Raw genomic sequence first — 112628 nt, 5'->3', positions numbered from 1 at the left:
GTGGGACTTCAACCACGTTGGCTTGATCGAAGCTACCCCCGAAGGCGACGCCGACCCGGAAATGGCCGCGATCGAAGCCGGGGCCCAGGACTTCGAGGAAGGTGAAGAGGAGGGTTCGACCCTGTTCATCACCGACACCACCGACCTGGATGCGGTGCAGAAAGCGCTGCCAGACCATGGTTTTACCGTGACTTCGGCGAAGATCGGCTATACCCCGAAAAACCCGGTGAGCGCTGCCAGCCTGAGTGCCGAGGCGCTGGCCGAGGTTGAAGCCTTCCTCGAAGCAATCGACGAGAACGAAGACGTGCAGAACGTCTATGTCGGTCTGACGGCTTGATCGCTAGGGCCGCTCAGCGGCCCATTCGCCGGTGAACCCGCCCCCGCAGGAATGACACAAGCTTTGGTTTTGTGCGGCCCTGCCGGTGCGGGTTCACCCGCTAATGGGCCTGTGCTTTTCAGACGGGAGCTTGCATGAACCCGACTTTCGCCACCCTTAGCCTTGCACACCTGCGCACCCTCGACTGCCTCCTGCAGCTCAAGAATCTCAGCCATGCCGCCGAACGCGTGGGGGTCAGCCAATCGGCCCTGAGCCGGCAGTTGGCTCATCTGCGCGAGGCCTTTGACGACCCACTGCTGGTCCGCCAGGGCCGTGGTTATGTGCTCAGCGAACATGCCCAAACCCTGATCGAGCCCCTGCGCCAAGTGCTTGAAGCGCTTCATGCGCTGCGCCAACCTGCCGTCTTTGATCCAGCGCGCTGCGAGCGCCGCTTTTGCCTGGCCGCGTCGGACTACGTGGCCGAACACATGCTACCGCTGCTGGTGGCTGCGCTGGAGCAGGAGGCCCCAGGTGTGTCCATCGACTTTCGCACCTGGCAGGCCGGGCAGTACGCCTTGCTTGCCAGCGGTGAAATCGACCTTGCTACCACCCTGTTCGACGAGTCGCCACCGAACCTGCACGGTCGCCTGCTTGGCGAAGACCGAGCGGTATGCCTGATGCGCAAAGATCATCCCCTGGCGGCTCTCGAGCAGCTGGGGCAGGACGATTACTTGGCCTGCAAGCATGTGCGGGTCTCTGGCGGCGGCGACAAGGACAGCTTCATCGATCGCCACCTGCGTTCCCAGGGTTTGCAGCGGCGCATCAGCCTGCAAGTGCCGTTTTTCTCGGCTACGGTGCAGGTGCTCGGCAACAGCCAGGCGCTTGCCACCGTCCCTGAGCACATCGCTCGGCAGTTGTGCCGTTTGCATGGCCTGGCATGGCGACCGTTGGCATTCGTTGAGCATACCCAGCGCTATTGGGTGGTGTGGCATCAGCGCCTACAAGCTTCGGCCGAGCACCGTTGGTTGCGCAACCGAGTGTTCGAGCTGTGGCGGCAGTCGCAGTTCGGCGTGCAGGGCGGTGCTGCGGGTTTGCCATAGCAGCTATGCACGAAGCGGGGTTATTCGCCCAAGCGCAGGGGCCTAGACTGCGAGGTATCGGATAACCCCCCAGGAGTGCACGCGTGACCCCAGAACAATTTCGCCTGTACGGCCATCAACTGATCGACCTGATCGCCGACTATCGCCAGACCGTTGCCCAGCGCCCGGTCATGGCCCAGGTACAGCCAGGCTATCTCAAGGCCCAGTTACCTGCAGGCGCACCCCAGCAGGGCGAGCCCTTCGAAGCGATTCTCGATGACGTCAACCAGTTGCTCATGCCGGGGCTGTCGCACTGGCAGCACCCGGATTTCTACGGTTACTTCCCCTCCAACGGTACGTTGTCGTCAGTACTGGGTGACTTTCTCAGTACTGGCCTCGGCGTGCTGGGCCTGTCGTGGCAATCGAGCCCGGCGCTGAGCGAGCTGGAGGAAACCACCCTCGACTGGCTGCGCCAGCTGCTTGGCCTGACGGCGCAATGGAGTGGGGTGATTCAGGACACTGCCTCCACCAGCACCCTGGTAGCGCTGATCAGCGCACGCGAGCGTGCCACTGACTACGCACTGGTACGCGGCGGTCTGCAGGCCGAGGCCAAGCCGCTGATCGTCTACGTCAGCGCTCATGCCCACAGCTCGGTGGACAAGGCTGCACTGCTGGCAGGCTTTGGTCGTGCCAACATCCGCCTGATCGCCACCGACGATCAGTTCGCCATGCGCCCACAGGCCCTGCAGGCAGCGATCGAACAGGATTTGGCCGCTGGCAACCAGCCCTGTGCGGTGGTTGCTACCACCGGTACCACCACCACTACCGCCCTTGACCCACTGCGCGCGATCGGCGAAATCGCCCAGGCCAGCGGGTTGTGGCTGCATGTGGACTCGGCCATGGCAGGTTCGGCGATGATTCTGCCGGAGTGCCGCTGGATGTGGGACGGCATCGAGCTGGCTGATTCCGTGGTGGTCAATGCGCACAAGTGGCTTGGGGTAGCGTTCGATTGCTCGATCTACTACGTGCGTGATCCTCAGCATTTGATACGAGTAATGAGCACCAACCCCAGCTACCTGCAATCGGCGGTGGATGGTGAGGTGAAAAACTTGCGCGACTGGGGTATTCCACTGGGGCGGCGGTTCCGGGCGCTCAAGCTGTGGTTCATGTTGCGCAGCGAAGGGGTCCAGGCATTGCAGCAGCGGTTACGGCGCGACCTTGACAATGCACGTTGGCTGGCAGAGCAGGTGGGGGCGGCGGCGCAGTGGGAATTGCTGGCACCTGTGCACTTGCAGACACTGTGCATTCGTCATCGGCCGGTAGGGATTGAAGGTCAAGCACTGGATGCCCATACCAGGGCGTGGGCAGAGCGCTTGAATGCGTCCGGGCTGGCGTATGTGACGCCGGCAACGCTCGAAGGGCGGTGGATGGTGCGGGTGTCGGTGGGGGCCCTGCCGACCGAGCGCGAGCATGTCGAGCAGCTTTGGCGCAACCTACAGGCGGTGGTTGCAAACTGAAAGTGCCGGGACCGCATGGCGGCCCCGGCGGTCCATCAGTGGCTTACTGCCTGGAAGCTGCCCTTGCGGCTGGCTTCGAAGGTGTCCTTGTCCATTGGCTTGGCGTCTGGATTACCCAGGTCTTCCATCGCCAGGCGATGGGTTTCCGGCGCAATGTAGGCCGCCAGTGCACACACGCAGGTGATGAAGAAAGCCAGGCCACCCACGACCAGCGGGATATTCTCAGAACCCGGTGGCGCCACCAGGGCGAACAGGGCGGGCAGCATGGCAGTGAGCATGGTGCCGATGTTCTGCGCGATGGCCATGGCCGAGACGCGGTAACGGGTCTGGAACAGCTCTGGGTAGAAGCTTGGGAACACCGCGTTGTAGCCTTGGTAGACCATGCCCCACATCAGGATCGAGGTGGCGAATGCCAGCGGCATGTTCTGGATGCTGATTGCGTAGAGGTACACGAAAGCCAACAGGCCAGAGCCCAGGCAACCGGCGATCATGGTCGGGCGACGGCCAATCTTGTCCGACAGGTTGCCTACGAATGGAATCACCAGCACCGCGACGATGTTGCCCACCACCGGGATCCACAGGTATACGCTCTTGTCGAAACCGATGCCGTAGGCCGGTTGCACGGCGTACGCAGCCCCGAAGATGGTGGCGACTACAGGGATCACGTTCATCAGGGCCATGAACATTACCAGCACCATGTGTTTCCAGCTGTGGCGGAAGGCCTCGCTGATTGGTGATTTGGAAACCTTGGCCTGCTTCTCTTCCTTCACGAACGCTGGGGTTTCGTGCACCTCCTTACGAATGATGAAGCCTGCGATCAGCACAATGGCGCTCATCAGGAACGGGATGCGCCAGCCCCAGTCGTTGAATGCTTCGCTAGGCATGAAGTAGGCCAGTGGCAGGAATACCGCTGCCGCCATCACCTGGCCAGCCTGCACACCCTGCAGGGTGAAGCTTGCGTAGTAGCCACGCCGGCCGAACGGCGCATGCTCCATGATCATCGAACTGGCACCGGAGATCTCCCCGGCCACGGCAAAGCCCTGGACCAGGCGCAGCAACACCAGCAGAGCCGGGGCGAGCATGCCGATGTCGTGGTAGGTCGGCAGCAGGCCGACAGCCATGGTCGAAATACCCATCAGGAACATGCACAGCAGCAGAACGTTCTTGCGCCCGCGGGTGTCACCCCAATGGCCGAGCACGAAGGCGCCGACCGGGCGCGCCAGGTAACCCACGCCATAGGTGGCAAGCGACGCGATGATGGCCATCTTCGGGTCTGTGTTGGGGAAGAAAATCTGCGGGAAGATCAGCGCCGCAGCCTGGGCATAAATGAAGAAGTCGTAGTATTCGAGTGCCGAGCCAATCCAACCGCTGGCGGTCGCTTTCTTGGCTTGAGAGCTGGAGTGAGCCATCGTTGTCTCCGTTGTTCTTGTAGGTCGCCGCACGGCTGGCGTCGCTGGACGCGGCCAACTGGGTGCGTTCGCTTGTCGGGAGTAGGGCGTGAGTTATAGCGCGATTGCTCGCAGCAAGTGTCTGCAACGTGAGAACGAACGAGCAGGTGCGGATCGCAAGGCGATGGAGGTGTGCATAGGTCGGTACCCGGTTTATTGAACTTATTATGTTGTGACGTTGGGCTGGTCTGCGCAGGTTTGCCCAACGGCCCTCTGGGCAGCAGGGGCAGTGGGTGTAGCTGCGTCTGGGTTCATGTTTGCCTAGGCTTGGCAGCGAATCAATTCGCTAAAATCGGTATTGTGCGATAATCGAACGCAAAACTAACCGTTTCGTACAAACAGATTGCCGGACTGACTTTACCTGCGAATAATCAACTGTGCCAGAAACCCTATTGGGCTTCGGCCTGTCGTCTGTTCAACAACAAGGAACTCCCCATGCAGCGTTCGATTGCCACCGTGTCCTTGAGCGGTACTCTGCCGGAAAAGCTCGAAGCCATCGCTGCCGCCGGTTTCGACGGCGTAGAGATCTTCGAGAACGATTTGTTGTACTACGCTGGCAGCCCCCGCGAAGTGCGGCAGATGTGCGCCGACTTAGGCATTGCCATCACCTTGTTTCAGCCATTTCGTGATTTCGAAGGTTGCCGCCGCGACCGACTGCAGAAGAACATCGACCGGGCCGAACGCAAGTTCGACTTGATGCAGGAACTGGGCACCGACTTGGTACTGGTTTGCAGCAACGTCCAGGCGGACGCCCTGGGGGATGAGCAGATTCTGGTGGATGACCTGCGCCTGCTCGCCGAACACGCTGGCAAACGCGGCCTGCGCATCGGTTACGAAGGCTTGGCCTGGGGCCGCCATGTCAACACCTATCAGCAGGTCTGGAACCTGGTGCGCCAGGCCGACCATTCAGCGCTGGGGGTGATTCTTGACAGCTTTCACACCTTGTCGCTTAAAGGCGACCCGGCTGCGATCCGTGACATCCCGGGCGACAAGATCTTCTTCGTGCAAATGGCCGACGCGCCCATTCTGAACATGGACGTGCTGGAGTGGAGCCGCCACTTCCGTAATTTCCCAGGCCAGGGCGAATTGGACTTGGCCGGCTTCCTGGCACCGATTCTGGCAACGGGCTATCGCGGCCCGTTGTCGCTGGAAATCTTCAACGATGGGTTCCGCGCTGCCCCCCCTCGGCAGAATGCCGCTGACGGCCTGCGCTCGCTGCTCTACCTCGAAGAGCAAACCCGCCTGCGCTTAGAGCAGGAGGGCACTACGATCGAGCCGGGCGTGCTGTTCACCCCACCGGCTGCCAGTGCCTATGGCGGTGTGGAGTTCCTCGAATTCGCTGTCGACGAAGCCGTCGGTGCGCGTTTGGGCAGTTGGCTTACCCGGCTGGGCTTCGCCGAAGCCGGCAAGCACCGCAGCAAGGACGTGCGCCTATTGCGTCAGAACGACATCAACATCGTGCTCAATGCCGAGCCCTACTCCTTTGGTCATAACTTTTTCGAAGCCCACGGCCCCTCGCTGTGCGCTACCGCCCTGCGGGTGAAGGATGAACACGCCGCGCTGCAGCGTGCCACCGATTTTCGCGGCCAGCCATTCCGTGGTCTGGTCGGCCCCAACGAATGTGAAGTGCCGGCCGTGCGTGCGCCTGACGGCAGCCTGATCTACCTGGTGGAGCAGGGCAAGGAGGGGCCTTCGTTGTACGACACGGACTTCCGCCTGGACGCGGCTGCCACTGTCACCGGTGGCCTGCAGCGTATCGACCACATGGCCCTGGCACTGCCGGCCGAGGCGCTGGACAGTTGGGTACTGTTCTACAAGAGCTTGTTCGATTTTGCTGCCGATGACGAAGTTGTCCTGCCAGACCCATACGGCCTGGTCAAAAGCCGCGCTCTGCGCAGCCCCTGCGGTAGCCTGCGGTTGCCGTTGAACATATCGGAAAACCGCAACACCGCCATTGCCCACGCGCTGTCCAGCTATCGTGGCTCGGGGGTGCACCACATCGCTTTCGACTGCGCGGACATCTTCAGCGAGGTGGCGCGGGCTAAGGAGTCTGGTGTACCGCTGTTGGAAATCCCGTTGAACTACTACGACGACCTTGCGGCGCGCTTCGATTTCAACGATGAATTCCTCAGTGAGTTGGCGTATTACAACGTGCTGTACGATCGTGATGCCCAAGGCGGGGAGCTTTTCCACGTCTATACAGAGCCATTCGAGGAGCGCTTCTTCTTCGAAATCATTCAGCGCAAAGGCGGCTATGCCGGATATGGCGCTGCCAACGTGGCGGTACGCCTGGCTGCAATGGCCAAACGTCGCAGCGGGGCTGCGCGCAAGCCGGTGCTCTGACGGCTGATGCGACAAGGCACCGGTGAACCGGTGCCTTGAACCCGATGCTAGGGGAGCGCGACGGCATTGCCGTCTGCGCAAATCAGCGTCGCAACAAGCGGCTGACAAACAGCGTCAGGCCCGCAGCCACGGCCAGTGCCGTCAGCGGCTTCTCCCGGACGAACGCGGATACGTTATCCAGGGCATCGCCATAGCGTTTGGTCACCTCGCCTGACACTTGGCGCGCATCTCCCTGTGCTTCGAGCTCAGGATCTTCCAGCCACTGGCCTGCCGCGCTCTGCGCCTTGCCTGCCACTTTCTCAGCAATCCCTTCGATCTGTTCACGCTTCATGGTCAAGTGATTCCTCTGTTATGAACAATGCATGGTCTGGCAGAGCGTTAGGTCGGCGTTGCTGCGCATTAGTTCAGACAATCACCTTGGCAATAGCCGCTTCCCTGCATCCGCTCACTCACGGATAATCCCTGGTCAATTCCAATAATCATTCCCGTGAGCCTCCATGACCGACCCCGTAGCCCCCCTCAGCCCGCCTGAACCCTCGGCTACGCGCCAACCGCGCAAGAACAACCCCGAGAAAACCCGTGAGGACATCCTCCAGGCCGCCATCAACGAATTCGTCCAGCAAGGCCTGGCCGGTGCACGCGTAGACGCTATCGCTGAGCGTACGGCCACCTCCAAGCGCATGATCTACTACTACTTCGGTAGCAAAGAGCAGCTGTATGTCGAATGCCTGGTAAAGCTCTACGGCGACATCCGCAAGACCGAGCAGAATCTGGAGCTGGAATCGCTGCCGGCCGAGCAGGCAATCCGCCGGCTGGCCGAGTTCACCTTCGATCACCATGACCGCAATGTCGATTTCGTGCGCATCGTCAGCACCGAAAACATTCACTACGGTGAGTACGTCAAGAAGTCCCCGGCCATCCGGGAGATGAGCAGCCTGGTGTTGCAAGCCCTGGGTAGCACCCTGGCGCGTGGTGTGGAGGAGGGGGTGTTTCGCCCCGGCATCGAGGTCATCGACCTGCACATGCTGATGAGCGCTTTCTGTTTCTATCGGGTGTCCAACCGGCATACCTTCGGTGACATCTTTCAAATCGACCTGGCCGACGAGCAAGTCAAACAGCGTCACAGGCAAATGATCTGCGACGCTGTTCTGAGTTATATCCGGGCTTGAAGCGCCTTATTCGCCCAACCGCTGCTCCCGTGAAGGTGGGTAGCCGAAGTAGGCGGCGTAGCACTTGCTGAAATGCGATACCGAGACGAAACCGCAGGCCACTGCTACCTCCATCACCGACAGGTCGGAATACTGCAGCAGGCGGCGGCTTTTGGTAATGCGCAGCTCCATGTAGTAGCGCCGCGGCGAGGTGCCGAGCTGTGCTTGGAACAGGCGGTCGATTTGCCGGCGCGAGCGGCCGCTGTAGGCAGCCAGCTGATCGAGGCTCAGGGTCTCTTCGAGGTTGTTTTCCATAAGCTCGACGATGGTGCGCAGGTGCAGGCTCATGGATTTTTTCGCCCCGGGCCCTACCTGGCGATAGCGGGCACCAGAGAACGAGAGAATTTCTTCCACGCCTTCGGCCAGCCCGTCGCCGTAAAGGCGACGCACCAGGCCGAGCATCAGCTCCATGGCACCATTGGGGCTGGCAGCACTGAGACGGTCGCGGTCCAAGGTGAAGCTGGCCGGGGTAATGCGGGTTTGCGGGCTGCGTTCGGCTAGGCTGGCGCGCTGTTCTGGGTGAACGCTGCAGCCGTAGTCGTCGAGCACGCCAGCGCGGCCAAGGAACCAAGAGCCATTCCACAAGCCGCCCAAGGCCATACCGTGGGCGGCGGCATCGCTGAGCAGGCGGTCGAGCTCGGGGTACTTGAGGGGGGTGCGCAGGCCACCGCAGACGATCAGCAAGTCAAGTTCCTTGAGTTCGTTCAAGGTCAACTCATTGGCCACCAATTCCAGGCCCAGGTCGCTCAATACCCGATCACCCGTCAGGGACAGCGGTGTGAACCGGAAGCTGTCAGCACGCAGCAAGTTGGCGGTGACCAGCACGTCCAGGGCCACGGTGAAACTGGCCATCGAGAAGTGCTCAAGCAGGATGAAGTCGACGCGGTAGGGCGCTTGCGCAGAACCGCCGCTGGCTTTGAGCCGCAGCATGTTACTGGTGCTGGTTTTCTTGCTGAACTGACGTGGGGTAGGCACTCTAGGCTCCGCTTCCTGGCTTGCCGGCAAAGTGTGGCTGCAGCCTTCGCGAAAGACAATCGCCTGGGTGGGCTTGGTGTATTGAAGGTCGTATTGAGGCAAGTCAGCTATGCTGACGCTATCGCTTTGGAGAATCTCGATGAAGTACCCCGCTGCCTTGTTGTTAGCGCTAATGCCGCTGCTGGCCAACGCCCTGGAGCCCGGCACCCGATTGGCGCCTTGGACCTTGCTCGACCAATATGACCAGCCGTACAGCCTCAATGCCAGCACGCATGTGTTGCTGGTGGCCCAGGACATGGATGGCGCGAAACTGGTCAAAGCGGCCCTGGCCGAAACACCCAAGGGCTACCTGGAATCGCGCGACGCCGTGTTCGTGGCAGACATCCAACGGATGCCAGCGCTGATTAGCAAGCTGTTCGCTGTCCCGGCGATGCGCGATTACAGCTATCGGGTCATGCTCGACCGCGATGGGCGAGTGGCCAGCCGTTACGATGTGCCCGCCGGGCAAGTGTTGTGGTTGCAGTTGAAAGACGGGGTGTTGGTGCGCCAGCAGGCCTTCGCTGAGGCTCAGGCACTCAAGGCGGCCATGGCCGATTCGCCTGCGCACTGAGGTGGACTGCACTATGGCCCACTAGAATTGAAATGAACCCTCAGGTCTGTCAGCGGCCCAATTTGTACATGCCAACAGGAGAGTGCTCATGGAAATCGGAACGGTCTGGATCATTGTCGCGGTGTTGGTCATCCTGCTGGAGATCATGGCCATCTGGCATATCATCGGCAGCGACCGGCGCGCTGAGCGCAAGATGCTGTGGGTCGTATTCGTTGTTTACGCACCGTTCCCAGGACTGTTGTTCTGGGCCTGGCGTGGGCCGCGTGCCGTCAAGGGCAGGTCGGTGCTGGAAGAGAAATGACCCGGCGGCCTCAGACGCTGGCGCCTGAGGCCCAGGCGCTTACTCGGGGCTGATGCTGATGCTTATGGCTGGGGCCAGGCCGCTCACCAGCAAGCTGCCGGCGAAGCCGACTGTCTTGTGTACCTCCAATGTTTTGAACGCGTCTCGAATGTAGGCGCGTACCAACCGTCCCGCTTCCTTGCGTTTCTCTTCAAGGGTGCCTGGGCCCAGGCCCAGCTCACCCAGGAGCGTCGTTTCGATTTTGTCCGTGGTTTTCCAGCCCATCTGCTCGCGCAAGTAGGTGCGGGCGCTGGCGGCGTCGCTCTCGTAACGACTATCGATTGGGCTGACCGTATAAGAGAGTTGGAACGCGTGGGGCTTGCTCATGGCTTCTCCTTCGGGGTAGCGGCACTGTGCTGCAGTGCACGGCTGCGTGCCGGGAATGGCAATTTAGCGAAGCACATGGCGTATTCCTACATACAAGGTGTTGAGTGCAATTGGCCCTATGTAGAAAGCTCCTACAGTGCGAGTAGCGGCCGGAAAAGCCTTACAATGCTCAATTTGACCGAGCTGCTTTCTTCATGCTGCCCATCGAACTGCAACGCACCACGGCCGATCAGGCTGATCTGATTCGCAATCTCTATCAGTTCTATGCCTATGAGTCTTCCGATTGGGAGCAGGAAGACGTGGAGGTCGATGGCCGCTTTTATATCCATGAAGACCATCTCGTACGCTACTGGCAATCCCCTGGCTGGAGTGCCAGCCTAGTCCTGGTCGATGGGTTCATCGCAGGTTTCGTGCTGGTGGAGCGCAGCGAACTGCCCGGCATCGATGCCATGGAGCTTGCTGATTTGTTCATCCTCAAGCGCTATCGACGTCAGGGCATAGGCCGGGCCGTAGCCATCGAACTGCTCACGCAACCTGGTGACTGGCTGTTGCGCTGCCACGCTTTGGACACTGGCGCGGTTGCGTTTTGCAACGCTGTGGTGAGCGACTTGCACCGGCCTGCGCAGCGGATATTCCCAGGCGATGACCCCCAGTTGGTGACTTACCAGATAACGTCCGTTTTGCACTGATTAAAGGTGAATCAGCCAGTTTTTGTGAAACGCTTCACAAAATTTCCGGCCAAGGCATAATGCCATCACTCTTTCACAACTTCTGGCCGAGCTGGCCCGTGTTTCATTCGAGCATGATGCACGCTCAGGTAAATTACATGTCGTTAGCCGCCAACCCCGACATCATGTACCGGCTGTTGATTCAGAGCGTGGTGGACTATGCCATCTACATGCTCACCCCGGACGGGGTAGTGGCCAACTGGAACCCTGGCGCTCAGCGAGCCAAGGGCTATCGTGCCGAAGAAATCGTCGGCAAGCATTATTCGCTGTTCTACAGCGAAGCCGACCGCTGCGCAGGCTTGCCCGAGCAGAATCTCGAACAGGCTCGCAACATCGGCCGGTTTGAAGAGATCGGTACCCGCCTGCGCAAGGACGGCACAGTCTTTCACGCCCATGTGGTGATTGAGGCAGTGCGGGACGATCAAGGCCAACTGGTAGGCTTCGCCAAAGTCACGCGTGACATTTCCGAACGCCGCCAGCAGGAGCTGGAATTGCTGCAGGCCAAGGAGCTTGCCGAGCAGTACAGCCAGGAAATGGCCAATCTGTCGCAGTTCCTGGACTCGGTCATCGCCAACATTCCCGCCAGCGTCATCGTTCAGGACCTGCAAAGCCAGCGCATCCTGCTCGCCAATCAGCAGGCCGAGCAGCTGTTCGGACAACCTGGCAAGCCCATGATCGGCCATACGCCCAGGGAATGCCTGGCACCTGCCGTAGCGGCCTATCTGGAAACTCAGCTCAGCCGGGGGGCGCGCAGCGGCAAAGGCTTCGCCGCCCAAACCCTAGTCGATACCGCCGGTGGCTCGCGCACGCTTCGCAGCCGTGCTTTGCTCAGCCAGAAATGCGAGGGCCAGGCCGATTACGTGCTGTTCGTGGCCGAAGACGCCACTGAGCAACTGGCCGCCCACGCCCAGATCCATCACATGGCCCACCACGATGCCCTCACCGGCTTGCCCAACCGAACACTGTTTCACGAGCGCCTCAAGCAGGCGCTGGCCCGGGGGCGGGATAACCAACAACTGACCGCCACACTGTGCCTGGATCTGGACAACTTCAAGAACATCAATGACTCCCTCGGCCATGGTTACGGCGACAAACTGCTGCGAGCCCTGGGCAAGCGGCTGCGCAGCGAGCTACGCGAGGACGATACGCTGGCCCGGCTTGGCGGTGACGAGTTTGCCGTGGTGCTGGCCCAACTTGACAGCCGCGACGCTGCCTGCGCGACCGCCAAGCGCCTGATCGAGGCGATGAGGCCGCCCTTTCATATCGAAGGGCATCAGTTTTCCGTGGGCCTGAGCATCGGCATCGCCCTGGCTCCCGAAGACAATGAAAACGGCGAACAACTGCTGGGCTACGCCGACATGGCCTTGTACGAGGCCAAGCGCAACGGCCGCAATCGCTACGAGTGCTTCCATTTGGAACTGGACGTCGCCGCACGCCAGCGCCGGCTGGTGGAAACCGACCTGCGTACCGCTCTGCACCTGGGGCAGTTGCAATTGCACTACCAACCCGTGGTGGATCAGCAGACCAATGCTGTGACCGGCTATGAGGCTCTGTTGCGCTGGCAGCATCCAAGCCGTGGGATGGTCATGCCCTTGGATTTCATTCCCATCGCCGAAGAAACCGGATTGATTCATGAACTGGGTACGCGGGCACTGAACCTGGCTTGCCAGGAAGCCGCCAGTTGGGGCACTGAACAGACGGTTTCGGTCAACCTCTCGCCGGTGCAGTTCAAGAATGCCAATCTGGTTCATACCGTGGCGTTGGCCCTGGCGGACTCGGGGCTGGCGCCGCAGCGCCTGGAGCTGGAAATCACCGAGTCGGTGCTACTGGGCAACAGCGAGGAAAACGTGCGCACTCTGCGTGCCTTGAAGGACTTGGGTGTTTCCATTTCGCTGGATGATTTCGGCACAGGCTATTCCTCGCTGGGTTACCTGCGCTCGTTCCCGTTCGACCGCATCAAGATCGATAAGTCGTTCGTCCACGATATGTGCGACAGCCGCGAGGCAATGTCGATCGTGCGCGCCATCACCGAACTGTCCAATAGCCTGATGATCAAGACCACGGCCGAAGGCGTAGAGTCGCAGGAGCAGATGCAGCGGCTGCGAGCTGAAGGCTGCTCGCACCTGCAGGGTTACCTGTACGGGCGCCCGGTGCCGGCTAGCGAGCGCCTGAAACAGGTCAGCCTATAGTGCCAGCGCTGGTCCCCTGGCGGCGTTGCAGCCTTCAGCTATTCCAGTCGGGCGCGAAGTCCGGGCTGACCAAGCGCTGATCTTTGGCCAACCCTGCAATCAGTGCCCGGTCGGCATCATCAAGCTGCACCTGCAGCGCCGCCAGGTTGGCCAGCTGGTTTTCCCGAGTGCTGGCTTTGGGGATCACCGCGACCCCGTCCTGATCCAACAGCCACTTCAGTGCGACCTGGCTGGGCAGCACGCCATGCTTGCTGGCGATCTCTTGAATGGCCGACTGCTGCGCCGCATGGCCGCGAGCCAGCGGCGAGTAAGCCGTCAACGCCAGGTCATGCTGGCGTGCATAATCGAGCATTGGCTTCTGGCTGAGCAGTACATGGTATTCGACCTGGATCGCCGAAAGCGGCGCGCCGAGCTCCTCGATTACCCGGCGTAGCAGGCCGAGCGGAAAGTTGGCCACGCCAATGCTGCGCGCCTTACCTTCTTCACGCAGGGCCACCAGGGTTTCGATACTCCGGGCCAGGTCCCAGTCTTTGCCAGGCCAGTGGATATGGAACAGGTCGACCTGCTCAGTGCCCAGCGCGCGCAGGCTGTCTTCCAGCGACTGGCGCATGGCCTTGGGTGCCAGGCGATCCCACCAGACCTTGGTGGTCAGGTGTATCTGCTCGCGCGGCACGCTGCTTGCGCGCAGCGCCTGGCCAACGGCCGCCTCGTTGTCGTAGGCAGTGGCCGTATCGATATGGCGGTAGCCCAGCTCCAGTGCCTGCTGCACAGCGCGGCTGCAGGCATCACCGGTCATCGGCCAGGTGCCCAGGCCGATGCAGGGCATGTCAAGGCCGTTGGTGGTTGTAAGCCGTTGCATGAAAACTCCTTGTTAGCGGTCGAAGGTCCGCGATCGATGGTGCGCGCTCTGGCCGTCAGGGGCCATGCCGGCGAGGCAGAAAGTGGTCGATCAGCGAACGTATTGCTGCACCCACCCTGCAAAGCGTTGAAATGAACTTCCTCACGTTGTCGTATCTCTTCTAGAATCCGTGCTGTCGCAGCTTCCCTTGGCGCAGCATTGAGCCGCGCCGCCGTCGAGTACGCCATGAGTTCCAGCACACCGCTGTCCGGAGTCAACCAACCCCTGCGTGGCATCGCCCTGGTGGTGGTGGCGACGTTCCTGTTCGCCAGCCACGATGCCCTGTCCAAGTTCCTCGGCGGGCTGTACCCGATCGTCATGGTGGTGTGGGCACGTTATGTGGTGCATACGCTGCTGATGGCCGGGATCTTCCTGCCCAAATCAGGCCTCAATGTGCTGCGTACCCGCCGGCCAGTGCTGCAAACATTGCGTGCGCTGAGCCTGCTGAGCACCAGCCTGCTGTTCACCACAGGCCTGCAGTACCTGCCATTGGCCGAGGCCACCTCGGTCAACTTCCTTGCGCCTGTGCTGGTTACAGCGCTGTCGGCTCCGCTGCTCAAGGAGCGGGTCACCGTTGGCCAGTGGGTGGCCGTGGTGCTGGGCTTCATTGGCGTATTGGTGGTTGTCCACCCCGGTGGCGCGATGTTCACCCCAGCCATTTTGTACCCGTTCGGCTCGGCCCTCGGGTTTTGCTTCTACCAATTGCTCACGCGCATTCTGGCGGCCCACGACAGCCCCACCACCAGTAACTTTTACGCCGGGTTGTGCAACACCTTGGTGATGAGTGCGCTGGTGCCGTTTTTCTGGGAAGTGCCGCGCTGGGACCACGCGCTGCTGATGCTTGCCTTGGGAGGCTTTGGCATGAGCGCCCACCTGTTACTGACTCAGGCGTTCCGCCACGCCGCCCCGGCGCTGCTGGCGCCGTTCAGCTACTGTCAGATCGTTTTCGCAGGCTTGCTGGGGCTGCTGATCTACCGCCAGATGCCCGATAGCGCGAGCCTGCTGGGTATCGCCATCATCTGCCTCAGCGGCCTGGGCGCAGCCTGGATGCAGCGCAAGCGCTAAACTGGCCGATGCCACTGGGGCGACCGTTCATGCAAACATCGAAGGTGCCTGCCATGTCTGAATACACGCTGCATTGCTTCGCCGAGTCCGGTAATGCCTACAAGGTTGCACTGATGCTCGAACTCACCGGCCAAGACTGGCAGCCGGTGTTCGTCGACTTCTTTCACGGCCAGACACGTGATAGCCAATGGCGCGAAACGTTGAACGAACAGGGCGAGGTGCCGGTGCTTGAGCATGCTGGGCAGCGCCTTACCCAGTCGGCGCTGATTCTCGATTACCTCGCCGAGCGCACGGGGCAGTACGGCCCAGGTGAGGAAGATGAGCGGCGTGAAATCTGGCGCTGGATGCTGTTCGACAACCACAAGTTCACCAGCTACTACGCCATGCTGCGTTTTCTGCTGTGCCTGAAGCAGACCGGCGAGACCGAAGTGACCGGTTTTTTGCGCGAGCGTGCCAAGGCGGCTTACCGGGTTGTCGATGCGCACCTGGCCAACACGCCGTTCATGGTCGGCAGGCGGCTGACCATCGCCGACCTGTCGCTGGCTGGGTATGTGTTCATGCCCGAAGATACCGGCATCGTGCTTAGTGAATTCAGCCATATCGAAGCCTGGAAGCAGCGGCTTCGGGCGTTACCAGGTTGGAAGCACCCCTATGACCTGATGCCGCGCACCGCTTCATAGGGGTAACGCGCCAATTGCAGGTCGGATAGATACAAAAGTGCCCTTGTCGGTTCTGTTGCAATGCTTTCCAGGCGGCCGGCCTGAACAGCGTGCTCACAACGACAAGGAACACCGACCATGCAAATGCCCCATACCCTGAAAATCCGTAATGGCGACAAGGTCAAGCCGACCTTCTCTGTACAGGAGTACGCCGCCCGTCATGCCCGGCTGCGGGCCTACATGGCCGAGCAGGACATCGAAGCGGCCATCTTCATCTAGTACGAAGCCAGTCGATCAGCGGCCGTGCGCCACTGCGGCTGCGATCAATCGGGTTGGCACCGACCACGAACAGCGCATCGAGCGTTGGCGCCTGGGCAATGCTGTAGTCGGGCAGCACCCGCATGCCGTTGCTGGCCACCACTGGCTCTGCACTGGCGGCAATCAGCACGGTACGGTACAACGGATGACGCGCGGCCAAGTTGGCCATGCGCAGGGTCTCCACAGCCGACGCCAGGCCGATGGTGGTGAAGTTTGGCAACACCAGAAAGCCGAAGGTTCTGGTTGGCGGTAGGGATTGGCCGGTAGCAAGGGGGTGGACCATTGCGATCTTCCTGTGCAAGCTGAGGCGTAGTGGGTCAGGGGGCAGTGGAAAAAACAGGCCTAGTGGATGTCTTGTTATTAAGGGTCGTCGCCGGGCTGATCTTAAACCCCCGCGCAACGGCCAGGAATGGTCCTGACTACAAAAAGGAAGGTGATCGTACGTGAACCCCGAATCCATGCTGGCGGCGCTGCCGGGCTTCGCCATTGCACCCGAGGCGGTCCAGGTGCTGCCCGATGCCGCGGCCTATCGCACCTGCCTGCTCGAGCGCATTGCCTCGGCGACGCGGCGCATCGTCATCGTCGCACTGTACTTGCAGGAGGACGAGGCCGGCCAGGAGGTGCTCGACGCGCTCTACCAGGCCAAAGCGCACCGGCCGCAGTTGCAGGTGATCATCGTGGTCGACTGGTTCCGCGCCCGCCGAGGCTTGCTGGGGGCCGGGCGCCAACCTGGCAATGCAGCCTGGTACCAGGCCCAGCGCCAGTTGCATGGGCTCGACATCGTGATCCATGGCGTACCGGTGCAGACCCGTGAGTTGTTCGGCGTGCTGCACCTCAAAGGCAGCGTGATCGATGACTGCGTGATCTATACCGGTGCCAGCCTCAACAATGTCTACCTGCACCGCTTCGATCGTTATCGGCTTGACCGTTATCATCTGTTCCATTCGCCGGGGCTGGCCGACTCCATGGTCGACCTGGTTCAGCGCCTTTTGCATCATACCGCGACCCCTCGGTTGGACCTCCCAGCGCCCCCGCCTACCCGCAGTCTGCGCGGCGACATACGGCGCCTGCGCGCACGCCTTCGGCGCATGGCGTACGACGCGCCGGCGGCGGTGGCAGGGCAGGGGTTGCGGGTAATCCCATTGCTCGGGGTGGGTCGCGGCAACCCGCTCAACCGCACAATCTGCGCTTTGCTGGCTCAAGCGCATGAGCAGGCGGTCATCAGTACCCCGTATTTCAACCCCCCGCGCGTGGTGATGCGTGAGATCGACCATGCCTTGGACCGTGGCGTGCGTATCGAGCTGATTGTCGGCCACCGTACTGCCAATGACTTCTATATCGCGCCTGGTGAGCCATTCAGTGCCAGCGGCGCTTTGCCTTACCTGTATGAGGATAACCTGCGAGCTTTTGCACGGCGCCGTCACACCGCCGTCGCCAGCGGTCAACTGCAGATACGTATCTGGAACGACCCAGGGCATACCTTTCATGCCAAAGGGGTTTGGATCGACCAGCGTTATTCCCTGTTGACCGGCAACAACCTTAACCCACGCGGGTTCAACCTCGACCTGGAAAACGGCCTGCTGATCGACGATCCCCAGGGACAATGGCGGGTGCCGCGTGCGGTGGAGCTTGAGAGTATCCGCCGGCATGCTCCACAAATCAGTACGGTCGCCGAACTGGGCGAGAAGGCCGAGCACCCCAAGAACGTACGCAAACTCCTGCGCCGCTTACGCTACAGCCGGCTTGAGCCATTGATCAAGCGAATGCTCTGACCGGCGGCGGACACAGGCGGCCCTTTTGCTGGGCTGTGCGAATCCTTGTTGGCAAGCATCCGCTAAGATGAACTTCAGGCCTGGGGCGTCAGGTCGCCAACCAGGCCAGGACATGCACAGCTTGCAGGGAGCTATTCATTTGCATGCAAAGCGAAGTGTCGCCCCTCTGAAAAGTTCTCTCAAGCGCATACAATCAGCCTTTTCTCGTTAACCAGATAGGCCAATCCGTATATGGCGCTTGATCCACCTACGATGCTGACCATCACCGTCGCCCTGGCCGCTGCTGCGGCGTTCTACCTGGCGATCGAGTGGCGCAGTGTCCGCGAAACTTCGCTGCTGTTCTGGAGTGCAGGTTTTGCCACCATCACAGTCGGCTCGACCCTGGCTCTGCTACGCGGGATCGGCCTGCTGCTGATCGGGATCTGGCTCGCCAATGGCTTGCTGGTGGTCGCGCACGCGTGCTTCCTGGCCGGGGTGGTGCGTTTTACCCAAACCCGGCTTTCGCGGGGGTGGCTGCTGATGGTGCTGGTGTGGTTTGGCTTGCTGCTGCTGCCAGTGGGGCCACAATGGTCGAAAGTCATGCTGACCGTCAACTCGCTGCTGGTGGCACTGTTGACCTTGAAGGCCAGCTGGCTGCTACGGCCCCATGGCAAATCACTGAGTGTGGGAGCGGTGCAGCTGCGTTACGTGCTGCTGTTCCATGGCATGTTCTATGTGGCCAAGGCGATCGTGGCTTTGACGTCCGGTTCGCTGATTGACCTGGCAACCTTTGGCGGCCTGATCATCCAGATTTCGCTGGTGGAAGGGGCAATGGCACTGATGCTGATTGCGCTGTCGATGACCGGCACCGTGCGTTATCGCCGGGAAGAGCGCATTGCCCGATTGGCCGCCCGTGACCCGTTGACAGCGTTGTACAACCGGCGTGCCCTGGAAGTTCGCGCACCGCACCTGTTCAAGGCGGTCAGTCCCACGCACCCAGGTGCGTTGTTGCTGATCGATATCGACAATTTCAAGCTGGTCAACGACCTGCACGGGCATGCCGCTGGCGACCGTCTGTTGATTGCCTTAAGTGAAATGATTCGCGCAGTGCTGCCGGAACGGTCGCTGGCCGCGCGGCTGGGTGGCGATGAATTCGTGATTCTGCTCAGCGATGCCAGCAGCGAAAAAGTGGTGGAGCTGGGCAGCCAATTGCGCGAGCAGTTCCAGACGTTTGCCAGGGAGGGGATGCCGACCCCGCAGGCAGTGACCTTGAGTATTGGCGCCAACCTGTTCGACCAGCCGCCAGCCAGCCTGGCAGCAGTGATCGAGCAGGGGGATGTGGCGTTGTATCAATCCAAGCGCGGGGGGCGTGACAGCATCCGCCTGGTGAATCGTACCTTGGCCGGCTTGTGACAAGCGGGGCCGACGTGCGGCCCCGGCACCCTCAGGTCACCACCTGATAGCAAGGCACGTAAGCTGCGCCGCCTGGCAATTTCATGCGGTGCTGGTCGACGAATGCCTGCAACAGGCGGCCGAGCGGCTCGAGTATCGCCGCATCGCCACGGATCTGATACGGCCCGTGCTCCTCGATCAAACGGATCCCCTTGTCCTTCACGTTGCCCGCCACGATGCCGGAAAACGCCCGGCGCAGATTGGCGGCCAACTCGTGGGGGGGCAGATCGCGGCTCAGGGCCAATTCGGCCATGTTGGCGTGGGTTGGATCGAACGGGTGCTGGAAGCCTCCGTCGATTTTCAGCAGCCAGTTGAAGTGGAAGGCATCGTTGCGTTCGCGGCGGAACTGCTTGACCTCTTTGAGCCCTTCGATCATTTGCCGTGCGACCTGCGCCGGGTCATCGATGATGATCTGGTAGTGACGCTGCGCGGCTTCGCCAAGGGTGGCGCCGACGAAGGCATGCAGCTGTTGCAGGAACGGTTCGGCGCTGCGTGGCCCAGTGAGCACCACTGGGAAGGGCAGGTCCTGGTTGTCCGGGTGCATCAGGATGCCGAGCAGGTAGAGGAACTCTTCAGCGGTGCCGGCACCGCCAGGGAAGATAATGATGCCGTGGCCGACACGGACGAAGGCCTCAAGGCGCTTTTCGATGTCTGGCAGGATCACCAGTTCATTGACGATAGGGTTCGGCGCCTCGGCAGCGATGATGCCGGGCTCGGTCAGGCCTAGGTAACGGCTGCCGTGCATGCGCTGCTTGGCATGGGCGATGGTGGCGCCTTTCATCGGGCCCTTCATCACGCCGGGGCCACAGCCTGTGCAGATGTCCAGCTTGCGCAGGCCCAGCTCATGGCCGACCTTCTTGGTGTATTGATACTCCTCGCTGCTGATCGAGTGGCCACCCCAGCACACGACCATTTTGGGTTCCACACCCGGACGCAGGGTACGGGCGTTGCGCAGCAAATGGAAAACGTAATCGGTGATCCCCTGGGAGCTTTCCAGGTCGATGCGCTGGCTGGCCAGTTCGCTTTCGGTGTAAACGATATCGCGCAGGGCGCTGAACAGCATTTCTCGGGTACTGGCGATCATTTCGCCGTCGACGAACGCATCGGCAGGCGCGTTCAGCAGTTCAAGGCGTACGCCCCGGTCTTGCTGGTGGATACGGACTTCGAAGTCCTTGTAAGCCTCAAGGATGGTCTTGGCATTGTCGACATGGGCGCCGGTATTGAGAATGGCCAGGGCGCACTGGCGGAACAAGGTGTAGAGCGTACCGCTACCGGCTTCACTCAATTGTTGGACTTCACGTTGCGACAGCGTCTCCAGGCTGCCTTTGGGGCTGACGGATGCATTGATGACGTGGCGTTGAGGCATCTAAGTCGTTCCTGTGCAGGTAAAAACATCCTTGTAAGACAACACCATACCGATCATTGCACGTCAACCTAAAAGGCGTTGTACGGCCAAAGTGATTGCCAGGCCACCCGCGACGAGCCATACGTTGAGCAGTGCGCCAGTGAGCAGTGCTTTGGGGCCTGCCTGACGGATCTGGCTCCAGCGCGTCTGAATCCCGAGGGCGGTCATGGCCATGGTCAGGGCGAATGTGTCCAGGCTATTGACTGCTTGGGTCACACTGCCCGGTAGTACCTGCAGCGAGTTCACCACAACCAGGGCGAGGAAGCCGAAGGCGAACCAGGGCAGGGTGATGGGACCATTGCCCTGGGCAAGGCCCGGCCGGCGTGAGCGGCTGACCCAGATACCCACCACCAGCAGCACCGGCACCAACAGCATCACGCGGGTCATCTTGACGATGGTCGCAATGTGCGTGGCTTCAGGGCTGACGTTGCTGGCCGCGCCCACGACTTGAGCCACTTCGTGCACGGTGCCGCCGAGGAACAGGCCGGCACCTAGTGTGTCCAGCGGCAGCCAGCCAGCGTTGATCGCCCATGGCAAAAGGAACATCGACAACGTACCGAACAACACCACGCTGCCCACTGCCATGGCACTTTTGTGAGGGGCACTGCGAAGCGCCGATTCGAACGCGAGCACTGCCGCAGCACCGCATATCGCACTGCCGGCTGCAGTCAGCAACGCGGTGTCGCGGTCCAGCTTCATCAGCTTGGTGCCGCACCACCAGCCGATCAACAGCGTGCTGCTGACCACCAGCAGAGAAACGCACAGCCCAGCCCAGCCGACCTCGGCAATTTCTTGCAAGCTCACGCGCAGGCCAAAGAAGGCTACGGCGATGCGTAGCAACTGGCGTGCGGAAAAGTTGACGCCGGCCGCCCAACCTGCGGGTACGGCGTCGCGCAGAACGTTGCCGTACAGGGCGCCGGCCACTATCCCGACAATCAAGGGGCTGATGCCGAGGCTGGCAATGCTGGGCAGGGCTGCCAACTGGGTGACTGCCAGCGCAAACAATGCAACGAACAGAATGCCGTTGAGCCGCCCTCGGGGGGAATGGGTGGGCGCCAACGGGGAGTTAGAAGAAACCGTGGCCATGTTAGGACCTCTGGAAGGATTACGACATGGCCTAGATTATTCCGGTTATAAGCTTATAAAAAATCGTGATTTAGGATGGCAAATATCCGACTAGCTGATATTTTAGGGGTATGAGCCCAGAGCAGCTGATAACGTTCGCAACCGTCGCCGAGCATGGCAATATCAGCCATGCCGCTTTGGCGTTGCATTTGTCGCAACCTGCGGTTTCCGGCCAGCTCAAATTGCTCCAGGAAGACTTCGGCGAGCCGCTGTATCAGCGTGCCGGCCGTGGCGTGCGCCTGACCGCGGCCGGCGAGCAATTGCTGGCCCATGCGCAGCGGCTTCGGGAAACCTTCCGCCAAGCCCAGGCTTTGGCTGAAGCAATGCGTGGGCTGGAACGCGGCACGCTGCGCATTGGTGCCAGTACCACGCCGGCCAGCTACCTGTTGCCCTACCTGATCGCAGACTTCCATGCGCGCTACCCCGATGTGCTGGTCAGCACGACCCACGGCAATACGGCAGAAATCGTCGCGGCACTGCACAGTGTCGACATCGCCTTGATAGAAGGCCCGCCTGGGCAAGACTTGCCCGTGGGCACGGGCGTCACTCCGTGGCAGCAGGATGAAATCGTGGCGATCGTTCCCGGCGGCCATCCGCTTGCGGACGAAACCGAACAGTCCCTCACGGCGCTGGGCGCTTACCCTTTGGTGCTTCGCGAAAGTGGCTCCGGGGTGCGTCAGATCGTTGAACGGGCATTCGCCCGGCAAGGCATCGCCGTGCGTGTGGCGCTGGAGATCGCGGGTGTGGAGGGGGTGAAGGAGGCCGTCCGGGCTGGCATGGGGATTGGCTTCGTGTCGGCTATGTCGATCCGCCACGAAGATGGCGTATTACGGGCAGTGAGAATCGCGCATGAACCTCTTCTGCGGCGCTTTTCCATTCTTCTACCCCATGCCGCCGCACCCTCCCGCGCAGCGTCACGGTTCATGGAGCTCTGTTTGGGGCAACACTAGGCTGTGATAGCCAAGCGATCAGTGTTGTACCGTTTGGCCGAACTGCTTGACCGCCTCCACCACCTGGCGTGCCCCGCATTGAATTTCCTCGATTACTTTGCCTGCCTTGCCAACCATTTCAACACCAAGGCCGGTCTTGTCCAGGCTGATCTGCATACCCTGGACGGCTTGTTGGGACAGATCATTATTACGCTGTACCACCTCTTTGATTTCCATCGTGGCCTGAGCGGTACGCACTGCCAGGTTGCGTACTTCGTCTGCTACCACAGAAAAACCTCTGCCGTGTTCTCCTGCTCTGGCCGCTTCGATCGCTGCGTTCAAGGCCAGCAGGTTGGTTTGCTCGGCGACTTCGCGAATGGTTTGAATAATCTGGGTGATGACTTCCGATTGCTGGTTCACCGCATGGATACGCTGCGCAGCCTTGGACAGTTCTGCAGCGATTTCCCTCACAGTGGCAATGGTATCGCCGATGATGCGCGCGCCTTGCACTGCGTGGTCATCGGTCCTCCGGGCAACCGCGTAGGCCAGGCTCGCCGCCGCTGACTCTGCTTTTTGCTGATTGACTTGAGCGGTGATGTCGCGGGCAAATTTAACAATCTTGTAGAGCTTGTTTTGCCCATCGAACACCGGGTTGTACGTGGCGCTCAACCAAACGGTAGCGCCCAGCCGATCGATCCGCTCGAAGCGGCCAGAGCAGAATTCGCCTTTGTTCAATTGAGCCCAGAACGTCCTGTAGTCAGCCGAGCCCGAGGCTTCACGGGTGCAGAATAGGCGATGGTGCTTGCCTTTGATGTCTTGCAGTTCATAACGCATGGTCCGCAAGAAGTTCTGATTGGCCTCAAGCACATGACCATCAGGATCGAATGACACCATGGCCATTGATCGGTTGATCGCGTCCATGGTGCTGTGCTGCTCTTGTTCAAGCTTTACCCGTTCGGTGATCGGGTGGGCCAGCATGATGATGCGTTCCACGCGCCCGTCGGCGCCATGGACAGGGTTGTAACTCGCCTCTAGCCACAGAATGGTTCGATCTTTACTGCGCAACATCACGCGATTCGAAACAGGCGTACCCTGGCGCAGCCTTGGCCAAAGATCGCCACTGGTACACGAGGTCGTCGACTCATGTGCTTCAAGCACGTTGTGGTGCTTGCCGATGATATCTTCCAGGTTGTAGCCAAGCGCATGCAGGAGGTTTTGGTTGGCAGCGAGTATCAAGGCATTTGGCGTCAACTCCAGCATCATGTTGGATAGATCCAGCGCGCGTTCCCTCGCTTGCTTGCTTTTCAATGCCAAAGATAGGTTTTCAAGATCGAGTTTAAGTCGTTTATTGAACATAGGCTGGCCCGATATCGGTGCGCACGAGGGATGAAGGCATTGGGTTATGAAAAGCCAAGTCTGGCGAGCGCTGCTAAGGCCAATGGATGGCAGGAAGGCCTTCGTAAGCTGGGCGAGCGAAAAGAAAGCCCTGGAACAGGTTGATACCAAGCGCTTGCAGGGTGACGAGTTCTTCGAAGGTCTCGACCCCTTCGGCGATGACCTCGATGCCTAACTCGCGGGACATTGTGACGATCCCTGAGGTTATGACTTGCTTGGGTCTGCTCTGGCCTATACCTCGGATCAGGTCCATGTCGATTTTGATGATATCTGGCTGAAAATCCGCGAGCAGGTTCAGGCCGGCATAGCCGGCGCCAAAGTCATCGATAGCAGTCTTGAAGCCTTGTTTTTTATAACTGCTCAAGATTTTCTTGATATGAGATCTGTCGGTGATGCTCTCACTCTCGGTGACTTCGAAAATCATCTTTTCAATGGGGAACTGGTACTTTTCAGCCGCTTGAAGCGTTGTTCGTATGCACGCTTGCGGCTGGTAGACGGCGTTGGGCAGAAAATTGATGCTGAGAAATGCTTGGATGCCGTTCTGTGCGGCCAGTTCGACGGATTTGACGCGGCAGGCCTGATCGAAGCTGTACCTGTTCAGATCATTCACTTGGCTCAAGACGGCTTGAGCACCTGCTCCGTCTATGCCGCGCACCAACGATTCGTAACCGAAGATGCTGTGATCCCGCGTGTTCACGATTGGCTGGAACGCCATCGTGAAGTCGAAGTCCATAGCTTTATTGTCCCTGCAGTTGCGGCAACCGGAAGGCTGTTGAAGCGTAAGGGGTATCAGTTGCATAGGTAATCTCGCACCTCGTGGGTTGACGGCAGTGTGAAGGCTCCGTGCCAGTTCCGGAGGTGCGTACACGCTCAGTGGGAACAGTATTGCTCCAATACTTGTACAAAGGAAGTGGGCTGTACAAGTATTTTGCATATTTATCGTGCTGAAATGGCCATTTCAGGTGGCGATAGTGCCAATCTGTACAAATTTGTTCGTCATTGCTTGTGCAAAAAACCGATGTGACGGGCGAGTGAGGTGCTGCAGGGTTGGTTTAGCTTTGGAAGAGTGGTGTGTGCCGTGATAATGGGCACTTCGAAAAGGGCCCTGTCATGCTTAGCATCACCAATCATGTGCATCTGCCAGATGCTGAAATCGAATTGACCTACATCCGCGCGCAAGGGGCGGGCGGGCAGAACGTCAACAAGGTGTCGAGCGCTGTGCATCTGCGCTTCGATATTCGAGCCTCGTCCTTGCCCGAGTTTTACAAGGAGCGACTGCTGGCCTTGCGCGACAGCCGCATCACCGCAGATGGGGTATTGATCATCAAAGCCCAACAGTTTCGCACCCAAGAGCAGAACCGCACCGACGCGCTGGCGCGTCTGGCCCAAATGATTCTCGCGGCGGGCGAAATCCAGAAAAAGCGCCGCCCCACCAAACCGACCCTTGGTTCGAAAACCCGTCGGCTAGAAGGCAAGGCCAAGCGCAGCACCATCAAGGCGGGCAGGGGGAAGGTAAAGTTCTAGGGTTATGCCTGCCCTAGCCGGCGACGCGCCGACGTACCCGGCCCCGCAGATCAGTTCACCTTGAACACGTGTTTCATGTAGGCCACGAAGTTCTCATCCCGACACTGTGTCTTGCCAGGGCTGTCGGAAATTTTCGCCACTGGCGCGCCATTGCAGTCGGTCATTTTGATCACGATGTTCATCGGTTCAACACCGGGAATATCGCAGGTCAGGCGTGTGCCAATGCCGAAGCTTACGTTGATACGCGAATGCAGGGCTCGATACAGGCCCAAGGCTTTGGCGAAGTCCAGCCCGTCGGAGAAGATCAGCGTCTTGCTCTTAGGGTCGATCCCCAGCCGTTCGTAATGCGCGATGGCCTTTTCCGCCCACACTAGCGGGTCGCCCGAGTCGTGGCGCAGGCCGTCGAACAGCTTGGCGAAGTACAAGTCGAAGTCGCCCAGAAACGCGTCCATGGTGATGCAGTCGGTCAAGGCGATACCCAGCAAGCCCCGGTATTCCCGCACCCAACATTCCAAGGCCGCCACCTGGCTGTCCACCAGGCGCGGGCCCAGTTGTTGGTGGGCCATGAACCACTCGTGGGCCATGGTACCCAGCGGCTTGAGTTCAAGCTCGCGGGCCAAGTGCACGTTGCTGGTGCCGACGAAGCGGCCAGGGAAGTCATGCTTGAGGATGTAGACCACCTCTTCCTGCACGCGGTAGGAAAACCGCCGCCGAGTGCCAAAGTCGGCCAGTTGAAAGCCAGCGAGCTCTTCGTTGCTGGCCTGTGCCTTGAGCCAGTCAAGCTTCTGGTACAACCGCTCACCTACTTGTTCGATGACAACGTCACGGTAACGGATACGGTTACGCACCTCGCTGATGATCGCCAGCAGCGGTATTTCGTAGAGAATCACGTGCAGCCAAGGCCCACGCACACGAATAGCCAACTGCCCAGCGGCGTCGAGGCCGACCTGCACGTAGCGCAGGTTGAAGCGGAATAGGCTGAGGAAGCGCAGGAAGTCCGGCTTGAGGAACGGGATCTTTTCCAGATAGGCCAACTGGTCATGGGTGACTGTCACTTCAGCCAACTGCTCGATCTGATAGCGTATCTCTGCCAGGTATGGCGAGAGGTCTTCGCCATTGCGGCAGCGAAACTCCCATTCCACCTCAGCGTTGGGGTAGTTGTGCAGCACCGCTTGCATCATGGTGATTTTATAGAAGTCGGTGTCCAGTAGGTTCTGGATGATGCGCGGGCCAAAGACGCTTTCACTCATGGGCGGTCTTCCTTGATCAGAGAGAGCTGGTAGTCCAGGGCTGCTTCGTCGCCGCACAGGATCACCCCTTCGGCGGCCAACGAGCCGCACGCGGTGATGGCACCTGCCTGGGTCAGGGCTCGGCAGGCCGGTAGATAGAGCAGCACCTTGAACCCTGCCTGGCGCAGTTGCCGTGCGGTGGTCTTGACGCAATAGTCCAACGCCAGGCCGCCAACGATCACCGCGCCTACACCCTGCACTTTGAGGTACTCGATAACCCCCGTGGAGCGCCGTTCTGCCAGGTCGTGATAACAAGCGCCGTAGGGGTGCAGGTCGGGTTCGACTCCCTTCCAGACGAAGTAGTCGTAGTCGATGGGCGCGGGCAGGCCGGGCAGCAGGTCGAAACCAGGGGTGCCGGGGACGCAGTGGCTGACCCAGGTCAGGTCGGCATTGGCCAGGCCGAGCGGTTGCAGCATCTGGCCGGGTTCGGCCACCACCCACGCCGCGTTGGCCGGATGGGCGTCCTTGCTACCCAGGCGCAGATCGGCGCGCAGGGCCATCGTGTTGAGGTCCGGGGCGATTTCGTTGCCTTCGGGCACCGGCAACTCCTGGGGGGCATTGGCGGTGAAGCCATTTTGCGCATCCACATCGAAACTGGCGATCTTCATGGCGGGTCTCCTCGCTGGAATGGCTATATAATCCACCTGGTGTTGTAAGTGTGTCAAGTTCTCCTTTTGGTGATGTTCTGGCTTGCCATACTTAGACGCTCTGGTGGATTATTGGCTTGATTGATAAGGAGCTTTGTCGTGAGTACAGTCGAAGTCCTGGCCAGTGTCGATATCGTCGCCCTGCGCTTGGCCCCTGATGCCCAGCATCTGCAAGTGTTGTTGCGCCGTCGGCAGCGCGAACCCCATGCCGGCCAATGGGCCTTGCCTGGCGTCATCGTCAATGGGCGCATTGCCGATACCACCCTGGACGGCGCGGCGCAGCGCGCCTTGTGTGAGAAGGCTCGGGTTGTGCCGTGCCACCTTGAACAAGTGGGGACTGAAGGCAATGCTTTCCGCGATCCGCGTGGGTGGTCGTTGAGTACCTACTACCTCGCGCTGCTCAACCCGCAACAGCAAATTGAAGATGAGCAATTGGCATTTTTCGATCTCGTCAGTGTGATCGAGCGCAAGGTGCTATTGCCGTTCGACCATAACCTACTGGTCGAACGGGTGCGCGAACGCCTGGCATCCAAGACTCTTTACAGCAGTCTGCCGTTGTATCTGCTGGCGCAAAAGTTCACGGTGCTCGATGCAGTAGGGGCGGTGCAGGCGTGTTTGGGGCAGGCGGTGAACAACACGTCGCTGCGCAAACGCCTGGATCGCTTGCGCGAGCTGGGGTGGGTGCGCGATACGGGGGAAAAGAACCAGCCCCGTCTAGGCCGACCGCAGCAGTTGTATGAGCACACGCCGCAAGGCGACCGAGTATTCATGTTCGACCGCAGCCTTCTGCCAGAAGGGGCTTGAAAGAGCGCAGGCTTACTCGTCGCTGTAGTTCATGATCGAAAGCAGGCGAATTGGCACTTTCACCAGTTGCTCCGGCCCATGGGGCGTTTCGCCATCGAATGTTAGGCTGTCCCCGGCCTGCATGCGGTAGAGCTGGTTGCCGTGGCGATAGACCAGTTCACCCTCCAGCAAATGTAGGAACTCGGTACCGGGATGGGCAAAGGTTGGGAATTCCTCGCTGGCGTCATCCATGGTGACCATGTACGCCTCGAAGTTTTTCTTCGGCCCTCTGGCATGGTTGAGCAAATGATAGGTATGGCCTTTCTCGGTGCCGCGGCGCACCACCTCCAGCCCTTCGCCGTCCTTGACCAGCAAGGCATTGCCATCAGGCTGATCATATTGGCTGAACAGCTTGGCCATCGGCATCCCCAGCACGTCGCACAGGCGGCTCAGGGTGTCGAGGCTGGTGGACACTTGCGCATTCTCGATCTTGCTCAGCATGCCCTGGCTGATGCCTGCAATGCGTGCCACGTCGGCAAGCTTGAGCGACTGAGCCTGGCGCTGGCGCTTGATTTGTAAACCCAGGTATTGCTCCAGGCGCAGCCGCGGTTCGGTTTCGGTTGACATCAAATGCCCTGCACGTTTTCAGTTCAAGAATAAATATTTCGCACTGGGAAAGTGCGCGGCTTAGGTAGTCTGCGCGTTTTTTTCCTCAGACGAAAACAAGTTTCCCATAAAGGTGGCAGAAAAACCTGTACTGATTTTGCCCTGGTTTCTGAGGGTCCGAAGCTTCTCCCATAGGGCTTGCAAGGCATCTCAAGAGCGGCCTGAGCCGTGAGTAGGGCGTAGAAGCGCGAGATGGCGTTGAAGCATTGCGATGTTGGCAAGCACATTGCATTCCTGCTGGGAAAGTAAATTTCCCATGCGGAATTAGCGCACCTCAGCCAGGAGTGACCAACCCATGTTGCCAGCAGAAACGCAGCGCACCCTCGATCAGCACGGTATCAAGTACGTGCTGGCGCAGTTCGTCGACATCCACGGATCGGCGAAGACCAAGTCGGTGCCGGTATCGGGCCTGAAAATGGTAGCTGAAGAGGGTGCCGGCTTTGCCGGGTTCGCCATCTGCGGCATGGGCATGGAGCCCCATGGCCCGGACTTCATGGCCCGTGGCGATCTGTCCACGTTGATTCCAGTACCGTGGCAGCCGGGCTATGGCCGCGTGGTCTGCGTCGGACATGTCAATGGCCAGCCCTGGCCCTATGACAGCCGTTACGTGTTGCAGCAACAGGTACAGCGCCTGGCCGACAAGGGCTGGACGCTGAACACCGGGTTGGAGCCGGAGTTCAGCCTGTTCCGCCGGGACGAGGGCGGCAAGCTGCAACTGGTGGATGCCTCCGACAACCTCGATAAGCCTTGCTACGACTACAAAGGCCTTTCGCGTTCGCGATTGTTTCTCGAACGCTTGACCGAGGCGCTACAGCCGGTTGGCTTCGACATTTACCAAATCGACCACGAAGATGCCAACGGCCAATTCGAAATCAATTACACCTACAGCGACGCAATGGAGTCGGCCGACCGCTTCACGTTCTTCCGCATGGCCGCCGGCGAGATCGCCAATGACTTGGGCATGATTTGCTCGTTCATGCCCAAGCCCGACCCCAAGCGCGCTGGCAATGGCATGCACTTCCATTTGTCGTTGGCCAGTAGCAGCAACAAGAACCTGTTCCACGACCCCTCCGACAGCAGCGGCATGGGCCTGTCGAAGCTCGCTTACCACTTCGCCGCTGGCTTGCTGGCCCATGGTCCGGCGCTATGCGCTTTCGCAGCGCCGACGGTCAACTCGTACAAACGCCTGGTGGTGGGTCGCTCGCTTTCCGGCGCCACCTGGGCGCCGGCTTTCGTCGCCTACGGCGCCAACAATCGATCGGCGATGGTGCGCATCCCATACGGACGCCTGGAGTTTCGCCTGCCCGACGCCGGCTGCAACCCGTACCTGGTCACTGCCGCGATCATCGCTGCAGGCCTTGATGGCATCGACCGCGAGTTGGAACCGGGCCAGATGTGCAACGAGAACCTCTACAACCTGAGCCTGGAACAGATCGCCGCACGGGGTATCGCGACCCTGCCGCAGTCGCTCAAAGAGGCCGTTGACGCGCTCGAGGCCGACTCGCTGTTTCGCGAGGTGCTCGGTGCCCAGATCGTCGACGAATTCATCAAGCTCAAACGCATGGAGTGGGTTGAGTACTGCCGCCACGTCTCCGACTGGGAAATCCAGCGTTACACCGAATTCTTCTGACCGCCAACCCAATCCCGGGGTGGCGGCGCTTGCAGCGGCTACCCACTGCATAGAAGGAGTATCAGCATGTGTGGAATCGTAGGCCTGTATCTGAAAAAGCCGCAGTTGCATGCGCAGCTCGGCAAACTTTTCGAACCCATGCTCCAAGCCATGACCGACCGCGGCCCGGACAGTGCCGGCTTTGCCATCTATGGCGATGAAGTGACCGATGGCTGGGTCAAGCTGACGCTGCAGGTGACGGAGATAGACTATCCCTGGGCCGCCCTGATGGGTCAGCTCGAAGGGCGCTTGGGTTGCTCGCTGGACTGGTTCCAGAACGCCAGCGCTGCCGTACTCAAAGCCCAAACCAGCGAGGCGCTCGTCCGTAAGGCCCTGACTGAGCTGGCACCGGATGTGCGCATCATGAGCGCCGGGCAGAGCATCGAGATCCTCAAGGGTATGGGCCTGCCGGCAGACATTTCCAGCCGCTTCGGCCTGGCAGGCATGAAAGGGAGCCACATCATCGGCCATACCCGCATGGCCACCGAAAGCGCGGTGACCCTGGAAGGTAGCCACCCGTTTTCGACCGGGGCCGATCTGTGCCTGGTACACAACGGCTCACTGTCCAACCACTTCCGCCTGCGCCAGGAACTGCGTCGCGAAGGCATCACTTTTGAAACCGAAAACGATACCGAAGTCGCCGCTGGCTATCTGACCTGGCGATTGCAGCAGGGCGATACCCTGGCCCAGGCCCTGGATGGTGCTCTGGAAGATCTGGACGGCTTTTTCACCTTTGCCATCGGCACCCGCAACGGTTTCGCCGTGATCCGCGATCCGATCGCCTGTAAGCCCGCAGTGCTGGCTGAAACCGACGACTACGTGGCCATGGCCTCGGAATATCAAGCGCTGGCGAGCTTGCCTGGTATCGAAAAGGCCAAGGTCTGGGAGCCTGCCCCGGCCACGCTCTACGTCTGGGAGCGCGAAAGCGCCTGACCTCACCGAACCACTGGAGAACTTCATGAAAACGATCGACCTTTCCAGCGCCTCGGTGCGCGCACTCAACCAGTCCCTGCATGGCCAGGTGCATGACCAAGAATGGCGGGTGACCCACCCTGACGGTAAGCACAACCTGGCCGTGGGTATCAACGCCGCCGTATCGGTGGATATCGAAGGCCACGCGGGCTACTACTGCGCCGGCATGAACCAACAGGCCAGTATCACTGTGCACGGAAACGTCGGTGTGGGCGTCGCCGAGAACATGATGTCAGGTTCGGTAAGGGTCAAGGGCAGCGCTTCTCAGGCGGCCGGCGCGACCGCCCATGGCGGGCTACTGGTCATCGAAGGAGATGCGGGCGCGCGTTGCGGTATTTCCATGAAGGGCGTGGATATCGTGGTTGGCGGCAGTATTGGCCACATGAGCTGCTTCATGGGCCAGGCCGGGCGCCTGGTGGTATGCGGCGATGCCGGGGATGCCTTGGGCGATTCGCTGTATGAGGTGCGTATCTACGTCAAAGGTACGGTGCAGTCGCTGGGTTCGGACTGTATAGAGAAAGAAATGCGCGCCGAGCACTTGCAAGAGCTGCAGCAATTGCTGAACCAGGCCGGCCTTGGGCACAAGGCGGCCGATTTCAAACGTTATGGCTCGGCTCGCCAGCTGTACAACTTTAAAGTCGACAACGCCAGCGCGTACTGATCCAGGAGCATCGCCATGAGTGAACAAACCCCCCCGGTATTGCGTGAGTCGGCCACCTTCGATCGCCTGACCATCCAGGAAATCCAGCGTGCCGCCGAAACCGGCATCTACGACATCCGCGGTGGCGGTACCAAGCGCCGCGTGCCGCATTTTGACGACCTGTTGCTGCTGGGCGCCAGCGTGTCGCGTTACCCGCTCGAAGGCTACCGTGAAAAATGCGGTACTGACGTGGTGTTAGGCAACCGTTTTGCCAAGAAGCCGATCCACCTGAAAATCCCGGTGACCATTGCCGGCATGAGTTTCGGCGCATTGTCGGCCAATGCCAAAGAGGCCCTGGGCCGTGGCGCGACCATCGCGGGCACCAGCACCACTACCGGTGACGGCGGCATGACTCCGGAGGAGCGCGGCCAGTCGCAGCACCTGGTGTACCAGTACCTGCCGTCGCGTTACGGCATGAACCCTGACGATCTGCGCAAAGCCGACGCCATCGAGATCGTCCTGGGCCAAGGTGCCAAGCCGGGCGGCGGTGGCATGCTGCTGGGCATGAAGGTGACCGAGCGCGTGGCCGGCATGCGCACCTTGCCGGTCGGCGTGGATCAGCGTTCAGCGTGCCGTCACCCGGATTGGACGGGCCCTGACGACTTGGCCATCAAGATTGCCGAAATCCGCGAGATCACTGACTGGGAAAAACCTATCTATGTGAAGATCGGCGCCAGCCGCCCGTACTACGACGTCAAGCTGGCGGTGAAGGCCGGCGCCGATGTGATCGTGCTCGATGGCATGCAGGGCGGTACCGCCGCCACCCAGGAGGTGTTCATCGAGCATGTTGGCATTCCGATCCTGCCGGCTATCCCCCAGGCGGTGCAGGCGCTGCAGGAGATGGGTATGCACCGCAAGGTTCAGTTGATCGTCTCCGGTGGCATTCGCAACGGTGCCGACGTAGCCAAGGCCATGGCCTTGGGTGCCGACGCTGTGGCCATCGGTACGGCGGCATTGATCGCGCTGGGCGACAACCACCCGCGCCTGGATAGTGAGCTGAAGAAAATTGGCTCCGCTGCAGGCTTCTACGACGACTGGCAGAATGGCCGCGACCCTGCCGGTATCACCACCCAGGACCCGGAGCTGGCCAAGCGCCTGAACCCGGAGGAGGCTGGCCGGCGTTTGGCCAATTACCTGCGGGTGCTGGTGCTGGAGGCGCAGACCATGGCCCGCGCCTGCGGCAAGTCGCATCTGCACAACCTCGACCCAGAAGACCTGGTGGCACTGACCGTTGAAGCCGCTGCCATGGCCCGGGTGCCGTTGGCCGGCACAGCCTGGGTGCCTGGCCAGGCGCCGTACTGACCCATCACTACACCGCCGGCCTTGAAGCCGGCGGTGTAGGTCTGCGCGGGAGTGATTTCACGGCGTACCGGCCTTATCGCGGGCTCACCCGCGAGCAGGCCGGTACAGGTCAATCAGTGACTCATGGCCAGCTTGGCACTGGTCTGGCGACGACGGTAAGCGCTGTCGCGCGAGGCCAGCCACCAGTACAGCGGCGAGGTGATCGCCAGGCCCACCAGCCAGGACAGGTCTGCGCCGTTGATGTGCTCGGAGATCGGCCCGACATACAGCGGTGTGTTCATGAACGGGATCTGCACCACGATGCCCACTGCATAGGCAATCAGCGCCTGCGGGTTATAGCGGCCGTAGATACCGCCATCGACCTTGAAGATCGACTGGATGTCGTAGTCGCCCTTGTGAATGGCATAGAAGTCGATCAGGTTGATCGCCGTCCACGGCACCAGCACCACCAGCAGCACCAGGACCATGTCGACGAAGTGGCCAATGAAGTCGGCCGAGGCGAACACCGCCACCACGCAGCACGCGGCCAGCACGATCAGCGACAGCACCGCGCGGCTCTTGGCGGTCGGGATCCAACGGTAGGCGAAGGTTTGCACCAGGGTGATGATCGACAGCACCGCACCGTACAGGTTGAGGGCGTTGTGGCTGATCACGCTGAGCAGGAACAGCACCAGCATCACCGGGCCCAGAGTACCGGTGGCGAGTTTGACCGCGTCCATGGTGTCCATGCCCGCCGGGATCGCCAGCACGGCCACGGCGCCGAAGATGAACGACAAGCTCGAACCCAGGGCCGAGCCCAGGTAGGTAGTCCAGAAGGTCGAGCTGACCTTCACGTCAGCCGGCAGGTAGCGCGAGTAGTCCGACACGTACGGCGCGAAGGCGATCTGCCAAAGTGCTGCCAGCGACACAGTGGCCAGCCAGCCGGCCAGGTTGAAGCCGCCGCGGGTGAGGAAATCGTCGCTTTGCACATGGCTGAAAATGTAGCCAAAGCCCACCACGATGCCGATACCCAGCACCCAGGTGCCGATGCGGTTGAGCACGTGAATGAAGCGGTAACCGATGATGCCGATGATGCCTGAGCCCAGCGCACCAATGACGATGCCGACCGGCACTGGTACGGCCTCGACCACGCCATGCAGCGACTTGCCCGCCAGCACGATGTTGGAGGCGAAGAAGCCGATGTACATCACCCCGGCGATCACCACCACCAGTAACGCGCCGAGGGTGCCGAACTGAGCGCGGCTCTGGATCATTTGCGGGATGCCCATCTGCGGGCCCTGAGCTGAGTGCAGAGCCATCAGCACCCCCCCGACCAGATGGCCGACCAGAATGGCGACGATACCCCACACCAAGTTCAGGTGAAACAGTTGCACGCCCAGGGCGCCGGTAACGATGGGAAGGGGTGCGATGTTGCCACCGAACCATAATGTGAACAGATCCCTTACCTTTCCATGGCGGTCTTGCGGCGGTACGTAGCCGATCGTGTGTTTTTCTATGAGGGGTGCCGAATTGGCTGCACTGGTCATGACTGACTCCAAGGCAAGGTGGGGCATCGGGTGCTGCCCGGGTGCGTGCCGGCGAAGGGCGACGCGTTCTTGTTGGAGTGATGATGCGGGGCGTGGCGATTAGGAGAAATTAGTAAATTTGTACCCATAAACCTTAAAAAACCTAAGGCTGACAAAAGGTTAAGCGGTGGACGGTAGCAAGTTGAGTGCCAGTTGATGGCAAGCACTGTAGTAGAGGGCTTTGGGTTCGCTGGGCTTTGGTGTTGCGGGCTACATAGGGGCGCTGCGCCCCTTGATGGTGCAGGCTATTTGGATGCTCGAGCTTGCAATGCCAGCCCTTGAGGTTAGGCGCGAAGTCTTTTGTTCAATAGCTGGCACAGCTGCTCAGCAGAGTACGGCTTGGCCAGGAAGCAGAAACCTTCGTGGCCGTCTTCGGCAATTGTTTCGCTGTAACCGGAGGTCAGGATCACCGGCAGGTGTGGCCGCTGCTGTTGCAGTTGCCTGGCCAGGGCCAGGCCACCGATACCCGGCATGACTACGTCGGAAAAAACCGCATCAACATCGCCTTGGGGGCCACTGAGCTGAGCAAGGGCCTCTTCGGCCGAGGTGACCAAAAGGATGCGGTAGCCATGGTCCTTGAGAATCTGCGCAGTAAAGTTGCCTAAATCAGGATTGTCCTCGACCACCAGGATCAGCGGCTCGCCGTCAGCCTGGGCAGGTAGTTCATCGTCTGCGCTGCCCGGCGCTGAGTCGGTGGGCGCAGGCTCCTGAGGCAGATAAAGCGTAAAGCGGGTGCCTTGGCCCGGTGTGCTACTGACCTTCACGTCGCCTCCGGACTGCTTGGCAAACCCGATCACCTGGGACAGACCCAGGCCGGTCCCTTCACCAAGTGCCTTGGTGGTGAAGAACGGGTCGAAGATGCGCTCCAACAGCTCAGGCGCGATACCCATACCGCTATCGGCTACCGAAATCGCGGCAAACACTCCATCGAGCCCCGGCACAGACTGATCGGCCTGCAACTGCAGCCGCAGAGTGCCTTCACCCAACATGGCGTCGCGGCCGTTGAGCATCAAGTTGATCACCGCTGTTTCCAGTTGGCTGAGGTCGGCGCGGATGTAGCAGGGCGTTTCTGGCAACTGCAGCTCCACCAGCATCCGTGCGCCAGTGGCGGTGTCGAGCATGTCAGCCATGGCCTCCAGACGTGGCGCGGCCTCGAATACCTGGGGGCTGAGGGCCTGGCGCCTGGCGAAGGCGAGCAATTGACCCGTGAGCTTGGCGCCCCGATCTATCGAGTCGGTCATGGTCTTCAAATAGCGTTCGCGCCGGCTGATATCGAGGTTGGGGCGCTGCAGGAAGTGCAGTGACGAGCGCATGATGGTGAGCAGGTTGTTGAAGTCGTGGGCCACGCCGCCAGTCAACTGGCCGATGGCTTCGAGTTTCTGGGCCTGGCGCAGAACGGCTTCGGTGTGTAGCAACTGGGTCGTACGCTCCTCGACGCGGTGCTCCAGGGACGCATTGAGTGCCTGTAGTGCGGCCATTGTCTCGCGCGTTTCGGCATAGGCCTGCACCCGCTGGATATGCGCCCAGCAGCGCTCGGTCACTTCACTGATCAATGTCTTTTCGTAGGAGGTCCATTGGCGCGGGAGCTTGTCGTGGATGGCCATCAGTGCAGTCAGCCGGCCGTCTTCGATGAACGGGATGCAAATGGTGGCGCTGACACCAATGGCCTGGAAGGTGGCCGCCGCCTCCGGCGCCAGCTCGCTCAGGTTGTTATTGATCACCAAAGCTTGGCCGCTACGCAGGCGGCGGACGGCCGGTTGCCCGAAGTCATGCAGGTGGTACTGGCCGAGCAAGTGCGGTGAACCGGGGGCCACCGCATCTCCGCAGATGGTGAAAGCATCCTCGTCAGGACCCATGATGGCGTAGGCGCAACTCGACAATTGCATGTGTTCGAGCAACTGTTGAGTGGTGATGGCGAGAATTCGGTCAGCCTGCGTCGCGCCAGCCAGCGCTCGGCTAAGCCCGTCGAGAAAGTTCAGGCGCTGGTTGGCAAGTACTGTGGCGGTGGTTTCGGTAACCGTGTCGAGCATGCCTACGACTGTCCCGTGGTGATCACGGATGGGGCTGTAGCAGAAGGTGAAGTAGGCGCGTTCCGGCCCACCGTTGCGTTCGATGGTCAGCGCAAAGTCCTGGATGAACACTGCCTCTCCAGCTAGCGCTCGCGCAGCCATGGGGCTGATCTCGGGCCAGGCCTCTTGCCAGACCTCACTGAATGGCCTGCCCAACGCCTGGGGTTTCTGCCCCAGGATTGGCATGAAGGCATCATTGTGCAGGGTCAGCAACTCTTGGCCCCAAAGCACGGCCTGCGGGAAGCGCGAGCCTAGGCACAGCGCCACGGTGGTCTTGAGGGCTTGCGGCCAAGTCTGCAGTGGGCCGAGAGTGGTGTTCGCCCAATCGTAGCTGCGGATGCGCTCGCCCATCAGGCCGCCGCCGTGTAGCCATTTAGCCATCTGCTCTGCCGATCCTTTTGCACAAGGCTATAAGGGTGCACCGAGAATAGCCGCTTGGCGAGCGGTTTGTTGCGGCCTGCCGAGCACTGCGGTGTGGCGCCTAGGCGCAAACCTGTGGGCACCCACTTGGTTTGTTCGAGCAGACGCCGCAAGCCGGGCGTTCTGCGGTTATCCGCCGCCGCTTCTTCCGGGCAGCGATCCGAGGTTGGCCTATAAGGCAGCCTCCCGCTACTGACGAGGGTGCTTTACGCTGGGTTAGCGCATGAAGTGCACTTTGCCGGTGTCGTCATTGCCCATATAGATGCCATAAACCCCAGCTTGGCGTTCAAGGATGTAGCGCTCAAGAATCTGGCGGATGGCCGGGTAATAGATCTCGTCCCACGGGATCTGGTGGGGTTCGAAGAACTTGTAGGCCAGCGTTTCAGGCCCGTACTGCCCAGTTTCTTCGGTGGCGATGGCGCGGAAGATGATGTACACCTCGCTGATTCTGGGCACGCTGAAGATAGAGTAGGGCGAGACGATGTCGGCGCGCACGCCGCTTTCTTCCCAGACCTCGCGCAGGGCTGCCTGCTCGGTGGTCTCGCCAGCTTCCATGAAGCCGGCGGGCAGCGTCCAGGTGCCCGGACGGGGCGGGATGGCGCGTTGGCATAGCAAGTACTTGCCTTCACGCTCGATGATGCAGCCTGCGATGATTTTCGGGTTCACGTAGTGAATGTAACCGCAGGCGGCGCAATGCAGGCGCTCGTGGGTATCACCTGTGGGAACGCCCCGAGCCAGTTCGGCGGTACAGTGCGGGCAATAGCGCGGGGCGTTGGGCATGATCAGCGGCCTATGCGAGGTTCCTTCAGGGCCAATGGCTCGACGATGTCGCGCACTTTGGCATTGTCATCCTGCTTTTGACGCAGGTAGTCAAGCGCCACCTTGGCGGCGGCGCGCACATGATCGACCGAGGCCTGGTGTGCCACCAGCGGATCGCCGCCCTTGATGGCCTCGACGATTTTTTCCATTTCACGGTTACTGGCGCCGCGGCGGTTCTCTTGGGACACCGAGGTAGCGCGCAGGTAGCTGATTCGGGCTTGCAACTGACGCAACTGCTGCGCAGCCACCTGGTTGCCGGAGCCTTCCAGAAGCACGTCATAGAAACCTTGCACCGAATCCAGTACCTGCTGCAGCTCGCCTTCTTCCAACGCTTCGCGGTTGACCTCCAGCGCACGTTCCAGCGCCCGGATGTCCTTGGCCTTGGCGTTGAGGGTGAACAGTTGCACGATCAAGCCTTCGAGCACGCAGCGCAATTCGTAGATATCGCGGGCGTCTTCCAGGGTAATGATGGCCACGCGAGGGCCTTTGGCGTCGGCAAACTCCACCAGGCCTTCGGACTCGAGGTGGCGCAGGGCTTCACGCACCGAGGTGCGGCTGACGCCGAGGCGGTCGCAGAGGTCGCGTTCGACCAGGCGGTCACCCGGCAGCAGGTGGAAGTTCATGATCGCGCCACGCAGCTTGTCGAGCACGATTTCGCGCAGGGTAACGGGGTTGCGGTTGACCTTGAAGCTGTCGTCGAGGGGCTGGCGTTTCATCAAGTGCGCTCTGATAGAGGCTGCCCGGCCCCCACCGACAATTGCACCACGAACCATCGGTGCTCCTTGCGTGGGTTCGGACAGCCCGCTGTTAACGGGTTGACTCCGCATCGGCTTCGGCGAAGGCCTCGCGAGCTAGGCGGAAACTGTCCACCGCCGCGGGCACGCCGCAATAAATGCCGACCTGGAGCAGGATCTCGCGAATCTGTTCACGGCTCAGGCCATTGCGCAATGCGCCGCGGATATGCAGCTTGAGCTCGTGGGGCCGGTTGAGCGCGGAAATCATGGCCAAGTTTATCATGCTGCGCTCTTTGAGCGAGAGGCCTTCACGGCCCCAGACATGGCCCCAGCAATATTCGGTGACCAGCTCCTGGAGTGGCTGGGTGAATGCGTCGGCGTTCTGGATGGAGCGGTTGACGTATTCCTCGCCCAGCACCTGGGTGCGGATCTGCAGGCCTTTTTCATATTTCTCGTTGCTCATTGCCGTGCTCCATATCAAAAAAGGGGCTGCAACCGAGGGTGAGACGATTAGTGCAGCCCCTGAAACAGGGTCATCGGTGTGGGCTGTTTCGCGGGTGAGTCTGCTCCTGAAGGTCCAAGCCTTTGCCCAATCGCTGGGGAGCGAGTTCACCCGCGAAGCAGCCGATGAGGTCTATCAGCCCAATGGCGGCAGGGCGCCCAGCTTGCCTTTGTGGTAGACCATCGGCGTGACCGGCTCGGCCGGCAGGACCAGATTCTTCACCGCGCCAACAATGATGGCATGGTCACCGCCATCGTATTCGCGCCACAGTTCGCACTCGATGATCGCCGTGGCCTTGGTCAGCAGCGGGTTGCCCAGCGCGCTCAACTGCCACTCGATACCTTTGGCCTTGTCCTTGCCTTTGCCTGCAAAGGCGTAGGCTTCGGCGGTTTGCTCGGCGGACAGCAAGTGAATGGCGAATTGCTTGCTGTCGCGCAGAATCGGGTAGGTGTCCGATGCGTAGTTGGGGCAGAACAGCACCAGCGCCGGGTCTATCGACAGTGCGCTGAACGCGCTGGCGGTAATGCCGACGATGCCGCCGTCGGTGTCCAGGGTGGTGACCACAGTGACACCGGACGGGAAGGAGCCCATCACGTCTTTGTAGATGCCTGGTTCGATCATCTCGTGCTACCTCTTAGCGCATCACAAACGGGTCGGGCATCGGCGCGGTGGACAGGTTGATCCACACGGTCTTCAGCTCGGTATAGGCCAGCACCGAGTCGATGCCGCTCTCGCGGCCATAGCCGCTGTTCTTGAAGCCGCCGATCGGCGCCATGGCCGACACGGCACGATAGGTGTTGACCCAGATGATCCCCGAGCGTACGTCTCGCGCCAGGCGATGGGCGCGGCCCAGGTCGCGGGTCCAGATGCCGGCGGCCAGGCCGAACTGCGAATCGTTGGCGATGGCCAGGGCCTGCTCTTCGGTCTTGAAACGGATGACGGCGGCGACCGGGCCGAACACCTCTTCCTGCATGATGGTCATCGAGTTGCTGTCGCACTCGAACAGGGTCGGTTCGTAGAACCAGCCATCACCTTCGACCTCGGCACGTTTGCCACCCATGTGCAGCTTGGCGCCTTCGGCCTTCGCGGCTGCCACCAGGCCTTCGACCACAGCCAATTGCTGCGCGGTGGCCATCGGGCCCATTTCGCTGGCGTCGTCCTGCGGGTTGCCGATGCGAATGCGTTTGGCGCGGGCGATCAGGCGTTCGACGAATTCGTCGAAGATTTCGTCTTGCACCAGCAGGCGCGAACCTGCCACGCAGCTCTGCCCGGAGGCTGCATAGATGCCGGCCACCGCGCCGTTGATGGCGCTGTCCAGGTCGGCGTCAGCGAAGATGATGTTCGGCGACTTGCCGCCCAGCTCCAGCGACAGCTTGGCGAAGTTCTCAGCGCTACTGCGCACTACATGGCGCGCTGTGGCGGCGCCACCGGTGAAGGCGATCTTGCGCACCAGCGGGTGGCGGGTCAGCGCTGCGCCGGTGCTTGGGCCGTAGCCGGTGACCACGTTGACTACGCCGGCCGGGAAGCCGGCTTCCAATGCAAGGCGAGCCAATTCCAGGATGGTTGCCGAGGCGTGTTCGGACGGCTTGAGCACGATGGTGTTACCAGCGGCCAGTGCTGGGGCGAGCTTGATCGCGGTCAGATACAGCGGGCTGTTCCACGGGATGATCCCGGCGACCACGCCGATCGGCTCGTGCACGGTGTAGGCGAACAGGTCGGGCTTGTCCAGCGGCAGTGTGCCACCCTCGAGCTTGTCTGCCAGGCCGGCGGTGTAGTGGAAGAACTCCGGCAGGTACCCGACCTGGCCGCGGGTTTCACGGATCAGCTTGCCGTTGTCACGGCTTTCGAGTTGAGCCAGGTGCTCTTTGTTTTCGGCGATCAGGTCACCCAGGCGGCGCAGCAGCTTGCCCCGTGCGGTGGCGGTGATGCTGCGCCAGGCCGGGCTTTCGAAGGCACGCTGGGCGGCCTGCACGGCCAGCTCGACATCGGCCTGGTCGGCGTCGGGCAGTTGTGCCCAGGCCTTTGCAGTGGCCGGGTTGAGGCTGTCGAAGGTCTTGCCGCTCTGGGCATCGAGCCATTGGCCGTCGATGCACATCTGGAAACGAACGAGGGTCATGCAACAATCCCCTTGGCGGATTCGGTGAGGATGCGGGCTTGGGCGAGAAAGTCCAGAAGCATCTTGTTGACTTCCCGCGGTGCTTCCACTGGCATCATATGCCGTTGCTCGGCAAGGACCACGCTTTGTGCGCCAGGAATGCTGGCGGCAAGCTGACGGGTCATGGCAGGGGTGGAGCCCGCGTCGAGTTCGCCGGTGGCGATCAACGTCGGCACCTGGATAGTGCCCAGGTCGCTTGCGCGGTACATGTCCTGGGTAGCGAACAGCGAATAAGTGGTGTGATACCCCTGCGGGTCATTGTTCGCCAGTACTTGGCGAATGGCGGCGACCTGCGCCGGGTTGGCAGCCTTGTATTCACGGCTGAACCAGCGGTCCAGGGCAGCGTCGACGTTGGCGTCCGGGCCTAGCTGCGCAGCCTGGGCAGCGCGGGCGATGACCCCGGCACTCTGCTCGGGCGTACGGTTGAATACGCTGTTGAGCACAACCAGGGCAGCCAGACGCTGCGGATAGCTCAAGGCAAAGGCCCGGGCGACCAGGCCACCCATGGAAAAACCAATGACCGTGGCTTGTTGAATCTGCAAATGGTCAAGCAGCTCGGCGAGCTGGGCGGCATAGCCCTCCAGGCCAATGTCGGCGGCCGGCAGGGCGCTCTGGCCGTGGCCAAGCATATCGTAGACGATGACGCGGTAGTCGTTGGCCAGGCCAACGATCTGACCGCCCCACATTTCCTTGTTCAAACCCACGCCGTGAATCAGTACCACGGGTTGGCCCTGGCCGACGGACAGGTAACTGGTGCCGGCAGGTGTGTGTTCAGCGACAGGCTGAATCATGGAGGGCGCTCCTTGAAGGTCGGGCACGGCGGGTAAGCACGCCACGCCCCGGCCCGTCTTGGTTGTTGTTATTGAGCGTTGGCTTTTTCGGCAGCCAGTTCTTCCAGGTCGATATAGCGGTTGCCGATGCGCGGGTGCAGGCGGCCCCCGTCGGCGGCGCCTAGAACCACCACGATCTCATCGGCGCGTGGCGCGTCTTCGATCTGCATTTCCAGAGTGATGTAGTGCGAGCGCAGGCCTTCGTCGTCCTTTTGCATCATCGGGATCTGGATCGAGGTGCCTGGGCCGCCGCGCTTGTTGGTGAAGCTCAGGTAGCTCTTGGCCTTGACCGCCTCGCGGTAGTGGTTGCCAAAGCGCAGGGTGTGAATCACGGCCGAAGCATGCTCGATTTCGCCATCGGCGCCGACCACAGCGGCCTTGCCATAGGCTTCGATCTTGTCGGCACCGCCGATTGCGGCCGTCAGGCGTTCGACCATCAGGGCACCGAGCTCCGAGCAATTGGCGCGAATTTCCGGCTTCAGATCTTCAACGAAACCGCGACCGGCCCATGGGTTCTTGATCACCACGGCCAGGCCGACCATGGTCACAGGCTTGTCGGTGGCCTTGCCGCCTTCGATACGGGTCTCTTCGGAATAGGTGACGATCTTGCGGATTTCGAAACTCATGGAGGGGCTCCTGGTGAGGGTTATCAGCTCTTGTTGTCTGATGGTATACCATAATATTTGTTGTGCAATAGGTGCCTGAAAATTTCTGTTGTCCCAGGACGAAAGGTGGGGGGATGGCTTGGGATTTGTGGTGACTTGGAGATCCAGCGCCGCCCGCGCGGCGCTCGTTCCGCGAACCACCACGCGTCCCAGGGCATACACCGGACAAAAAAATCCCGCTCACGTCGGCCACTGGGGCCAACGTGAGCGGGCGCGTCCCGCAATGTCTCAGGCAATGGGAATTCAGGCGAACGCCGGCACCACTTCCTTGATGAACAGCTCCAGCGACTTTTTCTTCTCGGCGTGGGGCAGGCTGTTGTCGCACCAGAAGCTGAACTCATCGACACCCAGCTCTTGGTAGTACTTGATTCGGGCGATGATCTCTTGCGGCGTACCGATCATGGTGTTCTTGCGGATATTGTCCAACTGGAAGGCCGGGACTTCGGCGAACTTCGACTCAGGGCTTGGCTCCAGGAAGCCGTTGACCGGGGTGGTCTTGTTGCCGAACCAGGCGTCGAAGGTGCGGTAGAAGCGTGAGATGGCCTGGGCGCCAATCTTCCAGCCATCGGGCTCAGATGGGCTGTGGACATGGGTGTGGCGCAGTACCATCAATTGCGGCCGAGGAACGTCGGGGTTGTTGTCCAATGCGGCCTGGAACTTGTTCTTCAGGTCCAGCACTTCCTCGTCGCCTTTCATCAATGGCGTGACCATGACGTTGCAGCCGTTGGCCACGGCGAAATTATGCGAGTCAGGGTCGCGAGCGGCGATCCACATTGGCGGCGTGGCGTTGAAGGGCTTTGGTACGCTGGTGGAGGTGGGGAATTTGTAGACCTCGCCCTCGTGGGCATAGTCGCCTTCCCATAGCTTGCGCACCACCGGCACCATTTCGCGCAGGGCTTTGCCGCCATCGGTGGCTGGCATGCCACCTGCCATGCGATCGAACTCGAACTGATAGGCGCCCCGGGCCAGGCCCACTTCCATGCGGCCGTTGCTGATCACGTCGAGCAGGGCGCATTCGCCAGCGACGCGGATCGGGTTCCAGAACGGGGCGATGATGGTGCCGGCGCCCAGGCGAATTTTATCGGTACGTGCGGCCAGGTAGGCCAGCAGCGGCATCGGGCTTGGCGAAATGGTGTATTCCATGGCGTGGTGTTCGCCGATCCATACGGTGCTGAAACCGCCGTGCTCGGCCATCAGGGTCAGTTCGGTCAGATCTTCGAACAGCTGGCGGTGGCTAACCTGTTCATCCCAACGTTCCATGTGCACGAACAACGAAAATTTCATGGGGCTTTCCTCAACGCTTGTAAGTGTCTGTCGCCAGGTTTGGCAGGCGCCAGGTGTCTCGATTCACAATAGGCTCAGGCAAATGCCGGCAGGCTGGCCATCTTGCCGCGGCAATAGATCATCGGCCGGGGTGCTTCCTCGGGGACGATCAGGTTATGTACCTTGCCAACCATGATGGCGTGGTCACCCCCTTCATACTCACGCCACAGTTCGCACTCGATGACGGCGGTGGCGCCAGCCAGGATCGGGTTGCCCAGTTCGCTCAGGCTCCACTCGATGCCGCTGGCCTTGTCTTTGCCTTTCTTGGCGAACGCGTAGGCTTCGGCCTGCTGCTCACCGGAGAGCAGGTGAATGGCGAAGCGCTTTTGCTTGATCAGTACGGGGTAGGAGTCGGAAGTGTAGTTGGGGCAGAACAGCACCAGCGGTGGGTCCATCGACAGGGAAGAGAACGCACTGGCGGTCAGGCCGACGACCGAGCCGTCGTCGTCCAGGGTGGTGATGACGGTAACGCCGGACGGGAAAGAGCCCAGGACGTTCTTGTAGACGGTTGCGTCAATCATCGGAAGTACCTCTAAAAGGCTGCGGTGGTCCGCGGTTTTTATCGTTGATGTGTCTGATGGTATACCGTAATACCTATTTTGCAAGCGGAATTTTCTAAGCGCACATTTAACGATGAGCGGCTCAAGGCCCCGTAAACCTTGGCTTTGAGCGGTGAGTCGGTTTGTCGCAGGCGCTGCGCAAGGGGTGCAGATAGCATTTTTTGCTACGGATCAGTGTTGTCAAAAGTTTGGAATACCATAATATGGTCCGCAGCTGAGAGGCCGCCTAGATGCGGTTTCCTTACAACGATAAAAACGACCTTTCGAGCTGAAACCTATGTCCCAACCGTCGTCGCAACACCAGTTTGTCGAGAATCACACGGTCGATTACGTTCCACCTGCCGAGCGCCATGGGAAGGCGCGTGACCTATTCACCCTCTGGTTCAGTACCAACATCGCGCCACTGCCAATCGTCACCGGCGCCATGGTGGTCCAGGTGTTCCACCTGAACCTTTTGTGGGGGTTGGTCGCAATCGTGCTCGGGCATCTGATCGGAGGCGTGTTCATCGCCTTGGCCTCTGCGCAGGGACCGCAGCTGGGGATTCCGCAAATGGTTCAAAGCCGTGGCCAGTTCGGCCGCTACGGCGCGCTGTTGATCGTGTTCTTCACCGCACTTATTTATGTCGGCTTCTTCATCTCGAACATCGTGCTGGCGGGCAAGACCATCCACGGCATCGCCCCCAGTGTGCCAATGCCGGGTGCGATCGTGATCGGGGCGTTGAGCGCCACCGCCATCGGGGTGATCGGCTACCGCTTCATCCATATCCTCAACCGTATCGGCACCTGGGTGATGGGTTCGGCACTGCTGGCCGGGTTCATCATGATGTTCGCCCAGGCGTTGCCGGCCGACTTCTTGAGCCGCGGTGCCTTCAATTGGTCAGGCTTCATTGCCACGGTGTCGTTGGGTGTGATCTGGCAGATCAGTTTCTCCCCTTACACCTCTGACTACTCACGCTACCTGCCGCGGGAAGTCGGCATCGCCAAGCCATTCTGGGCGACCTATTTCGGCGCCACCCTTGGCACCATCCTGTGTTTCAGTTTCGGCACCATCGCCGTGCTGTGCGTGCCCGAAGGTGTTGATGCGATGGACGCGGTCAAGCAGGCCACCGGTTGGCTGGGGCCGATTCTGATGGTGCTGTTCCTGCTCAACATCATCAGCCACAACGCCCTCAACCTGTATGGCGCGGTGCTGTCGATCGTGACTGCGATCCAGACCTTCGCGGCCGACTGGACTCCCAGCATCAAGGTACGCGTGATCCTGGCGACGTTGATTTTGCTGGGCTGCGCGATGGTAGCCTTGAACGCCTCGGCAGGCTTCATCGGCCAGTTCATCGGCCTGATCCTGGCGCTGTTGCTGGTGCTGGTGCCTTGGGCTTCGATCAACCTGATCGACTTCTACCTGATCAAGAAGGGCCGGTACGATATCAAGTCGATCTTCCGTGCGGACGGGGGCATCTATGGTCGCTTCAACCACCATGCGATCATTGCCTACGCCTGCGGCATCCTGGTGCAGTTGCCGTTCGCCAATACCGCGCTGTACGTGGGGCCGTACTCTAATCTTGTCGAAGGCGCCGACCTTTCTTGGTTGTTCGGCTTGATCGTGACGGTGCCGCTGTACTATTGCCTGGCTACTCGCGGCCAGGCCGCCGAACAGGCAACAAGGATGGCCAGCGTCAACGACTGATTGGCGATGAAGATCCAGCAAGGGCCGCTACGCGGCCCTTGCTGTTTATGATCAGACCTTGAATTGCGCCACCATGGTGTTCAGGTCCACCGCCAGGCGTGACAGGTCCTGTGCCGCAGCGCTGGTCTGGTTGGCCCCCGCCGATGTCTGCATCGCCAGGTCGCGGATGTTCACAAGGTTGCGATCCACCTCCCGTGCGACCTGCGCCTGCTCTTCGGAGGCGCTGGCGATCACCAGGTTGCGCTGGTTGATCGAAGCGATGGCCTCGGCGATCACTTCCAGCGCTTGACCAGCACCTTGCGCCACTTCCAGCGTGCCGTTTGCCCGGCCGCGGCTGGTGTGCATCGCCGATACCGCACGCTCAGTGCCATTTTGAATACCGGCAATCATCTGCTCGATCTCTGCAGTGGACTGCTGGGTGCGGTGGGCGAGGGCACGCACTTCGTCCGCCACCACTGCAAAGCCTCGGCCTGCCTCGCCTGCGCGGGCGGCTTCGATCGCCGCGTTGAGCGCCAGCAGGTTGGTCTGCCCAGCGATGGCCCCGATGACATCCAGCACCCGGCTAATCTCGTTGGCGTTGCTGGCCAGCTGCTCGATCTCGGTAGAGGTGCCGGTCACGTCATTGACCAGGTGCTCGATCGAGGCCAGGGCCTGATTGACCTGCTCTTGACCATCGCGGGTACTCTGGTCGGCGCCTTTGGAGGCGTCGGCAGTGGTCACTGCATTGTTCGCCACTTCTTCCACGGCAGCGGTCATCTGGTTGACGGCAGTGGCGGCCTGATCGATCTCTGCACTTTGCTGATGCAGGCCGCGGCTGGTGTCTTCGGTGACAGTGTGTAGCTCTTCAGAGGCTGAAGCCAACTGGTCAGAGGAGGCGGCGATCTGGCGGATCGTGTCGCGCAAGCTGCGTTGCATACGGTTCAGGGCGCCTAGCAGCAAGGCGGGTTCATCATGGCCAACCACCTTTATGTCGTGGGTCAGATCGCCCGTGGCTACCCGCTCGGCCACGGTCACGGCCTCGGCCAGCGGTACCACGATGCTACGGGTAAGCATTACGGCGATGCCTGCCAGTGCGAGCATGATCACCGCCAGCGAGGCGATAAGCGCCGTGAAGGCCTGGTCGGCCACATCGCTGCTGCGTTGCGATGCGTCCTCGGCACCTTTGCTGTTGTAGCTGAGCAGGGCGCTCAAGGCTTTCATCATGGTGTCGGCATATTGGGTCAGAGGGCCGCTGATCTGTTGCCTGGCTTCGTTGACTTGGCCGGCGGCGATGGCTTGCATGACCTGCGACTGTAGGCCCGAATACTGCTGGTAAGCAGTAATGAAAGCGTCGAAAAGGGCGCGGTCATCGGCGTCGATGATGGTGTCTTGGTAGTCTTTGAGGCCCGACTGAAGTTGCGCGTTGATGCCCTTGAGCATCTCGACATTGCGCTCGCGCTCTGCGGCGCTGTCATCCAGTGCGGCGCGCAATGTCACAGCGCGGGAACGGCCCAGGTTGGTGCTGATGTCACCCAAAGCAGCCACTGCGGGCATCCAGGTTATTCGTATCTCGTCTGTGGCGGCGTCCATCTGCCGGGTTTCATAGAGAGCGACCAGGCCCATGATCAGGACCAGAAGGCCTAACAAGGCGAATACACCAGCAGCGCGAGTACCGATCCGCATATTCCGTAAATGCATGAAGTGCTCCTTGACGTTTGCAGGCAGGCGTCAAGAGCTTGACCCAATGGCCGGGTCACCGGGTGGCGCCAGGCTCTGGATGCGCTGCAGATTTAGATGTGTGCCTCACCCTCAACGATCGTTTTTATTTGAATGATGCCATATGGCCATCATTATTGGCCAGTCATTCAATTAACCGCCAACTTCTGTGAAATCCTTCATTTATTGACGGTTTTGTCAGGTTTTCGCTGTTTGGCGGCCACGTAGTCGAGCCTTATCGGTGTTCGCAATCATCGCGCCGCAAGCGATAGCGTAGCGGATGCCGGGCGCAGACGGGCAGTTAACACCAATAGCAGCACGGCACCGATGACCATCACTGCCCAGGCCCAGTGCAAGGAGCTGAGCTGGTCGCGCACAACGCCAGCCATTACCGGGACCGTGGCTGCAATCAGGTAGCCCCCTCCCTGGACGAATGCCAGCAAAGCCCCTGCCTGAGACGGCGACTGCGCATGGTCGAGGGTGACGATGAGCGAAAGCGGGAACAGCGCACCAATGCCAAGCCCTAGGCACAAGGTAGCCAATATCGCCAGCTCAAGGGGTGCGCTCATCAGGCAAGCCAACCCCAGGAGCACCAGCAGTATCACCGTTGTCAGGGGGAGCCTGCGGTCGGGGCAGCGGTGAATGAGGGCCGATACCAGCAAGCCTGCAACGACTTCCGTCAGGGTCAGAGCGCCCAGTAAATAACCGGCCTCAGCAGGCGTCCAGCCCAATTCGACGTAAAACGGTGGCAGCCAGGCCAGCACCAGGGTGTAGGCGCCGGTACCGATACCGAAAAATGCCAACAGTAGCCACGGCCGCGCGCTGGTGTAAGGCAGGCCCGCTTCGTTGTCGCTGCCAGCATTGCTACCTGCGGCGCACAGCCAAGCGATCAGTCCGAGCAACGCAGGCAATGCCGCCACGCCCAAGGTCAGTTGCCAGCCGAACAGGTTCGCACCCGGTGCAGCAAATGCAGCGGCCAGCGCTGCACCACCCATGATCCCTGTGCTGAACACCCCCATGAGCATGCCTGCACTTTCGGGGTGGCTGCGCTTGATGAACGCCGGCATCAGCGCCTGAATGATCGCGATGCCTACCCCGCCTAGTGCGGCTGTGGTGATCAGCGCCGGGCCCGAGGCTACGTACGCGCGTGCCGCACAACTGACAGCAATCAGCAGAATTCCCATGGCCACCCCTTTTATTTCGCCAACCCATCGCAGCAGCCAGGGGCCTGAAAGCGCGAACACGCCCATCATCATTACCGGCAGCGTCGTCAGCAGGCCGGCCTGGGTATTGCTCAAACCCAAGTCCTGCTGCAGTGTCCCCAGCAGGGGGCCAATTGCGGCCATGATTGGGCGCAGGTTCAGCCCGATCAACAGGGCCAGCAAGCCAACGCCTGCTTTGCTTGGCAGATCACGCATGGTCAGCTTGCTCCTGCAGGAATTCACTGATTGCCTGGTTGAACGCTTGGGCATGGGAGATGTTGAAAACATGGCCATCCCCCGCCAGGGTCAGTTGACGGGCATTGCCGATACGGCGGGTAATTTCCTCGGCTTCAGAAAGCGGGCTGATAAGGTCGCCCGAGGCAGCCAGTACCAGCGTCGGCGCTTGAACAAGTGCTAATCCCTGGCCTATGTCAAATTGCTTCATGCCACTGCACCAGTGGATCTGGCTCGCTGCAGACAATTGAGCGGCTTGGGCGTGCCAGGCCTGATAGAGGCGCTGGCCGCGGGCGGAGGCTGCGAAGCCGGCACCCACCAGAGCCGGCCATGTCGACTCGAATCGCTTCAGGCAACCGTCAGTGCGTTGTAGGCCACAGACCCATTCGTCCAGCGTCGCCTGACGGTGTGCGGTGCTCATGCTGAAGAACGATCCCGCGACCACCAGCTTCTGCACCGCTTGCGGGGCAAGGCAGGCCATTTCCAGGGCCACCATGCCACCCAGTGAAAGCCCAATCAGGTGGGTGCAGGCCAGCCCCAGGTGATCGAGCAACGCTAACATTTGCAATGCCTGCGTATGGGCTGTGATACCTTCAGGCGCTTGGCTAGAGGCGCCGTGGCCTAGCAGGTCGGGTACGATGACGCGATGGCCCAGGCTGAGCAAGGCGTTGACTTGTGGCATCCAGGCTCGCCCGCTGTTGCCCAGGCCATGCAGCAGCAAGACTGGGCTGCCTGCGCCGCTGTCGTAGTAGTAAAGCCGGTGCCGCTCGTGAGTGAAAAACGCCATGACTATCTCCTGATCCTTCAGCTACATGCTCGCCAAGATAACTTAACGTTAAGATAGTTAAAAGGCGGTTAGGTACAGGATTGTGTGACGTTCAACAGTGACAATCAGCGCGTATGGGGGCGTTATGGAGGATCATGTCGATTTCGTGGTAGCTCAGTGGGGGCAAGCGATGCCCTCGGTAGATGTTACCTCCATGGAAGTTTTCGGGCGGATGGTGCGCGTTCAGAAGCACTTGGAGCGCATGCGTGCAGAGGCCCTTTCGCAGTACGGTTTCAAGGAAGGGGAATTCGATGTCTTGGCCACGCTACGCCGCGCAGGTGCGCCGTATCGCCTGACGCCAACCGAGCTGTATCGCTCGCTGCTGATCACTTCCGGAGCGATGACCAACCGCCTGGCGCGACTGGAAAGTGCCGGCATGGTCGAGCGCGTAACCGCCAGCCACGACAAGCGTAGCCTCCAAGTGGCGCTGACCGCGGCAGGTAAGGCATTGATCGAGAAGGCCGTCCTTACCCATACTGAGATTCAGGAGCTTGTATTGGCCCCGCTCAGCGCCGAGCAGCGTATGGCGTTTGCGCAACTGTTGAAGCAAATGCTCATGCACCTGCCCGGCGAAGGGCCCCCTACATCATGAGTGGAAAATTCAGGAGGAATTTCCATGCTTCACAGCAATTACCTCAAGCAGTTGGACCTGCAAGACATCGTGGTTTTTCTCAACCTGCTTGAACTGCGTAGCGCCAAGCGCACTGCCGAGCTGATGAATGTCAGCCAGCCCACGGTCAGCTACTGCCTCAAGCGCCTGCGCGGGTGCTTTGACGACACGCTGTTCTCTTCTTCGCAGGGTGTGCTGCAGCCCACCACCAAGGCGGAAAAGATCGCGCCCTACCTGCGCGTGGTCGTCGAGTCGGTCAACCGCTGTGCCGAAGACGACAGCGCGGTGTCGCCGCAGGCTGTACGCAAGATCTGGCGGCTGTGTGCGCCGGAGTATTTCGAACTGTCATTTCTGCCTCTGGCGCTGGCAACGCTTTCTCGGACTCAGAGCAACACGTCGCTGCATCTGGACCGCCTGAGCCGCGACCTGCCGGTGGACCGGTTGATTTCGGGTGAAATCGATGTCGCCATCGGTTTCGGGCCTGGTTATCACCAGATGCACCCGGAGCTGCAGTGGCAGGCGGTGCTCAACGATGATTTCGTGTGCCTGACCAGCACTGACCACTTGGCCAACGACAGCGCCATGAGCCTGGATGAGTTCTGCGCTTCGTCCCATGTTTTTCCCACCCCGTGGATCTCGGAAAAGAACATGGTCGACAGCTGGTTGGATAAAGTCGGGCGCTCGCGCAATGTGCTGGTGCGCGCCAACGGTTACCAGGCTTGCGTCAACATTCTCGCTGCCGTGCCTGCTACCGTTGCATTGCCGGCGCGTTTATTACCGCATCTGCGCATTCCTGAGCAGGTGAAGATCTGCCAACCGCCACTGGGCTTTCCCAGTTTCACCTTGGACATGATCTGGGCGCGTGAGCGCAGCGACAGCAAAGACCTCAGCAGCTTGCGTGCGTTGATCGAGCAAGTGGCCGATGTGTTATTGACGCAGTGATGAAACAGACTTTTAAATTTTCACAGCGCATTTAGATTTCTTAAAACCAGCGACGTACTCATTTCACTTATCGTTTGGTCATCGGGTAGGCAGCGCTCTACCTGACCCACACTTTCAAGGAGGAATGAGTCATGTTGGCCCACGCGCAACCGTTGGTGTTTCCTTATTTCAGGCAGCCGACACCTTGCTATGGTTTCGAATGTGTAATCGCAGTCGATCGTGGCCAGCGCATCAGCGATTCCATCAATGGTGCGACCCTGTACGAAGACCTGGCCCATAGTGGTGCTGTGATTTACCGAGACTTCGCCGATAGCCTCGAAGACTTTAATGAATTCGTCAGCGCCCACTCATCGCGGGTCACCTTCGACCCGGCACGCAAGGCAGCCACTGCGAACACTGCGGAAATCGAGGCGGGCGTGCACGAGATGGGCCTGCACCGCGAGAATGGCAACCTGCCGTTCAACCCTGACCTGCAATGGTTCTATTGCCTCGAAGCCGCCTCTATCGGCTCGCAAACCACACTCTGTGACGGCGAGCGAGTGTTGTTCGACCTCTCGGCGAAAACCCGCAAACTTTTCGAGCAACGCAATATTCGATATCGCCGCCGTATTCCGTGGCAGAACGTCAAACGCTTTCTGAGTATCGAGTTGCAACTTCCGCTGGAGGCGATCACCGACGAACATCTGCAACAGGTCAATGAACAAGTGGCAGGGCAAACTTACCGCCGTATCGACCAGAACCTGATTGCATCGGAGCTGATTATATCTGCAGTGGAAACCAGCTGCTTCAGCGGGCGCCGGGCGTTCTGCAATTCGATGCTCGGCCCCAGTGTCAACTACGAACCCCCGCGTATTACCTGGGCCGATGGCGAAGCTATCGCGCTGGAGATATGGGATGAAATCAAGGAAGTGACCGAGCGCAATACCTACAGCCACTTCTGGCAAAAAGGCGATGTCATCGTCATCGACAACACGCGCGTCATGCATGGTCGCCGCCGTCTGGATGACACTTCCCGTCGTATTTTCGGCGCTCAGAGCTACCGTATCGGGGGTAATGGCCAATGATCAGCAAGAAAATGCAGGACTATTTGGCGGCATCGCCAGATCGCGTGATCATTCGTGAGATGGGAGGCCGTGAGTACACCTTGCACCAGCTGCGTCGCGACGTGCTGCGCTTGGCCAGTGCGCTTGAAGGGCGCGTAGGCCGCTGTGAGCGCAAAGTGTTCGGTATTGCCATGCGCTCGTGCTACGAGTGGGTCTACACGTTGCTGGCCATTCAGAAAGTCGGTGCAGTGTTGCTGCCGGTGCCGATCGAATTTTCCGATGATCAGATCGCCAGCCTGCTGGGCAAGGCCACTGCCGTGCTGGTCAGTGATGAGCAAACCGCAGGCCGCTTGCATGGCATCCTGCCGGACAAGCCATGCTTCATCCCCGATCAACTGATGGGCCAGGCCATCGGCGATGAGTGGCGCGCCGAGGATGAGCTCATACCGGAGGGGATCGTTTCGATCATCCACACTTCCGGCACCACCTCCAAGCCTAAGGGCGTGATGATCCGTGACGAGGCGGTCGGCCTGCTGGTGGACAACGTAATGAAGCGTCTGCCGCAACAGCCGCTGCATTACTTCTCGATCGTGCCCATGAGCCTGTTGATCGAACAAGTGCTGGGCGTATTCATCCCTATCCTGTCCGGCGGCACGCTGACGCTAATGCCCAAAGGCGTAGCCGAATATGGCGCGGCCAGCGGCAATGCCAGGCAGTACCTGGAAATGATCGCCCCCAACCAGCCGAACTTCCTGTACCTGCCGCCAAAGCTGCTGGAGGAAGCCAACATGCTGCTTGAGCAGTGCTCGGTGCAGCAGCTGTTCGGAGCGCAGTGCCCGCACATCATCACAGGCGGCGCCAAAATCCCGGTCAGTGTGCTGCAGGCGCTGGATGCCCGCGGTGTCGAGGTGTTCGAAGCCTATGGGCTTAGCGAAAACTCATCGATCATCTCGCTCAACTCGCCCGCCGAGCGGCGCATTGGCTCAGCCGGAAAGCTGCTGGACGGGATCGAGCCCAAGTTGGTCGACGGTGAACTGCTGGTGCGCACGCCCACGCTCTGCGCAGGCTACTACAACGCTGACGACACTGCTTGCGATCTCTCCGATGGGTACTTGCACACCGGTGACATCGCAGAATTTCGCGACGGCTATCTCTACATCACCGGCCGCAAGAAGCATGTGATCATCCTGTCGACGGCCCGCAATATCTCGCCCGAGTGGGTGGAAAACGTCTACAAGGAAAGCCCGCTGGTGGACGACATGATCGTCATGGGCGAGGGCAAGGACGAGCCCTGTGCCATCGTTCTCAGCACAGCCGGCACTGCCTGCGTCCGTGACGAAATGGCGCGCCTGGAGCATCGCCTGGCAGACTTCGCCAGGGTTCGGCAAATTCGTGTGATCGACGACATCGCCCAGTTCCGTGACCAGTTCTACACCGTCACGGGGCGGCCGCGACGCGCTGAAATCGAGGCGCGCTTCATCGACCAGATGTATGCCTGAGGACCAGAGAGCGCCATGTACATCGTGCGTAATTTCTACAAAGGTCGGCCCGGCTACCGGTGCCTGCAAGAGGCCGTGCGTGCCCACTATCTGAAACACTACGGCGCCACCCCAGAGCCACAGCCTGATCTGTTCGTCTGCCTGACAGGCTCCAACGGCGGCGCCCCTGGCTATGCCTGTGCCGGCATCAGCTACGGCGACTCGGCAAAGCTGTTCAGTGAGTACTACCTGGATCAAAGCCTGGATCGACGTTATGGGCTGGACCGCGCTCGCATTGCCGAAGTGGGGGCCTTTGCATCGTTTCGTAGCGGCAGCGGAGCAGGCAAGTACCTGCTGGACAATGTGATCAAGACGCTGGCCTTGCGCAATTTCGGCCTGGTGGTACTCACCGCCACCGATCAGGTGCGTCAGCTGCTGACCCCGCTGGTGGACAGCCTGGATGACTTAGGCCCTGCCGATAGCACGCGGGTCAAGGATCCGGGGGTGAACTGGGGCTCCTATTACCACCATGAGCCACGGGTTGTCGCAGCGCGGCTGTCACCGCCCAGCATCTGGATGAGCGCACCTAGCCCGGGCGTTGCCCTGGCCACGCCTCATTTCCCTTGTCAGGCATCTGCCTGAGGTTGACACGCGCCGTGCGTCACGACGCGCGGCGTGCTGGAGATAAGCATGAACGCGAGCAAACGTTACGAGAATTTCATTGTGTTTCTGGCGCCGCTGATCAATAGCGTCGGCGGTATCGCCATCGACTTGTATGCGCCCAGTATTCCCTCCATCGGCCGGGAATTGTCGGCCAGCCCGTCATTGATGCAGAACACCATCACCATCACGCTGTTGTTCTATGCCCTCGGCCAGTTGTTCTTCGGCGTGATGGCCGATGCCCGTGGCCGCAAACCGGCAGTAAAGTTGGGGCTGCTGGTGTTTCTGGGCGGCAGCTTGGTGGCGAGCATTGCCACATCCATCGAAATGCTTTTAGTGGCCCGGGCACTACAGGGCTTCGCGATTGGCGCTTGCCAAGTGGTGGCGCGGGCGTTGCTGGTGGATATCGTCAAAGGGCCGCGTTTTTACGTGGCAATCATCTACCTCAGCCTGGCCTTCGGGCTGGGGCCAGTGATCGCGCCATACGTGGGCGGTGTGATCGAAGTGCACTTGGGCTGGCGTTACAACTTCGTTCTCTATGCCGTATACGCGGTGATCGTGCTGGCCTTCGTGCTGGCCGGGCTGAAGGAGTCGCTGCCACATTCCGGGCGGCGGGCAGCTTTGCAGACGGTCTTAGGCTACCGCTGCATTTTGGCCGACGCCCGCTTTCGTTCATCGGTAATCGTGCTCGGCTCTAGTTTCTCGGCTTTTCTGCTGTGGAACGTATTCGGGCCTTACATCGTCCAGGAGCGATTGGGACACAGTGCCCAGTACTTCGGCACCACGGCGCTGGCCGTTGGCAGCTGCTACCTGGTCGGTACGCTGGTCAACCGCGCGCTGATCCGGCGCATCGACCCGCGTAATTTGATGTGGACCGGTATGTCGCTGTTTCTGCTGGGCGTGATCGGGATCGCAGCGACAGCCAGTGGGTTGAGCCTGGTGAACATCCTCGGCGGCATCATGCTGGTCGCCTTCGGTCAGGGGTTCATCTTTTCCAATGCCATGGCCCGTTCCATGTCGCTGTTCCCTGACCGCGCGGGTGTGGCGGCAAGTTTGCAGGGCTGTTTGATGCTGGTCTTCGGCGCCTTGGCCTCAGGCGTCGTCAGCGCCCTGTCACTGGCGTCGAACCTGGCAGTCGCTGCTGTGTTCCTGGTGCTGTGGCTGATCTCGCTGTCGGGCATGTTGAGTGTGCGGATGCAGCAGCAGGCCAAGGATGACGTTGTGGTCGAGCGGGCAACGGCCAAAACTCGGTAACACAGCGACCAGGTGCTGGATCAATGCACCGACTTGCGCACCTGTAGGCATTGCCTGGCTTGTTCGGCCAATCTGTCCAGCCATTCATCGCGCTGCTGCTCGGCATCGAGCATGGCTTCTTCGCCATGTTGGTTCAGCAAGTAGGTGTGGATCTGCAGCACTTCGGGCGCCTGGTAGATCGGCGCGATGTCCACCCGGCCGATGAGCGCGCCGCTGGCCTGGCCGGTGCTGCTCATCAGCACCTGCGGGCCGCTGGCAGCGACCACCTGCATGGCCATGCTTTCAAACCAAGGCACCTGATGGGCGAAGGCATTGAGCTCGACACTGTTGTAACGCGCCTGCAGGTCACCCAGCAGCGCGCGGGCAATGCCCTGGCGGCGGTGGCTGGGGAGTACGGCCAGGAACGCCAGGGTACAGGCCTGCGGGGTGTCCTGGGCCGGCAAGGCCAGGGCGAACCCAAGCAGTTGATCCGGGGCGTCGGCATCCAGCGCCAGGGTCAGTTGCACGGCCAGACCGCCGGTGCCGCCCATCGCTTGCAGGTACTGGTGCACCTCCATGCCGACACCGTACTGATAAAGCGGGTACAACGGGTTTTCGGCGCGGATGGCCACGCTGCTCAGTTCGCCTACGTTGTGGATCACCAGTTCGCGGATCTGGTTTTGGAAGGACTCGGGCGGCACGCTGTCGAGGCGGCTGAGAATGAACATCGGGGGACGGCTCCGGCTGCGGTTGGATCACCTCGCGCCAGGCTGGCGCGGGGTGAACAGTCTAAACCCTTTTCAGCCGCGCATCGCGGCCAGCATCAGCTCAAGGTTCTGCACCGCAGCTCCCGATGCGCCCTTGCCAAGGTTGTCGAACACTGCCGTGAGCAGCACCTGACCGTGCTCGGGGTTGGCGTACACCGCCAGGCGTAGGTCGTTGGTGTCATTCAGTGCTTGAGGGTCAAGCGCCGCAGCGGGGCCTTGCTGATGCAAGGGCATTACCTGCACATGCCGTGCACCCTGGTAGTGCTGCTCCAGGCACGCTTGCAGTTGCTCGGCGTCGGCGCGGCCGGGCAGCAAGCGCAGTTGCAGCGGGATGCTCAGAACGATGCCCTGGCGATAAGCCGCGTAGCCTGGCAGGAATATCGGCCGGGTGGTCAGGCCGGCGTGTTGCTGAATTTCTGGCACGTGCTTATGGGCCAACTCCAAACCATAAAGTTGCAGGGTCGGGGCCTGTTCACCTCCCAGCGTTTCATGCCGTTGCACGGCTGCGCGACCACCGCCGGAGTAACCTGAGATGGCATGAATGCTAAGGGGGTAGTCGCTCGGCAACAGGCCGGCGTCGACCAGCGGGCGCAGCAGGGCGATGGCTCCTGTGGGGTAGCAGCCTGGGTTACTGACGCGTTTGGCCTGGGCAATGCGTTCGGCCTGTTCAGGCTCAAGCTCCGGCAGACCGTACACCCAGCCAGGCGTGGTGCGATGCGCGGAGCTTGCGTCGATCACCCGCACAGCCGGGTTTTCGATAGTCGCCACCGCGTCGCGGGCGGCGTTGTCCGGCAGGCACAATACCGCGATATCCGCGCTGTTGATGGCCCTGGCACGGCACTGCGGATCTTTGCGCTCGGCGTCGGGCAGGGTCAGCAAGTGCAGGTCATTACGGCCCTGTAGGCGTGCATGGATTTGCAGGCCGGTGGTGCCTTGGTCGCCGTCGATAAACACGACTGGGTTATGCATGGTGATGTCCGATCATGGCAAGAGATGACCTATGCTCGCCTGTGGCACTCATAAAGAAAATTTGAATATCATGACACTGATATTCAGATTTCCTGAACCAAGGAGCGCTGCCGATGCGTGAAATCAGCCTGGACCGCCTGCGCACATTGGTGGTGGTTGCAGACCTGGGCGCTTTTGCCGAAGCCGCCCGCCAGCTCAACCTGGCGCCGCCCACCATCAGCTTGCACGTGGCCGAACTCGAGGCGCGGGTCGGCGCACCTTTGCTGATCCGCAACCGTAACCAGGTGCGCCCCACGGCCATTGGCGAAACCCTGCTGGCCCGGGCCCGCCGTCTGCTGGCCGATGCCGACCAGGCCCTGGACGAAGTGCGCCGCCAAGTCGAAGGCCTGACCGGCCGGGTGCGCCTGGGCGCTTCCACCGGTGCGATTGCGCATCTGCTGCCCAAGGCGCTCGAGTACCTGCAAGGGCAACACCCTGGCATCGATGTACAGGTTCAGGTCCTGACGTCCCAGGCATCGTTGGCGCGCTTGCGTGATGGAAGCCTGGACATCGCCCTGGTGGCGCTGCCGCAGGCGGCAGGTAAGAGCATCAGGCTGACTCCATGGCGACGCGACCCGATCTTGGCGTACGTGCCAGCGCGCTGGCAGCCACCTGCCAAGGTCACTCCGGCCTGGCTCAACCAGCGGGCGTTGATCCTCAACGACAGCAGTACCCAGTTGTCGCGGGTAACCAGTGAGTGGTTCGCGGCAGCGGGGTTGTATCCCGAACCACGCATCGAGCTGAACTACAACGATGCGATCAAGCGCTTGGTCGCAGCGGGCTATGGCGCAACGTTGCTGCCGCAGGAGGGCGAAGCCTCGGAGCCGCACCCGGGTATCGCGCGGCGGCCACTTCGGCCGGGGCTGTGGCGTCATTTAGGCATAGCCTGCCGCGAGGCAGAGATGGAGCGAGCCACTGGGTTCGTGCTAGAGGCACTGGAGCGCTTGCGCCAATAAAGACATTGGCACGCTCAGCCCCCAAGCCGAGCCGACGCCGCCGCTATCGCCGACTATGCTTGACCCTGCGTCGAGCCAACAATCCTTTCGATGACCATCCCGATTGCCCAGGAGAACGCTCCATGAAACCCATGAAACTCGTGCCTCTGCTGGTAATTGCTTCAGTGCTTAGTTTTACCGCCCACGCCGACCCGAAAAGCAACTGTGCGGCGAAGATCAAGGAACTGGAAGAGATCAAGAAAACCGACGGCCAGGCGCTGCATGGCGGCATGGCCCATGACTACCACGAGCTGCTCAATCAGGCTAAGGCGGGGCAAGCGGAGAAGGATTGGGCCAAGTGCCAAGCCTCGGCTGACCGCGCCAAAACCATCTATAACAAGGCCCGCGGCAGGTAGTCTGTGCTGTGCGGCTTCTACGAGGCTTTGGCCGTGAAGAAGCCGCACAGCAGCCCCCAGGTCAGAACCAGCGGTCGTTCTTCTTGCGCCCGCGAGTCAGGGCCGGAATGATCAACCCCGCCAGCAGGCCGGCGCCAGCAATGCTGCCCCCGTAAACCATGTAACGCATCATCACTTGTTTGTTCTCATCCCCCAGGCGCGCTTGGGTATCGCGCAGGCTCGACTGGCTTTGGTCGAGCTGCTCGTTCAGCGCCTGATTGCGGGCTTGCAGCTCATCGATGAGCTGTTTGCGCGAGTCGAGGGTCTCTTGCATGCCCTGTACGCGATTCTTCCAGCTGTCGTCGATGGTTTTGAGCTGCCCGGACAGCTCCGCCACCTGAGCGTCGAGTTGCGGCAGGCGCTCGCTCTGGCCAGGCACCGACTGCAGGTCGCTGGTGAGGATCCACACCAAATCGCCATTCTGGCCGCGTACTTGGCTGTAGTTGCCCTGGCTGCCGACCAACGTGACTTTCTGCCCGGACTTGAGGGTCCCGACAATGCGGTGGCCGTCCGTCGGGCCACTGCGTACGTAGGTGCTCAGACTGTCGCTGACCCAGCGCGCATCGCTGGCCGGCTCTTCGGCATGCGCGGGCACGGCAAGGGCCACGAAGGCGGCGAGCAGGCTGCCGCGCAGGGCAGTGAGGGCAGGGGAGGCGGGGCGGGATTCAGGCATGTCGGGTCTTCGCTGCTGCAGGAAAAATAGGCCCGGGAGCTCGCGCTCAATGACAGGGCCGACGAACCGGTCGGTAACTTGACCGTCAGGGACAGACCGCATTTTTGTAAGCAGGTTCACTGCTTGGCGTAGGAATTACCAACAAAATGTTGCTTAGAAAGACCCCGGCAGGGTAAGCGCTGGGCATGGGCCCTGGCTAGGTCGACACCCGGGTTCTGGCCAGGCAATCTTTGCAATTGACGATAGTTTCTTCTGGCAGCGCCGTTATGTGCACGCGGTTCGAACCACACAGCGCGCAGTAACAGGTGTTGCTGCCGGCGGCGACTTCCCCAGGCAGCTGTGCGAGGTAATCGCTGAGCTTCTGGCCCAGGCCATGGTCTTCTTATTGCAGCAATACTTCGAACAGCGCCCAGCGCATGGCCGACAGCGGCGGATAGGCGTCGTGGCTTGAAACGTTGAATTGCCAGTGCTCGCTGATGGCCCGTTCGCTCATCGACAGCATTCTGCCGGGAATGGTGTTGGCGGCATGCTGCTTGCTGACCCGAGCCCTGGCCACGTAGGCCAGAGCCCCCCGAACAGCCGTGTTGGTCAGGGACCAGATATGCCGAACCGGGTGCATCTCAAGCAGCTGCTCGGCCACTTCAGCGGCTTTCTTCCTGGCCTCGAATGGCAAGCCGTGCTCTGCACTGCGTGTGGCGATATAGGCACAGACCTCTTCCTTATTCAGCCGCTCGATGGCTGCGGCGATCTCGCTGCGCCACCGCGCCTGCGGGCCATTGGCCAATGTCAGGCGCAGAGCGCGATACAGGCTGCCAATGCCGGCCCGGTGCTCGCCATCCAGACTGACGTTGGCGATCCAGCTCACTTTGTTTTGCCAGGCTTTAGGCGTGGGGTCGTTACTGAAGGCATCCAGCGGCGAGCTGGGGTCAACCAGCAGAATCTGGTCTTCGTGCAGCGCCAGCAACAGCGCTGAATCCATGCCTAGGGACGGGCTGACGCGCATGTCTGCCGTGCTTCGTTCTGCAGCATGAACACAACCCTTTTGCCCATCCATGCGCACTTGGAGCATGGCCAACAGCTGCAATTGACGGGTGACGGGCAGGGTATGCAGCGGCACGGGCTGGTGTTTGGCCAGTGACCAGTGCTCATCGATGCGCTTGCGTTGCTCGCTGGCCCGCACCTGCCTGGCACGCTCACGTACTGCCAGGCAAGGTGGGCAGGTGCAATCGCGTTGCCATTGGTTGCGCCCTGGAAAATAGTGACGGTGCGTGCATCGCGGGCAGTAAGCCTGATTGTCGTTCCAACTGTAGGCCGAGCGGCTTTTGCGCCGCTCGTACAGGCTCACAGCGCAGTAGGGGCACTGCAGCCCTTGGCAGGGTACCGGCGGGAACGCCTTGATCAGGCTGCTGGGGGCGATGTCGATGGCGTAGCGTTCCAGCAGCGTGGCGATTTTCTCACCACTGACGTAATCGCTGTACAAGGCTTCGATCTGCTCGGCACTCAGGTGCTGCAACTTGGTTTGGAAATCCGACAAAACCTGTTTCTCCTTGCGAAAAGTCGCTTCTGAGGTTTTGCCAGGCATCATGCTCTGCTGAGCATCAAGTAGGTTGTGGGAGGCTTCGCAGCTGCCAGTAGGATTATTCTGATTGATCGGCGCTGGCGCAGCGCGTCGGCCACCCACGCCGGCAAAAGCCAACGGGCTAGACTCAGGATTTTCCAGGGTGCAATGGAGCGCTGTCATGATTGCCAAGAACACGATCTGCCTGTGGTTCGACAAGCATGCCGAAGAAGCGGCAAACTTCTACGCCAGTACGTTTCCAGACAGCCAGGTTGTGGCCGTGCATCATGCGCCTGGCGACTTTCCAGCGGGCAAGGCCGGTGAGGTGATCACCGTCGAGTTCACCGTGATGGGTATACCTTGTGTAGGGCTCAACGGCGGCACGGCGTTCAGGCACAGCGAGGGTTTTCGTTTCAGGTCTGCACCGAGGATCAGGCCGAAACCGATCGGTTCTGGCAGGCCATCGTCAGTAACGGCGGCAGTGAGAGCGTGTGTGGCTGGTGCAAGGACAAGTGGGGTATCTCCTGGCAGATCACCCCGCGCATTCTGCTGCAAGCGATCACTAGCCCCGATAAGGCCGCAGCCAAGCGCGCGTTCGAGGCGATGATGAACATGGGCAAAATCGATGTGGCGACGATCGAAACTGCGCTCAAAGCGCATTGAACCCAGTTGGCTGACACATGAAAGGATGCGAGTCGATGTACCGTAGTGCCTTGTTAGTGCAGCGCCTGCTCACTGTCGTTTGCCTCGCAGCGTGCAGTGGCGGCGCCTGGGCCGACCAAGTGCTGGCCACCCCTCCGGAGCTTGAGTCCGGTTACCGCAGCGGCCTGCAGCCGGTGCGTGCCAGTCGGCACATGGTGGCGGCCGCCAACCCTTTGGCCAGCGAGGCCGGGCGAGCGATGCTGCGGGCCGGTGGCAGTGCCATCGATGCGGCCATTGCCATGCAAATGGTGCTGACCCTGGTCGAGCCACAGTCCAGTGGCATAGGCGGTGGCGGCTTCATCCTGTACTGGGATGGCCAGCGTGTGCAGGCTTACGATGGCCGCGAAACTGCACCGGCTGGGGTGACCGAACGCCTGTTCCTGCAAGCCGACGGCTCGCCCATGGCCTTTCGCGCAGCGCAAATTGGCGGGCGCTCGGTGGGTGTGCCGGGTGTACTGCGGGCTTTGAAACTGGCCCACGATCAGCATGGTAAGTTGCCGTGGAAGGACCTGTTCGCGCCGGCGATTGCACTGGCGCGCGAAGGCTTCACCGTTTCCCCGCGCCTGCACACGCTCATTGCCGGTGACCCGTCGATTGCCCGCTCGCCGGCCATGGCGGCTTACTTTCTGGACCGTGAAGGCAAGCCCTTGGCCGTTGGCACGCGGTTGCGCAACCCGGCCCTGGCACAAACTTTACAGCGCATTGCACAGCAGGGAGTCGAGGCCTTCTACAGCGGTGAGATTGCCCAAGCCATGGTGGCGCAGGTGCGTCAGCACGCCAATGCCGGGATGCTGTCACTCGAAGACCTGCAGGGTTATCAGGCCAAGGAGCGCGAGCCGCTGTGCAGCGCTTATAAGGCCTGGAACATTTGCGGCATGCCGCCGCCGTCATCGGGTGGGGTAACCGTGTTACAGACCTTGGGTATTTTGCAGGCGCTACAGCTGACTTCGGCGCAGCACGACCTGGCCAATTTGCCGCCGCACAAAGTTGACTCGGTGGCTGGCCTGGAGCCGGCGCCGCAAGCCGTGCACCTGATCGCCGAGGCCGAGCGCCTGGCCTATGCCGATCGAGCCCTGTACCTGGCCGACAGCGATTATGTGCCAGTGCCGGTTAGCGCGTTGCTAGCCCCGGCCTACCTCGCCGCGCGCAGCCAGCGGGTAGGCGTGTTCAGCATGAAGCACGCGCGCCCAGGTACCCCACCTGGCGTCCATCTGGCATTGGCCCCAGACCGCTCGCCACTGCGCATTTCTACCTCGCATCTGTCTGCGGTCGATGACAGTGGCCAGGCACTGGCCATGACCACATCGGTGGAATCGGCCTTCGGATCGCACCTGATGGTCGGCGGCTTCATGCTGAACAACCAGCTCACCGACTTTTCCTTCCTGCCGGCCGAGAACGGTAAACCCGTGGCCAACCGTGTACAGCCTGGAAAGCGCCCGCTGTCGGCGATGGCGCCAACGCTGGTCTTCGCCCGCGACTCCGGCGAGCTGCTGGCAAGCCTTGGTTCGCCAGGTGGTTCGCAGATCATCGGCTATGTGAACAAGGCGCTGATCGGCTTGCTGGACTGGCGGCTCGATCCTCAGCAAGCGGCCAATCTGCCCAATTTCGGCAGCCGCAACGCCGGCACCGAGGTGGAAGCAGGGCTGACCAGTGCGGCGTTGATCCGCCAGCTGGCTGCCTGGGGCCACGAGGTGATGCCATTGACCATGACCAGCGGCATGCAGATCATTCAGCGAACGACCAACGGCTGGGCGGGTGGGGCTGACCCGCGCCGCGAAGGGGTGGCGCTGGGGGATTAGACATCCGCGTTGCCGGGCTACTGGAGGCATGGTAGAACTCAGCCATGCCATTGATTTGTTGAATACCCCGATGTCCATCAGCGTCAAATCCAATAGCTCCCTGTTCGACCTCGACCTGCTGCGTGCCGTGGTAGTGGTGGCCGACTGCGGCAGCTTCACCACCGCCGCCGCGCGCCTGCATTCCACCCAATCGACGATCAGCCAGAAAGTTCGCCGCCTGGAAGATATGGTCGGCCACCGCCTGTTGGTACGCGGTAACCGCGACGTATTGCCCACCGATGCCGGCCAGACCCTGCTCGGTTATGCCCGACACATGCTGGCGTTGAACGATCAGATGCTGCAAGCCCTGGCCGGGGCGATGGTTGGGGTCACGGTACGTCTGGGGGTGCCTGAGGACTTCGTCGGTGGGCGCACCACCAATGCGCTGTCAGCCTTCAGCCGCCAGCACCCGCAGGTCAAACTCGAGGTCACCAGCGGGCTGTGCCGTGACCTTAGCCAGGCCTACGATAATGGTGAGCTGGACCTGGTTCTGCTCAAGCAACGGCGCAACAGCCGCGAGGGTGTGGCCTGCTGGCCGGAGCGCTTGCAATGGATCGACAGTGCGCGCGTCCCCGCATTCGAGCTGGACCCCGTCCCGTTGGTGACCTTCCCACCGCGTGGCCTGTACCGCGAGGACATGATCAATGCCATCGAAGGCATGGGCCGGCGCTGGCGGATCAGCTTCACCAGTTCAAGTCTCAGTGGTATCCAGGCGGCGGTGGCCGACGGCATGGGCATTAGCCTGTTGCCGCCGCGCGCAGCAACAGGCGAGCACCGGGTACTGGGCCCTGAACAAGGGCTGCCAGAGGTCGACAGCTATGAAATCGTCATCGTGCACAAGCCCACCGCAGACAGGATGGTCAAGGACCTGGCGGGGGTGATGAGCCAATTGCTGGCCGCAGGAGGGATCTGACGTAGCCCCTAGGGGCGTATCGAGCAGGCAAACGCACTTGCAACAGTCGATACACCCCGTGACTCAACCTTTGAAACCGAGGTTCATGGCATACCCAGCCATTCCGGCAGGGCCAGCGAGATGAACGGCACATAGGTCACCAGCACCAGGAACAACAGCAGGATCATCAGCCAAGGCAGGGCCGCGCGTATCGTCTGCCCTAACGTCAGCCCGGTCACCGCCGAGGTGACGAACAGGTTCAGCCCTACCGGTGGGTGAACCAGGCCAATTTCCATGTTCACCACCATCACGATGCCCAGGTGAATCGGATCGATGCCCAGCTTCATGGCTATCGGGAAGAAGATCGGCGCCAGGATCAGGATGATCGCCGACGGCTCCATGAAACTGCCGGCCACCAGCAGCACGATGTTGACCATGATCAGGAAGCCGATGGGCGTCAGCCCTTCGGACATCACCCACTGAGTGATCTGCTGGGGGATCTGTTCGGTGGTCAGCACATGGGCGAACAGCATGGCGTTGGCGATGATGAACAGCAGCATGATGGTCAGTCGGCCCGACTCCAGCAGGACTTTCGGGCAGTCCTTGATGCGCATGTCCTTGTACACGAACAGTGCGATGAACGCCGAATACACCGCCGCCACTGCTGCCGCTTCGGTGGGGGTGAACATACCGCTGTAGATACCGCCGAGGATGATTACCAGCAACAACAGGCCCCAGAACGCGCGGCGAGCGCAGGTCAGCCACTGGGCAAAGCTGGCACGCGGTTGTGCTGGGAGCTTCTTGATGCGCGCAACGATATAGATGGTCACCATCAGCGCCAGCCCCAGCAGAATGCCCGGTATCACACCTGCCATGAACAGCTTGCCCACCGACGTCTCGGTGGCGGCCGAGTACACCACCATGACGATCGAAGGTGGAATCAGGATGCCAAGGGTACCTGCGTTACAGATGATGCCTGCGCCAAACTCACGCGGATAACCCGAACGCACCATGCCGGCAACGGCGATCGAGCCCACGGCCGCTACCGTGGCAGGTGACGAACCTGACAACGCGGCGAACAGCATGCAGGCCAGCACCGCTGCAATGGCCAGGCCACCACGAATGTGCCCGACGCAGGCGTTGGCAAAATCAATCAGCCGTTGCGCCACGCCACCGGTGGTCATGAACGCGCCTGACAACAGGAAGAACGGAATGGCCAGGAAGGTGTAGCTGTCGGAGGTCTCGAACAACTTGATCGCCAGCGAGCTCAGCGAGTCTTGGCTGAACATCAGGATAGAGAGCGCACCCGAGAGGCCCAGTGAAATGGCGATCGGCACCCCCAGGAACATGAACAGGAACAGCAACAGGAACAGGCAGATTACCGTCATCAGTGGTGCTCCTCACCCGGATTGGCCAGTTTGCTCGCTTCGGCGGCCTCGTCAGCCAGGCCCAGGCCAGACTGGCGGTGGGTGAATAGGCGGTAGAGAATCTCCAGGTAGCGGATGATCACCAGGATGAAGCCAAACGGCACGATCAGCGCGATGTGGCCGATCTTGATGCCATAGCGATCCAGGTCCTCGGCGCCGATCCCCGCCACCAGTACCGCGCTCACCCAGCGGATGCTCGCCACCAGGAAAAGCCCGGCGTAGGCCAGGCAGCAGGCACAGGCGATCATTGCCAGCACCCGTTGCACTGGTTTGGGCGTGCGCCGCACCAGCACATCCACGCCCAAGTGCCCTGCGGTACGTACGCCGTAGGCGATGCCGAAGAATATCAACCAGCCGAACAGCGCTTTGGTCAGGGCGATGCTCCAGGTCATCTCCTGGGCGTAGCCCATCAGGTGGTCACCGATGCCCAGCAGTAAATCGCTGGCGAAGGCCCAGTGGTCACTGAGCGTGTAGAACATTGTGTAAAGGTTGTTGAGCGCCACGTAAGTGAATGTCACCAAGGTCATGGCGGCCAGGAGAAAGGCGATCATGCCTTCCTCGAAGTGCTCCCAGACTCGCCTGAGCGATTGCATAGGATTCTCCAGACAGAAAAGACAGGCCACCCGTATGCGGGTGGCCAGGGCAGCACGTCAGGACGCTTTGTTGGAGGCCTCAGCGGCCTTGATCAGGTCGGCACCGATCTGGTCGGAGAACATTTTCCAGACCGGGCGCATCGCTTCACGCCATTGTTCCCGTTGCTCGGGCGTCAGCACGTCGATTTCGCTGGTCTTGGCGTCGACGATCTTCTGACGGGCCTGTTGGTTGAGGGCTTCGGCCTGTTTGTTCACCTCGACGGTGACTTTGTCCATGATCGCCTGCAGTTCACTGCGCACATCCTCCGGCAGGCCGCTCCAGAACTTGGCGTTGGTGATCACCATGTAGTCGATCAGGCCGTGGTCGGTTTCGGTGAAAAACTTCTGCACCTCATTGACCTTCTGGCTTTCATAGTTGGACCAGGTGTTTTCGGTGCCATTGACCGTGCCGGTCTGCAGGCCCTGGTAGACCTCGGCGAAGCTCATCTTGCGAGGGTTGGCGCGAATGGCCTTGAATTGCTCTTCCAGCACACTGGAAGCCTGGACGCGGAATTTGAGCCCGCGAGCGTCCTTGGGTAGCAACACTTTCTTGTTGGCCGACAGTTGCTTGAGCCCGTTGTGCCAATAGGCAAGGCCGTGAATACCTTTGTCTTCCATCGAAGTCAGCAGTGCCTTGCCCTGTGGGCCTTGCTGAAAGCGATCGACAGCGGCCAGATCGTCGAACAGGAACGGCAGGTCGAAGATCTGTACCTGCTTGTTGTAGTGCTCGAACTTGGCCAACGATGGCGCCAGCATCTGTACGTCGCCCAGCAACAGCGCTTCCATCTCCTTGCCATCACCGAACAGCGATGAGTTGGGGTAGACCTCGACTTTGACCTTATCCTTGAGCTGAGGATCGGCAGCGACCAGTTTCTGGAACATCAATGCCCCTTGGCCTTTTGGCGTACTGTCAGCCACGACGTGGGCGAACTTGATGACGATGGGGTCAGCGGCCTGGGCCAGGCTCGCCAGGGACACTGCAGCGGCGCACAGCAGCGCCTGGGTCAGTTTCAACATCGATGTCACCTCTGATTTATTGTTGTAGGAGGGTTGAACATAAAGATGGAGCATGAGCCAGCGTTTGGAGAATCAGCTTTTGTGTAAGGCTGCATTCAGGTTAGCTGAACGCACTCGCTTAGCCCGTCGTTAAGTCCAGCAAGCGCTGCGCACGCAACAACACAGGGGCGTCGACCATCTGCCCGTCCAGCTGAAACGCCCCGGCGCCATTGGCCGCAGCACTGGCTGCCACCACCCGCCGTGCCCATGCCAGTTGTTCGGCGCTGGGCGCGAGCGCGGCGTGAATCACTGGGATCTGCCTGGGGTGGATGCATAGCGCGCCTGCGTAGCCCAGGTCATGGGCGCGACGCATCGCTCGGTGCAGCCCTTGGTCATCGGCTATGCCCGGGAATACACCGTCGAGCGGCGGCTGCAAGCCAGCCGCCCGCGAGTGCAGTTGCACGGCCATGCGTGCCTGGTCCAGAAAAGACTGGGCAGCGTCGCTGTCGGTGTTCAGGCCTAAATCCAGTGCCAGGTCGAGGCTGCCGAACGACAGCCGCTCGACACCTTCGGCGCTTGCGATCTGCGCCAAGGCCAGCCACCCCTTGGCAGTTTCGATGATCGGCCAGACAGGCTTGCCACTGTGCCAGGCGACCGCGACCTGCGTGGCATTTTCAACCTTAGGCAGCAGCACGCCGACGACCCCCGGCTGTTGCGCACAGAATGCAAGGTCGGGCGCATGCTCCTGGTGTTGCGGGGCATTAACCCTGACCCACACCGACGCGCTCGGGTTAGCGTGGAGGAATGCCGCCAGGTGCTGACGCGCTTGTTGCTTGAGCGGCTCCTCAACGGCGTCCTCAAAGTCGACGATCACCGCATCGGCGCCGGCAGCCAGGGCCTTGGCGAAGCGCTCGGGGCGGCTGCCGGGTACGAACAAGGCAGAGCGTACCGTTTTCATACGACGCCTCCTGCTGCCAGGCTGGCCTGCTGATCTGCCGTGAAGCCCAGTTCCTCGAGGATGCCCTGGGTGTGTTGGCCCAGGGCCGGCACCGCGTCCATGCGCGGGGCGAATGCGGCATTGCGCCCTGGAGGCAGCAGCGCTGGTAATTCGCCAGCTGGGCTGTCCACTGCACGCCAGCTATCACGGGCCTTAAGCTGCGGATGCTGCCATACACCATGCATGTCGTTGACCCGGGCGTTGGCGATCTGCGCCTCCTCCAGCCGCGCGACCACTTCGTCCAAGGACAAACTGGCGAAGCCATCGACGATGATCTGGCGTAGCACCTCGCGGTTTTCTGAGCGTCGAAAGTTGGCGCTGAAGCGATCATCGTTGGCCAGCGCTGGGTCCAGCAGGACCTTCTCGCAAAACAGCGCCCACTCCCGCTCGTTCTGCAGGCCGAGCATGATCGTGCCGCCACCCCCCGTGGGGAATGGCCCGTACGGGTAGATGGTGGAGTGCGCCGCCCCGGCACGCGCAGGCGGCGGCGCGCCGTTGTAGGCGTAGTACATCGGGTAGCCCATCCATTCCACCAGGCTTTCCAGCATCGACACGTCGATGTTGCTGCCAAGGCCGGTCTTATCGCGCAGCAGCAGGGCGGAAAGCACGCCGGTATAGGCATACATACCGGCAGCGATATCGGCGATCGAACAGCCGGCTTTGGCCATTTCTTCATCGCCGGGGCCGCCGGTCACCGACACGAAGCCACCCTCGCTCTGGATCAGCAGGTCGTAGGCTTTCTTCTTTTCATAGGGGCCGCCTGCGCCATACCCGGAGATATCGCACACAATCAACCGCGGATAGCGCTGGTGCAGGCTCTGGAACGAGAGGCCCATGCGTGCGGCGGCGCCGGGTGCGAGGTTTTGCACCAGTACGTCGGCTTTGGCCAGCAGTGCGTCAAGAATGCCGCTGGCGGCAGGTTGCTTGAGGTCCAGGGTGAGGCTTTCCTTGGAGCGATTGGTCCACACGAAGTGCGAGGCCAGCCCATCGACGCGCTGGTCGTAACCGCGGGCGAAATCACCACTGCCGGGGCGTTCGATCTTGATCACACGGGCACCCAAGTCGGCCAGTTGGCGGGTGCAGAAGGGCGCTGCGATGGCATGTTCCAGGCTGATGACGGTGATGCCGTCTAGCGGGCGGGGAGCGGTTTGAGTCATGGGGTCACCTGTTCATCATCAGTACAGCGCGGCCAGCGAGGGCGCATCGCGCAGTTGCCAGACCTGCTCGATCAGGGCCTGGCCCTGGGCCGGGCTACGGGCGCCGGAATAGGCCAGCAGCCGCTGGAACTTGGCTTCCAGCTCCGGTCGCGAAAGGGTGTTGCCGGGGTCGCCCTTGGGCTGGTCGATGGCCGCGCTCAGGCGCCGGCCATCGTTGCAGGTGACCTCCACGCGCCCCAGCCAGCGCGCCGGGTAGGCGGCATCCACTTCAGCGTCCAGTTGCATTTCGACCTTGTCGCGCAGGCTGGCGACGTGCGGGTCGGTCAGTGCCAGGTCGCGGAACTCCAGAAGCTGGGCACTGCCATGCACGGCGATCAGGCCAAGCACCGTGCCCATGGAAAACTTGGCCTGGTGCACGGTGCTCGGCACGCTGACTCGGCCCAGCACATCAAGGGCGCCTTGGTGCACGCGGGTGACCACCTTGGCGATGTGCTCGTGGCTCAGGCCTTCGCGCTGCATCAAGTGCAGCAGCGCGTCAGCGGCGGGATGGGTGTGGCGGCAGGAGGCATGGAACTTGAAGGAGGTTTCCGCCAGTGCCCAGCGTGTGCCCAGCCGGTCGCTGAGGCGAGCCGGGTCAGCGTCGCTGGACATGCCGGCAGCAAGGCCCTGGTCACCTTCGAGAATATTGCGTGCGCCGCTCAGCCCATCGGCAGTCAGGTAAGCGGCCAGCAGGCCATCGGCGGCGGCCTTGGCGGTGTGCAACTGCTTGGAGTCGGCCGCATCGCGCAGAAACTCCCAAAGCCCCGCAGCCTGGGTGCCGGCAGTGCCCAGCAGGTTGATGAACTGCTCTTTGTCAAAGCCCAACAGTTTGCCGACGCCCACCGCTGCTGCCAGCGTGCCGACGGTGGCGGTGGTGTGGAAAACCCGGTAATGCGAGCGGCCGAGGAATTCACCGATACGAATACCCGCTTCGTAACCGGCCACGGCCGCCAGCAACAAGGCCTTGCCTGACTTGCCCAGGTCTTGGGCTGCCGCCAGAACGGCCGAGAACACCACGGTTGCCGGGTGCAGCACCGAGCTGTTATGCAGGTCGTCCTGTTCCACCAAGTGCGAGGCGGCGCCGTTGACCAGCGCGGCAAAGTAGGCTGAAGAGCTGCGCCCACTGGTCAGCACCCGAGCCCGGCCTTCGGCGGGGCCCATGCGCTGGGCATAGCGCTCGAACAGCGGGATCGGGTGCGCGCCCTGGCTGGCCAGGGCCGAGCCGAGCCAATCGAGGAACAGGTCTTCGGTACGGTCCAATACCGGGCTGGGGATCTGGGCGTAATGCAGGTCGGCAAGGAAGCCCGCCAAAGCATGTGTATGCTGCATGAACAGGCCCTCAGAAACTACGCGGCAGCTCGAGCAGATGCTCGGCCACGTACGACAGGATCAGGTTGGTAGAGATCGGCGCCACTTGGTACAGGCGGGTTTCGCGGAACTTGCGCTCCACATCGTATTCGCAGGCAAAGCCGAAGCCGCCGTGGGTCTGCAGGCAGGCATTGGCCGCCTCCCAGGAAGCTTTGGCGGCCAGGTACTTGGCCATGTTCGCACTGGCCCCGGCGTTCTGCCCGCTGTCGTATTCGTCGCAGGCGCGCCAGCGCATCAGGTCCGCTGCCTCAAGCTCGATGTGGGCTTCGGCGATGGGGAACTGCACGCCTTGGTTCTGCCCGATCGGGCGGCCGAACACTACCCGGTCGCGGGCATAGGCGCTGGCTTTTTCGATGAACCAGCGGCCATCGCCGATGCACTCGGCAGCGATCAGGGTGCGCTCTGCGTTGAGGCCATCGAGGATGTAGCGAAAGCCTTTGCCTTCTTCGCCGATCAGGCTGCTGACAGGCAGCTCCAGGTTGTCGAAGAACAGCTCGTTGGTTTCATGGTTGACCATGTTGGCGATCGGCTGCACTGTCAGGCCGTTTCCGATGGCCTGGCGCAAGTCGACCAGGAAAATCGACATGCCTTCGGATTTTTTCTTCACCTCAGGCAGGGGCGTGGTGCGCGCCAGTAGAATCATCAGATCTGAGTGTTGAACACGCGAAATCCAGACCTTCTGGCCATTGATCAGGTACTTGTCACCTTGGCGCACGGCCGTGGTCTTGATCTTGGTGGTGTCGGTCCCGGTGGTCGGTTCCGTCACGCCCATCGACTGCAGCCGCAGCTCACCGCTGGCGAGCTTGGGCAGGTAGTGGCGCTTTTGTTCCTCGCTGCCATGGCGCAGCAGGGTGAACATGTTGTACATCTGCCCGTGCACCGTACCGGAGTTGCCGCCGCAGGCGTTGACCTCCTCAAGAATAACCGAGGCCTCTGCCAACCCCAGCCCCGAGCCGCCATACGCCTCGGGGATCATCGCCGACAGCCAGCCAGCGTCGGTCATGGCTTTGACGAACGCTTGCGGGAAGGCTTTTTGTTCATCGATCTTGCGCCAGTAGCTGGCGTCGAACTCGGCGCACAAGGCGCGCACGCCCTCGCGGATGGCGTTCAGGTCATCGCTGTCGTACGTATGCATGCGGGGATTCCCAGTCAGGTATCAGTCAAAAACCACGTCTGCGCTTTGCGCCACGCCGTCGGCATTGCCAGCCCACAGCCGGGCCTGGCCGGGTGCACTGATGCGGCCGGCCACCTCGAACGCCCCCGGCACGGTCAGCGGGCGCACGCCGCGGTAGGCGAAGTGACGCACCTGCTTGCCTGGGTTGGCGCGCATGAACGCTTGCAGGTTCAACGTGGCAATCATCGGGCCGTGCACCACTAAGCCTGCGTAGCCTTCGGTGCTGGTGACGTAGGGGTAGTCGTAGTGGATGCGGTGGCCGTTGAAGGTGACGGCGGAATACCGGAACAACAGGGTGGGTGTGGGCGTCACCGTTTCGCTCCAATCGGCCGGGGCTTCTGCCGGGGCGCTGTGCAGCTTCGGTGGGTTGGGTTCGCGGTACACGATGTCCTGTTCTTCACGCACGCACAGCTGCCCGTTCTGCAGGTACTCATGACGCACTGTGACAAACAGCAGGGCGCCCGTGCGGCCATGCTTTTGCTCGATGTGCAGCAGGGTCGAGCGGCGCTGGGCCTGCGCGCCAACGATCAAGGGTGCGATGAAGTCGACCCGCCCGCCAGCCCACATGCGGTTACGGTTGTCGGCCGGGGGCAGGAAACCGCCGCGAGCCGGGTGGCCGTCACCGCCTAGCTGTGACTCGGCCACTGGTTCCTGGAAGAAGCACCACATCCATAAAGCTGGAAGGGGTTGCCCTGCGGCGGGTGGGGTTTGCCCAAAGGTGGCGGCAATGCGCTTGATCAGGTTCAGGCTCAATTCATCGACGGCATCCTCGGTACGCCCCGTCCAGGCGCTGTAGTCGAGGGGCGAGTGGCAAGCAGTCATAACCGTGGGCCTCTGCATTTGTTGTTATGGGCCGATGATGGAAGGTGCTTGGCATTCTGTGAATTTGCATTTGTATAAGGCCGCGTTCATGTATGCTGAACGCCACGCCATCCATGGGAGGGTCTATGCACTTTGATCTGGCAGACCTGCGGCTTTTCATCCATATCGGCGAGTCACCAAGCCTCACCCAGGGCGCGCGTCGGGCGTTTCTCTCGCCAGCGGCCGCCAGTGCCCGGATCAAAGCCTTGGAAGCTCAGCTCGATAGCCGCTTGCTATACCGTGACAGCCGTGGCGTGGAATTGACCCCTGCAGGGCAGAAGTTGTTGATGCATGCCCGTTTGATCATGCGTCAGGTCGACTACCTCAAAGCTGAGTTCGCTCAGTTCGGCACCGACCAGGTGGGGCATATTCGGATCTTCGCCAACACCACCGCCGTGACCGAATTTTTGCCAGAAGTGCTTGCCGGCTTCATGGCCAAACGCCCCGGGGTCACCGTCGACCTGCAGGAGCGCCTGTCGCGGGACATCGTGCGGGGCGTGCTCGATGGCAGCAGCGATATGGGCATCATCGCCGGGCCCGTGGAAGCCAGCGGCTTGCAGGTGCTGCATTTCAGTACCGACAGGCTGGTGCTGATCGTACCGACGGCCCACGAGCTGGCCGGGCGCAAGACCGTGACGTTCAAGCAGACCCTGGCTTTCCAGCACATCGGCCTGCACGACGGCAGCACCTTGCTGAGTTTTCTACGTGACCATGTGGAACGTATGGGCCTGAACCTCTCGCTACGGATTCAGCTGTCGAGCTTCGAGGCCATCTGCCGGCTGGTGGAAGCCGGGGTGGGCATCGGTATCATCCCCGAATCTGCCGCCATCCGGCATAGCCAGACCATGGAGCTGGTCACCATCGACCTGGACGAGCCGTGGGCCGTGCGCGAGCGCAGCATCCTGGTGCGTGAGCTGCAGGCTTTGCCGGGTACGGTACGGGCGTTGATCGCGACACTGATGCCAGCCAGCGCGGGCTGATGCCGGCGCTGGGGCTTGTAACTCAGAAAAAGCTGCGTTGGGCTTTGAGGGTCACCATGCTTTCGCAGGCGCTGTTGATACCGGCATAGGCATCGCAGCCGCTGCCGCTGAGGTTGGAGTTGCTGTAGATCAGGTTGAGATCGATACCAAGCCAGGGTCGCGATAGCTCAAGCGACCAGTCGGAAAAGCCGTTGATCTGGCTACCGTCACCGAGTGTGAAGGGTGTTCCCAGGCGATGGTGGGCGAGCTTGACGGTCAGGTCCACGTCGAACAAGGGCCACTGGCCGAAGTCGGCGAATAGCGTGCCGGTGCGGTTGTCCGGGTTATCACGCCAAGCACCCCCGAAGCGGCTGCCCAATATCGACAGCCCGCCGTAGAGGGCAAAGCTTTCGGCACCGGCGATGTTCGGCTGACTGTAGTGAACCAGGCCCACCTCGTAACCCAGGGTATTGTCGAAGTGGTGCTTGTAGCCGGTGTAGCTGTCCAGACGCAGGGTGGAGTCCGGCGCAACGCCCATGCTGGGTGCGTACTGGCCAATGTACCAGCCGCTGGAGTGGCTAAGGTCCAGCCCGCCGTGAAAAGCGCCCACCGCAGTCGGCGAGATCAACCCCTGGGCCATGCTGCGCGACGGGGTGGTACCAAGCTTGAAGTCGAAATCGCCCAATTGGCGCTGGATCAGTTGCGCGTGCAATGCCGGGCTCGTAAGGAGCGCCGCAGTCAGCAACAGAAGGGGCCTGGTCATGGTCACCGTCCTGGAAGGCTTGCTCTTGAGCGGGTAAGGATACCTGTAGGCGGCCCACCTCGGCCAGCCGCACTTGACTGGAGGCTGCCAAGCTGTGCTAGCCAACAGGCAAGGGTTCGGCGATCTCGATCAGGTTCAGGTCGGGATCGCGTACATACACCGAGCGGATCGGGCCGGTCGCACCGGTGCGCTGCACGGGGCCTTCAACGATCGGCCAAGGCGCTGCATGCAGGCGGGCAATCACCTCATCCAGAGCAATGCTGGCGATAAAGCAAAGGTCCAGCGCGCCCGGCACGGGTAGATGCGCCTTGGGCTCGGACTCATGGCCGCGCACATGCACGTTGATCTTCTGGTTGCCGAAGCGGAACGCCAACCGCCCAGCACCGAATGTTTCGCGCTGCATGCCCAGCACACGTGTGTAGAAGTCGCTGCACGCATCGACGTCGATGGTCGTCAGTACCAGGTGGTCCAGGTGGTCGATCATTGGGCATCCTCCGGTCATGTTGCGCTTGGGCCAGGCAGACGGTGTTTCATAGCCTAACCGATGTTATTACCGCAACCTGCGGGCGGCGTTCGCTGGGTCAACCTTGGGCACCACCTTGATCTTCGCTGCGCTCGGTAATCACTTGCTCGTTGGCAGATCGCTCAATCACACGTTTGCGCAGTTCATATTCCTCCAGCGACAGGCCGTGGCGCTGGATCGCTTCCAGTTGCAGTTGCCGGGACTCTTGGGGGGTGTATGGGCGCAGTTCAGGGTGGCTGGCGCAGCCGCTGAGCACAGCGATAGCGGCGATTGCAGTGAGCAGCAGGCGGGCCGAGGTGTTCATTGGGCAAGCTCCGGGATTCGGTCGGTATGAATCGATGGAGCTAGGTTATTGAATGCCGGTTTGGGATAGAAATTGGTGCTGTCGATAGTGACTATCGAGCCAGGCAGGCCGCCCGCTAGGCCTCTGGGCTACCAGACCAGAATCGCGAACAACTCCACGGCGCACAGCACCGTCACGCAGACGGCCAACAAGAGGTTCACCGTCACCCCGGATGCGATGATTTCGGCCTGCAGGCCGATCAGGTTGCGCTGATAGCTGCGCCGTAACCGCAACCAGGCGGCGCCAGCGGCCAGCAGGCAGACTATCGCTGGGCCTACGGCCAGCCAGCCATGCTGCGGGACCCAGCGTAAAAAGAAGCAGCTGCACACCACCATGGCCAGAATGGTCCGACGCCATGCCAGCAGTGTGCGCTCCGGCTGCAAGCCGTCATCGGCCTGCAGGCGCGTCGGGTCAGGCATGGAAGAACACCGCGTAGGCAAAAAACGCCATCACCAGCGATACGCCGATCGACAGCGCTGGTGCAATCAGAGGGAAGGGCAGCGGCCGTTTATGGCGCATGGCTCGCTCTACGTTGAGCCAGCGTCCGAACGCCGGCAGGCTCAAGAGCAAGGCCAGGCTGATCAAGGCCACCGCCAGCAGGCGCCGGGTGCCGGAGCTGAAGATCTCGGCAGTGAACATGTCCACGGCTATACCGCTGGCCAGCAGCGCCAGGGAGGTTCTGATCCAGGCCAGGAAGGTGCGCTCGTTGGCCAGGGTGAAACGTGGATCAGGTTCCTGGCCATTCGCCAGGAGCTTGCTGGCCAGCCAGCCGCGGGAAGGTTCTGGGGGCTTGTTCAAAGGCAATCGTCCTCCTTGGATAAGGTCGGTATGCAGTCGGCCCGCCCAGTTTGATTGGCAAACCTAGCCCCTGTCCATGATTTGCCAACCGCTGGCGCTATTCATAGGCGGTGACGCCGCTGATATGCCTTGCCGCGACGTAGCCGAAGGTCAGCGCCGGCCCAAGGTTGATGCCGCCAGACGGGTACCAGCCGCCGAAGATGCTGGCCATGTCGGTGCCGGCCGCGTACAACCCATTGATCGGCTGGCCGGCCTCGTTCAGCACCCGCGCGTGGCCATCAGTGCGCAGCCCGGCGAACGTGCCGAAGCAGCCGGGTTGCACCTTCACAGCGTAGAACGGCCCATGCTCGATGGGCGCCACGCATGGGTTGGGCCCTGGGTGCATGGGGTCGCCCTGCTTGCGGTTGAACGGGGTCGAGCCACGGCCGAAGGCTGGGTCCTGGCCCTGGCGTGCGTGTAGGTTGAAGTCTGCCACGGTGGCGCTCAGCCCAGCAGGGTCGATACCGCATGCCTTGGCCAAGTCAGCCAGCGTCTGGCCGCGTTTGAGGTAACCACTACGCAGATGCGCGCCCAGGGGTAATGGTGCAGGGCGCACATAGCCCAGGCCGAAGCGCCGCACGAAGCGGTGGTCGCAGATCAGCCAGGAGCACACCGGCTCGCCCGCTGGCACGGCTTCGATCATCGCTGATACGTAGTCGTAGTAGCCGTGCGCTTCATTGACGAAGCGCTTGCCGTTGGCCAATACGCCGATGATTCCGGGCTTGCCCCGTTCGATGATGTGCGGAAAATGGCCTGTGCTGCCGTCGCGGTGGGGGACTTCCGAAACCGGTGCCCAGGCAACCGGTGACTTCAGGTCGGTGGCTACCACACCGCCGGCCGCTTCACCCAGGCGTAAACCGTCGCCTGAGCAGGACGGTGGCGGCAGGGCTAGGTTGTCGTAGCCGCTGTCGTCACGCGGGAACAGTTGCCGACGGCGTTCAGCGTCGTTGGGGAAGCCTCCGGCAGCCAATATCACGGCTCTGGCGCGTATTGTTCGCTCGCCCTGTGCGGTGTCCAGTACTGCGCCTTGCACCTTACCGTCCTTGAGCAGCAGGCTTTTGGCCGCGGTCGACTCGATCATTCGCACACCCAGGTCTTCGGCGGATTTGGCCAGCCGTGCCACCAGCGCAACGCCGTTGACCAAATGCATGGCGCGACCATAGCGGGCCAGATGATACAGGTGACGAGCGAAGCGTTTGCCCACATGCAACAAGGCACGCGGTGAGCGCGTCATGTTGAGGAACGCTGCCAGGTCAGCGCCGGCCATGATTGGCATGCCCATGAACGAGGTTTCCCGCAGGGTCTTGCGCAGGCGCGGGAGCAGCGCGCCAAGCTGGCGGGCATCGTAAGGGGCGGCTATCACCTGATGGCCCCCGAGTGCAGCGCCAGGGGTGTCACCGTGCATGTCGGGGATGCCGTTGCCGTCTGCAAATTGCAACGTGGTGTGCCGTTCGAAGAACGCGACCATGTGTGGGCAAGCTTCCAGAAACGCATCCACGCGCTCAGCGTCATAGCGTGTGCCCAGTTCGTTGCGCAGGTAGGTACGCGGCTGCTCGATGTCTTCGCAGATGCCTGCGCGCTGGGCCAGCGGGTTGCGGGGCACCCATGCCCAGCCCCCAGACCAGGCGGTGGCACCACCGAAGACGGGGTCTTTTTCCACCAGCACGACCTTCTGCCCATGCCAGGCAGCCGTAACGGCCGCAGCCAGGCCGGCTGCGCCAGAGCCGACCACCAGTACGTCGCAGTCGCTTGGGAAGGATTGGGCAGGCATCGGGGGTTCTCCGGGTTATTATTGGAATCGGGTTCCATAATATTCGAAGGTATAGGCGATTCGGCAACCTGGAATCACAAGTTGTGGTCGATTAGCGGACACTCTCAGGTTTGCGCCGCTGAATTCGTATCGTCCAGATGGAATGATCTTCTAGAATCCGCAAAAAATTGCAGGGATACAGGTATGGCAGGTAGTCAGATCGAACGCGCTTTCAGTATTGTCGAGAGCTTGACCGGCGAGCCCCATGGCTTGGGGCTGCAAGCCTTGGCCGAACGTCTGGACATTCCCAAGAGCGCAGCCCACCGCATGCTCAGTGAACTGGTGCGCCTTGGCTACGTGCGTCAGAACCGCGACAACAGCCGCTATCAGTTATCGGCCAAACTGGTGGCGTTGGGCTTCCGTTACCTATCCAGTAGCGGCGCCGACATCATTCAGCCCATTCTTGATCGCTTGGCCCAGGAAAGTGGTGAACTGGTGCGCCTGGGGGTGGTTGAGGGCAACCGCCAGACCTGGATCGCCAAGTCGCAAGGTGCCCGTTCCGGCCTGCGTTACGACCCCGACATGGGCCGCGATGCGCCATTGTTCTATACCGCTTCCGGGCACGCGTGGCTTGCCAGCCTCGGCGACGAGCAAGCCGTGCAGATGGTGTTGCGCCAGGGCATCGCCGACCCTGCCCAGTTCGGCCCCAATGCGCCGCGGTCCATGGACGAGCTATTGGCTTACCTGCACCAAGCCCGCCAACGGGGCTATGCCTGGGTCGAGCAAACCTCTGCGATAGGCACCTCGGCGCTGGCCGCGGTGGTGCGCCGCCCACAGGGTGGTGAAGTGATTGGCGTGCTCAGTGTTGCCGGCCCCAGCGCCCGCCTGGCGCAAGCTCGGCTGGCGGACCTTGCGCCGTTGCTGTTGAGCGCGGCACAAGAGCTGTCCGCCGCCAGCCCAGCCAGTGAGATCTTCGCCTAAGGTCAATTTGTGGTCGATAACCGCACAGTCCTACGTTCTCACCGTTCTGAATAACTGAACTTGGTTCTACATTGTGCATATGCGATTCCGGAACCCAGTTTCATAATCGCATCACAACAATGACAAGAGGACAGTGCGTTGAATTCACCCTTACGAGTTGCCTTGATCGGCGCTGGAATCATGGGCCGCCAGCACTACCAACACCTGAGCCAGTTGCCCCAGGCCCGGCTATGCGCCGTGGCAGATCCAGGCCCGCAAGCCGAGGCTTTCGCTGCCCAATGTGGGGCTGCCTATTATGCCGACCACCGGAAGATGCTCGAGCACGCCAGGCCAGACGCTGTGATCGTCGCCAACCCTAACAACCTGCATGTGGCTTGCGCCCTGGATTGTGTGGAGGCCGGCATACCGGTGCTGGTGGAAAAGCCCGTGGGCGTGCACCTGGATGAAGTGCGTAGTTTGGTAGAGGCCTCGCGTAAGCGGAACGTGCCAGTGCTGGTCGGTCATCATCGGCGGCACAACCCGCTGATCACCAAAGCCCGCGAGGTGATCGAGCAAGGCAAGCTGGGCCGCTTGGTCAACGTCACTGCCCTCTGGCAGTTGCAAAAACCCGACAGCTACTTCGAAACGCCCTGGCGCCGCGAGCCCGGCGCGGGCTTTCTGCTGACCAACTTGATCCATGACCTGGACCTGCTGCGCTTTCTGTGTGGGGAAGTCGTCCAGGTGCAGGCGTTCACCCGTAACGACGTGCGCGGCTTCGCCAATGAAGACAGCGCCGCGGTGCTGCTGCAGTTCGCCAACGGCGCGCTGGGCAGCCTGACGGGGTCCGACGCGGTGGCCGCGCCGTGGAGCTGGGAGCTGGACTCAGGTGAAAGCCCGGTTTATCCGCGTCAGGAGGGCCAGCCTTGCTACTTGCTCGCTGGCACCGAAGGGGCAATGAGCATTCCGCAGCTCAAACGCTGGCATTACGCCGAGGCAGGCTCGGGCTGGCATACGCCTTTGCTGCAAAGCCGCGAAAGCATACCTGCAGGCCAAGCCCTGACCTTGCAATTGCAGCACTTCATCCGCGTAGCCCAAGGCCGTGAGGCGCCGTTGATCGATGCCGCCGATGGCGGTCGCACGCTGGCGCTGGTCGATGCCATCCGCGAGGCTGCCGAAACCGGCCGGGCCTGTGCCCCTGCGTTGATCGCCTGATTATTTTCCCAAGGTACTGACATGACCGATCGAATTTTCTCTCTCGCGGCGTTGACCGTGCTCGAGCTGTCCCCACCAGACATGGTGGAGGTAGCAGCCCGTGCCGGTTACACCCATGTGGGCTTGCGCCTGGTCCCGGCCACCGAGCAGGAGCAGCACTTCCCGCTGGTGGCAGACCCACAGCTGCGCCGCCAAACGAAGGCACGCCTTCGCGACACTGGCATCAAGGTGCTCGACCTGGAAATCCTCAGGCTCAAGCCCGATACCTGCGTAGCTGATTTCGAACCGATATTAGCGGTTGGCGCGGAGCTTGGCGGCTCAGAGCTGCTGGTGGCTGGCAACGACTCCGATAGCGCTCGCCTGACTGAGCACTTTGCGCAACTGTGCGACCTGGCTGCCGGTTATGGCATCTATCCGCATCTGGAATTCATGCCTTGGACCGACGTGCGCGACCTGCGCCAGGCCATGGAAGTGGTGGCCAACGCCGATCGGGCCAATGGCTGTGTGCTGGTCGATGCGTTTCACTTCAACCGTTCGCGGTGTTCGCTGGAGGATCTTGCACAGCTGCCGCCATCGCGCATGCGCTACGCCCAGTTGTGCGACGTGGCAGGCCCTGTGCCTGCCGAGATGGAGGAGATCCTGCGCCAGGCGCGCAATGAGCGGCGTTTCCCAGGTGATGGCGATGCTGACCTGGTGGGGCTGCTGCGCGCCTTGCCGGCGACGGTGCCCTTGAGCCTGGAAATCCCAACCCGCCAATTGATGGAGCAGGGCATCAGTGCTGAGCAGCGGGCGCGTATGGCACTGGATAAGGCCCGAGCGGTGCTCGCAAGGCGCTAGCGTTCATCGCCAGTATTCCAACGTTTCATGCTCATGCATTGGGGCCGCAACGCGGCCCCAATTGGCGTTACGGACTGACATCACTCGGACAGGCCCAGCAACTGCCAGGACTTTGGGTAAGTCAGGCCTGGAGTTTGCGCGGCGCCATGAAGTACATCCATATCAGCGCCAGGAAGTACATGGCCGGAATCAAGGTGAACAGCACGGCATAGTTGTTATGGGTGGCCATCAACACGCTGCCGACGATCTGCGTCATGAACATGCCGCCAACCGCTGCACACATGCTGGCAAAACCGAATACCGTGCTGATCAGGTGCTTGGGCGTGTAGTCCATCACCAGGCTCCAGATGTTCGCAGTCCAGGCCTGATGCGCACCCACCGCCAAGGCGATGGCCAGCACTGCCACCCACAGCCCGCTGGCATGGGTAGCGAAGGTCACGCTGACCATGGTGCAGGCGAAGATCAGCATCGACACCAGCCGCGCGGTGGTTGCGCGTACGCCTCGGCCGATCAGCCACGATGAGAGGATGCCGCCACCGATGCTGCCGAAGTCCGCGGTTAGCCAGATCAGCATCAGTGGCAGCCCCATCTGGGTCACACTGATGCCCAAGTTGTACTGCTGGTTGAGGAAAGGCGGCAGCCAGTACAGGTAGAACCAGAACACCGGCGCAGTGATCGCGTAGGCTACGGCAAAGGCCCAGGTGCCGCGCATGCCGAGGATACGGCTAAAAGGCAGGCGCGCCACCTCCGGTTCTGCGTCCTGTTCGATGTAGTCCAGTTCACCCTGGCTGACCTTTGGGTGTTCTTGCGGGTTGAAGTACTTGAGGCTCCAGAACACCAGCCAGACCAGGCCCAGGCAACCCATGGCGATGAACGCAGCCTGCCAGCCCCAGACGGTGAGAATCAGCGGCAGCAGGGCCGGGGTGACCATGGCACCGACGTTGGTGCCAGCGTTGAACAGGCCAGTGGCGATGGCGCGTTCACCGGCAGGGAACCACAGGCGTACGGTCTTGACGCAGGCTGGATAGTTGGCCGCTTCGGTCAGGCCCAGGATGAAACGGCAGACCATGAAACCAGCCGCAGACGTGGCAAGGCCATGGGCGCCGGTGGCCAGGCTCCAGAGCAGCACGGCGGCGAAGAAGGCGCGTTTGACCCCAACCTTGTCGATCAGCCGGCCCTGGAGCACGAAGCCAACGGCATAGCCGACCTGGAACCAGAAGTTGATGTTGGCGTAGTCCATCGCCGTCCAGTTCATGGCCTTGGCCAGTTCCGGCTGCATGATGCCCAAGGCGGCGCGGTCGATGTAGTTCAGGGTAGTGGCGAAAAACACCAGGGCGAGCATGCCCCATCGCGTCTTGCCTACGGCAAAGGCGCCGCGGATCTTGTCGCCGATGCCAGCAGCAGGCAGCTGCAGGCTCGCGCTGGAGAGCTTGGAGTGGTTCATATTCTCGGTCGTTTCTTGAAATTGTATAGAACGGCGGTTTGCAGAACCTGACCTGGCCCCAGGCAGGGGGCTACACGCAAGGCCGGTGCATGGTGGGCAGTGCAAGGGCGAGCGTCAATTCGCAGTGGCCGGCTTTTGTTCGATAACCGAACGATTGTGCGCCCAGCTCATGGCTCGCAGAGCGCTTTGCCAGCCAGGTAGCCGAAGGTCATGCCCGGGCCCAGGGTGATACCGCCACTAGGATAATGCCCAGCCATGATGCTGTGCATGTCGTTGCCGACCGCGAACAGGCCAGGAATCGGCTGCTGCGCTTCATCCAGCACGCGTGCCAAGGCATCGGTTTGCAGACCGGCGAATGTGCCAAGGCTGCCTGGCAGCAGTTTCACCGCATGAAACGGCCCGCGGCCCAGTGGCCGCAAGGCAGGGTTGGGCCTATGCAACGGCTCGCCCTGGGCCCTGTTGTAAGCCGAGCTGCCGCGCTGGAAGACCGGGTCCTGGCCATGTGCGGCATGGCGGTTGAACTCGGCGACGGTGAGCTGCAGTTGCGCAGCATCGATGCCACAACGTTGCGCCAGCTCAGCCAAGGTCTCGGCGCTGAGCAGATAACCACAGCGCTGGTAAGCGCCGAGCGGGAACGGGAACGGCTTGGCCCAGCCGATGCCGTAACGCCGTTGTGCGCGATGGTCGCAGATCAGCCATGCCTCAGGGGCTTGGCCAGGCGGGGAGGCGGCGAACAGGGCGTTCATGAAATCGTGGTAGCAATCGGCTTCGTTGACGAAACGCCGGCCATCCCGGCGCACGGCGATGAAGCCTGGCTTGGCTCGATCGATCAGGTGCGGAAAGTTGCCAACACTGCCGTCGCGGCGTGGGACGCGTGATATGGGCGCCCAGGCGCCGGCTTGTGGCAACTGCGGGCCAAGCTGGCCGCCCACCTGTTCACCCAGGCGCAGGCCATCCCCACAATTGTGGGGTGGGGCGGCTGAGTAATGTGCTAGGCCATCAGGTGCGTGAGGCATCAGCTGGGCGATGCGCTGGCGGTCATGGGCAAAGCCGCCACAGGCCAGGACCACGCCACGACGCGCCCGGATGACCTGGCCATCGGCGAACTGTGCGCCCTTGATACGTTCAGCGCCGAGCAAGCGTGTAGCTGCTTTGTCAGTGAGTAGCGTGACCTCACGGTCCAGCGCGCTGCGCAACAACCGCGCAACGAGCGCGTTGCCGTTGACCAGATGCAGGCCCCGGCGGTGCAGCAACAGATCGCGCCCGTGACGCAGCAGGCGTTTGCCGACGTGCCAGGCGGCTTTGGGGGAGTGACGGGCATTGAAGAAGGCAGCCAGGTCAGCGCCACCTGCGATGCCCATACCCGCCAGGCTGACGATATCCAAAGGTGGGCGCAGCTTGTGTAGCCATTGGCCCAGCAAACGGCCGTCGTAGGGCTGGGCGCACAATAAGCGCCCGCCAGCCGAACTGCCATCGCCTTCACGCATATCGGGCATCGTGCTGCCGCACTGAAACTGCACGGCGGTGTGTTGCTGGAAGAACGCTACCATCTGCGGGCCATGCTGCAGAAACGCGCGCTGGCGAGCATCCAGTTCAGCGCTGTGGGTCTGTGCCCGCAGGTAACGCTCCGGCGCATCGTGCGCTTCGATGATGCCCTCAGCGACGGCCAGCGGATTACGCGCAATCCATAGCCAGCCCCCCGACCAGGCGCTGGTGCCGCCGAGCTGGCTGGCCTTTTCCGCAACGATCACGCTCAGCCCGTGGTGCGCGGCCGTTACGGCGGCGGCCAGGCCCGAGGCGCCGGAGCCGATGACAAGTACGTCACAGTCGAGGGGTTGCATGGGTTGATCCTTATAGGCGTGCTATTTCAGCGGCGAAAAACCAGTGGGCCGCAGCAGCCGCGATTGCAGCTGCAACACGGCGCCCAATTCCCGGTTGCGCCGGGAAAACTCCGCCCAGCGTGGGTCGGCTGCCATCGCGGCACGCCGCGCCATGCGCTCGTCCAGGCTTGCGTATGCCCAGAGATGAACCACTTGGTTGACCTCGCCGAATTCACTGGTGAAAAAGCCCACCAGGTTGCCCAAATGCTCGCTTTGCACTTCAAGGGCGTGACGCTGATACAGGGCCAGCCAGTCCGCCATTTTCAGCGGGTCGAGGGTGTAGGTTCTCAGTTCGTAGTACACGTGGGTTGCTCCCGTTCAGTGGCTGGCGCCTGCAGGCGCGAGGCGATATGGCGGGCGGCGAGCCAGCCAAAGGTAAGGGCAGGGCCCAGGGTGATACCGGGGCCAGGATAGGTACCGTTCATCATCGAGTTCATGTCGTTGCCTACGGCATAGAGCCCGGCAATCGCAGCGCCGCTGCGGTTGAGCACATTGGCGTTGGCGTCGGTTAGCAGGCCACATGCCGAACCCAGGTCGCCAGTGTGCAGGCGGATGGCATAGAACGGCGCCTTGCTCAGCGGGGCCAGGCAGGGGTTGGGCTGGTGCTGTGGGTCGCCCATGTAACGGTTGTAGCTGTTGCCGCCCTTGCCGAACTGGGGGTCGATGCCGTTGCGGGCATCGGTGTTGAAGCGGTCAAGCGTCTGCTGCAAGACGTGTGGATCGACACAGATCGCTTGCGCCAGATCGGCTACGCTGGCGGCGCGGTGCAAGTAGCCGGCATCGATCAACGCGCTGTTGTCCACCGGCTTTGGCCGTGCCAGCCCCAGGCCATAGCGGTTCATGGCCCAGGCGTCGCAGATCAACCAGCAATGGCCAATGCCGTTGCTGAGCATGGACTGCACGAAGTGATGATAAGATTTGGACTCGTTGACGAAACGCCGCCCGCCAGGGTCGACTGCGATCACACCTGGCTTGGCGCGGTCGGTGACCAAGTGCGGGAAGCGTTCGCGCTCACCATTGGCATGGCGCAACTGCGATACCGGCGCCCAGAAAAAATTCGCCGCCAGGTCTTGGCCGTGCGCGGCGGCTACCGGCTCGCCCAGGCGCAGCGCTGCGCCATCATTGCTCGGCGGCGACATGCTCAGGTGCTCGCCGGCGGCATCGGGGCGGTAGGTGGCCGCCAACTGCCCAGCGGCAAAGCCCCCCATTGCGCAGACCACACCACCTCGGGCTTGTACTTCAAGGGTGCGGCCCTCGCGTTGGACGATAACGCCTGTGACCTCACCCTGTTCGATCACCAGTTCTTGCGCTTCACTGCGCAACCACAACTGGCAGCCGTGAGCGAAAGCGCTGCTGGCCAGCCGGGCGATCATTGCGTTGCCAGTGGTCAGGCGGGTGCCACGCGGGTGGTGCAGCCGATCCCACCCATAGCGTGCCATGAGCTTCAGGCAGTGCCACAGTGAAGCCGGCGAACGACGCAGGTTGAGAAAGTGCTGGATGTCCACACGGTTGACCATCATGCCGCCGAACAGCAGCATGCCTGGTGGTGGCATCTGTAGGTCCTTGAAGTGCGCGCCCAAGTGGCGACCGTCGTATTCGACCATTTCCAGCGCGCGGCCGAACTCGGTCGCACCGGGTTGGTCGGGATAGTAGTCCGGCGAGTGCGGGCGCAAGCTGTAGCGCAGTTCGGTGTTGCGCTCAAGCCATCTCAGGGCCTGGTGACCTTGCTCGATGAACGCCTCCACCAATGGCGGGTTGTAACCGCTGCCGATGACCGCCTTCAAGTAGGTACGCATGGCGTCTGGGGAGTCTTTGGCCCCGGCCGCACGGGCCTGATCGCTGCCGTGGATCCAGACCGCACCGCCGGAAATCGCCGAGGTGCCGCCAAAGCGTTCGGCCTTTTCCACCACCAGCACCTTGAGCCCAAGACGGGACGCGGTGGCCGCAGTGGCCAACCCGCCGGCCCCGCTGCCCAGGACAACCAGATCGAACTGTGTTCGTTCGCTAATGCTCATGGCCTCAGATCTCCAGCGGTGTGACGCCCATGAAGGCGCCGAGGTGGCCCAGCTGGGCGAAGGCCATTTGGGCCCCGGTCTGGATCGGGCAGCCGCGTTCACGGGCCTGTTGCAGCAGCGGGGTGATTTCCGGTGAAGTGACGACGTCAGCCACCAGGGTCGAGGCTGCCAGGGTTGCCAGCAGTGCCGAGGGCAACGGTAGCTCGCCGCTGCCCCCCATACCGACCGCAGAGGCGTTGACCACCAGGTCGAACCCTTGCAGCGAGTGGTAATCAGTCGTTACAGCCAGCTGCCCGAAGGCATTGCCGAGCATTTTACTCAGCGCCCCTACGCGCTCGGCGCAGGGGTCGCTGAGGGTGATGCCGTGGATCCCTGCTTCAGCCAATGCATAGGCGATCGCACTGCCGACCCCGCCGCAGCCCAGTATCAGCGCCCGCTTGCCGCTGGCTAAGAAGCCATGCAGGCGCGCCGCCCCCAGAAAACCTGCGCCATCGACGTTGTCGCCAAGCAGCCGGCCATCGGCTTCGCGTCGGATCACGTTGACCGATCCCAGCGCCTCGGCCCGCCCACTCAGCGCATCTAGCCGCGGGGCCAGCGCCTGCTTATAGGGCACAGTGACCACGCAGCCGCGCAGGTTGCGCCAGCCACGCAAGCTATCGACGAACGCGTCCAGCGCGGTTTCCTGCAGGTCGATAGGCAGCATCGCCATGTCCAGGGCTTGGTTGGCGAACCAGGTGTTGAAATTCTCCGGCGACTTAACCTGGGCGATCGGCGAACCGACGATGGCGACCAGTTCTGTAGAACCTCGGATCATGCTGTGCTCCATGATGCTGTTGTTATGGGAGCCAAGCTTGGCGAGGCGACCAGCATCGGGCAATGCGCTAATCGAGGGTTTGATGCGATAATCGCACTCACGATTCGGTAATCGCATTAGTCGTCAATCAGCACGAGCTCAACCATGCCCCAGCCAGACATTCACCCTCGCGATCTCATCGCCGGCTTGCAGAAAGGCCTGGCGCTGATGCAACTGTTCACCACCGAGCAGCCACGCTTGAGCGTGCCCCAGGCGGCCAGGCAGTCAGGCTTGACCCCAAGCGCCGCCCGGCGTTTTCTGTTGACCCTGGTACATGAAGGGTTTGCCGAAACCGACAATCGGCAGTACTGGCTGACGCCCAAGGCCTTGCGTATTGGCCAGGCCTATGTCGATTCGGCGCAATTACCGCGCATGCTGCGGCCGATCGTCGAGCAGGTGGCTCGGCAAACCCAGGAGCACGTATCGGTGGGCAGCCGTGACGGCGACGAGATCATTCATCTGGTACGCAGCCGTTATAGCCACATCGCATCGCTGTCGATCCGCCCGGGCTCGCGGGTGCCCATGTACTGCACCGCCAGTGGCAGGGTTTGGCTGGCATGGCAGCCACAGACGCAGCTGGACGACTACTTTGCGCGCAACCCGTTGGCTGCGCTGACGCCCTATACCCTGACCGACAAGGGGCAATTGCGCGCGCAGTTGCAGCAGGTGCGCGAGCAGGGCTACAGCATCGTTGACCAGGAATATGAAATCGGCATGCGCGTACTGGGCGTACCGCTACTGGACCGCAGCGGCACGCTCAAGGCTACCTTGACCATCACCACCCATGCCTCAAGGCTGAGCATCGAAGAAATGCGCATGCGCTACCTGGCGACTTTGTACGAGGCGCAGGCCTTGCTCAGGCCGGTACTGGATTGAGCCAACAAGCCTATGGCGCCCGCTGTGCCAGGTCACGGGCCAGCCAGTCGGTTTCCCTTGCGGCCAGTGTCGGATGCTGTGCATGATCAAGGCCCAGTCAATGGAAAAGGAACGCCTGCATGCCTGCCTATCTTGCTGCACAGAACGAGTTATTCGTAGGTGATGGGTTGGTGCTCGAGGCGCCGGCCGGGGAAGGTACGTACGTCGTGGTGTTCGAGGACGATGAGGAAACGGGCTATTTCTACGCGCTCGATACTGCCAGCACTGGCAACCCGATCCAGACCGCACTGCACATCTATGACGTGGACAGCGTCGCAGATAAGGACAAACCCTCGCAGGTCAAGATTGCCTGGTCCGAGGACCACCGCAAGGCTTTGCTGCTAATCAATGACTATCCCCATGCGGTCTTCGACTTCGAAGCCAGGCAAGGCCAGTGCCGTACCGGCTTCCCGCTGCCCATGCACAACGGCTGGTCGCAAACTGGGCAGCAATGGGATGACAGTGCACTAAGGCATTTTGCCTGATGGGCTGCAAAGGGCGCTGCCCGAGGGTTTGGCATCAAGCCGGGGCAATGGGATCAGTTCGTCTGGCTTGGAGCATTGGCCCGCAAGTTCCGAGCGCGCAGCCTCTGCCAGCGACTTGGTCGCGTAACTCGGCGTGAGGCGTAATTTTTCCTGATTGTCGTAGATGTCGTAACCGCACGATGCGGCAGCGGCAAAAGACCGAGATCCAGGTTGAACAAGTGCTTTTTCCATGGCCACAGCCGGAACGATCACGAATCTGGATTGCATGATGTGTGCCTCCCCAGGCAGATACCTTAGTATTAGACTCAAGCCTGGGAGGCATCAATATGACTCATCGGGACGAATCAATGGCGCGTCGCGACACGCGCCCCCGACGAGGTTCACCGCAAGCGTTTGCCAGGCCTCAGCTGCCTTGCACCGCCAGGCTGTTGCTGACATTACGCCCCAGTACCAGCACCGTGACGAAGCCGCAGCCCACCAGCGCGGTGGCCAGGCTCAGCAGCACCGAACTGCCCAGCTGATCGACGATACGCCCGCCAAAGAACGAACCCAGCGCGATGATCACCTGGAACATGGCCACGAACAGCGGCATGCCACGTTCGACATCCTTGGGCGCCACCACGAACATCCAGATGCTGGAGCAAGCCGGGAACGCGCCGAAGGCGAAGCCCCACAACGCGATCAGCGTCGCCGCACCTGTCAGGCCTGTTGCAAAATAAGGGAACAACGCAGTGCTGACGCCGATCATGACCGCCACCAGCATCAGGGTATGGCGCACGCTCTGATTGGCGGCGTAGCCTGCGAACAGGTTACCGATCACGCCGGCCACTCCGTAAAGCAGCAGCAGCGAACCAATGGTCGAGCCATCGAAGCCCGAGCTCTGCTTGAAGAACGGGGCCACGTAGGTGTAAGCGGCAAAGTGCGCCAGGCCGATCAGCAGCACGGCAATCAAGCCCACCCGTGCTTGCGGGTTGATGAACAGCGCCGGCAGGTCGCGGATGTGAATGGCTTTGTCCGGGTTCAGCCGCGGTAGCAGGAGCACCTGCGCCAAGACAACCGGCACGCCGAGCAGTGCGGTGACCAGGAACGTCATGCGCCAGCCCATCAAACCGCTCAACCAGGTGCCCACCGGCACGCCCAGCACCGTTGCCAAGGTCACCCCGGCCATGATGATGGACGTGGCCCGGGCCACGCTCACGCCATCAGGCGCCAAGCGACCGCTCAGGGCGATGGCCGTGGCCCAGAAGCCACCGATACTGACCCCCAGCAACACACGCCCGAACAGCAGCAGGCTGAAGTCACTGGCATAGGCCACCACCGAGTTGGCGATGATCATGATCAGTGTCAGGCCAATCAGCAGATAGCGCCGGTCCAAGGCACCGATGCCCACCGACAGAAGCGGTGCCGCCAGTGCAGCCATGATGCCGGGCAGGGTCACCATCAAGCCGGCATGGCCGGCGCTGATGCCCAGGTCGCTGGCCACGTCGTTGAGTACGCCGACAGGCAGAAATTCGCTAGTGACCAGGGCGAAAGCGCCCACCGCGACCGAGAGGATCGCCAGCCATTGCTGTTTGACGCTCTGTTGATTGTGTTCGGGAAGGCCTTCAGAGGCCGGTTTGACGCTTGGCATGCTGCAAATCCCAAGGTGAGGTCGCCGGTTGCCGGCGAGGGGGAGGAAAACGGATGGCGATTATAGAGGCCGGCCTAGTCAGGCAGAGAGGCGCGGCGCTCGATAGTAATCATCAGCCTGATCGATGGAACGGCCGGGTTAGACGATCGCATGGGCTCGAGGCGTAGCGACAATGGGCTTAGCGCAGCGAAGCAGGAACGCCGTAGTACCCACGTCGCTTTGCCCGGCAAGCTGGCCCGTCTTGAGACCAAGAAAAATCGGAAACCGTCCAGCTACTTGTAGTCCTTTTCCTGATTTTGCGCTTCGGTAGCGCATCCGTTGCGACCGCAGAGACGGGGGGCTAGTCTGCGCGTGTCGCTGCGCATCAGCACCACTTTTGCAACTTCTGCGCTTTCTTCAGGTGATTCATCATCATGAATGCGAACAAAACCAATAAATCCAACTTTGCCTACCAAGCCGTCTATACCTACTTGCTCAATTGGATTGAAGCGCTGCCGTCTGATGTTGAGCAGCGCCTGCCGTCGCTACGGCAAATGGCCCAACGTTTGAATGTTTCGCTAACCACCATCAAGTATGCCTATTCGTTGCTTGAGGATGAGGGCCTCGTGTACGCGCGCCCTAAGCTCGGCTTTTACACTCGGGTTTGCCGCTCTGTGCTGCCTATCGAGCGGTCGGCGAGTTTACTCGATACCGTTTTTTCCAGCGCTCGTCAGCCCGGTATGTTGGCGCTGAGCAGCGACGCTCCAGCCATGCTGCTGTCACTTGAACGTCCACTGCTGATGATCGAGCGTGAACTCGCACGGCGGTACCCGCGCTCGTCCGCGCCGTTGTACCAACCGTTTGGTGAGCTGGAACTGCGCAGCGTCCTGGCGGATCGTTATACCCGTTCCCCTCACCGCTGCTGGCAGGCCGAGCATGTGTTCATAGGCTGCGACTTGCGCAGCGTCCTGGAATTGTCGCTGCGTGGCCTAAGCCTTGACGGCAAGGTGGCCCTGGTCGAGTCGCCATGTAGCTGGGTGGTGCTCAGGCAGTTGCTTGCGGCAGGCATGACTATCATTGAGGTTCCTTTGGCTGAAGATGGCCGGTTGGACCTACTGCAACTACGTCGGGTGCTCGACACTGAGCCGGTGAGTGTGGCGTTCTTGTCGTCTACTACGAACGTACCGCAAGGCGGCATGGTGTCGGCAGCGGACAAGCAGCAGGTCTGTCGCTGGCTCGCAGAACACGATGTATGGCTGTTCGAGAACGACAGCTATGGGGAGTTCTGTTTCCAGCCTGCCGCAGCGCGTTATCGAGATTTCGCCAACCCTGATCGGCTCTTGGTGTTCTCTGCTTTCGACAAGGTGATAGGTGCCGAAGCACCCTATGGTTACCTGCTCTGCCGGGGGCACACCGAGCAACTGCGGCACCTGTTTCTGCAGCGGGCCTTTCGCTTGTCGCCCATACGCCAGAAGGCAATTGCCAAGCTGTTCACCACGCGTCGGGTCGAATTGCATGTAAAAGCGCTGCACAAGCTGCTTCATGAACGCATGCAGCACATGAAGGCCTTATTGAAAGCCCACGGTCAGGGCTGCCTGCGCATCATTGAACCCAAAGGGGGCGCGAGCTTCTGGCTGGAGTCGAACCGCTCGGTGGACATGCGGCGGGTCTTCGAGCGGTTGCTATCGCAGGGCATCGTCATCGCGCCAGGGGAAATTTTTAGCCAGGCTGGTCTTTGGCGCAATCACCTTCGCCTTTGCTACACACTGGACTGGGACAAGGACATCCCCCATGCGCTGCGATGCCTGGTCAAGGCAGTGCAAGACGAGGCTGTTCGAGGCAGGTTTCAAACGCCGTAACAGTGATGCGTTTCAGGGAAGGTACCGTCGCGTACTTCATTCGCGAAACGGGTACAGGCCTCACGGATTACTTCTGCAACGTCCGCATACGGCTTGACGAAACGCGGAACCTGATCCCCGGTTAGGCCCAGTAGATCTTCGGTGACCAGTACCTGGCCATCGCACGCGGGTGAAGCACCAATGCCAATGGTGGGTTTGTCGGTGGCTTGGGTAATCTTCCTGGCCACAGATTCTGCAACACCTTCAAGCAATAGGCCGAACGCACCGGCCTGCAGACTGGCACGAGCATCGCGGCACAAGGCCACGCCGCTCTCGGGGCTGAGTCCCTGTGCCTTGTAACCACCCATTACATTCACGAATTGGGGCATCAAGCCGATATGCGCCATAACCGGTATTCCCCGCGCGACAAGAAACTCCACAGTACTGGCCAAGGCCTGGTTGACCTCCAATTTGACGGCGTCACAGCCGGTGTCGGCCAGTACTTGGGCGCAGTTTCGAAACGCTTGTTCATGGGATTGTTGGTAACTGCCGAACGGCATATCGGCGATGACGCAGGCCAGTCGGGTGCTGTCGACCACTGTTCGGGTATGAGCGATGGTCTCTTCCAAGCGCATGCTCAAGGTACTCGGGCGACCGTAACCAACCATCGCGGTGGAGTCACCGACCAGGATGAAATCGACCAAGGGGTCGATCACCTTGGCGATCGCGCTAGAGTAAGCCGTCAGCGAAACGATCTTTTGCTGGCCTTTCATCGCCACCAGTTGTGGGACCGTCAGTCGCCTGTTACGAATATGCGTGCTCATAGATGTGTCCTTCATGATGAAGCGGCCCGATGAACAGGGCGGTCGTTTAAAGCCAGTGCTGCTCCCAAACCCGCCAGGCGCCATGGTCCTGCTCAATGCGTTCCGGGTCTGGGTGTACCAGGAACACGGCACCGGGTGAACTGTTCAGGTCGATTGTCGGCATCAACGTACGACCGTCCGCAAGGCGCCACCGGGCGCTGTTGAACGATGCCAATGAGTTCAGCTGAGCCGACACTCGACTTACCTCAAACACGCGCTGGCTGCGGGCGATCAGGTTCAACGTGCAAGCTGCTTGCAGCCGCTGATAACGGCGGGGGTGCCGGCTCAGGCGGCCTGGGTTGAGGCAAGCTTGCACTGTCAGCCCGACCTGGTCCGCGCCGGTAGCTGCACGCAGCGCGGTGGGGTTGGCCAGACCTGAAAGGCGTGCGCCAGTCTCAAGTAAGCGTGGCCCCTGGCTGGTCAGGATGACCTCAGTGTGGGCAGGGCCCTCGGTGATGGCCAGGGCATCGAGCACCCCCTCCACATAGTCAACCAGTGTCGCCAGGCAAGGATCATCCTGATGCATCAGGTATTCGCTATCGTAGATCTTGCGTCCCTCGCGACTTAGTGTCTTGCTGCACCGCCAGGCATCAGTCAGCCAGTGCTGGCCTTCGTGGCTGACGGTGTTGATTACGTATTCATCGCCTTCGAGGAAGGTTTGCACGAGCAGCTCATTGTTTGGGCACATCATCAGGTTGACGTTACCGAGGATAGCATTCGCAGCCTCGCGAACTTGGCTGATGTTCTTGCAGATGAACACCTGATCGGAGCCGGCACTGTCCAGGGGCTTTACGACTACGCAGTTCGAACCACGTGCCTGGAACCATTGGCAGGCCTGTTCGGCATTGCCCGTACGCAGTTGATCCGCTACTGGTAGACCGGCAGCGGCGACTCGTTCTGCCATCTGCGCTTTGTTGCGCCGAGCGGTGGACAACATTGGGTCGTTACCTGATAGGCCTAAGGCTGCGGCAAGGCTGTCGGCAAGCTCGATGCCGAACTCGCTGCCGGTTAGCACGGCGCTCGGCTGCTGGGCGGCCAAAGCCTGGCACAGATAATCGAAGTTCCCATCGTGCAGGTTATAGTGCGCGATGAATAAATGCTCTGGGCAACTGGCTGCGAACGCGGGCGGCATCCCACGCCGCGACGCCACGTGCAACAGCGGTCGATGTTCGGCCAGGGCGCGCGCGAGGATGGCACCAGTGGAGTAGGCATCCACGAGCACGATTGGGCGTTGGATGGGGTCAATGCAATGGTTTGTCATAGCGATTCACCATGTAATTCAACATCTGGGATAGCTGATCGGCACGGACTTGGGTCATACGCCTGTTGTGGCTGGCCAGCGGCAGTCTGCCGCAGCTGGCCCAGCGCAATGCGCCTTGATCATCGATCAGCGTGCGAGCACGCCCGCCATTGTCTGGGTGCAGGCAATAGGGGATATCCAGCAGGCCGCGGGCGAAGGCTTGGACCAGGGCGGGACCGATGTCGCCACGCAGGTTGAACACCGCATTGAGCAATTGCCTGGTTTCGATCAGGATCTCTTCATAATGGGACTGACTGGTTGGCTCCAGTGACGGGTTGCTGCGTGCCGCAGTGACGCTGGCCAGCTTCAGAGCCCGCAGGTTGTCGCGTATCGTAGGAATTTGCCGGGCTTCTGCCACGGTCTTGACGATGAGCCGTTCGCAACCAGTAGCCTTGGCCAGTGTCACGCTGTCAGCGATTAGCCGCCTCGCGCCGTGCACGGTTTTTGGAAAGACGCCCATGTAGGTGTACACCACCACATGCCAGTGGATATCGCCCAGTAACTCCGCTGCCAATAAGCGCAAAGCACGCAAGGCGCCCTGGTCTTGGGCTACGCTGGTGCCCTGGGTATAACTGATGGACACGCTGCGGATGCCGTGCTGACGGAAGAAAAGGGCTTCCAGCAGCCCCACCGTCAGCAGCATAGAAGGCGGGCACAGCTGGCCGAGCAGGCAGCCGCCAAAACTTTCGATGTGCCCGTGAGCGCAGCCTTCGGCAAGCAACTGGCAGCTTTGCGTCCAGGCGTCCACAGCATGGCGCAGCGGCATGCGGCTGTAGGGCATGCAGTAAGACACCGGCCCACCTTCCGTGGCTTCCAGGCCTACGGCAGTCATACGCTTGAAAATGCTCTGCGGCTTGGCGGTGCCATGGCGAACCTGGATAGGAAAATCCTTGCCGTGCAACCCGTTGAGCATGTTGCGCAGGGCATCGGGCGGGTGGTTGATAATGGGGAATCCGTTAAGGGGGCTGCCATTGTTCAGACAGCGCTGCGCGCCTTGGTAGTCGCCGACCCGCGTGTAGCTGTCCAGGGTAATGGTGCCCAGCGCGCCCGGATGGCGTGATACGGCTTGGAGCCCTAAACGCATACTCGTGATATCACCGAAGCCCATTCGCGGTTGCACCACCAACTGTCCGCGCGCACGGGCGCGTTCGATGAATGATTGAAAATGGCTGCTGGAAAGAGGCGGCATTGCTCAGCGTCCCGACACCAATTCGACCACTTGCAAACCGGAAGTCGGGTCCCGACGAACGATCCGGCCTTTATGCGGGTCACCTGCGCGCACACGAGCGATCAGCGAGACGTCGCTGTTGAAATCGACTGGTTCAAGGCGGTACAAGCTCTGTAGCGCTGTCAGTGGCAGGCCGCTGACTTCGCTGAGCCAGCTTTCCAGTTCGTTGTCCCTGAGCTCATCGGCCAGCATCGCATGCAGGTCGTCCAGGAGCGCAACCAGTGATGGGTGACGCAAGCCTAGGTACATTGCTAAGCCACGACCACGGGCGACGAAGGGTGAAAACTGCATGCAGGTCAGTTGGACTTCAGTAAGGTTCAGCGCACTGGCAGCAAAGTCGTCGGCCAACCTGCGGCGTGCCTTTTTGCCCGTTGAGCCAGCGTAGGGGGCTAAGGCCAACTCGATCAGGCGTTCGGGCATTTCCTTCTTGCGCATCAACGCTTTGGCCAATTCCAGGTACTCAGCCACACCTTCGTCGTAGCCGCGGCCTTGAACGTACTGCGCTTTAAGCCCGCGTAGATGGGCCATCAACATTGGATTCGCGCAGTCCGATTCGGTAAAGCTGAAGGCCGGTTCCTCAAAACGGAAACCAAGGAAGTCGGTGATCAGCTCCCAGTGGTCGTCCACTCGATAGCTCACCAGATCGTAGATGCTGATGAACGCAGGTTCAGCCTCGACCCCGCCAATGTTGACCCGACGCTCGGCGAGGGCTTGGTCGAAGCCTTCGCCAAAAAGCTCGATGAAGTAGGCTTGGGCCACGCCGTCCAGAGCCTGCAACAGGCCGCGCAGCCCTTGATCTCTACATGCGTTGATATCCAAACCAAGGCTTTGCGCCAGACGCATGATCCACGTGAAATAGTGCTTTTGCTCCTTGCGTGAGTCGCCGGTGACGACGGCGTCGACGCCCCCTTGCCACCAGGCAGCACGGCCATAGAAATCGGCTACTGCGAGGTTGCAGCTATTGCAAAAGGTTGGGCGTCCGTCACCAGCGGTGCGATGGCCGTTCATCAATACGTCGAAGCGATTCATCGCCCGTACATTCTCAGGCAACGGTAGATGGCGCTCGAAAGTACGGATCTGTCGATGATCGACTAGCAGCACCTCAACTCGCGGGTCGCAATACATCTCAAGGGCTTGGTAGACGCGATCGATATTGGCCATCACCGCGTCCGCTACTCCAGCGTGGCGCATGGTGGCAACACGCAGGTGGAATGTGTGGTTGGACACCACAGCTAGGTACAACTGCACAGCGCGCATTAGCGACACCGTGTAGGCGCTGTCCTTGCCACCGCCGAAGGCAACCATCAACCGAAATTCGCGGACTTGTGAGATGCCTCCGGCGGCGTCGATGAGGCGGTCGCTGATGACCCGCACAGCAGAGCGGTCGTTCGTGCTCAAGTAGGCGCTCAGGCGCTTCAACAAGGCCTCGTCCTGCGCATGGCGGGCAAAGTCTTTCATATCGGTTTCACCTCTAGGCGGTAGTGGTCGATGACGTGTTGTATATCTCGCTCGATCTCGGGCTGGCTCAGGCCGGTAAAGATGAAGCGCCCGCCTTGCAGGGAGTCGTAGCCGCCGCCGGCGTCCAATATCTGGCCAGGTTGAGGAAGCAGCTCGCGCCAAAGTGAGGCTACCTGGCCGCGTTGCGAAGGTGCCTTGAGTACTTTACTCGGCACTCGCTGGGGTTTAGGGATGATCAGCCAACCACCGCTGGGATCGCCTTGAGGTGCGGGAAGCTCGGTAGCACCACCTACAAGGTGTTTTAGCCAGTGCTCGTAAAGGTTGACACCGAACACCTTATTGATGAGGTGCGGTACTTCACTGCCGCCCACTCGTGCCCCGACTTCGAGAAACACCAGGCTTTCATCGGGGCACACGAAAAGCTCCAGATGGAAGGCTGTGTCATACAGCCCCAGCGCTTGCGAGCACTGGCGGCTGAAGGTCTCGATACGGGTGCGCAAAGGCGAGCGTTGCAAAAGTACCGAACCCAGCGGGTGGCCGTGGGCGAAATCCAGGCAACTATTCAGGTATCGAGATACTGCCTGGAACGGTATCTGGCCTGCGGCATCGGTGTAACCGTCGACGTGGTACACCTGGCCGTTGATGAAGGTTTCGACTTCGTAGCGCTGCAGATCTAAATCCTGCAATGCAGCACGTAATTGCTCAGCGCTGTCGACACGTGCCACACCCATGCTGGCGGCACCATCGACGGGCTTAACGATGAGCGGGTAGCCGACCTGCTCAGCGAAAGCCAGGGTGTGCTCGATGCTTTCACAGCGAATGAAGGCTGGGACTGGTATCCCGCACTGGCGCACGATCTGCTTCATGCGTGCTTTATCGCGGTAGACCGCTACTTGTTCAGGACCTTGGCCGGGAATGTTCAGTGTCTTACGCACCTTGGCGGCAATCTCCAGAGTGAACTCGGAGAGAGCGATCAGAAGATCGACCGGCCCGACCCGCTCGACCACTTCGCTTACAGCGGCCAGCAGTTGTGAGTACTGGTTGACGTCCTCGACCTGCACAAGATGGGCGATGTGCGCGCGAGGGGTCAGTACGCCGAGGCTACCAGGGCCATCAACCACGTAGCTGATGCGATGAGCGTGATGATCAAAGAATTCTTCGTAACGGGTAAGTTCGTTGTCCCAGCGCTGACTGTCTTTGAAGCGAGGCCAGCGGTTGACGATCACGATATGCATGGCTCATTCCTTGGGAAGCGTGGGATAAGTCAGAACCAGTTCGGCACGGTGCCTGTCCCGAGCAACAGTGGATGCTGGTGCTGGTTCAGCTTTTGCAGGTGACGGTCGAACGTATCGAGCGCGTCCGCTTGAGTGAATACCGCGTCGAAGCCTGCGGCCAGCAACTCGGCGCCTACCTTTTGGGTGTGCGCTTGGCTTGTGGTCAACTTGCCGCCAATCACTACGTGTAAGTGGGGGTGACGCTGGCGCAACGTGCGAATCAGTGCCAGTCCTTGGGAATAGCCATGGCCATTGACGCTGCTGATCACTAGCAGGTGCGGGTGGCGATGATGGTCGAGAGCGTCTAGCACGGCCTGCACTGGCGTGCAGCAGCCCAGGTTGAGCACCTGCCAACCGCGCTCGGCCAGCCACAATTGCAGGTAGACCAAGTTCCACATGTGCGAGTCGGACTCGACTGTTGCCAGTAGGCAAAAGCGTTCGGCTATCATCGTGTTGACTCACGCTGGCGCTCTAACGCTGCTTCCAGTTCACGCAGTCGCGGCAGGACGTGTTGGCAGAAGCGGCGCATTTCGTCACGAGTCGGCCAGCCCGAGAAGATGAACTCGCTGACCCCAACCTTCTTGTATTCCAGCAGGTAGTTGGCTACGTCCTCGTAGCTGCCGACTACGCACAGTGCCGGCCCGCCCCGATAGGGCACAGCGCCGGACCAGAGCATTGGCGATAGCCAATCGTCGCTGGCACTTTCGGCAAGGCGAAAAGATGTCTTGACTGCCTCGGAATCGCAGCGCGCGACAAACTGTCGAACCCATTCATGATGCTGCTGGTCTGGGTCCGCCATCATCCCTTTTACCGCTGCCAGTGCTTCGTTGCGGGTCTCGCGCGCCAGTACGTGCATGCGGATACCCACCGAGCAACCGGCTTGCAGCACGTCGTGCGACGCGGCCGCGATCCCTTCGGGGGTATCGCCGTATCGCAGCCAACAATCGCTGCGGCTGATGGCCACTTGCCGGGCGATGGCGGACCCGCCGCTCAGGTAAAGGCGAGGGCGCTCGTGGTCTTTGTAAGGCAAGCCCAATTGAGCATTCTTCAAGCGGTAAAAGTCGCCATGGTGACTCAACGGTTGTTCGCCACTCCAGAAGCGCTTTAGGACATCAATGAATTCGCAGCTGCGGGCATAGCGTCGGTCATGTTCTTCGAAATCACCGTAGAAGGCCTGTTCGTCGGGGGAAATGCCAGCCACGATGTTCAGCGCGATGCGCTTGTCGGCCATCCATGAAATCGTGTTGACCACCTGGGCGAATAAGGTAGGGTGCAGAAGGCCTGGCCGATAAGCGAGGATGAATTTGACGCTGCCGGTTTCGCGCACCAGCGCGCCGATCATCGGGAGCGGGTCGGGCATGTGGTAGCTAATGCCCATCAGCAACGAGTCGATGCCCAATGCTTCGGCTTCCTGGGCGAAGTCGACGATACCGGCAAAGTCCAGGCGCCCGGTGTCATACTTTTCGCAGGCTTTATGCTGGCCGCTGTCCAGGGGCGAGCACCAATGAATGCGTAATGAAGTCATGCGTGTCTCCCGATGTTGCCTGCCAGGAGGGCTGGGCTAGGGACGGTGGATGGGTCATCAGAACAAGAAGTTGCTGCCAACGCTGCGGTCGAACAGCGCCACATCTCGGATATGGCGTGTACCACAGATGAAGCGCAGCAACCTTTCGATGCCAAGGCCACCCCCGGCGCTGGGGGGCAGCAGTCCGCGCCGGGCAGCTTCCAAGTAGTTGCCAAAAGGAGTTAGGTCCATGCCCAGTTCCTGCATGCGAAGAAGAATCTGCCCGTGCTCGTATTCACGCTCGCCGCCTGACAGTGCTTCGCCGTAACCCTCGGGCCAGACCAGGTCGTAGTTGTTGTAGTGGCCGCGTTTACCTGGCGTCTCGCGGTCGTAGAACTCACGTCGATGATTGGTGATGAAGAACGGCGTGTGTGCCTTCTCCGACATGAACTGCTCGAAGTCATCGCCGTGGGCGGCCCTCAGTTCATCTGTGGTGTAAATCGGGAAGGCGGTTTCGTAGCGCGGTAGGTTACGGCCCAACTGGGCCAGTTGCGTGGCGCAGTGTTTTTGCACCTCGTCCAAGGTGTGCTTGACCATTTGTTCGACCAGTAGCATGGCCTGTTGCATGGTGCCTCCCCGGATTTCGAAATCGAACTGTGAGAACTCCAGAAGATGGCGCGGCGAGTTTTCCACCTCGGGTTTTTCCAGCCGAATATTCGGCGCCACGATGAAGACCTGTTCGTGGCCGCGAGCGGTGAGGGCAAGCTGCTTGTGGAAGATCATGCTGGCGGTAAGTTTGAGGCGGTGCTGGTGGTACTGAATCTCAGCAGGGTCCACCGCATGGTTGAGCGGGTCGGTTATAGGCGACAAGAGAATTGGTAACAACTGCCGGAAGTTGCGCTCCAGCAAAAAACGTTGCAGGGCAAGCAATGTGTGGCCACGGATGATAGCAATGGCCTCGACGTGGGGATGATCAAATGCGGCGATCTGGCGCTGAAAGTGTTCCATCTTGGGCTCGTCGTTAACCGGTGAGTTGGCCCGATTATTGGATTTCCCAATCAAAACTCAATGTACAGATTTCGGCAAAAAACCCACACAGAGGCCTAAACCGGTTGTTCTACCGCCTGATGGCTACGAGCATGGTGTCATTGCTTCGCTACCGTACTCATTTGCCTACAGGAGTTTGAATGCCAATGACGGCTCATCCCTCGACTCTGCGCGCCGGATTTGGCCGCGCCGACTATAAAACCTTGGGCCTGGCAGCCTTGGGAGGCGCGCTGGAGATATACGATTTCATCATTTTCGTATTCTTCGCTTTGGTGCTCAGCGAGCTGTTTTTCCCTCCACACATGCCAGAATGGCTGCGTTTGGTGCAAAGCTTTGGCATCTTTGTGGCAGGCTATCTGGCGCGCCCACTGGGCGGCATCTTATTGGCACACTTTGCCGATCGCCTGGGGCGCAAGCGGGTGTTCAGCCTAAGCATCCTGATGATGGCTGTGCCTTGCCTTGTAATGGGGCTGATGCCGACCTACGCGCAAATCGGCTATTGGGCTCCAATGCTGCTGTTGGCCCTGCGCATCCTGCAAGGCGCTGCAGTAGGCGGAGAGGTCCCTAGCGCGTGGGTATTCATAGCCGAGCATGCACCGGCCAGTCACCGGGGTTTCGCATTGGGTATGCTGCAAGCAGGGCTAACTTTTGGCTACTTGCTTGGGGCGCTGACCGCCGCTTGGATGGCGTGGGTCTACACCCCAGAGCAGATTCTCGATCATGGCTGGCGGGTACCCTTCATCCTGGGTGGGGTGTTTGGTCTTGTCGGGGTATGGCTACGCCGCTGGCTGAGTGAGACGCCCGTGTTCGTCGCCATGCAGGAGCGACGTGCGACCGAGGTAGAGTTACCAATACGCACGGTGCTACGCGAGCATCGCAAGGCGATCCCTGCAGCGCTCCTACTGACCTGTCTACTGACCTCGGCGGTGGTGGTGCTGGTAGTCATCACGCCGACGGTCATGCAAAAGCGCTTTGGGCTGCCACCCGAGCAAACCTTCACACTCAGCAGCTTAGGCATCGTCTGTCTAAACATTGGTTGCGTGCTGGCCGGAATCATGGCTGACCGTTTCGGTGCCTGGCGGGCGTTGTTAATCCACAGCGCACTGTTGCCGGTAGGCGTGCTGGCTTTGTACAGCTGCCTGATCCTAGGGATCCCATTCGTGGGCTGGGCTTACGCGCTGGCTGGCCTTTGCTGCGGGGTCGTCGCAGTGGTGCCGTCGATCATGGTCAGGCTGTTCCCTGCGCATATTCGTGTGTCCGGTATTTCAGTGACCTACAACATCGCCTACGCACTTTGGGCCACCGCCACGCCTGTATTACTGATCGCTTTGATGCATTGGAACGCGTGGTCAATCGTGGCGTTCAGCGCAGTGGTGGGTGGGGGCGGGTGCTATTGCGCAAAGGCCTTCGGTCGCGCGGATGTAGCGGCTGCGGTGGCCAGTGATACGGCCGCAGGTCATTGAGCGACAGGCCCCGTCGGTAGTGCTGCAGCGGGCGGGAGCCGCGCGTTTCATTTGTATGGAAAAGGAAGACCTTCGTCGATGTATCAGCGCTTATTATTCTGCTTGGCCCTGGGAGGGCCAGTTTTGGCCTGGGCGGACTCCGACCTACTGGAGGGCAGTCATCTTGATGTAAATCTCAGGCACTTCTATTCCAACCAGCACACACGACAAAATACCTACCTCGCTGTGCGCAAGGACGGTGTGCTGACACCCACCCGCCTGCGCGAGAGCTGGGTACAAGGATTGATGCTCAATTATGCATCCGGCTATACATCAGGTGTTCTGGGCATTGGCTTGGACGCGTCTTTGTACAGTGCCGTGAACCTTCAGCGAGGACATGGCCGGGTCGCCAACGGCGGTGATCGGGTACTCGTGGACAGTGGCGGTGACGCGGCCCCAACGTGGAGCCGCCTGGGTATCGGAGCGGTGCGCCTGCGACTGGCAGACACAACGCTGCGTGTAGGGCGTCAGCGAACCGAGAACCCGATGCTGCGCTACAAGGATAACCGCGCATTGCCATCGAGCTTCGAAGGAGTGGCCTTGAGCAACCTGCAACTGGCTGGTATCAAGCTCGAAGCCGGGCGCTTCGAGCGGGCAATCCCACGCACCGGAAGTGGTAGCGAACGACTGACCACTACCTTTGGGGATCGCGGCGTGAATGCCGATTCGTTGCAGTATGTCGGCGTCAGCTATGCAGGGGCGATCTCGGCCAGTGCTTACGCATCGCGGTTTGCCGATACCTGGCAGCAGACCTATTTGGGCCTATCGAGCACCCTCGGCGATCAAAACACGCTGGCTGTGCGTAATGCTCTGCACTACTACCGCACACGGGATATAGGGCAGCAGAAACTTGGATACATTGATAATCAGGCCTACAGCCTGGCTACCACTGTGTTTCATCATGGGCATGGTTTAACCCTGGCTTGGCAACAGATTGAAGGCGACGAGTACTTCGATTATGTCTGGGAATCGAGCAGCAACTTCATGGCCAACTCGCTGTACTCCGATTATAACGGCCCCAATGAGCGCTCGTGGCAACTGCGCTACGACCTCGATGCAGCACGTTACGGGATGCCGGGCCTGACGATAGGGGTGTGGCATGCCCGGGGTTGGGGAATCGACGGTAGCCACTATCGTGGTGGACGCAATGGGCGCCATGCAGGCTATGCAGTGCAAGGTCTGGATGGCGCAGGGCACGAGGAAAACGGTTTAGTAATGAGCTACGTCGTCCAATCCGGCATTCTGAAAAAGACTGCTGTTCGCACCCTTGTTTATAACCATCGTGCTCACGGTGGACAAATTGATGGCAGTTACGATGAGGTACGCCTAGTCATAAACTTACCCATCCAGATTTGGTGAAACCTTGCCAGTTAACGATCGACCTAGCGTCATGCTAGTAGAGAGGCTTGAGATGGGTGGTTCAGCATTACCCAGTCACTCCAACACCTCGGCCATTCCCTGTTCCTCACCCAAGAACCCGCCGCTCTGGTGCTGCCAGAGCCTTGCATAGGTGCCGTTCCTGGCCAGCAGCTCGCTGTGGGTGCCTTGCTCGATGATTCGCCCCTCGTCCATGACGATCAACCGGTCCATGGCGGCGATGGTGGACAGCCGGTGGGCGATGGCGATCACCGTCTTGCCCTGCATCATCTCGTCCAGGCTCTCCTGAATGGCGACCTCCACTTCAGAGTCCAGCGCGCTGGTAGCTTCGTCCAGCAGCAGGATCGGGGCGTTCTTGAGCATCACCCTGGCGATGGCGATGCGTTGCCGCTGGCCACCGGAGAGCTTGATGCCGCGCTCGCCCACCAGCGTGTCATAACCGCTGTGGCCGTCCCGGTCGCTGAGTTGGCGAATGAAGCCATCGGCCTGGGCGTTGATGGCGGCGCGCCGGACCTGCTCCTCACTGGCATCCGGGCGGCCATAGGCGATGTTGTCGCGAATCGAGCGGTGAAGCAGCGAAGTATCCTGGGTCACCATGCCGATAGCGCTGCGCAGGCTGTCCTGGGTGACCTGGGCAATGTTCTGCCCATCGATCAGGATTTGGCCGTGGTCCACATCATAGAAGCGCAGCAGCAGGTTTATGAGCGTCGACTTGCCTGCACCGGAGCGGCCCACCAGGCCGACTTTTTCGCCAGGGGCGATGGTCAGGCTCAAGCCATCGAGTACCTGGCGCTCGCCGTTGTAGTTGAAGCTGACGTTGTCGAACGTCACCGCACCGCCGCGGGTTTGCAGCACACCAGCGTTCGGTGCGTCCTGCACCTTGGGGCCGCGGGTGAGGGTGGCCATGCCGTCCTGCACTGTGCCGATGTTTTCGAACAGTGAGGTCATTTGCCACATGATCCAATGCGACATGCCATTGATGCGCAGGGCCATGGCGGTGATCGCGGCGACCGCGCCGGTGCCTACTTGGCCCTGATGCCATAGCCAAAGCGCGTAGCCGCCGGCGCCGAAAATCAGCCCGACCACCAACGCCTGGTTGACGATTTCGAACTGGCTGACCAGGCGCATCTGGCGAAAACCGGTTTGCTTGAAGTCTTCCATTGCCGCGCGGGCAAAGTGTGCTTCGCGCTTTGAGTGGGAGAACAGCTTCACAGTGGTGATGTTGGTATAGGCGTCGGAAACCCGGCCGGTCATCGAGGAACGGGCGTGGGCCTGTTCCTGGCCGACCTTGCCAAGGCGAGGGACGAAATACAGCATCGCCAGGCCGAACAGGCCGAGCCAGGCAATGAACGGTAGCATCAGCTTGGCGGCGAAGCCGCCTGCCAGGGCGATGATTGCAATGAAGTACACGCCGATGCCCGGCAGGATTTCGATGACCGTGAACAACACCTCGCGCACGGCCAACGCGGTTTGCATCACCTTGGTGGTGACTCGACCGGAAAATTCGTCGGAGAAGAACGACAGGCTCTGGCGCAGCATCAGCCGATGGAAGTCCCAACGCAGACGCAGGGGTAAGTTGATCGCCAGCACCTGGTGCTGCATGAGCGTACGCAAGCCGACCAAGGCAATACTGGCCACCAGCAGCAGCCCCACCCCCCATAGTACGCGGCGCTCCTCGGCGCTCACGCCGCCGCCCACCTGCCAGTTCGACAGCAGGTCGACCACTTGGCCAAGGAAGGAAAACAGCCAGGCTTCGTATATCGACACCCCTGCGCTGAACAGCGCCAGCGCCAGGATATAGCCACGGGCACCGCGGGTGCAGGCCCACAGAAAGCGCAGCAGGCCAGCCGGGGGTGGGGGCACCTCGTCCGGTGGAAATGGGTCGAGCCAGCGTTCAAAGACGCGAAACATGTTGAATCTCCAAAATGCGCAATTTCGCTTACTTGCGACAAGGGCGACGGCCGTAATGTTCACCCAGCTCGGCCCGACCGGTAACGATACAGCACCTTGGCGCAGTTGGGAGTGGGCCTACGGCAGGCCAGTGTCCTGCATTTTTTACGCGCTTTTTACGGCAGGCTCGGCGCCTTGAAACGATACTGGCGGCGCGCTGCCCAGGGATGGCATGCCTATCACAATCGCCCGTCAGAGAGTCCCGTCGTGAGCCACCCCGCCGCTTTAGCAAATCCTGCCCAACCCAATAAATCCAACTCGCTCGGCCTGCTGATCGCGGCGGTAGGGGTGGTTTACGGCGACATCGGCACCAGCCCTTTGTACACCCTCAAAGAGGTATTTGCCGGGCACTACGGGGTGCAGGCCAACAACGCAGGGGTGCTCGGTGTGCTGTCGCTGGTGCTTTGGTCGCTGGTGTGGGTGGTATCGCTCAAATACGTGTTGTTCATCCTGCGCGCTGACAACCAGGGCGAGGGTGGCATCATGGCCCTGACCGCGCTGGCGCACCGCGCCGCGGCGCCCTACAAGCGGCTGGGGCGGGGGTTGGTGCTGCTCGGCCTGTTCGGTGCAGCGCTGTTCTACGGCGATAGCATGATCACCCCGGCCATTTCGGTGTTGTCGGCAGTGGAGGGCTTGCAACTGGCGTATGACGGCATCGATCACTGGGTCGTGCCGCTAGCGGTGCTGGTGCTCGTGGCCTTGTTCCTGATTCAGAGGCATGGCACCGCACGCATCGGCATTCTGTTCGGGCCGATCATGGTGTTGTGGTTCGTGGTGCTCGCCGCGCTGGGGGTGCACGGTATCGCCCAGCATCCGCAAGTTTTGCAGGCGCTGAGCCCGGTCTGGGCCGTCAAGTTCTTCATCCTGCACCCAGGCATGGGCGTAGCCATTCTTGGCGCCGTGGTGCTGGCGCTGACCGGCGCTGAAGCGCTGTATGCCGACATGGGCCACTTCGGCCGCAAACCGATTGCTCGCGCCTGGTTTGTGCTGGTGCTACCAGGCTTGGTGCTGAATTACTTCGGCCAAGGTGCATTGATCCTTAGCGACCCGCAAGCGGTGCGTAACCCGTTCTACCTGCTGGCCCCTGACTGGGCGCTGCTGCCAATGGTCGGGTTGGCCACGATGGCCACCATTATCGCTTCCCAGGCTGTGATTTCCGGTGCGTTTTCCATGACGCGTCAGGCCATTCAGCTCGGTTATGTGCCACGTATGTTCATCCAGCACACCTCAAGCCAGGAGCAAGGGCAGATTTACATCGGCGTGGTCAACTGGGCGCTGATGGTCGGCGTGGTGCTGCTGGTGGTGGGCTTCGAGTCATCCGGGGCACTGGCCGCGGCCTATGGTGTGGCGGTGACCGGCACCATGCTGATCACCACGCTGCTGGCGTCGGCCGTGGTACTGCTGCTATGGAAGGCGCCACGCTGGCTGGCGGTGCCGCTGTTGCTGGCTTTGCTGGTGGTCGACAGCTTGTACTTTGCCGCCAACGCTCCAAAAGTGTTGCAGGGAGGCGCCTTCCCGGTGATTGCCGGCGTGGCGCTATTCGTGTTGATGACCACCTGGAAGCGCGGACGCACGATCATCGTCGAGCGGTTGGATGAACACGCGCTGCCCCTTGGGCTGTTCATCGCCAGCCTGCAGGCACAGCCACCGCACCGGGTCAGTGGCACGGCCGTGTTCCTCTGTGCGCGGCCCGAGGCAGTACCCCACGCATTGCTGCACAACCTACTGCATAACCAGGTATTGCACGAGCAAGTGGTGCTGCTCACCGTGGTGTTCGCGGACGAGCCGCGTATCCCTGCCAGCAAGCGGTTTGAGGTCGAAGCTTGCGGTGACGGGTTCTACCGGGTAAGCCTCCACTTCGGCTTCATGGAAGAGCCCAACGTACCTTTGGCATTGAGCCGTTACCCCAATGCTGACCTGGCATTCGGTGCCATGCGTACCACCTATTTTCTCAGTCGCGAAACCGTGGTCGCCGGCAACCACAATGCAATGGCACGTTGGCGCGAGCAGCTGTTCGCCTTCTTGCTGAAAAACGCCAACAGCAACCTCAGGTATTTCCAGTTGCCGTTGAACCGGGTGATCGAACTGGGTACCCAGGTCGAGATGTGACGGCTGCACTCAGAGCGCTTCACGGCGGTAGGCGTAGGTTTCGGCAAATCGTGAAAGCATGTAGGCGCTGCATGAAACCGGCGGATATTTGGCCGGGTTAGCGCTGCTCGAGCAGTTCGGCAGGCAACTGATCTCGGTGTCCGGATGCGGTTCGGCGAAGAACGGCATCGAGTAGCGGTCCACCCCCAGCGGGCTGATCACCCGATGCGGCGTCGAGGTATAGCGGTCATTGCTCCAGCGCGCCATCATGTCGCCGATGTTCACCACATAGGTCCCCTCGATGGGAGGGGCATCGATCCATTGACCATCGCGGCTGCGCACTTGCAGGCCGCCGGCGTTGTCCTGATACAGCAGGGTGATGCAGCCGTAGTCGGTATGGGCACCGGCTCCTTGCTGCTCGCTGCTGCTGGCCCTTTGGCGGGGTGGGTAGTGGATCATGCGCAGCACGCTGATGGGCTCGGCAAAGCGCTGGTCGAAAAAGTCCTGCTCGATACCCAATGCCTCGGCCATGGCCCTCAACAAAGTCAGAGAGAGGGCGTGCATGTCTTGGTAGTGTTGTTGCAGCAAGGTTTCCCAGCCGGCAATGGCCGGATGCCGATTGGGCCCGCGCAGCGGTTTACCGGCCAGCACATCAGGGTGATCGGCCGCCATGTGCAGCCCCATGTCGAAGGTTTCTTTGAGGTCGCTAGGGCGGCTCGGGTCGAGCTGTTCGGTAGCGATGGCCCCATACCCCCGGTGGTGGGCGCTGCGGGTGATGTCGATGCGCAGTTTTTCCTCGCAGGGCCTGGCGAAGAAATCCTTGGCCGCCGCTGTGAGTTCGGCGATACGCTGGGCGGTGATAGGGTGGCCTTTTATGTAATAGAAACCCCAGTGGCGGCAAGCGGCGTCGATTTGCCGAGCCACGGCCTGGCGAGCGGCGGGGTCGTGCTGATAAAGCGGGGCGATGTCGATGATCGGCAGTGTATTCATCAGGTCTCCGAAATGCTGCAATTGACAAGATCTCTTGGGCGGCCCTTCGTGTGGGTTACCCGCGAATACCGGCAAAGCCGGTGGCTAAGGTCGCGAGGCAATCTTCGCGGCTAAAGCCGCTCCCAGGGCACGGCGCGCATCTGAAACATCAGCGCAGCGTGCATGGCAGCGGCTCGAGCCAAAGCGCATTTATTTGGGCAACTGGGCAGTGATGCCTTTGACGTAGTAATTCATGCCGGCCAGTTCGGTATTGCTGGCCACCGCGCCCTCGGCAATCTTCAACTCGCCGCTCTGGTTGAAGATTGGCCCTGTGAACGGGTGGAACGAGCCGTCCTTGATGCTGGCGATGATCTGCTCGGCCCCGCTTTTCACATCCGCCGGTACCAAGTCGCTGATCGGCAACTGGACGGTGCCGTCAGCCAGGCCGCCCCAATAATCCTGGGGCTTCCAGTTCCCATCCATGACCGCCTGGGTACTCTTGATGTAATGCGGCCCCCAGTTGTTGACGATGGACGTCAACACCGCTTTGGGCCCGAAGTGCGCCATGTCCGAGGCATAGCCCACTGCGTAGATACCACGACGCTCGGCTGTCTGGATCGGCGCCGGGCTGTCGGTGTGCTGGAACAGTACGTCCACGCCTTGGTCAATCAGCGCATTGGCGGCATCGGCCTCCTTGCCGGGATCGAACCAGGAGTTCACCCAAACCACCTTGATTTCGCTGCCAGGGTTGTACTTATCCAGTGCTAGCTGGATGGCGTTGATGTCACGCAGTACTTCCGGGATGGGGAAGGACGCCACATAGCCGATCTTCTTGGTCTTGGTCATTTTCGCTGCGAGGTAACCGCCGACATAGCGCCCTTCATACGAGGTGGCCAGGTAGGTGCCCAGGTTCTTGTCCTGCTTGTAGCCTGTGGCGTGCTCGAAGGTGACCTTGGGGAACTGCTTGGCGACTTTAGCGGTAGGGTTCATGTAACCGAAAGAGGTTGCAAAGACCAGGTTGTAGCCGCTTTTGGCCATGTTGCGGATCACGCGTTCGGCATCGGCACCCTCTGGCACGTTCTCGACGAAGCTGGTGCTCACCTTGTCACCGAACTGCTTGATCAGCGCTTGGCGACCTTGTTCATGCTGGTAGGTCCAGCCATGGTCGCCGATCGGGCCGATGTAGACGAAACCTACCTTCAGTGGGTCGGCAGCAGCGGCAGACAGCGCTGTGCTCAGACCGATTGCGGCGGTCAGGGCGCGTAGCAGCGAGGTGCGTTTTTTCTGATGCATCCAGGGTTCACTCCTGTGGGTGTTATGAGTTATCGGGGCTTGGCGGGGGGTGGTCAGCGGCCTGCCTTCCAGGGCTGGCCTAACGAAACTGGAGCGTACAGCCGGGTTTTGAGCGCATCGCGCGACAGCACCACCAGCACCACGATGGTCGCCACATACGGCAGCATCGCCAGCAAGTTGGCCGGGAAGTTCACGCCAACGCCCTGGGCGACCAGGTGCAGGATGCTGGCCAGGCCGAACAGGTAAGCGCCCAGTAGCACCCGGCGCACCCGCCAACTGGCGAATACCACCAGCGCCAAGGCGATCCACCCCCGGCCGGCCGTCATGTTTTCTGCCCACATCGGTGTGTAGGCCAACGACAGATAGGCACCAGCCAGGCCGGCCATGGCGCCGCCGAACAGCACCGCCAGGGTGCGAACACGCAGCACCGGCAGGCCCATGGCACTGGCGGCATCGGGATTTTCGCCAACGGCCTGGAGAATCAGCCCGGTGCGGCTTTTGAGCAGCACCCAGGCGACCAGTAGAAACAGGGCGAAAGACAGATAGACCAGCAGGTCCTGGTTGAACAGCATATGGCCGATGATTGGCAGGTCGGCCAGTAGCGGTATGGCCTGCGCTTCGAAGCCACTGAGCGGCTTGCCGACCCAGGCACTGCCAACGAACGCCGACAGGCCGACGCCGAAGATGGTCAGGGCAAGGCCGGTAGCCACTTGGTTGGCTTGGCAGCCCAAGGCGACCAAGGCGAATAGCGAGGCCAGTAGCATGCCGGCCAGGCACGCCATGAGCACGCCAAGCCACAGGCTGCCAGTGGCGAAGGCAGTGATGAAACCCACCACTGCGCCGAACAGCATCATGCCTTCCTGGCCGAGGTTGAGCACGCCGCTCTTCTCGCACACCAGTTCGCCCAACGCCACCAGTAACAGGGGAGTACCGCAACGCACCATGGCGTAGAGGATGTTGCCAAGTAGATCGAGATCCATCGTTCAAGCCTCAGCCCGCGCACCCCAGGTGGCAGGCATACGTAAGCATCAAGGGGGAGGTCAGGCGCGGGCCGCTTCGGCCACCGGCAAGCGCCGCCGCCAACCGAGGGTGAGCCGTGGGCGGTAGAGGATCAGCACATCGCACGCCAGCAGGTAGAACAGCATCATGCCCTGGAACAGCCCGGTCACTGCCTGTGGCAGGTTCAGGCTCATCT

At 61.1% G+C, this 112628-nt stretch carries 103 protein-coding genes and 6 pseudogenes (2 of these 109 cut by a window edge); 43 read left to right on the top strand and 66 right to left on the bottom strand.

The features are described from left to right. From HU725_RS12995 to HU725_RS12985, 3 genes are all read left to right on the top strand, one after another. On the top strand, positions 1–337 hold the final stretch of the coding sequence (locus HU725_RS12995; RefSeq protein ID WP_060478451.1) for a YebC/PmpR family DNA-binding transcriptional regulator. Its footprint begins 374 nt before the window's first position; 337 of the gene's 711 nt are visible here — the last part of the coding sequence; its start codon lies off the left edge, out of view; it ends in the stop codon at positions 335–337. Between the two features lie 134 nt (positions 338–471). Further along, positions 472–1416 carry a LysR family transcriptional regulator gene (locus tag HU725_RS12990; protein ID WP_186477961.1) on the top strand — a complete coding sequence of 315 codons (945 nt, stop codon included), beginning with the start codon at positions 472–474 and terminating at the stop codon, positions 1414–1416. A gap of 83 nt (positions 1417–1499) precedes the next feature. Then, positions 1500–2912: a DOPA decarboxylase gene (locus HU725_RS12985; protein WP_186477960.1), complete on the top strand. Its 1413-nt coding sequence runs from the start codon at positions 1500–1502 to the stop codon at positions 2910–2912. Positions 2913–2947: 35 nt separating this feature from the next. Here the strand turns inward: HU725_RS12985 and HU725_RS12980 are convergent, their stop codons facing one another. Then, a complete protein-coding gene (locus HU725_RS12980; RefSeq protein WP_186477959.1) occupies positions 2948–4321 on the bottom strand; it encodes an MFS transporter in 1374 nt (457 codons plus the stop codon). A 474-nt stretch (positions 4322–4795) separates the two neighbouring features. Between HU725_RS12980 and quiC the strand changes: the two genes are divergently transcribed. Beyond that, entirely contained in the window at positions 4796–6703 is a 1908-nt protein-coding gene (gene quiC, locus HU725_RS12975; protein ID WP_186477958.1) for a 3-dehydroshikimate dehydratase QuiC, read from the top strand. Positions 6704–6785: 82 nt separating this feature from the next. Here the strand turns inward: quiC and HU725_RS12970 are convergent, their stop codons facing one another. Then, entirely contained in the window at positions 6786–7034 is a 249-nt protein-coding gene (locus tag HU725_RS12970; protein ID WP_060478446.1) for a CsbD family protein, read from the bottom strand. Positions 7035–7200: 166 nt separating this feature from the next. On the opposite strand from HU725_RS12970, the gene HU725_RS12965 reads away from it, so the two are divergent. After that, positions 7201–7872, top strand: a complete 672-nt coding sequence (locus tag HU725_RS12965; protein WP_060478445.1) for a TetR/AcrR family transcriptional regulator — start codon at positions 7201–7203, stop codon at positions 7870–7872. Between the two features lie 6 nt (positions 7873–7878). Here HU725_RS12965 and HU725_RS12960 read toward each other — a convergent pair whose 3' ends face one another. Continuing rightward, positions 7879–8886 (bottom strand): GlxA family transcriptional regulator, encoded by a 1008-nt coding sequence (locus HU725_RS12960; RefSeq protein WP_060478444.1) that lies wholly within the window; start codon positions 8884–8886, stop codon positions 7879–7881. Between the two features lie 139 nt (positions 8887–9025). On the opposite strand from HU725_RS12960, the gene HU725_RS12955 reads away from it, so the two are divergent. Then, entirely contained in the window at positions 9026–9496 is a 471-nt protein-coding gene (locus HU725_RS12955; protein ID WP_186477957.1) for an FAD/FMN-containing dehydrogenase, read from the top strand. A gap of 88 nt (positions 9497–9584) precedes the next feature. Next, the gene (locus HU725_RS12950; protein WP_060478442.1) at positions 9585–9797 is read left to right on the top strand and encodes a PLDc N-terminal domain-containing protein; all 213 of its coding nucleotides are present in this window, start codon (positions 9585–9587) and stop codon (positions 9795–9797) included. A gap of 39 nt (positions 9798–9836) precedes the next feature. Here the strand turns inward: HU725_RS12950 and HU725_RS12945 are convergent, their stop codons facing one another. Next, positions 9837–10163, bottom strand: a complete 327-nt coding sequence (locus HU725_RS12945) for a hypothetical protein (RefSeq protein WP_186477956.1) — start codon at positions 10161–10163, stop codon at positions 9837–9839. A 194-nt stretch (positions 10164–10357) separates the two neighbouring features. Between HU725_RS12945 and HU725_RS12940 the strand changes: the two genes are divergently transcribed. Together HU725_RS12940 and HU725_RS12935 are read left to right on the top strand one after the other, a co-directional pair. Beyond that, entirely contained in the window at positions 10358–10852 is a 495-nt protein-coding gene (locus tag HU725_RS12940) for a GNAT family N-acetyltransferase (RefSeq protein WP_186477955.1), read from the top strand. A gap of 137 nt (positions 10853–10989) precedes the next feature. Beyond that, positions 10990–13080, top strand: a complete 2091-nt coding sequence (locus HU725_RS12935; RefSeq protein WP_186477954.1) for a sensor domain-containing protein — start codon at positions 10990–10992, stop codon at positions 13078–13080. Between the two features lie 34 nt (positions 13081–13114). Here HU725_RS12935 and HU725_RS12930 read toward each other — a convergent pair whose 3' ends face one another. Further along, the gene (locus HU725_RS12930; RefSeq protein ID WP_186477953.1) at positions 13115–13939 is read right to left on the bottom strand and encodes an aldo/keto reductase; all 825 of its coding nucleotides are present in this window, start codon (positions 13937–13939) and stop codon (positions 13115–13117) included. Positions 13940–14164: 225 nt separating this feature from the next. On the opposite strand from HU725_RS12930, the gene HU725_RS12925 reads away from it, so the two are divergent. The 3 genes and pseudogenes from HU725_RS12925 to HU725_RS12915 form a co-directional block, all read left to right on the top strand. Further along, positions 14165–15043, top strand: coding sequence for a DMT family transporter (locus tag HU725_RS12925; protein WP_060478437.1), 879 nt, complete (start codon positions 14165–14167; stop codon positions 15041–15043). Between the two features lie 53 nt (positions 15044–15096). Next, a complete protein-coding gene (locus HU725_RS12920; RefSeq protein ID WP_186477952.1) occupies positions 15097–15723 on the top strand; it encodes a glutathione S-transferase family protein in 627 nt (208 codons plus the stop codon). Positions 15724–15840: 117 nt separating this feature from the next. Beyond that, positions 15841–15975: pseudogene (locus HU725_RS12915) on the top strand (creatininase); the annotation flags it as partial. Positions 15976–15982: 7 nt separating this feature from the next. Here the strand turns inward: HU725_RS12915 and cahR are convergent. After that, positions 15983–16303: pseudogene (cahR, locus tag HU725_RS12910) on the bottom strand (transcriptional regulator CahA); the annotation flags it as partial. Positions 16304–16463: 160 nt separating this feature from the next. On the opposite strand from cahR, the gene pssA reads away from it, so the two are divergent. Together pssA and HU725_RS12900 are read left to right on the top strand one after the other, a co-directional pair. Continuing rightward, positions 16464–17792 carry a CDP-diacylglycerol--serine O-phosphatidyltransferase gene (gene pssA / locus HU725_RS12905; RefSeq protein WP_225915483.1) on the top strand — a complete coding sequence of 443 codons (1329 nt, stop codon included), beginning with the start codon at positions 16464–16466 and terminating at the stop codon, positions 17790–17792. 231 nt (positions 17793–18023) lie between these two features. Then, a complete protein-coding gene (locus HU725_RS12900) occupies positions 18024–19184 on the top strand; it encodes a GGDEF domain-containing protein (protein WP_186477951.1) in 1161 nt (386 codons plus the stop codon). A gap of 31 nt (positions 19185–19215) precedes the next feature. Here HU725_RS12900 and ppnN read toward each other — a convergent pair whose 3' ends face one another. Then, a complete protein-coding gene (gene ppnN, locus HU725_RS12895) occupies positions 19216–20589 on the bottom strand; it encodes a nucleotide 5'-monophosphate nucleosidase PpnN (protein WP_186477950.1) in 1374 nt (457 codons plus the stop codon). A gap of 63 nt (positions 20590–20652) precedes the next feature. Then, positions 20653–21714, bottom strand: a complete 1062-nt coding sequence (locus tag HU725_RS12890; RefSeq protein ID WP_186477949.1) for a YeiH family protein — start codon at positions 21712–21714, stop codon at positions 20653–20655. A 110-nt stretch (positions 21715–21824) separates the two neighbouring features. Here HU725_RS12890 and HU725_RS12885 point away from each other — a divergent pair, with 110 nt between their 5' ends. Beyond that, a complete protein-coding gene (locus tag HU725_RS12885; protein ID WP_186477948.1) occupies positions 21825–22703 on the top strand; it encodes a LysR family transcriptional regulator in 879 nt (292 codons plus the stop codon). Positions 22704–22721: 18 nt separating this feature from the next. Here HU725_RS12885 and HU725_RS23170 read toward each other — a convergent pair. The 3 genes and pseudogenes from HU725_RS23170 to HU725_RS12875 all read right to left on the bottom strand — a co-directional run. Continuing rightward, positions 22722–23153: pseudogene (locus HU725_RS23170) on the bottom strand (methyl-accepting chemotaxis protein); the annotation flags it as partial. A gap of 111 nt (positions 23154–23264) precedes the next feature. Continuing rightward, positions 23265–24038, bottom strand: a pseudogene (locus HU725_RS23165) (PAS domain-containing protein); the annotation flags it as partial. A 73-nt stretch (positions 24039–24111) separates the two neighbouring features. Then, the gene (locus HU725_RS12875) at positions 24112–24876 is read right to left on the bottom strand and encodes an EAL domain-containing protein (RefSeq protein ID WP_186477947.1); all 765 of its coding nucleotides are present in this window, start codon (positions 24874–24876) and stop codon (positions 24112–24114) included. A gap of 311 nt (positions 24877–25187) precedes the next feature. On the opposite strand from HU725_RS12875, the gene arfB reads away from it, so the two are divergent. Beyond that, positions 25188–25601 (top strand): alternative ribosome rescue aminoacyl-tRNA hydrolase ArfB, encoded by a 414-nt coding sequence (gene arfB / locus HU725_RS12870; RefSeq protein ID WP_186477946.1) that lies wholly within the window; start codon positions 25188–25190, stop codon positions 25599–25601. A gap of 50 nt (positions 25602–25651) precedes the next feature. Here arfB and pncB read toward each other — a convergent pair whose 3' ends face one another. Further along, on the bottom strand, positions 25652–26851 hold the full coding sequence (pncB, locus tag HU725_RS12865; protein WP_186477945.1) for a nicotinate phosphoribosyltransferase: 1200 nt from the start codon (positions 26849–26851) through the stop codon (positions 25652–25654). Beyond that, on the bottom strand, positions 26848–27498 hold the full coding sequence (locus tag HU725_RS12860) for a nicotinamidase (RefSeq protein WP_186477944.1): 651 nt from the start codon (positions 27496–27498) through the stop codon (positions 26848–26850). The genes pncB and HU725_RS12860 overlap by 4 nt, the downstream gene beginning before the upstream one ends. A 138-nt stretch (positions 27499–27636) precedes the next feature. Between HU725_RS12860 and HU725_RS12855 the strand changes: the two genes are divergently transcribed. After that, positions 27637–28341: an NrtR DNA-binding winged helix domain-containing protein gene (locus HU725_RS12855; RefSeq protein ID WP_060478423.1), complete on the top strand. Its 705-nt coding sequence runs from the start codon at positions 27637–27639 to the stop codon at positions 28339–28341. Positions 28342–28353: 12 nt separating this feature from the next. On the opposite strand, the gene HU725_RS12850 is transcribed toward HU725_RS12855, so the two are convergent. Beyond that, the gene (locus tag HU725_RS12850; protein ID WP_060478422.1) at positions 28354–28947 is read right to left on the bottom strand and encodes a helix-turn-helix domain-containing protein; all 594 of its coding nucleotides are present in this window, start codon (positions 28945–28947) and stop codon (positions 28354–28356) included. Between the two features lie 334 nt (positions 28948–29281). Between HU725_RS12850 and glnT the strand changes: the two genes are divergently transcribed. The 4 genes from glnT to HU725_RS12830 all read left to right on the top strand — a co-directional run bounded on the left by glnT (position 29282) and on the right by HU725_RS12830 (position 33629). Next, positions 29282–30616 carry a type III glutamate--ammonia ligase gene (gene glnT, locus HU725_RS12845; RefSeq protein ID WP_186477943.1) on the top strand — a complete coding sequence of 445 codons (1335 nt, stop codon included), beginning with the start codon at positions 29282–29284 and terminating at the stop codon, positions 30614–30616. A 66-nt stretch (positions 30617–30682) separates the two neighbouring features. Further along, on the top strand, positions 30683–31588 hold the full coding sequence (locus HU725_RS12840) for a class II glutamine amidotransferase (RefSeq protein WP_186477942.1): 906 nt from the start codon (positions 30683–30685) through the stop codon (positions 31586–31588). A 25-nt stretch (positions 31589–31613) separates the two neighbouring features. Continuing rightward, on the top strand, positions 31614–32288 hold the full coding sequence (locus tag HU725_RS12835) for a GltB/FmdC/FwdC-like GXGXG domain-containing protein (RefSeq protein ID WP_186477941.1): 675 nt from the start codon (positions 31614–31616) through the stop codon (positions 32286–32288). 15 nt (positions 32289–32303) lie between these two features. After that, complete coding sequence (locus HU725_RS12830) at positions 32304–33629, top strand: FMN-binding glutamate synthase family protein (protein WP_186477940.1); 1326 nt, start codon at positions 32304–32306, stop codon at positions 33627–33629. Between the two features lie 113 nt (positions 33630–33742). Here HU725_RS12830 and HU725_RS12825 read toward each other — a convergent pair whose 3' ends face one another. The 11 genes from HU725_RS12825 to HU725_RS12775 all read right to left on the bottom strand — a co-directional run bounded on the left by HU725_RS12825 (position 33743) and on the right by HU725_RS12775 (position 45232). Then, positions 33743–35155: a purine-cytosine permease family protein gene (locus HU725_RS12825; protein ID WP_060478417.1), complete on the bottom strand. Its 1413-nt coding sequence runs from the start codon at positions 35153–35155 to the stop codon at positions 33743–33745. A 323-nt stretch (positions 35156–35478) separates the two neighbouring features. Further along, positions 35479–37644: an ATP-binding protein gene (locus tag HU725_RS12820; RefSeq protein ID WP_186477939.1), complete on the bottom strand. Its 2166-nt coding sequence runs from the start codon at positions 37642–37644 to the stop codon at positions 35479–35481. A gap of 255 nt (positions 37645–37899) precedes the next feature. Beyond that, the gene (locus HU725_RS12815; RefSeq protein ID WP_186477938.1) at positions 37900–38463 is read right to left on the bottom strand and encodes an NUDIX hydrolase; all 564 of its coding nucleotides are present in this window, start codon (positions 38461–38463) and stop codon (positions 37900–37902) included. A gap of 2 nt (positions 38464–38465) precedes the next feature. Further along, positions 38466–39218, bottom strand: coding sequence for a GntR family transcriptional regulator (locus tag HU725_RS12810; RefSeq protein ID WP_060478478.1), 753 nt, complete (start codon positions 39216–39218; stop codon positions 38466–38468). A gap of 91 nt (positions 39219–39309) precedes the next feature. Continuing rightward, positions 39310–39699 (bottom strand): carboxymuconolactone decarboxylase family protein, encoded by a 390-nt coding sequence (locus tag HU725_RS12805; RefSeq protein ID WP_060478414.1) that lies wholly within the window; start codon positions 39697–39699, stop codon positions 39310–39312. Between the two features lie 174 nt (positions 39700–39873). Beyond that, the gene (locus tag HU725_RS12800) at positions 39874–40359 is read right to left on the bottom strand and encodes a flavin reductase family protein (RefSeq protein WP_186477937.1); all 486 of its coding nucleotides are present in this window, start codon (positions 40357–40359) and stop codon (positions 39874–39876) included. A gap of 13 nt (positions 40360–40372) precedes the next feature. Next, entirely contained in the window at positions 40373–41854 is a 1482-nt protein-coding gene (locus tag HU725_RS12795) for an aldehyde dehydrogenase (RefSeq protein WP_060478412.1), read from the bottom strand. Continuing rightward, positions 41851–42684, bottom strand: a complete 834-nt coding sequence (locus HU725_RS12790; RefSeq protein WP_060478411.1) for an alpha/beta fold hydrolase — start codon at positions 42682–42684, stop codon at positions 41851–41853. Before HU725_RS12790 ends, HU725_RS12795 begins: the two co-directional genes overlap by 4 nt. A 68-nt stretch (positions 42685–42752) precedes the next feature. Continuing rightward, positions 42753–43349 carry an amino acid synthesis family protein gene (locus HU725_RS12785; RefSeq protein ID WP_060478410.1) on the bottom strand — a complete coding sequence of 199 codons (597 nt, stop codon included), beginning with the start codon at positions 43347–43349 and terminating at the stop codon, positions 42753–42755. 282 nt (positions 43350–43631) lie between these two features. Continuing rightward, entirely contained in the window at positions 43632–44672 is a 1041-nt protein-coding gene (locus tag HU725_RS12780) for an LLM class flavin-dependent oxidoreductase (RefSeq protein ID WP_060480277.1), read from the bottom strand. 74 nt (positions 44673–44746) lie between these two features. Then, positions 44747–45232, bottom strand: a complete 486-nt coding sequence (locus HU725_RS12775) for a flavin reductase family protein (protein ID WP_060480278.1) — start codon at positions 45230–45232, stop codon at positions 44747–44749. 316 nt (positions 45233–45548) lie between these two features. On the opposite strand from HU725_RS12775, the gene HU725_RS12770 reads away from it, so the two are divergent. Further along, entirely contained in the window at positions 45549–46955 is a 1407-nt protein-coding gene (locus HU725_RS12770) for a purine-cytosine permease family protein (protein WP_186477936.1), read from the top strand. A gap of 51 nt (positions 46956–47006) precedes the next feature. On the opposite strand, the gene HU725_RS23160 is transcribed toward HU725_RS12770, so the two are convergent. The 4 genes and pseudogenes from HU725_RS23160 to HU725_RS12755 all read right to left on the bottom strand — a co-directional run bounded on the left by HU725_RS23160 (position 47007) and on the right by HU725_RS12755 (position 50873). Further along, positions 47007–47870 carry a methyl-accepting chemotaxis protein gene (locus HU725_RS23160; RefSeq protein WP_371326793.1) on the bottom strand — a complete coding sequence of 288 codons (864 nt, stop codon included), beginning with the start codon at positions 47868–47870 and terminating at the stop codon, positions 47007–47009. Next, a pseudogene (locus HU725_RS23155) lies at positions 47862–48617 on the bottom strand (MCP four helix bundle domain-containing protein); the annotation flags it as partial. The pseudogene HU725_RS23155 and the gene HU725_RS23160, both read right to left, overlap by 9 nt. 284 nt (positions 48618–48901) lie before the next feature. Next, positions 48902–50068 (bottom strand): MFS transporter, encoded by a 1167-nt coding sequence (locus HU725_RS12760; RefSeq protein ID WP_186477934.1) that lies wholly within the window; start codon positions 50066–50068, stop codon positions 48902–48904. After that, positions 50061–50873: an alpha/beta fold hydrolase gene (locus tag HU725_RS12755; RefSeq protein WP_186477933.1), complete on the bottom strand. Its 813-nt coding sequence runs from the start codon at positions 50871–50873 to the stop codon at positions 50061–50063. The genes HU725_RS12760 and HU725_RS12755 overlap by 8 nt, the downstream gene beginning before the upstream one ends. Positions 50874–50997: 124 nt before the next feature. On the opposite strand from HU725_RS12755, the gene HU725_RS12750 reads away from it, so the two are divergent. The 6 genes from HU725_RS12750 (at position 50998) to HU725_RS12725 (ending at position 56899) form a co-directional block, all read left to right on the top strand. Then, positions 50998–51504: a MarR family winged helix-turn-helix transcriptional regulator gene (locus HU725_RS12750; protein WP_186477932.1), complete on the top strand. Its 507-nt coding sequence runs from the start codon at positions 50998–51000 to the stop codon at positions 51502–51504. Between the two features lie 24 nt (positions 51505–51528). After that, positions 51529–52464, top strand: a complete 936-nt coding sequence (locus HU725_RS12745; RefSeq protein ID WP_186477931.1) for a LysR family transcriptional regulator — start codon at positions 51529–51531, stop codon at positions 52462–52464. Between the two features lie 131 nt (positions 52465–52595). Then, entirely contained in the window at positions 52596–53528 is a 933-nt protein-coding gene (locus HU725_RS12740; protein WP_060480285.1) for a TauD/TfdA family dioxygenase, read from the top strand. Beyond that, a complete protein-coding gene (locus tag HU725_RS12735; protein WP_186477930.1) occupies positions 53525–55006 on the top strand; it encodes an AMP-binding protein in 1482 nt (493 codons plus the stop codon). The genes HU725_RS12740 and HU725_RS12735 overlap by 4 nt, the downstream gene beginning before the upstream one ends. Positions 55007–55021: 15 nt before the next feature. Continuing rightward, on the top strand, positions 55022–55627 hold the full coding sequence (locus HU725_RS12730; protein ID WP_060480287.1) for a thermostable hemolysin: 606 nt from the start codon (positions 55022–55024) through the stop codon (positions 55625–55627). 48 nt (positions 55628–55675) lie between these two features. Continuing rightward, positions 55676–56899 carry a multidrug effflux MFS transporter gene (locus HU725_RS12725; protein WP_186477929.1) on the top strand — a complete coding sequence of 408 codons (1224 nt, stop codon included), beginning with the start codon at positions 55676–55678 and terminating at the stop codon, positions 56897–56899. Positions 56900–56919: 20 nt separating this feature from the next. Here the strand turns inward: HU725_RS12725 and HU725_RS12720 are convergent, their stop codons facing one another. Both HU725_RS12720 and argC read right to left on the bottom strand, forming a co-directional pair. After that, entirely contained in the window at positions 56920–57606 is a 687-nt protein-coding gene (locus tag HU725_RS12720; RefSeq protein WP_060480289.1) for a GNAT family N-acetyltransferase, read from the bottom strand. Between the two features lie 72 nt (positions 57607–57678). Further along, the gene (gene argC, locus HU725_RS12715) at positions 57679–58614 is read right to left on the bottom strand and encodes an N-acetyl-gamma-glutamyl-phosphate reductase (RefSeq protein WP_186477928.1); all 936 of its coding nucleotides are present in this window, start codon (positions 58612–58614) and stop codon (positions 57679–57681) included. A 113-nt stretch (positions 58615–58727) separates the two neighbouring features. On the opposite strand from argC, the gene HU725_RS12710 reads away from it, so the two are divergent. Continuing rightward, complete coding sequence (locus HU725_RS12710) at positions 58728–59609, top strand: LysR family transcriptional regulator (protein ID WP_186477927.1); 882 nt, start codon at positions 58728–58730, stop codon at positions 59607–59609. A gap of 122 nt (positions 59610–59731) precedes the next feature. Beyond that, positions 59732–60004 (top strand): PA2433 domain-containing protein, encoded by a 273-nt coding sequence (locus tag HU725_RS12705; protein WP_186477926.1) that lies wholly within the window; start codon positions 59732–59734, stop codon positions 60002–60004. Between the two features lie 61 nt (positions 60005–60065). On the opposite strand, the gene HU725_RS12700 is transcribed toward HU725_RS12705, so the two are convergent. Then, positions 60066–60716, bottom strand: coding sequence for a TIGR04211 family SH3 domain-containing protein (locus HU725_RS12700; RefSeq protein WP_060480293.1), 651 nt, complete (start codon positions 60714–60716; stop codon positions 60066–60068). Between the two features lie 382 nt (positions 60717–61098). After that, positions 61099–62250 carry a hypothetical protein gene (locus HU725_RS12695; protein ID WP_186477925.1) on the bottom strand — a complete coding sequence of 384 codons (1152 nt, stop codon included), beginning with the start codon at positions 62248–62250 and terminating at the stop codon, positions 61099–61101. A 205-nt stretch (positions 62251–62455) separates the two neighbouring features. Here HU725_RS12695 and HU725_RS12690 point away from each other — a divergent pair. The 3 genes and pseudogenes from HU725_RS12690 to HU725_RS12680 all read left to right on the top strand — a co-directional run bounded on the left by HU725_RS12690 (position 62456) and on the right by HU725_RS12680 (position 65727). Then, positions 62456–62937: pseudogene (locus tag HU725_RS12690) on the top strand (VOC family protein). A 35-nt stretch (positions 62938–62972) separates the two neighbouring features. Then, positions 62973–64775, top strand: a complete 1803-nt coding sequence (gene ggt / locus HU725_RS12685) for a gamma-glutamyltransferase (protein ID WP_186477924.1) — start codon at positions 62973–62975, stop codon at positions 64773–64775. A gap of 70 nt (positions 64776–64845) precedes the next feature. After that, positions 64846–65727 carry a LysR substrate-binding domain-containing protein gene (locus HU725_RS12680; RefSeq protein WP_060477140.1) on the top strand — a complete coding sequence of 294 codons (882 nt, stop codon included), beginning with the start codon at positions 64846–64848 and terminating at the stop codon, positions 65725–65727. An 83-nt stretch (positions 65728–65810) separates the two neighbouring features. On the opposite strand, the gene dctM is transcribed toward HU725_RS12680, so the two are convergent. The 8 genes from dctM to HU725_RS12640 all read right to left on the bottom strand — a co-directional run bounded on the left by dctM (position 65811) and on the right by HU725_RS12640 (position 74318). Beyond that, the gene (gene dctM / locus HU725_RS12675; RefSeq protein ID WP_060476995.1) at positions 65811–67094 is read right to left on the bottom strand and encodes a C4-dicarboxylate TRAP transporter large permease protein DctM; all 1284 of its coding nucleotides are present in this window, start codon (positions 67092–67094) and stop codon (positions 65811–65813) included. Next, positions 67094–67726, bottom strand: coding sequence for a TRAP transporter small permease (locus HU725_RS12670; protein ID WP_186477923.1), 633 nt, complete (start codon positions 67724–67726; stop codon positions 67094–67096). The genes dctM and HU725_RS12670 overlap by 1 nt, the downstream gene beginning before the upstream one ends. Positions 67727–67783: 57 nt before the next feature. Further along, positions 67784–68782, bottom strand: coding sequence for a TRAP transporter substrate-binding protein (locus HU725_RS12665; protein ID WP_186477922.1), 999 nt, complete (start codon positions 68780–68782; stop codon positions 67784–67786). A gap of 118 nt (positions 68783–68900) precedes the next feature. Next, on the bottom strand, positions 68901–69719 hold the full coding sequence (locus HU725_RS12660; RefSeq protein ID WP_186477921.1) for an HpcH/HpaI aldolase/citrate lyase family protein: 819 nt from the start codon (positions 69717–69719) through the stop codon (positions 68901–68903). Beyond that, a complete protein-coding gene (locus tag HU725_RS12655) occupies positions 69716–70915 on the bottom strand; it encodes a CaiB/BaiF CoA transferase family protein (protein ID WP_186477920.1) in 1200 nt (399 codons plus the stop codon). The genes HU725_RS12660 and HU725_RS12655 overlap by 4 nt, the downstream gene beginning before the upstream one ends. An 18-nt stretch (positions 70916–70933) precedes the next feature. Further along, the gene (locus HU725_RS12650; RefSeq protein ID WP_186477919.1) at positions 70934–72283 is read right to left on the bottom strand and encodes an MmgE/PrpD family protein; all 1350 of its coding nucleotides are present in this window, start codon (positions 72281–72283) and stop codon (positions 70934–70936) included. Positions 72284–72293: 10 nt separating this feature from the next. Next, a complete protein-coding gene (locus HU725_RS12645) occupies positions 72294–73457 on the bottom strand; it encodes an acyl-CoA dehydrogenase family protein (protein WP_186477918.1) in 1164 nt (387 codons plus the stop codon). 21 nt (positions 73458–73478) lie between these two features. Further along, entirely contained in the window at positions 73479–74318 is an 840-nt protein-coding gene (locus HU725_RS12640) for an HTD2 family dehydratase (RefSeq protein ID WP_186477917.1), read from the bottom strand. Between the two features lie 125 nt (positions 74319–74443). Here HU725_RS12640 and HU725_RS12635 point away from each other — a divergent pair, with 125 nt between their 5' ends. Beyond that, entirely contained in the window at positions 74444–75337 is an 894-nt protein-coding gene (locus HU725_RS12635) for a LysR family transcriptional regulator (protein WP_186477916.1), read from the top strand. A gap of 22 nt (positions 75338–75359) precedes the next feature. On the opposite strand, the gene HU725_RS12630 is transcribed toward HU725_RS12635, so the two are convergent. From HU725_RS12630 to HU725_RS12605, 6 genes are all read right to left on the bottom strand, one after another. Beyond that, on the bottom strand, positions 75360–76079 hold the full coding sequence (locus HU725_RS12630) for a TorF family putative porin (protein WP_186477915.1): 720 nt from the start codon (positions 76077–76079) through the stop codon (positions 75360–75362). Between the two features lie 97 nt (positions 76080–76176). Continuing rightward, complete coding sequence (locus HU725_RS12625; RefSeq protein WP_186477914.1) at positions 76177–76563, bottom strand: VOC family protein; 387 nt, start codon at positions 76561–76563, stop codon at positions 76177–76179. 97 nt (positions 76564–76660) lie between these two features. Next, complete coding sequence (locus HU725_RS12620; protein ID WP_186477913.1) at positions 76661–76906, bottom strand: hypothetical protein; 246 nt, start codon at positions 76904–76906, stop codon at positions 76661–76663. A gap of 128 nt (positions 76907–77034) precedes the next feature. Continuing rightward, the gene (locus HU725_RS12615; RefSeq protein ID WP_060477007.1) at positions 77035–77364 is read right to left on the bottom strand and encodes a DUF202 domain-containing protein; all 330 of its coding nucleotides are present in this window, start codon (positions 77362–77364) and stop codon (positions 77035–77037) included. Further along, positions 77357–77743 carry a YidH family protein gene (locus HU725_RS12610; protein WP_202884451.1) on the bottom strand — a complete coding sequence of 129 codons (387 nt, stop codon included), beginning with the start codon at positions 77741–77743 and terminating at the stop codon, positions 77357–77359. The genes HU725_RS12615 and HU725_RS12610 overlap by 8 nt, the downstream gene beginning before the upstream one ends. Positions 77744–77840: 97 nt before the next feature. Beyond that, a complete protein-coding gene (locus HU725_RS12605; RefSeq protein ID WP_186477911.1) occupies positions 77841–79553 on the bottom strand; it encodes an FAD-dependent oxidoreductase in 1713 nt (570 codons plus the stop codon). A 183-nt stretch (positions 79554–79736) separates the two neighbouring features. Between HU725_RS12605 and HU725_RS12600 the strand changes: the two genes are divergently transcribed. From HU725_RS12600 to HU725_RS12590, 3 genes are all read left to right on the top strand, one after another. Further along, positions 79737–80513, top strand: coding sequence for an IclR family transcriptional regulator (locus HU725_RS12600; protein WP_186477910.1), 777 nt, complete (start codon positions 79737–79739; stop codon positions 80511–80513). 138 nt (positions 80514–80651) lie between these two features. Continuing rightward, positions 80652–81704 carry a Gfo/Idh/MocA family protein gene (locus HU725_RS12595; RefSeq protein ID WP_186477909.1) on the top strand — a complete coding sequence of 351 codons (1053 nt, stop codon included), beginning with the start codon at positions 80652–80654 and terminating at the stop codon, positions 81702–81704. A 21-nt stretch (positions 81705–81725) separates the two neighbouring features. Beyond that, complete coding sequence (locus HU725_RS12590; protein WP_186477908.1) at positions 81726–82541, top strand: sugar phosphate isomerase/epimerase family protein; 816 nt, start codon at positions 81726–81728, stop codon at positions 82539–82541. A gap of 121 nt (positions 82542–82662) precedes the next feature. On the opposite strand, the gene HU725_RS12585 is transcribed toward HU725_RS12590, so the two are convergent. The 5 genes from HU725_RS12585 to HU725_RS12565 all read right to left on the bottom strand — a co-directional run bounded on the left by HU725_RS12585 (position 82663) and on the right by HU725_RS12565 (position 88694). Continuing rightward, positions 82663–83985: an MFS transporter gene (locus HU725_RS12585; RefSeq protein ID WP_186477907.1), complete on the bottom strand. Its 1323-nt coding sequence runs from the start codon at positions 83983–83985 to the stop codon at positions 82663–82665. 167 nt (positions 83986–84152) lie between these two features. Next, positions 84153–85826, bottom strand: coding sequence for an FAD-dependent oxidoreductase (locus HU725_RS12580; protein ID WP_186477906.1), 1674 nt, complete (start codon positions 85824–85826; stop codon positions 84153–84155). Positions 85827–85847: 21 nt separating this feature from the next. Next, positions 85848–86168: an NIPSNAP family protein gene (locus tag HU725_RS12575; RefSeq protein ID WP_060477015.1), complete on the bottom strand. Its 321-nt coding sequence runs from the start codon at positions 86166–86168 to the stop codon at positions 85848–85850. Then, complete coding sequence (locus tag HU725_RS12570; protein ID WP_186477905.1) at positions 86153–87880, bottom strand: FAD-dependent oxidoreductase; 1728 nt, start codon at positions 87878–87880, stop codon at positions 86153–86155. The genes HU725_RS12575 and HU725_RS12570 overlap by 16 nt, the downstream gene beginning before the upstream one ends. A gap of 4 nt (positions 87881–87884) precedes the next feature. Continuing rightward, positions 87885–88694, bottom strand: a complete 810-nt coding sequence (locus HU725_RS12565) for a shikimate dehydrogenase family protein (protein WP_186477904.1) — start codon at positions 88692–88694, stop codon at positions 87885–87887. 144 nt (positions 88695–88838) lie between these two features. On the opposite strand from HU725_RS12565, the gene HU725_RS12560 reads away from it, so the two are divergent. Continuing rightward, the gene (locus tag HU725_RS12560) at positions 88839–89609 is read left to right on the top strand and encodes an IclR family transcriptional regulator domain-containing protein (RefSeq protein WP_186477903.1); all 771 of its coding nucleotides are present in this window, start codon (positions 88839–88841) and stop codon (positions 89607–89609) included. Between the two features lie 119 nt (positions 89610–89728). After that, the gene (locus tag HU725_RS12555; protein WP_186477902.1) at positions 89729–90133 is read left to right on the top strand and encodes a DUF2251 domain-containing protein; all 405 of its coding nucleotides are present in this window, start codon (positions 89729–89731) and stop codon (positions 90131–90133) included. A gap of 403 nt (positions 90134–90536) precedes the next feature. On the opposite strand, the gene HU725_RS12550 is transcribed toward HU725_RS12555, so the two are convergent. Beyond that, positions 90537–91763 carry an MFS transporter gene (locus HU725_RS12550; protein WP_186477901.1) on the bottom strand — a complete coding sequence of 409 codons (1227 nt, stop codon included), beginning with the start codon at positions 91761–91763 and terminating at the stop codon, positions 90537–90539. A gap of 413 nt (positions 91764–92176) precedes the next feature. On the opposite strand from HU725_RS12550, the gene HU725_RS12545 reads away from it, so the two are divergent. After that, positions 92177–93601, top strand: a complete 1425-nt coding sequence (locus HU725_RS12545; protein WP_186477900.1) for an aminotransferase-like domain-containing protein — start codon at positions 92177–92179, stop codon at positions 93599–93601. On the opposite strand, the gene panB is transcribed toward HU725_RS12545, so the two are convergent. The 8 genes from panB to HU725_RS12505 are packed head-to-tail and all read right to left on the bottom strand — an operon-like array spanning position 93589 to position 102215. Then, complete coding sequence (panB, locus tag HU725_RS12540; protein ID WP_186477899.1) at positions 93589–94404, bottom strand: 3-methyl-2-oxobutanoate hydroxymethyltransferase; 816 nt, start codon at positions 94402–94404, stop codon at positions 93589–93591. The genes HU725_RS12545 and panB overlap by 13 nt on opposite strands. 46 nt (positions 94405–94450) lie before the next feature. Then, positions 94451–95704, bottom strand: coding sequence for an ATP-grasp domain-containing protein (locus HU725_RS12535; RefSeq protein ID WP_186477898.1), 1254 nt, complete (start codon positions 95702–95704; stop codon positions 94451–94453). Then, positions 95685–96932, bottom strand: a complete 1248-nt coding sequence (locus HU725_RS12530) for a methylaspartate mutase (RefSeq protein WP_186477897.1) — start codon at positions 96930–96932, stop codon at positions 95685–95687. The genes HU725_RS12535 and HU725_RS12530 overlap by 20 nt, the downstream gene beginning before the upstream one ends. Before the next feature lie 3 nt (positions 96933–96935). Next, the gene (locus HU725_RS12525; RefSeq protein WP_186477896.1) at positions 96936–98429 is read right to left on the bottom strand and encodes a hypothetical protein; all 1494 of its coding nucleotides are present in this window, start codon (positions 98427–98429) and stop codon (positions 96936–96938) included. Beyond that, the gene (locus tag HU725_RS12520; protein WP_186477895.1) at positions 98426–99664 is read right to left on the bottom strand and encodes an ATP-grasp domain-containing protein; all 1239 of its coding nucleotides are present in this window, start codon (positions 99662–99664) and stop codon (positions 98426–98428) included. Before HU725_RS12520 ends, HU725_RS12525 begins: the two co-directional genes overlap by 4 nt. 29 nt (positions 99665–99693) lie before the next feature. Next, the gene (locus tag HU725_RS12515) at positions 99694–100152 is read right to left on the bottom strand and encodes a cobalamin B12-binding domain-containing protein (protein WP_186477894.1); all 459 of its coding nucleotides are present in this window, start codon (positions 100150–100152) and stop codon (positions 99694–99696) included. After that, positions 100149–101228: an LLM class flavin-dependent oxidoreductase gene (locus HU725_RS12510; protein ID WP_186477893.1), complete on the bottom strand. Its 1080-nt coding sequence runs from the start codon at positions 101226–101228 to the stop codon at positions 100149–100151. Before HU725_RS12510 ends, HU725_RS12515 begins: the two co-directional genes overlap by 4 nt. 57 nt (positions 101229–101285) lie before the next feature. Continuing rightward, positions 101286–102215: an asparagine synthetase A gene (locus tag HU725_RS12505; protein ID WP_186477892.1), complete on the bottom strand. Its 930-nt coding sequence runs from the start codon at positions 102213–102215 to the stop codon at positions 101286–101288. 185 nt (positions 102216–102400) lie between these two features. On the opposite strand from HU725_RS12505, the gene HU725_RS12500 reads away from it, so the two are divergent. Both HU725_RS12500 and HU725_RS12495 read left to right on the top strand, forming a co-directional pair. Continuing rightward, positions 102401–103717 (top strand): MFS transporter, encoded by a 1317-nt coding sequence (locus HU725_RS12500; protein ID WP_186477999.1) that lies wholly within the window; start codon positions 102401–102403, stop codon positions 103715–103717. 78 nt (positions 103718–103795) lie between these two features. Next, complete coding sequence (locus HU725_RS12495; protein ID WP_186477891.1) at positions 103796–105115, top strand: OprD family outer membrane porin; 1320 nt, start codon at positions 103796–103798, stop codon at positions 105113–105115. A gap of 75 nt (positions 105116–105190) precedes the next feature. On the opposite strand, the gene HU725_RS12490 is transcribed toward HU725_RS12495, so the two are convergent. After that, on the bottom strand, positions 105191–107044 hold the full coding sequence (locus HU725_RS12490) for an ABC transporter ATP-binding protein (protein ID WP_186477890.1): 1854 nt from the start codon (positions 107042–107044) through the stop codon (positions 105191–105193). Positions 107045–107290: 246 nt separating this feature from the next. Here HU725_RS12490 and HU725_RS12485 point away from each other — a divergent pair, with 246 nt between their 5' ends. Further along, on the top strand, positions 107291–109192 hold the full coding sequence (locus tag HU725_RS12485; protein WP_186477889.1) for a potassium transporter Kup: 1902 nt from the start codon (positions 107291–107293) through the stop codon (positions 109190–109192). A gap of 9 nt (positions 109193–109201) precedes the next feature. Here the strand turns inward: HU725_RS12485 and HU725_RS12480 are convergent, their stop codons facing one another. From HU725_RS12480 to HU725_RS12465, 4 genes are all read right to left on the bottom strand, one after another. Further along, positions 109202–110161 carry a 2-oxoglutarate and iron-dependent oxygenase domain-containing protein gene (locus HU725_RS12480; RefSeq protein WP_186477888.1) on the bottom strand — a complete coding sequence of 320 codons (960 nt, stop codon included), beginning with the start codon at positions 110159–110161 and terminating at the stop codon, positions 109202–109204. 189 nt (positions 110162–110350) lie between these two features. Continuing rightward, positions 110351–111433: a BMP family ABC transporter substrate-binding protein gene (locus HU725_RS12475; RefSeq protein ID WP_186477887.1), complete on the bottom strand. Its 1083-nt coding sequence runs from the start codon at positions 111431–111433 to the stop codon at positions 110351–110353. 53 nt (positions 111434–111486) lie between these two features. Beyond that, on the bottom strand, positions 111487–112413 hold the full coding sequence (locus tag HU725_RS12470) for an ABC transporter permease (RefSeq protein ID WP_186477886.1): 927 nt from the start codon (positions 112411–112413) through the stop codon (positions 111487–111489). Positions 112414–112473: 60 nt separating this feature from the next. Beyond that, positions 112474–112628 carry the end of an ABC transporter permease gene (locus HU725_RS12465; RefSeq protein WP_186477885.1) on the bottom strand. It continues 946 nt past the right edge of the window, so the window shows 155 of its 1101 coding nt (coding positions 947–1101); the start codon falls outside the window, past its right edge — the gene reads right to left on this strand; the stop codon is at positions 112474–112476.

The organism is Pseudomonas promysalinigenes, assembly GCF_014269025.2.
Taxonomy (GTDB): Bacteria; Pseudomonadota; Gammaproteobacteria; order Pseudomonadales; family Pseudomonadaceae; genus Aquipseudomonas; species Aquipseudomonas promysalinigenes.
Note: the sequence above shows the minus strand (reverse complement) of the source record. Positions and strands in the feature narration are given on the sequence as shown.

Bases quoted from the DNA above. Each gene is read 5' to 3' on its own strand.
- HU725_RS12990 (WP_186477961.1), top strand. From the start codon at position 472: ATGAACCCGACTTTCGCCACCCTTAGCCTTGCACACCTGCGCACCCTC.
- HU725_RS12980 (WP_186477959.1), bottom strand. From the start codon at position 4,321: ATGGCTCACTCCAGCTCTCAAGCCAAGAAAGCGACCGCCAGCGGTTGG.
- quiC (WP_186477958.1), top strand. From the start codon at position 4,796: ATGCAGCGTTCGATTGCCACCGTGTCCTTGAGCGGTACTCTGCCGGAA.
- HU725_RS12970 (WP_060478446.1), bottom strand. From the start codon at position 7,034: ATGAAGCGTGAACAGATCGAAGGGATTGCTGAGAAAGTGGCAGGCAAG.
- HU725_RS12965 (WP_060478445.1), top strand. From the start codon at position 7,201: ATGACCGACCCCGTAGCCCCCCTCAGCCCGCCTGAACCCTCGGCTACG.
- HU725_RS12955 (WP_186477957.1), top strand. From the start codon at position 9,026: ATGAAGTACCCCGCTGCCTTGTTGTTAGCGCTAATGCCGCTGCTGGCC.
- HU725_RS12950 (WP_060478442.1), top strand. From the start codon at position 9,585: ATGGAAATCGGAACGGTCTGGATCATTGTCGCGGTGTTGGTCATCCTG.
- HU725_RS12945 (WP_186477956.1), bottom strand. From the start codon at position 10,163: ATGAGCAAGCCCCACGCGTTCCAACTCTCTTATACGGTCAGCCCAATC.
- HU725_RS12940 (WP_186477955.1), top strand. From the start codon at position 10,358: ATGCTGCCCATCGAACTGCAACGCACCACGGCCGATCAGGCTGATCTG.
- HU725_RS12935 (WP_186477954.1), top strand. From the start codon at position 10,990: ATGTCGTTAGCCGCCAACCCCGACATCATGTACCGGCTGTTGATTCAG.
- HU725_RS12930 (WP_186477953.1), bottom strand. From the start codon at position 13,939: ATGCAACGGCTTACAACCACCAACGGCCTTGACATGCCCTGCATCGGC.
- HU725_RS12925 (WP_060478437.1), top strand. From the start codon at position 14,165: ATGAGTTCCAGCACACCGCTGTCCGGAGTCAACCAACCCCTGCGTGGC.
- HU725_RS12920 (WP_186477952.1), top strand. From the start codon at position 15,097: ATGTCTGAATACACGCTGCATTGCTTCGCCGAGTCCGGTAATGCCTAC.
- HU725_RS12900 (WP_186477951.1), top strand. From the start codon at position 18,024: ATGGCGCTTGATCCACCTACGATGCTGACCATCACCGTCGCCCTGGCC.
- ppnN (WP_186477950.1), bottom strand. From the start codon at position 20,589: ATGCCTCAACGCCACGTCATCAATGCATCCGTCAGCCCCAAAGGCAGC.
- HU725_RS12890 (WP_186477949.1), bottom strand. From the start codon at position 21,714: ATGGCCACGGTTTCTTCTAACTCCCCGTTGGCGCCCACCCATTCCCCC.
- HU725_RS12885 (WP_186477948.1), top strand. From the start codon at position 21,825: ATGAGCCCAGAGCAGCTGATAACGTTCGCAACCGTCGCCGAGCATGGC.
- HU725_RS12875 (WP_186477947.1), bottom strand. From the start codon at position 24,876: ATGCAACTGATACCCCTTACGCTTCAACAGCCTTCCGGTTGCCGCAAC.
- arfB (WP_186477946.1), top strand. From the start codon at position 25,188: ATGCTTAGCATCACCAATCATGTGCATCTGCCAGATGCTGAAATCGAA.
- pncB (WP_186477945.1), bottom strand. From the start codon at position 26,851: ATGAGTGAAAGCGTCTTTGGCCCGCGCATCATCCAGAACCTACTGGAC.
- HU725_RS12860 (WP_186477944.1), bottom strand. From the start codon at position 27,498: ATGAAGATCGCCAGTTTCGATGTGGATGCGCAAAATGGCTTCACCGCC.
- HU725_RS12850 (WP_060478422.1), bottom strand. From the start codon at position 28,947: ATGTCAACCGAAACCGAACCGCGGCTGCGCCTGGAGCAATACCTGGGT.
- glnT (WP_186477943.1), top strand. From the start codon at position 29,282: ATGTTGCCAGCAGAAACGCAGCGCACCCTCGATCAGCACGGTATCAAG.
- HU725_RS12840 (WP_186477942.1), top strand. From the start codon at position 30,683: ATGTGTGGAATCGTAGGCCTGTATCTGAAAAAGCCGCAGTTGCATGCG.
- HU725_RS12835 (WP_186477941.1), top strand. From the start codon at position 31,614: ATGAAAACGATCGACCTTTCCAGCGCCTCGGTGCGCGCACTCAACCAG.
- HU725_RS12830 (WP_186477940.1), top strand. From the start codon at position 32,304: ATGAGTGAACAAACCCCCCCGGTATTGCGTGAGTCGGCCACCTTCGAT.
- HU725_RS12825 (WP_060478417.1), bottom strand. From the start codon at position 35,155: ATGACCAGTGCAGCCAATTCGGCACCCCTCATAGAAAAACACACGATC.
- HU725_RS12820 (WP_186477939.1), bottom strand. From the start codon at position 37,644: ATGGCTAAATGGCTACACGGCGGCGGCCTGATGGGCGAGCGCATCCGC.
- HU725_RS12815 (WP_186477938.1), bottom strand. From the start codon at position 38,463: ATGCCCAACGCCCCGCGCTATTGCCCGCACTGTACCGCCGAACTGGCT.
- HU725_RS12810 (WP_060478478.1), bottom strand. From the start codon at position 39,218: ATGAAACGCCAGCCCCTCGACGACAGCTTCAAGGTCAACCGCAACCCC.
- HU725_RS12805 (WP_060478414.1), bottom strand. From the start codon at position 39,699: ATGAGCAACGAGAAATATGAAAAAGGCCTGCAGATCCGCACCCAGGTG.
- HU725_RS12800 (WP_186477937.1), bottom strand. From the start codon at position 40,359: ATGATCGAACCAGGCATCTACAAAGACGTGATGGGCTCCTTCCCGTCC.
- HU725_RS12795 (WP_060478412.1), bottom strand. From the start codon at position 41,854: ATGACCCTCGTTCGTTTCCAGATGTGCATCGACGGCCAATGGCTCGAT.
- HU725_RS12790 (WP_060478411.1), bottom strand. From the start codon at position 42,684: ATGATTCAGCCTGTCGCTGAACACACACCTGCCGGCACCAGTTACCTG.
- HU725_RS12785 (WP_060478410.1), bottom strand. From the start codon at position 43,349: ATGAGTTTCGAAATCCGCAAGATCGTCACCTATTCCGAAGAGACCCGT.
- HU725_RS12780 (WP_060480277.1), bottom strand. From the start codon at position 44,672: ATGAAATTTTCGTTGTTCGTGCACATGGAACGTTGGGATGAACAGGTT.
- HU725_RS12775 (WP_060480278.1), bottom strand. From the start codon at position 45,232: ATGATTGACGCAACCGTCTACAAGAACGTCCTGGGCTCTTTCCCGTCC.
- HU725_RS12770 (WP_186477936.1), top strand. From the start codon at position 45,549: ATGTCCCAACCGTCGTCGCAACACCAGTTTGTCGAGAATCACACGGTC.
- HU725_RS23160 (WP_371326793.1), bottom strand. From the start codon at position 47,870: ATGCAACGCAGCTTGCGCGACACGATCCGCCAGATCGCCGCCTCCTCT.
- HU725_RS12760 (WP_186477934.1), bottom strand. From the start codon at position 50,068: ATGCGTGATCTGCCAAGCAAAGCAGGCGTTGGCTTGCTGGCCCTGTTG.
- HU725_RS12755 (WP_186477933.1), bottom strand. From the start codon at position 50,873: ATGGCGTTTTTCACTCACGAGCGGCACCGGCTTTACTACTACGACAGC.
- HU725_RS12750 (WP_186477932.1), top strand. From the start codon at position 50,998: ATGGAGGATCATGTCGATTTCGTGGTAGCTCAGTGGGGGCAAGCGATG.
- HU725_RS12745 (WP_186477931.1), top strand. From the start codon at position 51,529: ATGCTTCACAGCAATTACCTCAAGCAGTTGGACCTGCAAGACATCGTG.
- HU725_RS12740 (WP_060480285.1), top strand. From the start codon at position 52,596: ATGTTGGCCCACGCGCAACCGTTGGTGTTTCCTTATTTCAGGCAGCCG.
- HU725_RS12735 (WP_186477930.1), top strand. From the start codon at position 53,525: ATGATCAGCAAGAAAATGCAGGACTATTTGGCGGCATCGCCAGATCGC.
- HU725_RS12730 (WP_060480287.1), top strand. From the start codon at position 55,022: ATGTACATCGTGCGTAATTTCTACAAAGGTCGGCCCGGCTACCGGTGC.
- HU725_RS12725 (WP_186477929.1), top strand. From the start codon at position 55,676: ATGAACGCGAGCAAACGTTACGAGAATTTCATTGTGTTTCTGGCGCCG.
- HU725_RS12720 (WP_060480289.1), bottom strand. From the start codon at position 57,606: ATGTTCATTCTCAGCCGCCTCGACAGCGTGCCGCCCGAGTCCTTCCAA.
- argC (WP_186477928.1), bottom strand. From the start codon at position 58,614: ATGCATAACCCAGTCGTGTTTATCGACGGCGACCAAGGCACCACCGGC.
- HU725_RS12710 (WP_186477927.1), top strand. From the start codon at position 58,728: ATGCGTGAAATCAGCCTGGACCGCCTGCGCACATTGGTGGTGGTTGCA.
- HU725_RS12705 (WP_186477926.1), top strand. From the start codon at position 59,732: ATGAAACCCATGAAACTCGTGCCTCTGCTGGTAATTGCTTCAGTGCTT.
- HU725_RS12700 (WP_060480293.1), bottom strand. From the start codon at position 60,716: ATGCCTGAATCCCGCCCCGCCTCCCCTGCCCTCACTGCCCTGCGCGGC.
- ggt (WP_186477924.1), top strand. From the start codon at position 62,973: ATGTACCGTAGTGCCTTGTTAGTGCAGCGCCTGCTCACTGTCGTTTGC.
- HU725_RS12680 (WP_060477140.1), top strand. From the start codon at position 64,846: ATGTCCATCAGCGTCAAATCCAATAGCTCCCTGTTCGACCTCGACCTG.
- dctM (WP_060476995.1), bottom strand. From the start codon at position 67,094: ATGACGGTAATCTGCCTGTTCCTGTTGCTGTTCCTGTTCATGTTCCTG.
- HU725_RS12670 (WP_186477923.1), bottom strand. From the start codon at position 67,726: ATGCAATCGCTCAGGCGAGTCTGGGAGCACTTCGAGGAAGGCATGATC.
- HU725_RS12665 (WP_186477922.1), bottom strand. From the start codon at position 68,782: ATGTTGAAACTGACCCAGGCGCTGCTGTGCGCCGCTGCAGTGTCCCTG.
- HU725_RS12660 (WP_186477921.1), bottom strand. From the start codon at position 69,719: ATGAAAACGGTACGCTCTGCCTTGTTCGTACCCGGCAGCCGCCCCGAG.
- HU725_RS12655 (WP_186477920.1), bottom strand. From the start codon at position 70,915: ATGACTCAAACCGCTCCCCGCCCGCTAGACGGCATCACCGTCATCAGC.
- HU725_RS12650 (WP_186477919.1), bottom strand. From the start codon at position 72,283: ATGCAGCATACACATGCTTTGGCGGGCTTCCTTGCCGACCTGCATTAC.
- HU725_RS12645 (WP_186477918.1), bottom strand. From the start codon at position 73,457: ATGCATACGTACGACAGCGATGACCTGAACGCCATCCGCGAGGGCGTG.
- HU725_RS12640 (WP_186477917.1), bottom strand. From the start codon at position 74,318: ATGACTGCTTGCCACTCGCCCCTCGACTACAGCGCCTGGACGGGGCGT.
- HU725_RS12635 (WP_186477916.1), top strand. From the start codon at position 74,444: ATGCACTTTGATCTGGCAGACCTGCGGCTTTTCATCCATATCGGCGAG.
- HU725_RS12630 (WP_186477915.1), bottom strand. From the start codon at position 76,079: ATGACCAGGCCCCTTCTGTTGCTGACTGCGGCGCTCCTTACGAGCCCG.
- HU725_RS12625 (WP_186477914.1), bottom strand. From the start codon at position 76,563: ATGATCGACCACCTGGACCACCTGGTACTGACGACCATCGACGTCGAT.
- HU725_RS12620 (WP_186477913.1), bottom strand. From the start codon at position 76,906: ATGAACACCTCGGCCCGCCTGCTGCTCACTGCAATCGCCGCTATCGCT.
- HU725_RS12615 (WP_060477007.1), bottom strand. From the start codon at position 77,364: ATGCCTGACCCGACGCGCCTGCAGGCCGATGACGGCTTGCAGCCGGAG.
- HU725_RS12605 (WP_186477911.1), bottom strand. From the start codon at position 79,553: ATGCCTGCCCAATCCTTCCCAAGCGACTGCGACGTACTGGTGGTCGGC.
- HU725_RS12600 (WP_186477910.1), top strand. From the start codon at position 79,737: ATGGCAGGTAGTCAGATCGAACGCGCTTTCAGTATTGTCGAGAGCTTG.
- HU725_RS12590 (WP_186477908.1), top strand. From the start codon at position 81,726: ATGACCGATCGAATTTTCTCTCTCGCGGCGTTGACCGTGCTCGAGCTG.
- HU725_RS12585 (WP_186477907.1), bottom strand. From the start codon at position 83,985: ATGAACCACTCCAAGCTCTCCAGCGCGAGCCTGCAGCTGCCTGCTGCT.
- HU725_RS12580 (WP_186477906.1), bottom strand. From the start codon at position 85,826: ATGCAACCCCTCGACTGTGACGTACTTGTCATCGGCTCCGGCGCCTCG.
- HU725_RS12570 (WP_186477905.1), bottom strand. From the start codon at position 87,880: ATGAGCATTAGCGAACGAACACAGTTCGATCTGGTTGTCCTGGGCAGC.
- HU725_RS12565 (WP_186477904.1), bottom strand. From the start codon at position 88,694: ATGATCCGAGGTTCTACAGAACTGGTCGCCATCGTCGGTTCGCCGATC.
- HU725_RS12560 (WP_186477903.1), top strand. From the start codon at position 88,839: ATGCCCCAGCCAGACATTCACCCTCGCGATCTCATCGCCGGCTTGCAG.
- HU725_RS12555 (WP_186477902.1), top strand. From the start codon at position 89,729: ATGCCTGCCTATCTTGCTGCACAGAACGAGTTATTCGTAGGTGATGGG.
- HU725_RS12550 (WP_186477901.1), bottom strand. From the start codon at position 91,763: ATGCCAAGCGTCAAACCGGCCTCTGAAGGCCTTCCCGAACACAATCAA.
- HU725_RS12545 (WP_186477900.1), top strand. From the start codon at position 92,177: ATGAATGCGAACAAAACCAATAAATCCAACTTTGCCTACCAAGCCGTC.
- panB (WP_186477899.1), bottom strand. From the start codon at position 94,404: ATGAGCACGCATATTCGTAACAGGCGACTGACGGTCCCACAACTGGTG.
- HU725_RS12535 (WP_186477898.1), bottom strand. From the start codon at position 95,704: ATGACAAACCATTGCATTGACCCCATCCAACGCCCAATCGTGCTCGTG.
- HU725_RS12530 (WP_186477897.1), bottom strand. From the start codon at position 96,932: ATGCCGCCTCTTTCCAGCAGCCATTTTCAATCATTCATCGAACGCGCC.
- HU725_RS12525 (WP_186477896.1), bottom strand. From the start codon at position 98,429: ATGAAAGACTTTGCCCGCCATGCGCAGGACGAGGCCTTGTTGAAGCGC.
- HU725_RS12520 (WP_186477895.1), bottom strand. From the start codon at position 99,664: ATGCATATCGTGATCGTCAACCGCTGGCCTCGCTTCAAAGACAGTCAG.
- HU725_RS12515 (WP_186477894.1), bottom strand. From the start codon at position 100,152: ATGATAGCCGAACGCTTTTGCCTACTGGCAACAGTCGAGTCCGACTCG.
- HU725_RS12510 (WP_186477893.1), bottom strand. From the start codon at position 101,228: ATGACTTCATTACGCATTCATTGGTGCTCGCCCCTGGACAGCGGCCAG.
- HU725_RS12505 (WP_186477892.1), bottom strand. From the start codon at position 102,215: ATGGAACACTTTCAGCGCCAGATCGCCGCATTTGATCATCCCCACGTC.
- HU725_RS12500 (WP_186477999.1), top strand. From the start codon at position 102,401: ATGACGGCTCATCCCTCGACTCTGCGCGCCGGATTTGGCCGCGCCGAC.
- HU725_RS12495 (WP_186477891.1), top strand. From the start codon at position 103,796: ATGTATCAGCGCTTATTATTCTGCTTGGCCCTGGGAGGGCCAGTTTTG.
- HU725_RS12490 (WP_186477890.1), bottom strand. From the start codon at position 107,044: ATGTTTCGCGTCTTTGAACGCTGGCTCGACCCATTTCCACCGGACGAG.
- HU725_RS12480 (WP_186477888.1), bottom strand. From the start codon at position 110,161: ATGAATACACTGCCGATCATCGACATCGCCCCGCTTTATCAGCACGAC.
- HU725_RS12475 (WP_186477887.1), bottom strand. From the start codon at position 111,433: ATGCATCAGAAAAAACGCACCTCGCTGCTACGCGCCCTGACCGCCGCA.
- HU725_RS12470 (WP_186477886.1), bottom strand. From the start codon at position 112,413: ATGGATCTCGATCTACTTGGCAACATCCTCTACGCCATGGTGCGTTGC.